General features: G+C 43.9%; 101 protein-coding genes and 2 tRNA genes (2 of these 103 running past the window's edge). 59 read left to right on the forward strand and 44 right to left on the reverse strand.

Features of this window, described 5'->3' with window-relative positions; genetic code table 11:
- Positions 1–1,244, forward strand: partial view of a phosphomethylpyrimidine synthase ThiC gene (gene thiC / locus B3R91_RS03125; RefSeq protein ID WP_286796455.1) — the 3' portion only. It extends 730 nt beyond the left edge of the window; 1,244 of the gene's 1,974 nt are visible here — the last part of the coding sequence; its start codon lies off the left edge, out of view; it ends in the stop codon at positions 1,242–1,244.
- An 86-nt stretch (positions 1,245–1,330) separates the two neighbouring features.
- On the opposite strand, the gene B3R91_RS03130 is transcribed toward thiC, so the two are convergent.
- Entirely contained in the window at positions 1,331–2,221 is an 891-nt protein-coding gene (locus tag B3R91_RS03130) for a fructose bisphosphate aldolase (RefSeq protein WP_286796456.1), read from the reverse strand.
- Positions 2,222–2,381: 160 nt separating this feature from the next.
- A complete protein-coding gene (locus tag B3R91_RS03135) occupies positions 2,382–3,230 on the reverse strand; it encodes an EamA/RhaT family transporter (protein ID WP_286796457.1) in 849 nt (282 codons plus the stop codon).
- Between the two features lie 337 nt (positions 3,231–3,567).
- Between B3R91_RS03135 and B3R91_RS03140 the strand changes: the two genes are divergently transcribed.
- The 3 genes from B3R91_RS03140 to B3R91_RS03150 all read left to right on the forward strand — a co-directional run bounded on the left by B3R91_RS03140 (position 3,568) and on the right by B3R91_RS03150 (position 7,142).
- Positions 3,568–5,517, forward strand: a complete 1,950-nt coding sequence (locus tag B3R91_RS03140; RefSeq protein ID WP_286796458.1) for an ABC transporter ATP-binding protein — start codon at positions 3,568–3,570, stop codon at positions 5,515–5,517.
- A 64-nt stretch (positions 5,518–5,581) separates the two neighbouring features.
- The gene (locus tag B3R91_RS03145) at positions 5,582–6,484 is read left to right on the forward strand and encodes an alpha/beta fold hydrolase (protein ID WP_286796459.1); all 903 of its coding nucleotides are present in this window, start codon (positions 5,582–5,584) and stop codon (positions 6,482–6,484) included.
- A 40-nt stretch (positions 6,485–6,524) separates the two neighbouring features.
- Positions 6,525–7,142, forward strand: a complete 618-nt coding sequence (locus tag B3R91_RS03150; protein WP_286796460.1) for an alpha-ketoglutarate-dependent dioxygenase AlkB family protein — start codon at positions 6,525–6,527, stop codon at positions 7,140–7,142.
- A gap of 31 nt (positions 7,143–7,173) precedes the next feature.
- Here the strand turns inward: B3R91_RS03150 and B3R91_RS03155 are convergent, their stop codons facing one another.
- From B3R91_RS03155 to B3R91_RS03165, 3 genes are all read right to left on the reverse strand, one after another.
- The gene (locus tag B3R91_RS03155; RefSeq protein WP_286796461.1) at positions 7,174–8,169 is read right to left on the reverse strand and encodes an NADP-dependent oxidoreductase; all 996 of its coding nucleotides are present in this window, start codon (positions 8,167–8,169) and stop codon (positions 7,174–7,176) included.
- 80 nt (positions 8,170–8,249) lie between these two features.
- On the reverse strand, positions 8,250–9,008 hold the full coding sequence (locus B3R91_RS03160; RefSeq protein WP_286796462.1) for an endonuclease/exonuclease/phosphatase family protein: 759 nt from the start codon (positions 9,006–9,008) through the stop codon (positions 8,250–8,252).
- Positions 9,009–9,210: 202 nt separating this feature from the next.
- Complete coding sequence (locus B3R91_RS03165; protein ID WP_200663047.1) at positions 9,211–10,323, reverse strand: hypothetical protein; 1,113 nt, start codon at positions 10,321–10,323, stop codon at positions 9,211–9,213.
- A 462-nt stretch (positions 10,324–10,785) separates the two neighbouring features.
- On the opposite strand from B3R91_RS03165, the gene B3R91_RS03170 reads away from it, so the two are divergent.
- The 4 genes from B3R91_RS03170 to B3R91_RS03185 all read left to right on the forward strand — a co-directional run bounded on the left by B3R91_RS03170 (position 10,786) and on the right by B3R91_RS03185 (position 14,510).
- Positions 10,786–12,975: a M3 family metallopeptidase gene (locus B3R91_RS03170; protein WP_286796463.1), complete on the forward strand. Its 2,190-nt coding sequence runs from the start codon at positions 10,786–10,788 to the stop codon at positions 12,973–12,975.
- Positions 12,976–13,233, forward strand: a complete 258-nt coding sequence (locus B3R91_RS03175; protein ID WP_286796464.1) for a YheV family putative metal-binding protein — start codon at positions 12,976–12,978, stop codon at positions 13,231–13,233.
- A gap of 125 nt (positions 13,234–13,358) precedes the next feature.
- Positions 13,359–13,901, forward strand: a complete 543-nt coding sequence (locus B3R91_RS03180) for a hypothetical protein (RefSeq protein ID WP_286796465.1) — start codon at positions 13,359–13,361, stop codon at positions 13,899–13,901.
- 30 nt (positions 13,902–13,931) lie between these two features.
- Positions 13,932–14,510 (forward strand): hypothetical protein, encoded by a 579-nt coding sequence (locus B3R91_RS03185; protein ID WP_286796466.1) that lies wholly within the window; start codon positions 13,932–13,934, stop codon positions 14,508–14,510.
- A 110-nt stretch (positions 14,511–14,620) separates the two neighbouring features.
- On the opposite strand, the gene pnp is transcribed toward B3R91_RS03185, so the two are convergent.
- The 14 genes from pnp to tpiA all read right to left on the reverse strand — a co-directional run bounded on the left by pnp (position 14,621) and on the right by tpiA (position 28,414).
- On the reverse strand, positions 14,621–16,723 hold the full coding sequence (gene pnp / locus B3R91_RS03190) for a polyribonucleotide nucleotidyltransferase (RefSeq protein ID WP_286796467.1): 2,103 nt from the start codon (positions 16,721–16,723) through the stop codon (positions 14,621–14,623).
- Between the two features lie 637 nt (positions 16,724–17,360).
- Positions 17,361–17,627: a 30S ribosomal protein S15 gene (gene rpsO, locus B3R91_RS03195; protein ID WP_068407892.1), complete on the reverse strand. Its 267-nt coding sequence runs from the start codon at positions 17,625–17,627 to the stop codon at positions 17,361–17,363.
- A gap of 298 nt (positions 17,628–17,925) precedes the next feature.
- Complete coding sequence (locus tag B3R91_RS03200) at positions 17,926–18,105, reverse strand: hypothetical protein (protein ID WP_286796468.1); 180 nt, start codon at positions 18,103–18,105, stop codon at positions 17,926–17,928.
- Between the two features lie 85 nt (positions 18,106–18,190).
- Positions 18,191–18,352 carry a hypothetical protein gene (locus B3R91_RS03205; RefSeq protein WP_156508534.1) on the reverse strand — a complete coding sequence of 54 codons (162 nt, stop codon included), beginning with the start codon at positions 18,350–18,352 and terminating at the stop codon, positions 18,191–18,193.
- Positions 18,353–18,481: 129 nt separating this feature from the next.
- On the reverse strand, positions 18,482–19,006 hold the full coding sequence (locus tag B3R91_RS03210; RefSeq protein WP_068407895.1) for a type 1 glutamine amidotransferase domain-containing protein: 525 nt from the start codon (positions 19,004–19,006) through the stop codon (positions 18,482–18,484).
- A 352-nt stretch (positions 19,007–19,358) separates the two neighbouring features.
- A complete protein-coding gene (gene truB, locus B3R91_RS03215; protein ID WP_068407896.1) occupies positions 19,359–20,420 on the reverse strand; it encodes a tRNA pseudouridine(55) synthase TruB in 1,062 nt (353 codons plus the stop codon).
- An 8-nt stretch (positions 20,421–20,428) separates the two neighbouring features.
- Entirely contained in the window at positions 20,429–20,833 is a 405-nt protein-coding gene (locus tag B3R91_RS03220) for a ribosome-binding factor A (RefSeq protein ID WP_068407899.1), read from the reverse strand.
- Positions 20,834–20,987: 154 nt separating this feature from the next.
- Positions 20,988–23,714, reverse strand: a complete 2,727-nt coding sequence (infB, locus tag B3R91_RS03225; protein ID WP_068407901.1) for a translation initiation factor IF-2 — start codon at positions 23,712–23,714, stop codon at positions 20,988–20,990.
- 164 nt (positions 23,715–23,878) lie between these two features.
- Positions 23,879–25,363, reverse strand: coding sequence for a transcription termination factor NusA (nusA, locus tag B3R91_RS03230; RefSeq protein WP_068407903.1), 1,485 nt, complete (start codon positions 25,361–25,363; stop codon positions 23,879–23,881).
- Between the two features lie 129 nt (positions 25,364–25,492).
- Complete coding sequence (gene rimP, locus B3R91_RS03235; RefSeq protein WP_068407904.1) at positions 25,493–25,993, reverse strand: ribosome maturation factor RimP; 501 nt, start codon at positions 25,991–25,993, stop codon at positions 25,493–25,495.
- A 534-nt stretch (positions 25,994–26,527) separates the two neighbouring features.
- Positions 26,528–26,604 (reverse strand) — tRNA-Met (locus tag B3R91_RS03240).
- A gap of 152 nt (positions 26,605–26,756) precedes the next feature.
- Positions 26,757–26,841 (reverse strand) — tRNA-Leu (locus B3R91_RS03245).
- Positions 26,842–27,038: 197 nt separating this feature from the next.
- Complete coding sequence (gene secG / locus B3R91_RS03250) at positions 27,039–27,347, reverse strand: preprotein translocase subunit SecG (protein WP_025652589.1); 309 nt, start codon at positions 27,345–27,347, stop codon at positions 27,039–27,041.
- Positions 27,348–27,613: 266 nt separating this feature from the next.
- Entirely contained in the window at positions 27,614–28,414 is an 801-nt protein-coding gene (gene tpiA, locus B3R91_RS03255; RefSeq protein WP_191691256.1) for a triose-phosphate isomerase, read from the reverse strand.
- 396 nt (positions 28,415–28,810) lie between these two features.
- On the opposite strand from tpiA, the gene pilB reads away from it, so the two are divergent.
- The 4 genes from pilB (at position 28,811) to coaE (ending at position 33,684) form a co-directional block, all read left to right on the forward strand.
- Positions 28,811–30,520 (forward strand): type IV-A pilus assembly ATPase PilB, encoded by a 1,710-nt coding sequence (gene pilB, locus B3R91_RS03260; RefSeq protein WP_286796469.1) that lies wholly within the window; start codon positions 28,811–28,813, stop codon positions 30,518–30,520.
- Positions 30,521–30,729: 209 nt separating this feature from the next.
- Positions 30,730–31,953 carry a type II secretion system F family protein gene (locus B3R91_RS03265; protein ID WP_200663034.1) on the forward strand — a complete coding sequence of 408 codons (1,224 nt, stop codon included), beginning with the start codon at positions 30,730–30,732 and terminating at the stop codon, positions 31,951–31,953.
- 25 nt (positions 31,954–31,978) lie between these two features.
- Entirely contained in the window at positions 31,979–32,878 is a 900-nt protein-coding gene (locus B3R91_RS03270) for a prepilin peptidase (RefSeq protein ID WP_286796470.1), read from the forward strand.
- A 116-nt stretch (positions 32,879–32,994) separates the two neighbouring features.
- Complete coding sequence (gene coaE, locus B3R91_RS03275) at positions 32,995–33,684, forward strand: dephospho-CoA kinase (protein ID WP_286796471.1); 690 nt, start codon at positions 32,995–32,997, stop codon at positions 33,682–33,684.
- On the opposite strand, the gene rlmB is transcribed toward coaE, so the two are convergent.
- Together rlmB and B3R91_RS03285 are read right to left on the reverse strand one after the other, a co-directional pair.
- The gene (rlmB, locus tag B3R91_RS03280; RefSeq protein WP_068407911.1) at positions 33,647–34,417 is read right to left on the reverse strand and encodes a 23S rRNA (guanosine(2251)-2'-O)-methyltransferase RlmB; all 771 of its coding nucleotides are present in this window, start codon (positions 34,415–34,417) and stop codon (positions 33,647–33,649) included. The genes coaE and rlmB overlap by 38 nt on opposite strands.
- A 365-nt stretch (positions 34,418–34,782) precedes the next feature.
- A complete protein-coding gene (locus B3R91_RS03285) occupies positions 34,783–35,118 on the reverse strand; it encodes a pyrimidine/purine nucleoside phosphorylase (protein WP_068407914.1) in 336 nt (111 codons plus the stop codon).
- Positions 35,119–35,663: 545 nt separating this feature from the next.
- On the opposite strand from B3R91_RS03285, the gene recN reads away from it, so the two are divergent.
- From recN to B3R91_RS03330, 9 genes are all read left to right on the forward strand, one after another.
- The gene (gene recN / locus B3R91_RS03290; protein WP_286796472.1) at positions 35,664–37,343 is read left to right on the forward strand and encodes a DNA repair protein RecN; all 1,680 of its coding nucleotides are present in this window, start codon (positions 35,664–35,666) and stop codon (positions 37,341–37,343) included.
- A gap of 197 nt (positions 37,344–37,540) precedes the next feature.
- On the forward strand, positions 37,541–38,104 hold the full coding sequence (locus B3R91_RS03295) for a YqgE/AlgH family protein (protein ID WP_144296863.1): 564 nt from the start codon (positions 37,541–37,543) through the stop codon (positions 38,102–38,104).
- 72 nt (positions 38,105–38,176) lie between these two features.
- On the forward strand, positions 38,177–38,731 hold the full coding sequence (gene ruvX / locus B3R91_RS03300) for a Holliday junction resolvase RuvX (RefSeq protein WP_286796473.1): 555 nt from the start codon (positions 38,177–38,179) through the stop codon (positions 38,729–38,731).
- 72 nt (positions 38,732–38,803) lie between these two features.
- A complete protein-coding gene (locus B3R91_RS03305) occupies positions 38,804–39,283 on the forward strand; it encodes a hypothetical protein (protein WP_286796474.1) in 480 nt (159 codons plus the stop codon).
- A gap of 76 nt (positions 39,284–39,359) precedes the next feature.
- Positions 39,360–39,686, forward strand: a complete 327-nt coding sequence (tusA, locus tag B3R91_RS03310) for a sulfurtransferase TusA (protein WP_200663028.1) — start codon at positions 39,360–39,362, stop codon at positions 39,684–39,686.
- An 86-nt stretch (positions 39,687–39,772) separates the two neighbouring features.
- A complete protein-coding gene (locus B3R91_RS03315; protein ID WP_286796475.1) occupies positions 39,773–41,005 on the forward strand; it encodes a class I SAM-dependent methyltransferase in 1,233 nt (410 codons plus the stop codon).
- A 38-nt stretch (positions 41,006–41,043) separates the two neighbouring features.
- Positions 41,044–41,982 (forward strand): site-specific tyrosine recombinase XerD, encoded by a 939-nt coding sequence (gene xerD / locus B3R91_RS03320; RefSeq protein ID WP_286796476.1) that lies wholly within the window; start codon positions 41,044–41,046, stop codon positions 41,980–41,982.
- A 44-nt stretch (positions 41,983–42,026) separates the two neighbouring features.
- Positions 42,027–42,365: a DUF3817 domain-containing protein gene (locus tag B3R91_RS03325; RefSeq protein ID WP_286796477.1), complete on the forward strand. Its 339-nt coding sequence runs from the start codon at positions 42,027–42,029 to the stop codon at positions 42,363–42,365.
- 181 nt (positions 42,366–42,546) lie between these two features.
- A complete protein-coding gene (locus B3R91_RS03330; protein ID WP_286796478.1) occupies positions 42,547–43,167 on the forward strand; it encodes a class I SAM-dependent methyltransferase in 621 nt (206 codons plus the stop codon).
- Between the two features lie 110 nt (positions 43,168–43,277).
- Here B3R91_RS03330 and lptG read toward each other — a convergent pair whose 3' ends face one another.
- Together lptG and B3R91_RS03340 are read right to left on the reverse strand one after the other, a co-directional pair.
- Positions 43,278–44,519: an LPS export ABC transporter permease LptG gene (lptG, locus tag B3R91_RS03335; RefSeq protein WP_286796479.1), complete on the reverse strand. Its 1,242-nt coding sequence runs from the start codon at positions 44,517–44,519 to the stop codon at positions 43,278–43,280.
- Positions 44,519–45,808 carry an LPS export ABC transporter permease LptF gene (locus B3R91_RS03340; protein WP_286796480.1) on the reverse strand — a complete coding sequence of 430 codons (1,290 nt, stop codon included), beginning with the start codon at positions 45,806–45,808 and terminating at the stop codon, positions 44,519–44,521. The genes lptG and B3R91_RS03340 overlap by 1 nt, the downstream gene beginning before the upstream one ends.
- A gap of 612 nt (positions 45,809–46,420) precedes the next feature.
- On the opposite strand from B3R91_RS03340, the gene B3R91_RS03345 reads away from it, so the two are divergent.
- The 3 genes from B3R91_RS03345 to sstT all read left to right on the forward strand — a co-directional run bounded on the left by B3R91_RS03345 (position 46,421) and on the right by sstT (position 50,010).
- Positions 46,421–48,073, forward strand: coding sequence for a leucyl aminopeptidase (locus B3R91_RS03345; protein ID WP_286796481.1), 1,653 nt, complete (start codon positions 46,421–46,423; stop codon positions 48,071–48,073).
- 50 nt (positions 48,074–48,123) lie between these two features.
- Entirely contained in the window at positions 48,124–48,612 is a 489-nt protein-coding gene (locus B3R91_RS03350; RefSeq protein ID WP_201550436.1) for a DNA polymerase III subunit chi, read from the forward strand.
- A 195-nt stretch (positions 48,613–48,807) separates the two neighbouring features.
- Entirely contained in the window at positions 48,808–50,010 is a 1,203-nt protein-coding gene (sstT, locus tag B3R91_RS03355; protein WP_068407337.1) for a serine/threonine transporter SstT, read from the forward strand.
- A gap of 116 nt (positions 50,011–50,126) precedes the next feature.
- On the opposite strand, the gene B3R91_RS03360 is transcribed toward sstT, so the two are convergent.
- Together B3R91_RS03360 and B3R91_RS03365 are read right to left on the reverse strand one after the other, a co-directional pair.
- The gene (locus B3R91_RS03360) at positions 50,127–50,450 is read right to left on the reverse strand and encodes a chaperone modulator CbpM (RefSeq protein WP_144297316.1); all 324 of its coding nucleotides are present in this window, start codon (positions 50,448–50,450) and stop codon (positions 50,127–50,129) included.
- A 143-nt stretch (positions 50,451–50,593) separates the two neighbouring features.
- On the reverse strand, positions 50,594–51,616 hold the full coding sequence (locus B3R91_RS03365; RefSeq protein ID WP_286796482.1) for a DnaJ C-terminal domain-containing protein: 1,023 nt from the start codon (positions 51,614–51,616) through the stop codon (positions 50,594–50,596).
- A 461-nt stretch (positions 51,617–52,077) separates the two neighbouring features.
- On the opposite strand from B3R91_RS03365, the gene B3R91_RS03370 reads away from it, so the two are divergent.
- Positions 52,078–52,440, forward strand: a complete 363-nt coding sequence (locus B3R91_RS03370; protein WP_286796483.1) for a septal ring lytic transglycosylase RlpA family protein — start codon at positions 52,078–52,080, stop codon at positions 52,438–52,440.
- 138 nt (positions 52,441–52,578) lie between these two features.
- Here B3R91_RS03370 and B3R91_RS03375 read toward each other — a convergent pair whose 3' ends face one another.
- Positions 52,579–54,648, reverse strand: coding sequence for an ATP-binding cassette domain-containing protein (locus B3R91_RS03375; RefSeq protein WP_286796484.1), 2,070 nt, complete (start codon positions 54,646–54,648; stop codon positions 52,579–52,581).
- A gap of 572 nt (positions 54,649–55,220) precedes the next feature.
- Here B3R91_RS03375 and erpA point away from each other — a divergent pair.
- From erpA to B3R91_RS03420, 9 genes are all read left to right on the forward strand, one after another.
- A complete protein-coding gene (gene erpA / locus B3R91_RS03380) occupies positions 55,221–55,601 on the forward strand; it encodes an iron-sulfur cluster insertion protein ErpA (RefSeq protein ID WP_068407319.1) in 381 nt (126 codons plus the stop codon).
- A 369-nt stretch (positions 55,602–55,970) separates the two neighbouring features.
- Entirely contained in the window at positions 55,971–56,327 is a 357-nt protein-coding gene (locus tag B3R91_RS03385) for a roadblock/LC7 domain-containing protein (RefSeq protein WP_201589912.1), read from the forward strand.
- A gap of 295 nt (positions 56,328–56,622) precedes the next feature.
- Complete coding sequence (gshA, locus tag B3R91_RS03390) at positions 56,623–58,197, forward strand: glutamate--cysteine ligase (RefSeq protein WP_286796485.1); 1,575 nt, start codon at positions 56,623–56,625, stop codon at positions 58,195–58,197.
- Positions 58,198–58,282: 85 nt separating this feature from the next.
- Positions 58,283–58,795 (forward strand): disulfide bond formation protein B, encoded by a 513-nt coding sequence (locus tag B3R91_RS03395; protein ID WP_201589908.1) that lies wholly within the window; start codon positions 58,283–58,285, stop codon positions 58,793–58,795.
- A 422-nt stretch (positions 58,796–59,217) separates the two neighbouring features.
- Positions 59,218–59,850 (forward strand): copper resistance protein NlpE N-terminal domain-containing protein, encoded by a 633-nt coding sequence (locus tag B3R91_RS03400; RefSeq protein WP_286796486.1) that lies wholly within the window; start codon positions 59,218–59,220, stop codon positions 59,848–59,850.
- A 195-nt stretch (positions 59,851–60,045) separates the two neighbouring features.
- Positions 60,046–61,536: a UDP-N-acetylmuramate:L-alanyl-gamma-D-glutamyl-meso-diaminopimelate ligase gene (mpl, locus tag B3R91_RS03405; protein ID WP_286796487.1), complete on the forward strand. Its 1,491-nt coding sequence runs from the start codon at positions 60,046–60,048 to the stop codon at positions 61,534–61,536.
- A gap of 379 nt (positions 61,537–61,915) precedes the next feature.
- A complete protein-coding gene (locus B3R91_RS03410; protein ID WP_068408390.1) occupies positions 61,916–62,170 on the forward strand; it encodes a GlsB/YeaQ/YmgE family stress response membrane protein in 255 nt (84 codons plus the stop codon).
- A gap of 225 nt (positions 62,171–62,395) precedes the next feature.
- Positions 62,396–62,950 carry a peptide deformylase gene (gene def / locus B3R91_RS03415; RefSeq protein WP_286796488.1) on the forward strand — a complete coding sequence of 185 codons (555 nt, stop codon included), beginning with the start codon at positions 62,396–62,398 and terminating at the stop codon, positions 62,948–62,950.
- A gap of 160 nt (positions 62,951–63,110) precedes the next feature.
- Entirely contained in the window at positions 63,111–64,286 is a 1,176-nt protein-coding gene (locus B3R91_RS03420) for a type III PLP-dependent enzyme (RefSeq protein WP_286796540.1), read from the forward strand.
- A 106-nt stretch (positions 64,287–64,392) separates the two neighbouring features.
- Here the strand turns inward: B3R91_RS03420 and B3R91_RS03425 are convergent, their stop codons facing one another.
- From B3R91_RS03425 to dnaJ, 3 genes are all read right to left on the reverse strand, one after another.
- The gene (locus B3R91_RS03425; protein WP_286796489.1) at positions 64,393–65,304 is read right to left on the reverse strand and encodes a hypothetical protein; all 912 of its coding nucleotides are present in this window, start codon (positions 65,302–65,304) and stop codon (positions 64,393–64,395) included.
- A gap of 81 nt (positions 65,305–65,385) precedes the next feature.
- On the reverse strand, positions 65,386–66,216 hold the full coding sequence (dapB, locus tag B3R91_RS03430) for a 4-hydroxy-tetrahydrodipicolinate reductase (protein ID WP_144297327.1): 831 nt from the start codon (positions 66,214–66,216) through the stop codon (positions 65,386–65,388).
- Between the two features lie 165 nt (positions 66,217–66,381).
- Positions 66,382–67,509: a molecular chaperone DnaJ gene (dnaJ, locus tag B3R91_RS03435; protein WP_201589898.1), complete on the reverse strand. Its 1,128-nt coding sequence runs from the start codon at positions 67,507–67,509 to the stop codon at positions 66,382–66,384.
- A 421-nt stretch (positions 67,510–67,930) separates the two neighbouring features.
- Between dnaJ and B3R91_RS03440 the strand changes: the two genes are divergently transcribed.
- Positions 67,931–68,584 carry a DUF2939 domain-containing protein gene (locus B3R91_RS03440; RefSeq protein WP_286796490.1) on the forward strand — a complete coding sequence of 218 codons (654 nt, stop codon included), beginning with the start codon at positions 67,931–67,933 and terminating at the stop codon, positions 68,582–68,584.
- 182 nt (positions 68,585–68,766) lie between these two features.
- Here B3R91_RS03440 and B3R91_RS03445 read toward each other — a convergent pair whose 3' ends face one another.
- Positions 68,767–69,849, reverse strand: a complete 1,083-nt coding sequence (locus B3R91_RS03445) for a disulfide isomerase DsbC N-terminal domain-containing protein (protein ID WP_286796491.1) — start codon at positions 69,847–69,849, stop codon at positions 68,767–68,769.
- A gap of 308 nt (positions 69,850–70,157) precedes the next feature.
- Entirely contained in the window at positions 70,158–70,862 is a 705-nt protein-coding gene (locus B3R91_RS03450; protein WP_286796492.1) for a pseudouridine synthase, read from the reverse strand.
- A gap of 197 nt (positions 70,863–71,059) precedes the next feature.
- On the opposite strand from B3R91_RS03450, the gene B3R91_RS03455 reads away from it, so the two are divergent.
- From B3R91_RS03455 to B3R91_RS03470, 4 genes are all read left to right on the forward strand, one after another.
- The gene (locus B3R91_RS03455; protein WP_102076615.1) at positions 71,060–71,656 is read left to right on the forward strand and encodes a YigZ family protein; all 597 of its coding nucleotides are present in this window, start codon (positions 71,060–71,062) and stop codon (positions 71,654–71,656) included.
- A 199-nt stretch (positions 71,657–71,855) separates the two neighbouring features.
- Entirely contained in the window at positions 71,856–72,920 is a 1,065-nt protein-coding gene (locus tag B3R91_RS03460) for a YheT family hydrolase (protein WP_102076614.1), read from the forward strand.
- A 65-nt stretch (positions 72,921–72,985) separates the two neighbouring features.
- Positions 72,986–73,528, forward strand: a complete 543-nt coding sequence (locus B3R91_RS03465; RefSeq protein ID WP_286796493.1) for an acyl-CoA thioesterase — start codon at positions 72,986–72,988, stop codon at positions 73,526–73,528.
- Positions 73,529–73,857: 329 nt separating this feature from the next.
- Positions 73,858–74,901, forward strand: a complete 1,044-nt coding sequence (locus B3R91_RS03470; protein ID WP_286796494.1) for an NAD(P)H-dependent flavin oxidoreductase — start codon at positions 73,858–73,860, stop codon at positions 74,899–74,901.
- A 99-nt stretch (positions 74,902–75,000) separates the two neighbouring features.
- Here B3R91_RS03470 and B3R91_RS03475 read toward each other — a convergent pair whose 3' ends face one another.
- Both B3R91_RS03475 and nadR read right to left on the reverse strand, forming a co-directional pair.
- A complete protein-coding gene (locus tag B3R91_RS03475; RefSeq protein ID WP_286796495.1) occupies positions 75,001–75,954 on the reverse strand; it encodes an alpha/beta hydrolase in 954 nt (317 codons plus the stop codon).
- 84 nt (positions 75,955–76,038) lie between these two features.
- Positions 76,039–77,127: a multifunctional transcriptional regulator/nicotinamide-nucleotide adenylyltransferase/ribosylnicotinamide kinase NadR gene (nadR, locus tag B3R91_RS03480; RefSeq protein ID WP_286796496.1), complete on the reverse strand. Its 1,089-nt coding sequence runs from the start codon at positions 77,125–77,127 to the stop codon at positions 76,039–76,041.
- Positions 77,128–77,294: 167 nt separating this feature from the next.
- Here nadR and B3R91_RS03485 point away from each other — a divergent pair, with 167 nt between their 5' ends.
- Complete coding sequence (locus B3R91_RS03485) at positions 77,295–78,875, forward strand: MATE family efflux transporter (RefSeq protein WP_286796497.1); 1,581 nt, start codon at positions 77,295–77,297, stop codon at positions 78,873–78,875.
- 69 nt (positions 78,876–78,944) lie between these two features.
- On the opposite strand, the gene B3R91_RS03490 is transcribed toward B3R91_RS03485, so the two are convergent.
- Entirely contained in the window at positions 78,945–79,712 is a 768-nt protein-coding gene (locus B3R91_RS03490) for an aspartate/glutamate racemase family protein (RefSeq protein WP_286796498.1), read from the reverse strand.
- 158 nt (positions 79,713–79,870) lie between these two features.
- On the opposite strand from B3R91_RS03490, the gene B3R91_RS03495 reads away from it, so the two are divergent.
- The 8 genes from B3R91_RS03495 (at position 79,871) to B3R91_RS03530 (ending at position 87,718) form a co-directional block, all read left to right on the forward strand.
- On the forward strand, positions 79,871–80,221 hold the full coding sequence (locus tag B3R91_RS03495; protein WP_226928786.1) for a DUF2798 domain-containing protein: 351 nt from the start codon (positions 79,871–79,873) through the stop codon (positions 80,219–80,221).
- A gap of 114 nt (positions 80,222–80,335) precedes the next feature.
- On the forward strand, positions 80,336–81,433 hold the full coding sequence (locus tag B3R91_RS03500) for a DUF2157 domain-containing protein (RefSeq protein ID WP_286796499.1): 1,098 nt from the start codon (positions 80,336–80,338) through the stop codon (positions 81,431–81,433).
- Positions 81,426–82,613, forward strand: a complete 1,188-nt coding sequence (locus B3R91_RS03505; RefSeq protein WP_286796500.1) for a DUF4401 domain-containing protein — start codon at positions 81,426–81,428, stop codon at positions 82,611–82,613. Before B3R91_RS03500 ends, B3R91_RS03505 begins: the two co-directional genes overlap by 8 nt.
- Positions 82,610–83,236, forward strand: a complete 627-nt coding sequence (locus B3R91_RS03510) for a GDYXXLXY domain-containing protein (RefSeq protein WP_286796501.1) — start codon at positions 82,610–82,612, stop codon at positions 83,234–83,236. Before B3R91_RS03505 ends, B3R91_RS03510 begins: the two co-directional genes overlap by 4 nt.
- 158 nt (positions 83,237–83,394) lie before the next feature.
- On the forward strand, positions 83,395–84,372 hold the full coding sequence (locus tag B3R91_RS03515) for a zinc-binding dehydrogenase (protein WP_286796502.1): 978 nt from the start codon (positions 83,395–83,397) through the stop codon (positions 84,370–84,372).
- 266 nt (positions 84,373–84,638) lie between these two features.
- A complete protein-coding gene (locus tag B3R91_RS03520; protein WP_286796503.1) occupies positions 84,639–85,619 on the forward strand; it encodes a zinc-binding dehydrogenase in 981 nt (326 codons plus the stop codon).
- Positions 85,620–85,672: 53 nt separating this feature from the next.
- On the forward strand, positions 85,673–86,677 hold the full coding sequence (locus tag B3R91_RS03525) for a YhdH/YhfP family quinone oxidoreductase (RefSeq protein ID WP_286796504.1): 1,005 nt from the start codon (positions 85,673–85,675) through the stop codon (positions 86,675–86,677).
- A 192-nt stretch (positions 86,678–86,869) separates the two neighbouring features.
- Positions 86,870–87,718 (forward strand): HNH endonuclease, encoded by an 849-nt coding sequence (locus tag B3R91_RS03530; protein WP_286796505.1) that lies wholly within the window; start codon positions 86,870–86,872, stop codon positions 87,716–87,718.
- Between the two features lie 75 nt (positions 87,719–87,793).
- On the opposite strand, the gene B3R91_RS03535 is transcribed toward B3R91_RS03530, so the two are convergent.
- Both B3R91_RS03535 and guaA read right to left on the reverse strand, forming a co-directional pair.
- Positions 87,794–88,777, reverse strand: coding sequence for a tetratricopeptide repeat protein (locus B3R91_RS03535; RefSeq protein ID WP_286796506.1), 984 nt, complete (start codon positions 88,775–88,777; stop codon positions 87,794–87,796).
- Positions 88,778–88,831: 54 nt separating this feature from the next.
- Positions 88,832–90,442 (reverse strand): glutamine-hydrolyzing GMP synthase, encoded by a 1,611-nt coding sequence (gene guaA / locus B3R91_RS03540; protein ID WP_286796507.1) that lies wholly within the window; start codon positions 90,440–90,442, stop codon positions 88,832–88,834.
- A gap of 402 nt (positions 90,443–90,844) precedes the next feature.
- Here guaA and B3R91_RS03545 point away from each other — a divergent pair, with 402 nt between their 5' ends.
- The 3 genes from B3R91_RS03545 to B3R91_RS03555 all read left to right on the forward strand — a co-directional run bounded on the left by B3R91_RS03545 (position 90,845) and on the right by B3R91_RS03555 (position 96,016).
- The gene (locus B3R91_RS03545) at positions 90,845–92,587 is read left to right on the forward strand and encodes an FAD-binding oxidoreductase (protein WP_286796508.1); all 1,743 of its coding nucleotides are present in this window, start codon (positions 90,845–90,847) and stop codon (positions 92,585–92,587) included.
- A 24-nt stretch (positions 92,588–92,611) separates the two neighbouring features.
- Positions 92,612–94,282, forward strand: a complete 1,671-nt coding sequence (locus B3R91_RS03550) for a glycerol-3-phosphate dehydrogenase/oxidase (protein WP_286796509.1) — start codon at positions 92,612–92,614, stop codon at positions 94,280–94,282.
- 165 nt (positions 94,283–94,447) lie between these two features.
- Positions 94,448–96,016, forward strand: a complete 1,569-nt coding sequence (locus B3R91_RS03555; protein ID WP_286796510.1) for an FGGY-family carbohydrate kinase — start codon at positions 94,448–94,450, stop codon at positions 96,014–96,016.
- Between the two features lie 79 nt (positions 96,017–96,095).
- Here B3R91_RS03555 and B3R91_RS03560 read toward each other — a convergent pair whose 3' ends face one another.
- Together B3R91_RS03560 and B3R91_RS03565 are read right to left on the reverse strand one after the other, a co-directional pair.
- Positions 96,096–97,259: a MalY/PatB family protein gene (locus B3R91_RS03560; protein WP_286796511.1), complete on the reverse strand. Its 1,164-nt coding sequence runs from the start codon at positions 97,257–97,259 to the stop codon at positions 96,096–96,098.
- Positions 97,260–97,292: 33 nt separating this feature from the next.
- Positions 97,293–98,099, reverse strand: coding sequence for a crotonase/enoyl-CoA hydratase family protein (locus B3R91_RS03565; RefSeq protein WP_286796512.1), 807 nt, complete (start codon positions 98,097–98,099; stop codon positions 97,293–97,295).
- Positions 98,100–98,341: 242 nt separating this feature from the next.
- On the opposite strand from B3R91_RS03565, the gene rlmF reads away from it, so the two are divergent.
- Complete coding sequence (rlmF, locus tag B3R91_RS03570) at positions 98,342–99,394, forward strand: 23S rRNA (adenine(1618)-N(6))-methyltransferase RlmF (RefSeq protein ID WP_286796513.1); 1,053 nt, start codon at positions 98,342–98,344, stop codon at positions 99,392–99,394.
- 115 nt (positions 99,395–99,509) lie between these two features.
- On the opposite strand, the gene B3R91_RS03575 is transcribed toward rlmF, so the two are convergent.
- From B3R91_RS03575 to dnaA, 6 genes are all read right to left on the reverse strand, one after another.
- On the reverse strand, positions 99,510–100,118 hold the full coding sequence (locus B3R91_RS03575) for a manganese efflux pump MntP family protein (RefSeq protein ID WP_286796514.1): 609 nt from the start codon (positions 100,116–100,118) through the stop codon (positions 99,510–99,512).
- Between the two features lie 59 nt (positions 100,119–100,177).
- Positions 100,178–101,659 carry a DUF6880 family protein gene (locus tag B3R91_RS03580; protein WP_286796515.1) on the reverse strand — a complete coding sequence of 494 codons (1,482 nt, stop codon included), beginning with the start codon at positions 101,657–101,659 and terminating at the stop codon, positions 100,178–100,180.
- Positions 101,660–101,791: 132 nt separating this feature from the next.
- Positions 101,792–104,326, reverse strand: a complete 2,535-nt coding sequence (gene gyrB, locus B3R91_RS03585; protein ID WP_286796541.1) for a DNA topoisomerase (ATP-hydrolyzing) subunit B — start codon at positions 104,324–104,326, stop codon at positions 101,792–101,794.
- 658 nt (positions 104,327–104,984) lie between these two features.
- Positions 104,985–106,244 (reverse strand): DNA replication/repair protein RecF, encoded by a 1,260-nt coding sequence (recF, locus tag B3R91_RS03590; protein WP_286796516.1) that lies wholly within the window; start codon positions 106,242–106,244, stop codon positions 104,985–104,987.
- A 72-nt stretch (positions 106,245–106,316) separates the two neighbouring features.
- Positions 106,317–107,492, reverse strand: coding sequence for a DNA polymerase III subunit beta (gene dnaN / locus B3R91_RS03595; protein WP_286796517.1), 1,176 nt, complete (start codon positions 107,490–107,492; stop codon positions 106,317–106,319).
- A gap of 190 nt (positions 107,493–107,682) precedes the next feature.
- Positions 107,683–109,128, reverse strand: coding sequence for a chromosomal replication initiator protein DnaA (dnaA, locus tag B3R91_RS03600; RefSeq protein WP_286796518.1), 1,446 nt, complete (start codon positions 109,126–109,128; stop codon positions 107,683–107,685).
- 647 nt (positions 109,129–109,775) lie between these two features.
- Between dnaA and rpmH the strand changes: the two genes are divergently transcribed.
- The 7 genes from rpmH to ribD form a co-directional block, all read left to right on the forward strand.
- Entirely contained in the window at positions 109,776–109,910 is a 135-nt protein-coding gene (rpmH, locus tag B3R91_RS03605) for a 50S ribosomal protein L34 (RefSeq protein ID WP_007394757.1), read from the forward strand.
- A gap of 205 nt (positions 109,911–110,115) precedes the next feature.
- Positions 110,116–110,487, forward strand: a complete 372-nt coding sequence (gene rnpA, locus B3R91_RS03610) for a ribonuclease P protein component (RefSeq protein WP_286796519.1) — start codon at positions 110,116–110,118, stop codon at positions 110,485–110,487.
- Position 110,488: 1 nt separating this feature from the next.
- Positions 110,489–110,866 carry a membrane protein insertion efficiency factor YidD gene (yidD, locus tag B3R91_RS03615; protein ID WP_286796520.1) on the forward strand — a complete coding sequence of 126 codons (378 nt, stop codon included), beginning with the start codon at positions 110,489–110,491 and terminating at the stop codon, positions 110,864–110,866.
- A gap of 215 nt (positions 110,867–111,081) precedes the next feature.
- Positions 111,082–112,764, forward strand: a complete 1,683-nt coding sequence (gene yidC, locus B3R91_RS03620; RefSeq protein ID WP_286796521.1) for a membrane protein insertase YidC — start codon at positions 111,082–111,084, stop codon at positions 112,762–112,764.
- A 214-nt stretch (positions 112,765–112,978) separates the two neighbouring features.
- Entirely contained in the window at positions 112,979–114,424 is a 1,446-nt protein-coding gene (mnmE, locus tag B3R91_RS03625) for a tRNA uridine-5-carboxymethylaminomethyl(34) synthesis GTPase MnmE (protein ID WP_286796542.1), read from the forward strand.
- A 237-nt stretch (positions 114,425–114,661) separates the two neighbouring features.
- Entirely contained in the window at positions 114,662–115,120 is a 459-nt protein-coding gene (gene nrdR / locus B3R91_RS03630; RefSeq protein WP_068405041.1) for a transcriptional regulator NrdR, read from the forward strand.
- A gap of 109 nt (positions 115,121–115,229) precedes the next feature.
- Positions 115,230–115,343, forward strand: partial view of a bifunctional diaminohydroxyphosphoribosylaminopyrimidine deaminase/5-amino-6-(5-phosphoribosylamino)uracil reductase RibD gene (ribD, locus tag B3R91_RS03635; protein WP_286796522.1) — the 5' portion only. It continues 942 nt past the right edge of the window; 114 of the gene's 1,056 nt are visible here — the first part of the coding sequence; the start codon lies at positions 115,230–115,232; its stop codon lies off the right edge, out of view.

Here is a 115,343-nt window from a genome sequence, read left to right on the forward strand (position 1 = left end):
GGCGTAACTTCTTGGTGAAAATTAACGCCAATATCGGCAATTCAGCGCTCGGCTCATCTATCGATGAAGAAGTGTCAAAAATGACCTGGGCAACACGCTGGGGCGCCGATACCATTATGGATTTATCGACTGGTAATCATATCCATGAGACCCGTGAATGGTTGATTCGTAACTCGCCAGTGCCAATTGGTACGGTGCCGATTTATCAAGCCTTAGAGAAAGTCGATGGCGTTGCCGAAGACTTAACGTGGGAGATATTCCGCGATACCTTGATTGAGCAAGCCGAGCAAGGCGTTGATTACTTTACCATTCACGCTGGCGTACTGCTACGTTATGTACCGCTGACGGCAAATCGCTTGACGGGCATCGTCTCGCGTGGCGGCTCTATCATGGCACAGTGGTGTTTGGCCCATCATAAAGAGAGCTTTTTATACACGCATTTTGAAGATATCTGCGAGATTATGAAGCAGTATGATGTGGCATTTAGCTTAGGCGATGGCTTACGTCCGGGCTGTTTGCAAGATGCCAATGACGAAGCGCAATTTGGCGAGCTACGTACCCTTGGCGAGCTAACCAAAGTCGCTTGGAAGCACGATGTGCAGGTGATGATTGAAGGTCCTGGGCACGTAGCGATGAACCGTATTAAAGAAAATATGGACTTGCAGCTTGAGCTATGCGCCGATGCCCCTTTTTATACCTTAGGGCCTTTGACGACTGACATTGCTCCCGGTTATGACCATATCACCAGCGCCATTGGTGCGGCGATGATTGGTTGGTTCGGTACGGCAATGCTTTGCTATGTAACCCCAAAAGAGCATTTAGGTCTACCAAATAAAAAGGACGTCAAAGACGGTATCATCACTTATAAAATCGCCGCTCATGCTGCCGACCTTGCTAAAGGCCACCCGGGCGCACAAGCACGTGACAATGCTTTGTCCAAAGCGCGTTTTGAGTTCCGCTGGGATGATCAGTTTAATCTGGCGCTCGACCCTGATACGGCGCGTGAATATCATGACGAGACGTTACCAAAAGACGCCCATAAGTCGGCGCACTTTTGCTCGATGTGCGGACCGAAGTTTTGCTCGATCAAAATCACTCAAAACGTACGTGAGTATGCTAAAGGTTTAGATGCAAAAGAAAATCTAAGCGCAGGCGTCATGAGTGCAACTGAGATTGCTCAAGGTATGGCAAAGATGACCGAAAAATATCATGCCGAGGGTCGCCAGTTGTATAAAGAAGCTTAAGCGATTAACGTTAATGCTTAATTCACAAAAAAGCGCTACTCATAAGTAGCGCTTTTTATTTCAAACTGTTTTATCTTTATAGTAGATTAAATCTTTGATGCTTCGTAAATCTCTTTAATAGAAGTATTAATCGTATCAGCAAACTCTGCGTCGCTTTGTTGCTTACTTAAGCCTTCGGTAAAAGCACGCGAGAAGCTCGCAATCATACCGGGATTTTGCTTCAATTTTTCACAGGCGTCATGACGACTATAACCACCTGATAGCGCCACTACTTTTAGCACTTTTGGGTGATCAATCAGCTCTTGATAAAATCCGTCTTCTTCAGGTAAAGTCAGTTTTAGCATCACTTGATGATCATCGTCTAAACGCTCAAGATTGTGCAAAATACTGGTTTTAAGGATGATTTCGCAGTCATGCTTTTTGCTACTGTTGATATCCACTTCTGGCTCAACGATTGGCATAAAACCTTTAGAGAGAATTTGCTTTGCGACATCAAACTGCTGCTGAACGACAAGCTCGATACCATCGACACTTGGCTCATAAATGACTGAGCGCATCTTGGTACCAAATACCGGATAATTTTTTGCCTTATCCAACAACAAATCTAGATTGGGCATCGGACGCATGACCTGTACGCCGTTCATGTGTTCAGCCAAACCCTTATCTACCTTTAAAAACGGTACGATATTTTTATCTTCCCATAGGTAATTGGCGGTCGGTTTGCCATTAACCTCGCGCTCCATGGTATCTTCAAATAAAATCGCGCCGAGCACACGCTCATTATCAAAGGCATCACAAGTCATGATACGCGCGCGCATGTCATGCACCAAATCAAACATCGCCTCGTCATTGTCATAAGCATCGCCGCTGACGCCATAGTTCTCTAATGCTTTTGGCGTGCTGCCACCACTTTGGTCAAGCGCGGCGATAAATCCTGAGCCATTTTTTATATGCTGTAGTTGTTTTTCGTATTCCATTGAATGGGTATCCTATCCTAATTAATAAGGGTCAAACGTTATTATAATAAGTCAATCAGCCCTCAACCGTGTGAGCCTGACTGTCAGTTACCTTATCATAGGACATGCCACCTGCCTATTGTTGATAAGTTAAAATTTTGCCCATTTCACAGTAGCAAGATTAAAGCAAAAACAATACCGCTACACAACCAATCGCCAGTAATAAACCGACGATATTGATACGATTGAGGCGCTCTTTAAATACCCCAACCCCTATCAAGGTGGCCACCGCAATCACGCCGACGTTCATGCCTGTAAAGACGATACTTGGCGACTCAGACAATACTTGATGAGCACGCACATAAGCATAGATATTGCCCATATTGAGCGCGCCGAGTAATAATCCTGCGCTAAGAGCATTGCCCTGCCAGCGCACGCGCGTGCTAAGCAGGTAAACGAGTAGCAGCAAACCTGCCAGCCCAAAGGTCACAAATAAGGTTAAAGGAAACGCCGCGCCTTGTTTGGCAACTTGTTTGAACAAAATATCAATCACGCCGTAACCGAGCCAAACGCCAAATAACCAAAGCGGCGTCTGCTTTGCTTGGCTATTTATAAGCCCGTGCTGCGGACGATAAACCAAAGCAGCGAGTGCTAAAAATCCTAACAACAGACCAAATATGCGCGTACCCGTTAATACTTCGCCAAATAATAAAAAAGCAGCAACGATAGGAATGATAAGCGATAAACGCTGAGCAGCATCGGTTGCTACCATCCCGACCGATTCAATCGCCCGCCCAAGGATAACAAACACTGCTGGCAACAAGATACCAAGCGCAATAATGATGCCCCAGGCATTGCCAAGTGCGCCGATACTACTAACATCTGGTTTTAATAACAGCCAAGTTAATAGAAATGCCACGGGATATCCCGCCACGATGGTTTGGAGAATATCGATATTTTTTTGGCGTAATATTTTTAAAAGTACGGAAACAGCGACGCTACAGAGCACCGCTATTATGAGATACATCATCAACTTTATCCTTGTTAAGTCGCAACTTTGCGTGTTCATAAGCGTTTATTATTCGTATGAGTAAAAGAATGCTCATTCATTAGCCAATTTTTCGATTATTAAAACGTATAAATAAAGGAAAGCAATAAACTAAAAGAAATGATGGAATGTAACAAAATATTTCATCTGCAGCAATCTAATTATTGTGCGCTTGATTGTTCAGCTTACAATTAGCATGCAGGCATGAGGACGAATTTTGTTAAAATAACCAGCAATCCTAATAACAAAAGTAACGATTCACGATAGCGCTTGACGGCGTTTATCTTGGCGTACTGCTATGAATGCTCTTTGACTGCCTATGAACGCTCTATTTCGCTTTTTTGAAACTCGTCTGCCCGCCTTTCCTGAGACGCCTATGCCGCTGCCTTCACCGCGTGAAGGTATGCTCAAATTTATGTGGGCATGTACCAAAGGGTTACGCGGTTGGTTATTGCTATTTATGATTTTGTCCGCTGGCATCGGTATCTACGAGGCCATGCTATTTGCGTGGATTGGCAATATCGTCGATTGGCTTGGCGTTTATACGCCGCAAAATCTGTGGGCAGAAAAAGGCGATATGCTGCTTTTGATACTGACCGTGATGATTTTAAGTCCGCTTTGGATTGCCCTATCGTCATTTATTCATTTCCAAACCTTGCAAGGCGTCTTCCCGATGCAGATGCGCTGGCGTTTTCATCAGCGTATGCTTGGGCAATCGATGCAGTTTTATCAAGACGAATTCTCAGGTCGCGTCTCTGCTAAAGTGATGCAAACGGCGTTGGCGGTGCGCGATACCGTGATGACGGTCACCGACATGTTTATGTACGTCGCCGTTTACTTCATTACTTCTGGCATTATTTTATTTAATTTAGACAGCTTATTATTGATTCCATTTATTGTGTGGTTTGTCTTGGTATGGCTGGCGATGTGGTATTTTATTCCCAAACTTAAACAAACGGCGATTGTACAGGCCGATGCTCGCGCGTTAATGACGGGCCGCATCACTGATGCGTATGCCAATATCATGACGGTCAAACTGTTTAGCCACTCGCGCCGCGAGCTCGATTATGCCAAAAATGCCATGGGACAGTTTTTAGGTACGGTCCATGCGCAAATGCGCTGGGTCAGCTACCTTGAGGTATCAACCCACCTAATCAGTGTGATTTTGGTCAGTAGTACGGCCGGTGTCGGAATTTATTTATGGCAACAAAGCGCTGTTGGTGTTGGGGCAATTGCCGCTGCCACGGCGATGGCGCTGCGATTAAATGGCCTGACGCGCTGGATTATGTGGCAAACTGCTAGCCTGTTTGAAAGTATCGGGACGGTACAAGACGGGATGCGCACCTTATCTGCCCCGCAAACCATCGTCGATAAGCCAAATGCTTCTATCCTTAAAGTCAGCGATGGTCATATCGTTTTCGACCACGTTGATTTTAGTTATGAAGGCGAAGACGATGCCACAGGTTTAAACAAGCATAAATCAGACAAGCCTTTAGATAACATGAATGAAGATGCTGCTATTCCTGCTGCGGATTCTGCAGCGGGAACTTCATACGCTAAGCTATTAGATAACTTTTACTTAGATATCAAATCGGGCGAGAAAATCGGTCTGGTTGGGCGTTCTGGCGCTGGTAAATCAACTTTGGTTAATCTACTCCTGCGCTTCTTTGATGTTGATAAAGGGAAAATCTATATCGACGGGCAAGCGATTGACGAAGTTACCCAAGAATCGCTGCGTCAGCAAATCGGTATGGTCACCCAAGATACCTCGTTATTGCACCGTACTGTGCGCGAAAATATCGCTTACGGTCGTCCTGACGCAACCGATGAGGAAATCATTACAGCTGCTAAGCAAGCGCAAGCGTGGGACTTTATCAAAGATTTATACGATGATAAAGGCAATACCGGTCTTGATACCCAAGTCGGCGAGCGCGGCGTTAAGCTCTCTGGCGGTCAACGTCAGCGCATCGCTATCTCACGCGTGATGCTAAAAAATGCGCCGATTTTGTTACTGGACGAGGCGACCAGTGCACTTGATTCTGAGATTGAATTTGCCATTACCGAAAGCCTAAACGATATCATGACCGGCAAAACTGTGATTGCGATTGCGCATCGATTATCGACCATTGCCGCGCTAGATAGATTGGTGGTCATGGATAAAGGCCGTATCATCGAGCAAGGCAGTCATGATGAACTACTGGCGTTAAATGGCGTTTATGCGCGTTTATGGCAGCGTCAAAGTGGCGGCTTCTTAGGTGAAGACAGTTAATTGAAAACTAACAATAAAATGTAAGATAACGGTTAAAAAACCGCCACAAGGAAGTGTGATTTTTATGGAAACTTTTACCAAACGTATTAATATCAGTGGCAAGCAAGCGCGCTATTATGATTTAGAGCAGTTGAACCAAGCTGCAAATCAAGCAGACAAACCGAACCACCATAAACGCCCGCCTGCTCATTTTTATGGTGGTAACAGCTTTACTGTTGGTACTTATGCGCCATTGTTAAATGAGCTCGCAACAGAGTTTGATTTATCGGCACTAGCGCTACGTGGTTATTGGTATGACAAACCGCAAGCGCCGCGTCTGACCCGCGAGCAAGATGCCGATTTACTGATTGAGTTTTTGGAAAAAACTCAAGACGCCCCTATCGTGGGGATCGGGCATTCGCAAGGCGCAACAGCGACCGCCATAGCAGCAGCGAAACGCCCCGATTTATTCTCGCAGTTATATCTTATCGAGCCTGTCACCTTTACTAAAAAACAAGCAACGCTTTATAGCTTACTACCGCGCAAGATATTGCTAAGCCGTGAACCTTTTAAAAGCACCCTAACCAAGCAGGTTACATGGGCAAGTATCGATGATTATTATGAGCATTTGCGCGCACAACGGGCTTATAAACGTATCAGTGATGAGCACTTAAAAGTATTTGCTGAGCAAAGTTTGACGGCCAATAATAATGGCAGCTATAGCTTGATGTTTGCCCCCGAGCAAGAGCTTGCCAATTATTTTGGTGCGCCTCATATCGATGCAGCATTAAAAAAACTGCGCTGCCCTTATACCTTAATCACCGGCAAACCAACTTTGTTTATCAATGATAAAGTACGCAAACAATGGCAAGGATTTGTTCCCGCAGATAGCATTATCTCTTTGCCAGATTACGGTCATCTTTTGCCAATGGAAGCACCTGAATTGTGCGCGCAAATTATTAATGAACATTATGAAAGCAATAAATAAGCCGAGCGATATGGAATGTAGGATATACGGAATATGAGCGATGAGCGACCTTTTTGCCCCTGCACCGACCGATAATTTATTGCCTTATGATGGCAAGGTAAATGATTTAGGAATCGTGATTGACTATCCAAGTGCCCTATATTATGCCTTGTTGACGACGCTGCCTTGGCAATCTGATATCGTCACTTTATTTGGTAAGACCCACGTCACCACTCGGCAAATAGTATGGATGGGCGACAGCGCTGCCAGTTATCAATATTCTGGGCACAGGCGGCAAGCCATTGCATGGACAGACTCGGTGTTTCATGTGAAACATCATATCGAGCGGCAACTATTAAAAATCGGAGTTAATGCCAACTTTAATTCTTGTTTGCTAAATTACTATCCGACTGGCGACGATGGTATGGGGTATCATGCCGATGATGAGAGGGAGCTTGGCGAGCAGCCGATTATCGCCTCTTTGTCACTCGGAGCGACGCGCAAGTTTGTCTTGAAGCATAAAAAAACTCAAGATAAAGTTGAGCTTTATCTTGAGTCCGGTCAGCTTATCGTCATGCATGGTGAGACGCAAAAATATTGGAAGCATACTGTCACTAAGACAAAAACAGTTTTAGAGGGACGTATTAGCTTAACCTTTAGGCAAATGATATTAGGTTAAGCAGGTTTGGCTTAATTTAAGCAACTCTGCCTTAGCTTGCTTTGAGCACAATCTTGCCAAAGGTATCGCCTTTTTCTAGCTCGCGATGGGCAGTAACTACTTCAGACAATGGATAGGTTTGCTGAATTTGTAAAATTAGCGTGCCATCAGCGACATCTTGTAAAACCTTTGCCATATCTTCGCCATTTGGCTTTACCGCGTAGCCGTCGACGCTCAAGTTTTTATTACTACCAGCATCTTTTAGTTTATCAACCCAAATGGTCGGTAACACTTTAACGCGACCACCAGATTTGAGTGTGCTCAAAGCGCGCACGCCGGCATCGTCACCGACCAAGTCCATCAGTACATCGGCTTGTAAGTCAGGAAAATCTTGGTCTTTGGTATAATCTATCCAACCTTCCAACTTGCTTTTATCTATCAATTTATCAAGTTTGGCGTATTTTTCTGGTGAGCAAATAAGCGTGACTTTGATAGTATCTGACGCTACCTTTTTCAGTAAAAACTGAATCGCTAAATGTCCAACGCCGCCCGCGGGCGCGTTTATTACCACGTGTTCACCGTCTTTAATGTCGGCAAACTCTACAAACTGTAACGCCGTTTGCCCGATACAAGGCAATGCTCCTGCTTGCTCTAATGTCACCGCCTGTGGTACTTTTGCCAGTAAATCAGCATCGACCGCCACGTATTCAGCGTAGCAGCTGCCATCAAAACTAAGGGCCGCGACGTCATCTCCAATGGTAAATTTATCGCTATTACTTTTGACCACCGTCCCTGCAACATCAAAGCCTAAAATAGCGGGCTCGCCTTTATCAAAGTTATTTTTTTGAATCGCATCGGCGCCCCAGCCTTTACCTTGACGGGTTTTATAATCGACGGGATTGATACCGGCATAAGCGACTTGTATTAATACTTGGTTATCCTTTAATGCAGGCATAGCCACGCCGTCTTGATATGTCATGACTTCAGGTTCGCCAAACTCGCGTATCTGTACGGCGTGCTGCGTCGTTGGTAGGTGTTTATCAGACATGATTTTTCATCCTTGTATTATTCTAATTTCTCTTTTTTGGTTAGTTTCTTACTTGTTATCCATTAACTGATAACAGCAATTCATAACAATGCTAATTCTGCACTTAGCGGCAAATGATCCGATAGTGTTGACCAAGGCTTACCGGTATGTACCCACGCGTCTTTTACCCTTAGATTGCGCACATAGATACGGTCTAGACTGAGCACAGGCAATTTTGCTGGAAAGGTTGGTAGCAATTTGCCATGACAGTGTTTAAAAGCTTCGGTCATCCCCAAGCTTGAAGCGAGCCTGTCACAAGACATTTTTTTCCAGTCGTTAAAATCGCCCGCCAAAATCAGCGGCTGATCGGCAGTAATCTCATTACGCACATAATTGGAGATGGCTTCGTACTGCTTGATGCGGTCGCGCTCAAAGAGATTTAAATGGGCGCATAACACCACCACTGGCATCTCCCACCCTAGCGGCTGCACTTCACAGTGCAAGACACCGCGCTGCTCAAGTTTATTCACCGTAATATTGACGTTATGTTTTGGGTCTAGCGGAAAGCGACTCAACACCGCATTGCCATGATGACCGTTTTCATACTCTGAGTTTTTGCCATAGCTGTTTTGCAGTTGCAGATATTCACCAAACCATTCGTGCTGTGATTGGTCGGGGTATTCGTTATATTGCATATTGCGCTTGAGGTTTTGCCCCTGCACTTCTTGCAGGCAAAGAATGTCTGAGCCGATGATATCAAGCGCTTGGGCGATACCCTGTATCTTCACTTGGCGATTCATCGGCGACATGCCTTTATGAATGTTGTAGCTGGTTAAAACAAAAGAGGTGGTATTAGTCATAAATTTATCAGTTATAAACTCAATATGGATAGCGTAAGGGTGAACAGCGTTTTATTAAAAACTTATCAAATGACACCGGTCATCAGATAAACATGAACCTAGGTTATTATAAAAAAGAGCATTGATTCATATCGAACCAATGCTCCCATATTATACCTAAGTCGTAACGATGGCTAACTCATTAACGAATAGCAGCTATCAATTAATAGCGCGTTACCAGAGCAATTGGCTGATCTTCACCCATCAGCTCCTGCGGCATGAATACGGCTTTGCCACCGTTATGAATGACGTGTTCGATGATTTCACCAACCGCATCATCAGTCACGCCTTGGGCAGTCGCATCATCAGCCATGCTTAAAGTCTGCGCCGCTTCATCGATCATAGCCGGTTGCATGTAACCGCGACGAACATATAAAGTCTCGCCAACCCCTTGGAAGGCGCTGCGGTACACTTCTTGTAAATCCGTTTGCAGCATATTGGCACCGCGCGCTTTGTCAATTTCACCCATAGCGGCTTGATGTAATGACGAGCGATAATTTTCAACCGCTTCTTGTACGCTATCAACGATATGCTGCGCGCTGCCTTCTTCCAAATTGGTGGCATTTGAAACGGTAGCAATAATATTATCTGGACGATCACAAACATCTTTATAATAACCGATATTTTTGGTATCCCCAACGATGACTAAAGGCATTTTATGCTCGCCCCATAGCTCTTGTACGCTCTTATCTACTTGGTTAAAGAACTCTTTTAGATAGCTACTCTCGTTATTTGCTGAGCGATCAGAGCCTGCATCACCCGTTGTATATAAACCATTATTTTCTACAGGAAACGGAATATTTTCCATATTGTTTTGTGCATCAGTATCTTGATCAAACTCCTTGACCACACGGTCGTTAGACGCTTCAATCAAGCGCGCCTTATCACGGGTTAATACTACCGTATAATAATGCACGGCGCTGGCCATATCACGCACCAAATCACGCGTTGCAAATCTATCAGAGATGATCACGCGCTCTTTGGTATCAATAGGCATACGGACGATTTGAGCATCGTCAGTGCTAGCAAATATGGCTAAGGTATCTAAGTTATAGTTGTGATTTAGGTCACTGGTTTTATTTTTGATATTTTCTAAAATAGAGGTGGCGGTACTTTTGTCGTACTCGTTATTTAGGCGCTCTTCGACGACTTTTAATTGGTTTTTTAGGGCGATAGGATCCTTTTGATTGTCAGGATGCTCACGGTGGGTTTTGACAAAAATACTGACCGCTGGATTGGCTTTGGTCTCACGTAGACTTTTAAGAGTTGCTTTCATAAATACTGCTCCTTATCTTATTATGATTGGTTGGTATTGCAAAATTGTCTTAGAATTTGAAAATTATTTTTAATAACTGCCTTGTATTTAATTTATTATATTAAGTCCTTGTATTACTAAGATGCTAACAACTTGTCCTCACTCCCTGTAGGGTTAATTTGCAAGTAAATGATGACGCTTTGTAAGTGAAACTTAGCTAACTATCGGTCATATCGATAATTAGCGCTAGGTTATTATCCAATTGGACATTTCTAAAAATCCCATTTGTAAAATGAACACTCTAAAACCAATTATAACGCTGGCTTGTATTTCAACCGCGTCATACCCATCTTTTAGATAACCTTTACTTTAAATTACGTCTTAAACTACGTTTTAAATAACGTTCATAGCACTTTATCTAAATCATAATAATTTATTCATTACTAACAGACCTTGACTAACAGACATTGGATACCTTTCTTTATGAACTCTATTGCTCCAGATTTACACCTTGTTGATTTTTCCAGTACCACACCTGATGCCTTACAAAGCCAGGTCATCAGTGCTATCGATGCTGCCAACCGTTTTTTAGATGAGATGTCGGCAGATAGCAATCTTAGCACTGAGCAGGCATTGGCAGAGGTGATGAGCTTTGACCATATAAACCTGGCGTTAGATCGTAGTTGGGGGATTTTGTCGCATCTTAATAGCGTTATGAGTAGCGATGAGATTCGTCATGTCCATCATGAATTGTTGCCCAAGCTGTCTGCTTATGGCACGCGTGTTGGTCAGCATCAGCCGCTATTTAGTCGCTATCAAACGATCGTCAATGATCAGGCTTTCTTTGCTGCTCTAGAACCTGCGCGGGCGCGAGCGATTGAGCTTGCGCTGCGTAGCTTTGAGCTATCAGGCGTTGCGCTACCCAAAGCTGAACAAGAAACCTTTGCTGCTATTCAAAGTGAATTGTCGACTTTATCAGCGACGTTCTCAGACCATATCTTGGATGCTACTCAGGCGTATGCCTTACCGCTTGAACAAGGCCAATTAGCAGGGTTAACTGAGAGTGGTTTGGCGCTATTAGCGGACGCAGGTGAACAGTATAAAGCGCGTGAGCTTGCCAGCGGTACGCTCACTCAAGCACAAATTGATGCGTTGCCGACGCCTTATTATGTGGCAAGCTTAAATATTCCTGTTTATCTTGCCGTCATGACCCATGCCGATGATCGCAATCTACGCGAGACGCTGTACCATGCTTATGTGACCCGCGCCTCTGAGTTTGATGCGCATACCAATGCCAAAGGTGAAGCGCTCAATAATGCCGATATCATGGGCCAAATTCTGCAATTACGCGCGCAAAAGGCCAAGTTATTAGGCTTTGATAACTATGCAGAAGTGTCACTGTCGACCAAAATGGCAGATAGCGTTGTAGAGGTTGAAACCTTTTTACGCGATTTAGCCGCGCAAGCAACCCCAGCCGCTAAGCAAGACTTAGCGCAGTTGCAAAAGTATGCGCAGGCTTATGGTATTAATGACTTGCAGCCATGGGACAGCGCTTATATTGCCGAAAAAGTAAAACAGAGCGAGTTTAGTTTATCGCAAGAGGAGATACGTCCTTATTTCCCACTACCGAAAGTGATTAGCGGATTATTTACGATCGTTGAGCGCTTATACGGTATCAAGGTACAAGAGCACAGTGAGTCTGTGTCGCGCTGGCACGATGACGTACATTTTTATCAATTATTTGACGCCGATGATCACTTGCTTGGTGGCTTTTACTTTGACTTATTTGCTCGTAGCGGCAAACGCGGCGGCGCGTGGATGAGCGGTTTTCAATCACGTTATACCTATGCGGAGCAAGACCATCAGCAGCTACCGGTTTGCTTTATGGTCGGCAACTTCACTCCTGCCCTCGATGGCAAACCAAGCCTATTGACTCACGATGAAGTACTCACCTTGTTTCACGAATTCGGTCACGGTTTGCACCATTTACTCACCCAAGTCACCGTTAGTGATGTCGCTGGTGTCAATGGCGTTGAGTGGGACGCAGTCGAATTGCCCAGTCAATTTATGGAAAACTGGGCGTGGGATGCCGAAGGGATTGCTTTAATAAGTAGCCATGTTGAAAGCGGCGAACCCTTGCCAAAAGACAAACTTGCCGCCCTACTAGCGGTCAAAAACTTCCAAAGCGGCATGCAAACCTTACGTCAAATCGAGTTTGCGCTTTTTGATTTATTGATTCATGCGCACACACCAGCCCTTAATTATGAAGGTATCTTGGCGACGCTAAACGCCGTGCGCGATGATATTGCGATTATGCAGACACCGGATTATAACCGTTTTGCTAATGGCTTTAGCCATATCTTTGCTGGGGGTTATGCCGCCGGTTATTACTCATATAAATGGGCGGAGCTTTTATCTGCCGATGCGTTTAGTAAGTTTGAAGAAGAAGGTATCTTTAACCCAACGACGGGCAAAGAATTCCGCGAGACTATTTTATCGGTCGGTGGTAGTTTCCCTGCTAAGACCAACTTTGAGAACTTCCGCGGTCGCAGTGCCAGTATCGATGCTTTACTACGGCATAGTGGTTTTGACAATGCTAAAAATGACGTTGCTAAAAGTGATGCTGCTACCACTGCTATAACCAATGTTCAAACGACGCGCGAGGTCATCTAAATGCGTTATCAATCGTCAGCACCAAAACGCCGGTTTTTAGCAGGCGTTAGCTGCCCTAAATGTCAGGCGATGGATGCAGTGATGCAAGTAAATATCGTCACACCCGAACCTGACGAATACATCGAATGTACTAAATGCGGACATACAGAGCACCGCCCCGATCCTGACACTATCAGTGCTAAAAACCATTTAGAAGATCAGATTGCTCGTGATGCCATGTCTACAGGTACCAGTGGTACAGTCAAATTCAAGCCATAAGAGTCATATTTGATAGTTAACGTTAATTTTTAATAGCACAAAGCCTGTCTAGCAATAGATGGGCTTTTTATTTTGAGTTTGTTATAGTATGGCTACTTATATTTTTGCCAGAAATCGACCATCGTATGAAAAAAAAACGTCTACGTCCTTTATCGACTAAGTCAGGGCAGAAAAAATTTGCCAATTCGCGTCAAAAATGGTGGCCAATTATTATATTGGCGGCCTTATTGATTGGTTATTTGGTTTGGAAAAACAATTCGCCAGACGCTGAAAAGCCGCCGATCGAAAGCACACCACCTACTGCCGAGTCTATTGAGCAAGATAGTGCTGAGCAAGCAAATATCCCGTCATTAGATAGTAATGACAATATATCAGATGACAGCCAGCTAACTTTAGAGAGTGATGACTCGGCAATTACAAACAGCCAGATCCCTGATCCCGACGCTATTTTAAATGCGCCCTTGCCAGAAAATGACAGTTTAGCGAAAGAAGAAATAGATCTCTTAGAAGATGAGCGTCAGCGCTTAGCAGAACAAGAGAAGCTGGCAGCGGAACAGTTGGCAATGAATAAGCAGCTGACGGAGATGAAAGAAGAGCAAATCGCCCTCCTGGAGGAGCAAATTGCCCAATTAGAAGCTGCTGAAAGCGCGAAAAACAGAGTAGAATAATATTCATTTCACAAAGGGGCAGATAGATAAATGGCAAGTCTACAACTTACTCACGCCCCTATTTTAAATAGCAGCGCCCAATTGCTGGTATTGCCAGTGAATAACGCCGGTATTCTGTTAGACCCTATCCTTACGCGCAGCAAAAACCTGTATCCGGACAATTACCAACGCTACTTTCGTGCCTGCCGCGAGGGTAGCCTAATGGTTGGTAGCTGTTTGATGCATAAACGCGCACGTGAGCAAGCTGGGCTTGGCGTCAGTAGCAACGGTAGCCAACCAAGTTATATTGCCAACCTCGTGATATCGGATCATCCCTATCATTCACCGAGGGTAAGTTGGCTAAGCGCAGCTCTAGTCGATTTACAACAGCAACTTATCCCGCTTATCCGTTATCAAGGTATACGTAGGATTGCCTTGCTAGCGCGCCCGCTTATTGCTCATTATTCGCAAAAAAATTCTGCTCAAAATAATATTGCTGATAACGCTGAAATGACAACGTCTATTGCTTTAGACTGGCATAGCGATATCTTGCCGCTCATCAACCAGCATTTGCAAGATTTACCAAAGCTGCGTATCGATATCCACCTTCCTAAAGATATCAGCATATAAATCATTTTCTCCCTATCCTCACCTTTTTGAAGACATAAAAAAACCGCCTTGTTTGCTAATATCAGCAACCAAAGCGGTTTTTTTTATCTAACTAATTCAAAAAACGCGAATTAGCTTTGCTCGATACCTTTCATGGTCAGCTTAATACGACCACGGTTATCAACGTCTTGTACTAATACGCTGACGGTTTGACCTTCTTTTAGATAGTCAGAAACATTTTCTACGCGCTCATCGGCGATTTGCGAGATATGTACGAGGCCATCGGTGTTTGGCAAGACGTTAACGAAAGCACCGAAGTCAACGATACGCGCAACCGTACCTTGATAAGTTTTACCAACTTCTACTTCTGCGGTAATGGCTTCAATTTTGCCGATAGCCGCTTTGGTTGCTGCTTTGTTTTCACCAAAAATACGAATCGTACCAGCATCATCGATATCAATAACTGCGCCAGTTTCTTCGGTTAGCTGACGAATCGTTGCGCCACCTTTACCAATCACATCGCGGATTTTTTCTGGGTTGATTTCGATGACCGCATAGTTAGGCGCATGAGCGTTGATTTCTGTACGGCTTGCAGGCAGTACTTTATTCATCGCTTCTAGGATATGAATACGGCCAGCATGGGCTTGCTTAAGCGCTTGCTCCATAATGTCTGGGGTAATACCTTCGATTTTAATATCCATCTGTAGCGCGGTGATACCATCTTTTGTGCCTGCTACTTTAAAGTCCATATCGCCAAGATGATCTTCATCACCTAGGATGTCAGACAATACCGCAAAGCGCTCGCCTTCTTTTACCAGACCCATTGCGATACCCGCAACTGGTGCTTTCAATGGAACGCCAGCGTCCATCAATGCCAAGCTTGCGCCGCAAACCGAAGCCATTGAAGATGAACCATTTGATTCGGTGATTTCAGATACCACACGAATCACATACGGGAAGCGTTCACTATCTGGTAGCATCGCTTCAACACCGCGGCGCGCTAGGCGACCATGACCGATTTCACGACGTTTTGGCACACCTTCACGGCCGGTTTCACCAACTGAGAAATGTGGGAAGTTGTAATGCAACATGAAATGGTCACGAATCGTACCAGCCAATGAATCAATCATGTTTACATCACGGGTGTTACCAAGCGTGGTGGTTACCAATGCTTGTGTTTCACCGCGGGTAAATAGTGCTGAACCATGGGTATATGGCAATACGCCTACTTGTACATCTAGCGCACGAACGGTTTCAAGATCACGGCCATCGATACGCGGCTTACCTGACAAGATATTGTCACGAACGGTGCGGTATTTTAACTCTTCATAAATCTCTTTTAATTCAGATACCGTATCGTTATACGTTTCTGCTTCGGCGTCACCTGCCAATGCTTCGATGATCGCTTGTTTGATTTCGTCAAGTTTGCTGTAGCGCTCTTGCTTATTGGTAATAGTATAAGCATCAGCCACTTGCTCACCAAACTGCTCTTTCATGCTGGTTTCTAACGCTTGATCGCGAACAGGCGCGGTATATTGCTGCTTAGCGGTACCAACCTCTTCTGCCAATGACGCGATATTATCAATGACGATTTGCTGCTGCTGATGACCGTATAAAACCGCACCTAGCATTTGGTCTTCAGACAATTCTTTCGCTTCTGATTCAACCATCAATACTGCAGATTTGGTACCCGCAACCACCAAGTCAAGGTCGCTGTTTTTGAGCTGCTCAAGCGTTGGGTTAAGAACATATTCGCCATTGATAAAGCCAACACGCGCTGCTGCTACCGGGCCATTGAATGGGGCATCAGAAATAGCCAGCGCTGCTGAAGCACCGATGAGTGCCGCGATATCTGCCGACTGAGTTTTATCAGACGAGACAACCGTCGCCGTAATTTGAATTTCGTTCACGTAGCCTTCAGGGAATAGCGGACGAATAGGACGGTCAATCAAACGCGACGTTAAGGTTTCATTTTCGCTTGCGCGGCCTTCACGTTTACCATAAGCACCAGGGATTTTACCGGCTGCATACATTTTTTCTTGATAGTTGACGGTCAATGGGAAGAAGTTTTGCCCTTCTTTAGCATCCGACTTTACTACTGCCGCTACTAGGACAGTCACGCCGCCCATGTGAACCAAAATAGAGTTTGCTTGACGCGCGATACGACCCGTTTCAATAACGACCTGCTGGTCGCCGTACTGGAATTCACGCTTAATGGTATTAAACATTGTCATATAATTTTCCTAATATTGACTGACGAAAGGGATATCAGCATCATAAAAAGCTGATATCTGTCATTAAAAATTCTTGGTAACTGGTTACTCGTGATTGGCTACTAATTGACGTTAACATAATTGGAAACTGGGTCGATTAGAGCAATTTTGTTACCTATTTATTTGATACATTTATTTAAATAACGATTTCACGTTATTTGCTGACTAAAATCTGCTTTGCTAGCCACTGTTTGATAAATAATACTCATCACGATAAACCTTATAAATAATTAATCGAGCGCGAATACTACTCTCAAACTCATAAGGCATTATTTTACAGTGATTTATAGCCATTGACCAATGAAATGCCAAACTGTCTGTTTGCGCATTACCGTTATGAGCATTTCAGTATAAAAAAGTCGGTTAAAATAGGAGTTTGTCACATTAAACGTATGCCGCTAAGGCATAATTTTTTAACAGTCAAACTCATATAAATACGCATAAAAAAACGGCGTGAAACTATTCCACACCGTCTTTAGAGAAAATCTATTTTATCGAGCTTAGCAAGCAAATACCAAGTGGCTTAGCAAAAAATCTAAAATCTTGCCACATTCTGGCATATTCTATATTAGCGACCACTCGTACTATTGTCGCCAAATTAACGACGTAGACCTAATTGGCTAATAAGGGTGGTATAACGACCAAGGTCTTTACCTTTTAAGTAGTCAAGCAGTTTACGGCGCGTGTTAACCATACGGATAAGACCACGACGGCTATGATGGTCCGCTTTGTGCTCTTTAAAATGGTTCTGTAAATCGTTGATACGAGCACTCAATAGTGCTACTTGAACTTCTGGAGAACCAGTGTCGTTTTCGCCACGTTGGTATTGAGCAATGATTTGTTCACGATCAGAATTGGTTAGCATAAATCTCTCCGGCAATGCTAAATGTACTAAGATACTTTCAATTTAAAGCATCTAGGCACAATAGAATAAAAATAAAAAGTTTAACCGTCATTCAGGACAACCCTGCATTACTAGAGTTGACCTAGTGTACGACAAACTTATCAATTAGAACGTTTAGTTAAGAATAAAGCGAAAATTAAACGTGACAGCGATTATAACAAAAAACTGCTGAACTAGCAGCAGTTTTTATAGTAGTTTTACAATTTTTGCAGAGAAAAATTGATTAAGGTCTAAATTTATAAGACTAACGTTTCAGCAACTATTTATCCTTCTTAACGTCGTCCTGCGTAGCATTACCGCCAAGCTCATTATCTTCAATAGGAGCCGTCGTTGCTTCCGCTAAACTATCTGGAATATTATCTTTTTTAGGATTGATATCTTCGGCTTGTTGTTTAATTTTTTTCTCTTGCGCGTCCATGTTGCCTTTTGAGTCAGTCATAAATACTCCCAGTTATCATTATTTTTGTATATTTTTACTAACTATCTTATTAATAATCAGCAGATTCAATAAATTACGGAGTTAACTATTTTTCTTCTTTAGCATTTTTTAAATTATCAGCAATACGGTCTGCAGCCGCTTCAGTATCTTGCGTATGATTATCTTCTGTTTGACCCTTTAGGGCAGCAGTCGCTGATTCTGAACGTTGTTGCTCAAGCTTGGTATCGTTCGGATTAGGATTTGACATAATAATTTCCTTTTCTGTAGTTATGATTTTAAAGTTATGGTAATTTCGTAAAATCAATATAAATAAAGCGTTAATAAATAGTAGCTGCTTCTTTTAGGTTAATCTATAAAATTTAATTGGCTTATTAATCTAAGATAGCGCTTTATCAATAGCAGCGACAAAATCGTTAATATCATCTGGATTACGTGAGGTAATTAAATTACCATCCACTTGCACGCTTTTATCGACGAAATTTGCGCCCGCATTTTCTAAATCGGTCTGTAACGAGTGATAAGCTGTTAAGGTTTTACCTTTAGCAATGCCTGTATTGATTAATACCCAAGGCGCGTGGCAAATGACCGCTAATGGTTTACCTGCATCGTTAATAGCATTAATAATACTGTGCGCTTCTTCGTTACCGCGTATGGTATCGGCATTCACCGTGCCACCTGGCAAAACCAGTGCCTCATAATCAGCAACGTTAGCGTCTTTAGCAAATATATCTGCAGTGAAGGTATCACCCTTATTGACGTCCTGCTGCATGCCTTGGACTTCTTTGTCTTTATTGGTCGTAATGAGGACTGTTTTATAACCTTTATCTTTTAATTGGTTGTTAACTTCTTCATATTCAGCTTGTTCGAAGTTATTATGTAATAAGAAAGCAATGGTTTTCATAATAATCCTTATACTTTAGATTTCAACTTTAGGTATGAGTATTTTTAAAATACATTTTTTATTATTAATCTCAGATACTTTTTATATTAGTTAATGTCTTTTTATTTTTATTTATACTGCTTTTTTATAATTCTAATATTTAATAAAATCCCATTTTTATGATTTTTATTTCCTTATATTTTTTATATCCTTGTCACACTTTCCGTAGCTGACTTAACTAAGGTACAAAAAAAGCAGGTTTCACTATAGGTGAAACCTGCAATAAAATGTGATGATATGTGATTAGTGTAAACTCTTAGTAAGTTTTACCCAATTTCAGTTATGGCTACTACCGCTTATTTAAGCATTAACGCTACAACTGGATAAGCTTTTTGGGCTGTAAGCGCCCGTTTAGGCTTACCGCTCCTAAACCTATAAACTGCCCTTGCTCATCTATAAGACGAATATCTACGGGCATTTCATGAGGTAATAAGGTTTCACTATCTTCTTTGTCACCGTCATTTTCATAATGCTGTTGTTCGATAGCCGTTGTAATATAGCTTCGTATATCGTCCGTCAGCTGCTCGGTGACATTTAGGCGCTGTCCCATATGAACACGGGCGCACTGCTCTGTGGTTAAGGTAAGCTCAGTATCAAGGGTGATACAAGCATCAACGGGTAATAGGTGGGTTAGGCGACTCTCAAGCGACAACGCTTCTAGATTGGCCAAACCAATCGCATTATCAATCTTAAAACTACCAACCTTTAGGCGCCGTAAAGCGGTGAGATGCCCTAGCGTGCCAAGGGTTTTAGCGATATCTTCTGCCAATACTCGTACGTATGTACCTTTCGAGCAAGTCACTGTCAACTGAATTTGTTGCGCATCGATTGCGGTTAAATCAATGGCTTTAATGACAATATCTCTTGCGGGCCGCTCAATCTCAATACCTGCTCGCGCATATTCATACAATTTTTTGCCATCTTTTTTTAGCGCCGAATACATCGGAGGAATTTGCTGCTGTGGCCCTAAAAATTGCTGAGCAATGTTTTCTAATATGGCATGATCAAACTGTGGAATAAGTGCTTCAGCAACAATCTGCCCGTCGGCATCACCCGTATCGGTTTGACTACCCAAAAGAATGGTTGCTTGATAAGTTTTATCGGCATCGAGTTGATAGTGACTAAACTTAGTGGCCTCACCTAAGCAAATGGGCAATAAACCCGTTGCCATCGGATCGAGTGTGCCTGTATGACCAGCTTTTTTACTGTCATGGTTGGGTGATTTAAACAGGTATTTCACCTTTGACACTACTTGTTGCGAGGTCATACCTTGCGGCTTATCCACTAATATTACGCCCGAGACTTTGATTTTCTCAGGCGTTTTAAGCGTTTTTGCAGCGGCTAGCGTAGAGGTGTTAGTAGAGGCGGTCGACATAATAGCTATTACTCGTTAATTTCTTGCTCATCAGACTCGTTTTGCTCAGTTTTGGTCACAGCCTTATTGATAAGATCCATCATATAGTTGCCACGCGCCGTCACTTCATCATAATGAAAGCGTAAACGCGGTGTGGTACGCGTTTTTAGACTGTGGCTTAATTCGGTACGCAAAAAACCCGCCGCTTTATTGAGGACCTTGATGCTGTCTTCATGGCTAGATTTGGTCATCGCATCGTTAAGCTCAGGCTCCATGATGGTGACGTAAATATCTGCGTAACCCAAGTCTGGGCTGACTTTAACGCTAGAGATAGTGACAAAGCCCGTCAAACGCGGGTCATTGACTTCATCACGGATAAGGACCGCAAGCTCACGCTGAATCTGATCAGCCAAGCGTTGTAAACGTTGATTCATGTTATTACCTTACTTTAATGTAGCTTATTTTTTATTGATGAGTAGGTTTGCTTAGTAACAAATTTTAGGACTAGCATTTGCTAAAAAAGGCCTAGCAGGGTGTACCTGTTAGGCCTAAGTACAGCTGAATATTAAGAATTGTCAAACGACTGCTTTAGATAGTACGAGCGAATTCTTGGATTTCAAAGACTTCGATTTTATCGCCCGCTTCGACGTCGTAACCACGAACCGCTAGACCACACTCCATACCGGTACGTACTTCATTAACGTCTTCTTTATAACGACGTAATGATTGCAATTGACCCGTAAAGATAACTTGGTCATCACGCAAGACGCGGATAGGTTTGTTGCGATAAATCGTTCCTTCAACCACCATACAACCGGCAGCAGCACCAAACTTACTAGAACGGAATACTTCGCGAACCTCAGCAACACCCAAGATTTTCTCACGATGTTCTGGCGCTAGCATACCACTCATTGCCGCTTTGACATCATCAATCAAGCCATAAATAACGCTGTAATAGCGGATATCCATTTTAGCAGCGTCCGCTTTACGGCGTGCGGTTGCGTCTGCACGGACGTTAAAGCCTAATAATACCGCTTCGCTCGATTCAGCCAATGTCACATCAGATTCAGAAATTGGACCAACGCCTGAGCTAATCACTCGAACTTTAACTTCATCCGTCGATAACTCATTTAAAGCCGCAAGTAACGCTTCAAGCGAACCACGCACGTCAGTTTTTAAGACGATATTTAAGAATGACACATCGCCTTGTTCCATCTGATCAAACATGCTCTCTAAGCGCATCGCATTTTGACGTTCAAGCTGGCGCTCGCGCTCACGGTTGGTTCTGAAATCTGCCACTTCACGGGCTTTTTTCTCATCGGTTAAGACTAAGAACTCGCTACCAGCAGCAGGTGTTTCAGGTAAACCTAATATCTCTACAGGGATAGACGGACCAGCAGATTTGATTCGTTGACCATTTTCATCGGTCATGGCACGAACCTTACCGTAATGCTCACCTGCTAATACTAAGTCGCCCTGTTTTAAGGTACCTTTTTTAACTAGGACACTGACAACTGGACCGCGACCTTTTTCAAGTCGTGATTCAATAACAACACCTTGAGCAGCACCGTCTAACGGTGCTTCTAGCTCCATTAGCTCAGCTTGTAGACTGATAAGCTCTAATAGCTCATCAATACCGTCACCCGTTTTGGCTGAGATACGCGCCATTGGGGTATCACCGCCCCATTCTTCTGAAACCACTTCTTTAGCAGTGAGTTCATTAAGTACGCGATCAGGATCGGCGCTTGGCTTATCCATTTTGTTGATAGCAACGATGATAGGCGTACCAGCAGCGCGCGCATGATCAATCGCTTCTTCGGTTTGTGGCATCATACCATCATCGGCAGCCACAACAATGACAACGATATCCGTTGCCTGTGCACCGCGTGAACGCATGGCGCTAAAGGCGGCGTGACCTGGAGTATCAAGGAAAGTAATAACACCGCGATCGGTTTTCACATGGTAAGCACCGATATGCTGAGTAATACCGCCAGCTTCACCGGTAGCAACTTTCGTTGTGCGAATTTTATCGAGTAATGAGGTTTTACCGTGGTCAACGTGACCCATGATAGTCACAACTGGTGGACGCGTTTGCACGTTACTGCTACGCTCATCTACCGCATCTTGTAGATCATCTTCGACCTTGGTATCACTAACCGGTACTGGGTTGTGACCCATTTCTTCAACAATCAGACTAGCTGTTGCTTGATCAATAGTGTCGGACTCGCGTGCGATTTCACCCATTTTCATGAGCAATTTGGTCACTTCGCGAGCTTTAACCGCCATACGCTGTGCCAAATCAGAAACCGTAATGTGTTCACTGATCTCAACATCGTAAACGATTTTATCGACTGGTTTTTCAAACTTATGCTGTGAGGCTTGCGTTGAGCGTAAACCGTTTTTACGGTTTTTGATTTCACGCTCGTCTTGATTCTTACGGCGACCACGACCGCGAGCACTGGTGCTACTGGTGCCGCGCTTGATTTCGCGACGTTCTTTTTCAAACGATTCTTCTAGCGCATCACCGACCAAACCTTCGGCTAATGGCTCATCTTTACGCACTTCAGTAGCCGGCTGATCGGTATATTTACCAGCCATTTTACGCATTTGCTCAAGCGTACGCTTTTGCGCTTCTTCGGCTTGCGCACGGCGAGTTTCTGCTTCGATTTCACGCAGACGCGCTTCCTCGACTTCACGAGCTTCGCGAGCTTTACGCTCTGCTGCGGTCTCAACTTTTGGTTTCGTGGCGGCAACTTTTTTCTTCGGCTGCTCTTTCGGTTTAACTTCTACCGCCGCTTTACCGCCTTTTTTCACAACCACTGAGGTTGAGATATCGTCATTCTTATCGTCTGACTTTTTGCTCGAACCTAAGCTTGCACGCATCGCTGCCAACGTAGCCGCTTGACGTTCTTCCGCCTTTTTCTTAGTAGCGGCACGCTCTTCTGCTTCTTTAGTTGCACGCTCTTGTGCTTCAATCATGGCTTGTTCGCGCGCTGCCAATTCTTCCGCCATCTTTTCTGGATCAGGCTTCTCGAACACTTTCTTTTTGCGCACTTCTACATTAACGCTCTTAGATTTACCTGAAGAGCCGGTCACGCGTGCGGTGCTGGTCGTCTTAGATTTCAGGCTAATACGTCGCTTTTCTTGCTGGCCATGACTTTGCTTTAAATACGTCACCAACTTCTCTTGCTCAAGCTCGGTGACTAGGTCATCCTCTGCGCGAGCAGGCAGTCCAGCATCTACCAGTTGCTGTTGTACAGCACTTGCAGTTTTGCCTACCATATCTGCCAGTTCTTTGACGGTCTTATCTGCCATTTATTATCACCTACTGTCTATTATTTGCTATATGTTCAATTCAGTTGTTGGCTACAAATGATTGGGTTAAGGCTAGTATTTGTAATGCATTTGATTGGGTTACGTCATACCAGCCCTTATTATCGATAGCATATCACTAAAAGACAGCGATATGCAGTTACCGCTTATTCATTGAACCAAGATTCCCGAGCTTTCATGATGAGTTTTCCTGCGGTTTCAGAGTCTAAACCTTCGATATCTTCTAGATCGAAGACGGCTTGTTCTGCCAAGTCATCCACGGTAATGATGTCTTTTTGTGCCATTTTATAAGCCCAACTGACCGTCATTCCTTCAAGATCTTGTAGCTCTTGACTTGGCTCTTTCATGTTTTGTTGTTTGACCAATTCATCGGCGATCACCACTTCTTTGGCACGCTCTTGAATCATGTCAATCGCTTCATCGTCTAGGCCTTCGATATCATAGAAAGTTTCGACTGGTACATAAGCGACTTCTTCAATACTGGTAAAACCAATATCAACCAGCGCTTGGGCAAGATCTTTATCGACCTCTAAGCGCTCATAAAATAATTCGATAAAGGCCTTACTTTCGTTTTCTTGACGTTGCTGGTACTCTTCCTCTAACATCATATTGAGCTTATAGCCGGTTAATTCAGAGGCTAAACGCACGTTTTGACCTTGTGAGCCAATCGCCCGCGCCAATTGATCATTGGTGCTAAAGATAATATCCGCCGTTTGCGTGTCTTCATCTAAGATGATACTGCTGACGTCCGCTGGCTCTAGCGCACTGATGATAAATTGGGCTGGGTCATCTGACCACACCACCACATCAATACGTTCGCCATCAAGCTCTTGTTGTACCGCTTGGATACGCGTACCACGCATACCAATACAAGCGCCAACGGGATCAATACGATGATCGTTGGTTTTAACCGCTATTTTAGCACGCGTACCCGGCAAACGCGCGACATTACGAATTTCAATAATTTGTTCAGCAATTTCAGGCACTTCTTTTTGCATCAATGCTGAGAGCATTTCAGGGTGCGTGCGTGATAGTAACAATTGAGCGCCGCGGTTTTCGCGGTTAACATGGTACAAAATGGCATTGATACGAGATTTTGGGCGCAATTGTTCACGAGGTAGCATCTGATCACGTGACAAATAGCCTTCAGCGTTGTCACCTAAATCAATGATATAACCATCGCGCGTTTGTTTTTTAACTTCGCCATACATCATCTCGCCAATACGTGGCTCAAATGCGTCGGCTACTAAATTGCGCTCCGCTTCACGAATTTTTTGAATGATAACTTGCTTGGCTTGCGTCGCAGCAATACGACCAAATTCAATCGATTCAATCTGCTCTTCTTTGATATCACCAATTGACCATTCGTCTTGGTCAAGATCGGTAATTGCTAGCTGACACGCAGGCATCTCATGGTCTTCATCTGCAACTACTGTCCAATAACGATAAGTATCATAATCGCCCGTCGCACGGTCAATAGCAACCCGTACCGCTACTTCTGGCTGATCGGTATAGACTTTTTTCTTCGTGGATACCACCAAAGCATCTTCGATTGCTTCAAAGATGTCTTCAGGATTTAAGCCCTTTTCATTACTGACAGTTTCTACTACCGTTAAGATTTCACGACTCATGCTATACCTGTCCTATCGTTTTATAATTGACTTAAACTTTATCGTTAATGTGTTGACGTTATATTTTCACCATAAGCCAAAGGCTGTTTGGAGATTAAAATATTCATTTATCAAGCTACTGTTTTTAAACTAAGCATCTTCATAAATCAAGTTGGCTTTGTCAATATTGCTTAATGCAATCTCAAACTGCTCACCATCAGTGGCGGTTAGCTTTAAAGAAGTATCATCAATACTGTCTAAAGTACCAGTTGCTTTGCGGCGTTTTTTATCGCCTTCACCAATCGCTTGAATCAAACGCAAGCTGACGGTTTGACCGACATAATCACGCATTTGCTCATCTGAGAAAAAGGCACGATCAAAACCTGGCGACGATACTTCTAAAATATATTCGCCAGCAATCGGGTCATGAACCTCAAGAATACCGCTCACTTGATGATTTACCGCGGCACAGTCCTCGATGGTCACTTGCTTATCTTGGGCTTGGTCTTCTGGCAATGCTTCAATATAAATGCGTAACAACGAGCGACGACCTTGAGGCGCAAACTCAATACCCCACAGCGCCACATCACAAGCCGCTACCGCAGGGGCAATAATATTGGTCAGTTCTGTAACTTTTGTCGAAAGCTTCATAATCTATTTATCTTTTCTTATCCACGTAACTATCGTACTAAGCAAACTGTATTTTATATCGTAAAGCTTGTATTGATAGCACTTTGTTGTTTATCGATAACAATATTTATTGTTAATAATTAACTTTTACAAAAACTGGCTGCCGTCAAATTAAGACAATTCGCGCCTTAACTTATAAACCTACATTATTCTTAACGCTTAAACGCGTCACTATATAAATAAGATGTTTTATAACTCGTGCTTTTATATAAGGATGAGCCTAGAAAACATCAAGCTCAACCAGACAATGCTTTTATTATGTATAAAGCAGAACTATCGGTAAAGGTATGAGAAATAAAGGATAGTGCGCTTAACAAGCATCGCGGCGAATGACGATGGATAACGAATAGCATCGTACTCTATAGAGTTAGAGCTTAGCATAAGTAGGACAGATATCGCGATAACACCGACCATCAGATACAAAAAAACCCACAAACATAATGGTGGGCTAATCGTTACTGACAAATTTAGTGTACAAAACATCAGTATAAAAAGTGGTAGCGGGGGCTGGATTTGAACCAACGACCTTCGGGTTATGAGCCCGACGAGCTACCAGACTGCTCCACCCCGCATCAATCTAGAACGCATATTATAGAGAGGTTTTATAGGGCTGTCAATACTTATTTTAGATAATAATCAAATTAACCATTAATGACGATGAACCCTGCTTTCTATAATGTTTGAGTACAACAACGTTCAAGTAAAACATCATACACATAAAGCTTGGTGCGATTGGGGGGACTTGAACCCCCACAGCTTGCGCCACCACCCCCTCAAGATGGCGTGTCTACCAATTCCACCACAATCGCATTTTTCTTACTACTCTGTTTTTGAGCTTTAACCTTTTATAACCGATGCATAAGGAAGGCAACGAAAGTTAAAGACCGCTAAAAACAGAGAAGCATTGTAAATCTAACCTCTTAAAATAGCAAGTACTGCCTGAATTAAAAGATAACGGTTAAAATTATCTGTCAAAAAATTAAGACAGACTTTAACGCCAATATAACTACTGAGGATTTTGCGTCAATGGGCGCGGTGTTTGTGGCGCTGATACTGGCGCATCTAAACGGAACTGGTCTTCTGCTTGTTTACGTGCATGTACGGCAAGCGTCATACTGGTGATAAAAAATATCACCGTTAATACCGCAGTGGCACGCGTCAAAAAGTTTGCAGTGCCGGCGGCGCCAAATACGGTACCTGATGAGCCCGCACCAAAAGAAGCTCCGGCGTCTGCACCTTTACCATGCTGTATCAAAATCAAGCCAATCATGGCAATCGCCACGATAATATGCAGGGCTAATATAAACGTAAACATGGTGGCCTCTTTTGCCGCGTAATGACGACTGATAACGTAAAATAAATCGTAGGATTAAATAATGTAAATAACTGGCGTTTAACGATTGCCCTTTAATATGGCCAATAACGCCAAACCAGTTGTGTAAATAAAGCAATCATCTAAATAAGGCGCATTGTACACGATTGCAAGGGCACTGTTAAAGCCACTTTTGCCAACTGCGAAAGACATTTTTTGAGCAAAGTCATTGTTCAATATGGATTAAATTGTAATTTTACTGAATACGACTACGCTTTATTGCCGCCAAAAGCCTTAGCAATCGCTAAAAAACTTTCTGCTTTTAGCGATGCGCCGCCAACCAATGCCCCATCAATCATGCTATCAGCAGCAAAACTGTCGGCATTGTCAGCATTGACGCTACCACCGTATAAAACCGTTATGTTATCTAATTCGCCATTGAAGCTCGCAAGGGTTTGCTTAATATGTTGATGCGTCGTACTTACTTCAGCGACGGTTGGTACTTTGCCCGTACCAATTGCCCAAACTGGCTCATAAGCGATGATTAAACGCTCTGACAAATCTGTAGCAAGTTCAGGATTTTGCGCAAGTAAATCTTTAATCACCGCTAATTGCGCATCAATGACTGCCAGCGTTTCTTTGGCATCATACTGCGCTTGGGTTTCGCCAATGCAAAATATGACGCCTAAGTTTTGCGCGAGGGCGTGAGTCATTTTTTGCAATAAACAGTCATGAGATTCTTGATGATACTGGCGGCGTTCAGAGTGACCTAATATCGTCCATGTTGCGCCAGTATCAGCAACTTGCTGCGCTGAACAATCACCAGTATAAGCGCCAGTACTGGGACTATAGGCGCTTATATCTTGAGCGGCGCTCAGTATTGAACTACCTTTTAGACGCTCACTGACAGCGGTTAAATGAATCAAACTCGGGGCGACCATCAATTGACAGTTATCGATATCCGCCTGCTCTTTTGTGCTAACAGCCGTTAATAAGTCATCTAGTAGCGCCTTGACGTCATGGCTCGTTGCTGGATTCTGCTTCCAATTCCCAATTACCCAAGCTTGCATACCCATTTACCTTATCTTATGTATTGCTGCCAATATGGCTCATATGCGCGCAAGTATAACAAATATTTCCCAAGTGCTATAGTGCGTTGCTATAGTATGAGGTGCTTAGCATTGGAACCGATTTTGCATAAAATTATTTTAAATAAGTATTTGCCACATTGACGTTTTTTGCAGATTAGTCATCTTATACGCTATATAAAATCTTTTAACTCTAAAAAATTCCTATATCATTCTATTTATAAAAAATAAAACCAAGGCAATCAATCAGTTGTTTTTAGAATAAATGTTACTAATCAATGTAACGATTATAAATAAACTACTGGTGTTATATATAGTAGATGCTTTGGTTTTGGTAAAAAATACAGCCCATTTGGTATCACGCATAGAGAGGTCTTAATGTCTATCACAGCCAGTAAGTACGGTGGTTTAGCGCAGCAGTTGATTAGCGAAGGTATCGTCAGCGAAGCACATATGAAAACCGCGCAAACAGAGTCGCAACAGCAGCAAATCGGATTGGTGCCTTATTTGGTTGACAATAAGTTGGCCAATGCTTATCAGGTCGCTCAGATGCTATCACAAGCGTTTGGTGATCCTTTGTTTGATCTTGATGCCCTAAGCCCAGACGTCATTCCAAAAGACTTGGTTGATGAAAAAATCGTACGTAAGTTTAACGCGTTACCACTGTTTAAACGCGGGCAACGCTTATTTGTGGCATTGAGTGACCCGACCCGTATCGATGCCATCGACGCTATTGCCTTTAACTCGCGCCTGTCTGTCGAAACGATCGTCGTTGAAGAAGATAAGCTCAAAAAGCATATTGAAAGTCTGTACGCTGATACTATGCAAAGTTTTGATAGTTTTTCTGACAGCGATTTAAATATCGGCTTTAATGAAAGCGAAGAAGATGAAGGCGAAACCAAACTTAGCGACGGCGTCGATGAAGCGCCAGTTGTAAAATTTGTCAATAAAATGTTGGTTGACGCCATTCGTATGGGCGCCTCAGACCTACACTTTGAACCTTATGAGAAAACCTATCGCGTGCGCTTTCGTGTCGATGGCGTCATGCAAAAAATGGCCAGTCCGCCGGTACAACTTGCGGGTAAAATTGCCGCGCGTTTAAAAGTCATGTCGCAAATGGACATCTCTGAGCGCCGTGTACCGCAGGATGGGCGTATTAAGCTTAAAATCTCGAAAGATAAAGCCATCGATTTCCGCGTAAACTCCCTACCTACCTTATTTGGCGAAAAGCTGGTTTTACGTATTTTGGATCCCTCATCTGCCATGCTTGGTATTGAAGCATTGGGTTATGAGCCCGACCAAAAAGAGATGTTTTTAGAAGCCTTACATAAGCCGCAAGGTATGCTGCTGATTACTGGTCCTACTGGTTCAGGTAAAACCGTCTCGCTCTATACGGGTATTAATATTTTAAATACTGGCGAGACCAATATCTCAACGGCAGAAGACCCTGTCGAGATTAACCTTGAAGGTATCAATCAGGTCAACGTTAACCCCAAAGTCGGTTTAACCTTTGCCAATGCGCTTAAATCATTCTTACGTCAAGATCCTGATATCGTCATGGTCGGTGAGATTCGTGACCTTGAAACGGCCGAGATTGCGATTAAAGCAGCACAAACAGGACACATGGTACTCTCTACCCTGCATACCAACTCTGCCCCTGAAACCTTAACGCGTTTGCGCAATATGGGTGTTGCCTCATTTAATATTGCCACCTCAGTCAACTTAGTTATCGCTCAGCGACTAGCTCGGCGCTTATGCAAAAATTGTAAAAAACCCATCAATCTTCCGCGCCAAAGTCTACTTGAGCTTGGTTTTACCGATGCTGATTTAGACAACCCAGACAATGTCATTTATGAACCTATTGGCTGTAATGAATGTCGTGAAGGCTACAAAGGCCGTGTTGGTATTTATGAAGTGATGAAAGTCAGTCCCGATATTTCACGTATCATTATGGAAGATGGTAACGCCATAGACATTAAAGATGCTGCCCTTAAAAACGGCTTTAGAGATTTACGGCGCTCGGGTATTTTAAAGGTGCTACAAGGAGTAACCAGTATTCAAGAAATGATGCGCGTGACTTCTGAATAGCAACCGTTGCAAAATTAAAATTCTAATTCGTGATTTTAAACCTTTATACTTATAAACTAGCAATGTTATCTAACAGATGTACTTAAATATAAAACATATATATACTGGCTTTTCTTATAGAAATGAAGTATGCCGAAATGAGGTATTAAATTTGACATACTTTTATCGGTTTATAACGTCTTTATTAGATGAATTTTGAGGGTATCAACATGGCAAAAGCTAAAACCGACATGCTATTAGACTTTGTCTATGATGGAGTAAACCGGCGCGGACAAAAAGTAAAAGGCGAAACCACCAGTCGTAGCTTGGAGTTGGCGAAAGCCACTTTGCGCAAACAAGGTATCACTGTCAAAGGTATCAAGAAAAAACCCAAGCCTTTATACACTTTTAAAAAGTCTATTAAACCGATTGATATTGCTATTTTTGCCCGGCAGTTGGCCACTATGATGAAAGCTGGCGTGCCGTTAACCCAATCCTTTGAGATTGTTGCTGACTCTCTTGATAACCCGAGCATGAAAGATTTGGTCTTACAAATAAAAGCCGATATCGAAGCGGGCGGCACTTTTGCTTCGGCACTGCGTAAACATCCGCGCTATTTCGATGATCTGTTTTGTTCTCTTGTAGACTCTGGCGAGCAGTCCGGTTCGTTAGAGACCATGCTAGAGCGCGTTGCAACCTATAAAGAAAAAAGTGAGCTGTTAAAAGCCAAAATTAAAAAGGCAATGAAATATCCTATCGCCGTGATTGTCGTTGCTATTATCGTCACTATTATCCTACTGGTTAAAGTTGTTCCTGTATTTGCCGATTTATTTGGTTCATTTGGTGCCGAACTACCGGCGTTTACTCAGATGGTAGTAGGGATGTCAGAATGGATGCAATCTTGGTGGTTTATTTTAATCGTACTGATTGGTGGCGCCGTCATTGGCTTTTCAGAAGCTAAAAAACGCTCTAAGAAGTTTCGCGATTTCTTAGACCGTGCGGTATTAAAAGCGCCCATATTTGGCAACATCGCTTATCAAGCGGTCATCGCTCGCTTTGCGCGCACATTATCGACCACCTTTGCTGCTGGTGTACCCCTCATTGATGCTTTAGATTCTACCGCTGGCGCTGCAAATAACGTAGTCTTTTATAACGCCATTCAGCAAATAAAAAACGATGTTTCAACCGGTCAGCAATTGCAATTTTCGATACGCTCAACCAACTTATTCCCAAGTATGGCGATTCAAATGGTTGGTATCGGGGAAGAATCAGGTAGCTTAGAAGAGATGCTCGATAAAGTTGCGGTCTATTACGAAAATGAAGTCGATAACGCCGTCGATGGTTTGACCAGCTTAATGGAGCCGTTAATTATGGCGGTGCTTGGTGTATTGGTTGGCGGCTTAGTGATTGCCATGTATTTACCAATCTTCCAAATGGGCTCAGTGGTAGGCTAACAGCCACTGCAAGGAAAACGATTTCATGCAATTTCTTCAGTTATTACAAGAAAATATGACTCTTGCCTTAGTCGTATTTGGTCTACTTGGTCTTTGTGTTGGCAGCTTTTTAAATGTGGTGATTCATCGGACACCGCTCATGATGGTAGCGGCGTGGCGGCAAGAATGTAGCCAGTTTATGGCTGAGCAAGCAGACATGCCGCCTGAACATACGCAACCATTGGCAAACATCGTCGCTGCTGACCCTTCTATTACATTAAGCACACCGGCTTCACGCTGTCCGCACTGCGCTCATAAAATAAAGTGGTATGAAAACATCCCTTTAATAAGCTGGCTTATATTACGCGGGCGCTGCTCAGACTGTAAAGCGGCTATCGGACTACGTTATCCTATTGTTGAGCTGGTGACTGCTCTGCTATCTATGTTGGTCATTTATCAGTTTGGCGTCAGCGCCGCAGGATTATCAGCATTGATTTTGGTCTGGACGCTGGTTGCTTTAACGGGTATCGATTTTGATACCCAGCTATTGCCTGACCGCCTGACCTTTCCTTTAGCGGGCTTAGGATTGGCGGTAAATTCGCAAGGCTGGTTTGTCTCACCTACGCAGTCAATCTGGGGACTTTTACTTGGCTTTTTATCTTTGTGGGTCGTGGTAAAAATCTTTTATTTCATTACGAAAAAACACGGCATGGGACAAGGCGATTTTAAATTACTAGCCGTCTTGGGTGCTTGGCTTGGGCCTATGATGTTGCCACTCATTATCTTGCTCTCCTCCCTATTAGGTTCTATCGTCGGGATTATTCTGATGAAAAAACAAGGAGAAAGTCGTCCTTTTGCTTTTGGTCCTTATATCGCCATTGCTGGTATCATTGCATTATTATACGGCCCAGATATCGTCAATTGGTATTTAGGAATGTACGCTTAAACCCCTATACTGACGCAAGTAGACGCGCAATTTCTCAAAAATGCGCTTTAACCTGCTAGAATAGGCTATTGGTATATTGTAGCCTCCCTCTTCTATCGGTTAAATAAGTCATTACTATGTCAAATTATGCCTCATCTTCATCTTATTCCTATCAGCCACAGTCGCCCCAATCCAAAAGCAAGACGTTAGTTGTCGGCTTGACCGGCGGTATCGGCAGCGGCAAGTCGGCGGCAAGCGATTGGTTCGCGCAGCAAGGGATTGATATTATTGATGCAGATGTGATTGCTCATCAAGTGGTCGCTAAAGGTAGCGCTACTTTACGTAAAATCAAAAGAAAATTTGGTGATTGGGTATTAAATGCTGACGGTGAAATGGATCGCGCCGCCGTGCGCACTCATGTCTTCACCCATCCTGAAGCCTTAATTGAGCTTGAAGCCATCACCCATCCAGCCATACGCGAAGCGGCAAAGCTGCAACTAGCAGCCAGTACGTCGCCATATGTCGTGCTATCAGCGCCACTACTGATTGAGGCAGCAGAAGCGGGTCTTGCCAATTTATGCCAGCGTATATTGGTGATGGATGCCACCGAGGAAACTCAGCTTGCCCGTGCCAGCCAGCGCGATGAGCAAAGCGTGCAAAAGATTAAAGCCATCATGATTAATCAGCTCAGCCGCGAAGAGCGTAATCGTCATGCAGATGATGTGGTGCTTAACGAGAGCGATCTTGCGGCGCTATATTTACAGCTTGAGCCATTACATCGAAACTATCTTACGCTTGCCCAGCAGCTAAAGTTCGCTGCCGATTAATCTCATAGAGCGCCATACCAGTCGCCACACTCACATTTAAGCTTTGCAGGTTACCATGCTCGTTGCCTGACATCGGAATATAAACCAGCTCATCGCAGCTCTCCATCGTCAGGCGACGCATGCCCTCGCCCTCAGAGCCCATAATAATCGCAGTTTTACCCGTCATATCAGCAGCATGTATTGGCTTTGCCTCTGCATTTAATGCGGTGCCAAACACAAAGACGCCAGCATTTTTAATCTTGCTTAACGTACGAGCCAAATTGGTCACACTAACGATAGGCATCATCTCGGCAGCTCCTACCGATACTTTCGCAACCGTTGGCGTCAGGCTTGCCGCATGGTGTTTGGGGCAAATAACGGCATCAACGCCCATGGCCACTGCGGTACGTAAACACGCACCAAAGTTATGCGCGTCGGTAATTTGGTCGAGCACCAATAATAAGCATTGCTCACGCTTAGCAAGGGTATCCAATAAACCTTCGTCAGCGAACCCTAACGGACGCGCATTAAGCACCACGCCTTGATGCTGCGGGCTGCCGCACAGCTGAGTAAGCTTATCTTTTTGTGTCGGTTGAATACTAATACCATTATCACGTGCTTGCGCCATAATCGCTTGCACATGGCTGTCGCTCTCACGTCCTTGTTGGACAAATAAACTGAGTCCATCAAGCGGGCGGTATTCGAGTAAGGCTTCAATCGCGTGAATGCCATAAAAATAGCTGGGTTTTGCCATAGGGAATCTACAATATAAAAGTGGTATCGCGTACGGCGATAAAAAATAGGAAATATAGTCAGTCCTAAATAAAATCAGTACAAGTATGATGACCCGCTACTGGTATTCATTTTGCGCAGCCTCTGTCTGCGTAGGCACAGCAAGCAAGGAAAATGAATACCAGTAGCTCTATGTTCATCTTATAGCGGACTGCCTATATAACGATAATTGTAGCAATTAACGCGTGGCGAAACGAAAGATTATTAAAATAATCGCCAAAAAAAAGAAATAAACCTTGGCGTAAGATTTATTTCTTCTAACTTGTTTATTTAAAGGGGTGGCAAGTTGTCTTGTAACACCTTTAATCGTATGATTTTTTAGCCAGCTTAACCTTCTAAATGACAAATATACTGCACGATTTCTTCTGTACGCAAATTAAAACCACTATTGCCTTCGACTACGAATGACTGTCCTGCGCGGTAGTAGCTAAATTCTTCCTCACCGTTTATTTTGACCTCACACTCACCGCTGATGATTTCGATGCGCTCCGAAGTATTGGTGCTAAAGTGATAGTGCTCAACCAAATTGTCGCAAGGCAAAATAACCCCGAGCGTTTTATGGCGACCGTCCTCAAACATAATGGTATGGCTTGAGCAACGACCATCGTAGGATATCGTGGCTTGAGCATTGACTGTTACATTGGTAAATTGCGCCGCTGTCATAGTGGCTTCCTTATCAAATAATTATTGCCAAACTAAAAGACCAAATTGAAAAACTAAATAGCAGAATAACTCATCGCTTAACTGACAGTTCTATTACAACTTTTTGACGATTCACTCTATATTTAGCTCGATATAACTGTTAACCAAATAAAGACTCGCATAGAGAATACACTATGAAAAGTAATGATGAAACGCTTACTTTGTCTAGCATGAACTCACCTCTCGTCTTTTACTAGAATCATCATAGATAGCAGATGGTATGAAAATCTGGTGGTAAGAGTTTATCATTATGTGAGATTATGCTACCACATTATATCTATAAAGTTTGTTACAGCCACTAGGAAAGTTGTGCTTATTGTTAAATGAATACCTAGCTTTGCTTACCTTTAAAATTTGTATTTCCTACCTTTTGCCACCATAATATTTGCCAATTGTCTTTATCTTATTAGCACCATTTACCAAAGCTGTTTTTCTTTATTTATCCTATTGTAGACCTAAAAATCAGCCTAATTGCTGATATTTATTGTCTGCCATGAGAGGCATTGATGCTCGTATCATTAACTTTACAGCAGTTTGCATTGATTGCTCAGCATGAGCTGAGCATGGCTGAAGGCTTCAATGTCATCACCGGTGAGACAGGTGCTGGCAAGTCATTATTACTAGATGCGCTGTCTTTGTGCGTAGGCGAGCGCGCTGATAGTGCCATGGTCAGGCACGGCGCGGCGTATGCTGATATCTATGCGCAGTTTGATGTAGAAAATAATGACGTCGTGGCAGAATGGTTTGCCAAAAATGAGCGCTCTTTAGAAGAACCTGAAGTCCTGATTCGCCGTCAGCTTAGTAATACAGGGCGCTCTAAAGCCTGGTTAAATGGCACGCCGGTCAGCTTAGCGGAATTAAAAAGCTTGGGCGCTTTATTGGTAAACATTCATAGTCAACATGCCCAGCAAGCCTTACTAAAGCCACAATTTGTGGTGCAATGGCTTGACGAGATGGCACAAATCACGCCACTTGCTGTACAAACGACCAGCAGCTATCAAGCTTATCAGCAGCTCAAACGCCGCGCTGATGATATCGCCAGCCGCGAAGCTCAGCGTCAAGATAGAATACAGTTGTTGCAAAGCCAGCTTGCTGACATTGCGCCGCTACTCGCGGTTGATTATGCAGAAGTAGAAGCGGAGCACGAAGAGCTGTCTAATATCGAAGCGTTGATGACGGAAGCCAGTCACGGTTTACACCTGCTCGATAATGACACCGATGAGCCGGATGTCATGACCTTGCTCGGGCAAGCAATTAAGCTTTGCGACAATCAAATGAGCGTCAGTCAAACCTTTGAGCAGGCGTCCGAACAGTTGCATTTGGCGCAGCAGCAAATCACTGAGGTCACAGGCTTGCTATCAGATTATGCTGAACAGCAATTACCCGACCCTGAGCGCTTGCAAACACTCGATAGCTTAATCAGTCTTGGGCACCGCTTGTCGCGTAAGCATGGCCTGCCCGCAAGCGATTTGATTGATGAAGCAAAGCAGTGGCAAGCGCAATTAGAACAGTTAGAAAACGAGCCAAGTAGCGATGCGATGGCAGCGCAAATCGAGCAAGCATGGCAAGAGTATTTGTCACTTGCCACTGAGCTTAATAAACAGCGCTCAAAAGCGGCGCCAAAAGTCAGTAAACAGCTGATTGCGCAATTACAACCGCTTGCCCTGCCAAATGCGCGCTGCGAGTTTGTCTTTACCAAAAAGACCGATCCTAGCCAGTATAATGGTCAAGGCTGCTATGATATCGATTTGTTGTTTAGCGCCAACGTCGGTATGCCGATGCAGCCGCTACATAAAATTGCCTCAGGTGGCGAGCTATCGCGGATGGCATTGGTCATGCAAGTTCTGCAAGCGACCAATGCTAATAATAATGCTGCCAAGCCAATGCTCGTCTTTGATGAAGTGGATGTTGGTATCAGTGGCGGTACGGCGCAAGTGGTTGGTGAGCTGTTACGCGCGCTTGGGCAGACGCAGCAGTTATTGGCCATTACCCACCAAGCGCAAGTTGCGGCGCAAGCGCATCAGCATATTTTGGTACAAAAGCATCATGATGAGCAAACCGAAAGCGAGTTATTAATCTTAACCGATAGCGCGCAAGTCGATGAGCTGGCCCGTATGTCTGGCGGGGTGACCATCACTGATATCACCCGTGACCATGCGCGTAGCTTATTAAGCGATGTTAAATAATGATTATTGATTGATGGCTATTGATTGATGGCTATTGATTGATGGTTATGAAATGGTTGGCAGCTAAATGATTAATAGCAAATTACTCACAAATAATCGCTAAACATTTGCTTTAGTTGATTTTTTACACCTAAACGCCATATAGTGGTCTATCCTCTTGATAATTTCACCTTTAATATTAGGTTGCGTTTGTTTCTATGTCTAAAGCCAATTTGACCCATCATTTCTTAATCGCGGCGCCCGAGCTGTCAGACCCACGGTTTGAGCAGGCGCTGATTTATATCTGTCGCCATGATAAACATGGGGCGCTCGGTCTGATGGTCAATCGTCCGATAGAGCAAGCGCGCGTCGGCAAACTGCTAGAAGACTTAGGTATCGAAGTGACCGATCCGCAAGTAATGGAAGATATGGCGCTAGAAGGGGGTCCTATGTATCCAGAAGTCGGTTTTGTCTTGCACACCGGTCAACCAGAATGGGCGTCGTCTTTTGCCATCTCAGAAAACGTCTGTATTACTACCAGCCAAGATATCCTAAAACGCATCGCTGCTGGTCAAGGTGTTGGGCATTATCAGCTGTGCTTAGGTCATGCCAGCTGGGGAAAAAAGCAGCTCGACCAAGAGCTTGCGAGTGGCGACTGGCTCGTCTGCCCGGCTGATTTAAACTTATTGTTTGATACGCCATTTGCAGAACGCTGGCAAATCGCTGCCGATAAGATTGGCGTTAATTTTGACTATCTAAGCAGCGATATTGGTCATGCCTAGCGTTATATATTAAGTGCTATATACTGAGCAGCATTTGCTTCATGAAGACAGAAATAGGAAATACCTCAAATTATGGTCAATAGTATTCTTGCAGATAGCGCGGGCGCTATAACTACTCATAGCACAGACGTTATAAATGCTGATAGCGCTACAGAGCCAACGATTAAGCCGCATCTTATTTTGGCGCTCGATTATGGCGTCAAAAAGATGGGCATGGCGCTAGGCAACTCTATTACCGAGACGGCACGTGCCTTTGATATTTTGGCGATGAATAATGGTCAGCCGGATTGGGACAACCTGCTCGGTATTATCAAAGTTTGGGGCGTGGCAAAAGTGGTGGTCGGATTACCATTAAACATGGATGGGAGCAGCTCAATGCTGTCCAAGCGGGCGCACAAATTTGCTCGTCGGTTGGCGCACAGAATTATGGAGCAGCGTTTACCCGTCATTGTCTCTCTCTGTGATGAACGCCTGACCTCAGTAGCAGCACGCGAAATTGCGTGGGAAAACGGCTGGATTCAAAACGAGCGCGATCCGATTGATGATATCTCCGCTTGTATCCTAATGTCGACGTATTTTGCTGATCCGAGTAGCAGTATCGCTATCGACGCCATTAAAGCGGATTAATAGTGCAGTAAAGCCATGACTAACCTCCCCCTCTTTTTTTATATCGTCTAAACGAATAAATGACTGATTAATATGACCACTGTCTCAGACCAATCTTTGCAAAACAAGTCGCAACGTGGCTTTGCACCGCTCGCGATTGCACGTATCAACGGCGCTCAGCGAGCAAACCAGATAGCGATTTATCTTATTTATGCTGCTATCCTCGCCTTTATGGTCTTTGGCACCATTGCTAGTATCAAAGCCTTTCATGACAATCAGCTGCTTTATCAATTGTTCTATAACCTGCCCTACGCTTTGGTGGCGCTGACGATTCCTATTACTATTTATGATGCATTGGTGATTTATCGTTATCGCTTAAATCAGCCATCAATGATTGCCATGAGTATTGGTGTATCGACGGTTATATTACTTGGCGGGCTACTATTTGCCGATACTGCTTGGTTAGGATTGGCATGTTGGCTTGGGGTGGCGTTTTTATTTAAGGTGAGCTTTAAGCGCTTTTTTAACTTTTTAGACGCTGAAGAAACGTCTGAAAATGTTAAAGAAACATAAAACTTCCTGATAAAAATGCCATCACTAATAAAGAACTGAAAACATTCACCATATTTTATTGATTTAAAAAACGACTATGACAACTTCAACATCTGATAGTACCATTCAACATCATTTAGATACCCAAGGGCTGATTTGCCCTGAGCCGGTGATGATGCTACATCGAACCATACGTAATGCCGAAGCTGGCGCAGTGATTGAGATACTCGCTACAGATCCTGCGACCACTCGCGATATTCCTAATTTTTGCCGTCACTTGGGGCACGAGCTTGTAAAGCAAGAAACGCTTGCTGAAAATGTGCCTTTAAATGTTGATCCGGATGAAATCACAATTGCGGACGATGATGATGCGCCTATTAACGCCACCCTTTATCGGTATTTGGTCAAGAAAAAGAATGCTTAAAGCACTCATAGCATCAGCGCACTAATAGCATCCAGATATCTTTGCTTTGTACGAAACATATCATTCACAAATTAAAGGTAGATAGCATGTTAGCACCCCAAAAGCAGTATGTGCAGTGGCTCGAAAACAAAGACGGCAGCGAGACGTTACATCAAGCACTTTGGGTGTCGGAAAGCAATCATGCGCCACCTGCGCGTATTGTATTGGTCGATGATAAAACGACCGCCGATGAGGCTTATCGCTTGGCTTGCGAAGGCACTTCACTACTGTGGCACGGTGACTTTCATAATGCACGGCAATTGCTACAAGCGCTCAATCGACGCATCGAGCGTACCAATGAGCGCTCTGAGCTACGTAAAATGAAAAAAGCAGCAAATCAATCTGCGAAATCCAATAAAAATGTAGATAAATCTTCAGAGTTATCCAAAGACATTCCTAACTTATTTCATCAGCAGCGCCAATTGCAAGCCCAGCGTGCGCGCATATTAAGCCGTCTGCTACTCGAGCTTGATGCCAATTATGTCAGCCAATTACGCCGCGCCCCTGATATGAGTGCAGCTTGCATAGCTGCTTTTGGTCAGTTGGATAATGAATTAAATGAGTCGTATGTGCTGTCGTTTCGTGACCTACAAGGAGCGCTTGGAGCAGCGCAGTGGCGCGAAAAAGGCGTTCCGATTGATGGTTTAGATTTATCAATATTCCCGCATTATGGTGTCTTTGCCCCAACCCGCCATGAATATGTACAGCTATTACTCGAGGCGCCACTGCCAGATACTTGTGATGTCGCCTACGATATCGGTACGGGCACTGGCTTGCTGGCAATTATCTTGGCGCAGCGCGGTGTTCCACAAATAATAGCCACGGATTTGAATCCACGAGCTTTAACCTGCGCCAGCGAAAATTTTACGCAATTAGAATTAGCTAATGTACAGTTGCAACAAGCCGACCTTTATCCAACTGATGCACCACTCGCCAATCTGATTGTCTGTAATCCGCCTTGGCTACCTGCTAAGCCCAGCTCGCCGTTAGAGTATGCCGTTTATGATGCCAATAGCAAAATGCTGCGTGGTTTTTTGCAGGGGGCGAAAGCTCATTTAGCTGAGCATGGAGAAGTCTGGTTGATTCTGTCGGATTTGGCTGAGCACCTGCAACTGCGTACTCGTGAGGAATTATTAGGCTGGTTTGCCGATAGCGGCCTAAAAGTGAAATACCGCCTCGATACCAAACCTAAGCATGGTCGTAGCCAAGATGAGTCTGATCCGCTATATGCAGTGAGGAGTAGCGAGGTCACTTCTTTATGGTGTTTAGAACCTGCCTAATCTTTAATAATTGATAATTAATCATTGAGTATCAAATTATGAGCCGCGACCGCGCCGTCCAACAGCGCCAACCTAAAGCGCTCGCCGTCGATGACGAGCCAACTTATATCACCGAGTTTCGTCAAGCAATGCTAGCACGTGGGCTTGCAACGCGGACGCGTAATGCTTATGTGCGCGACTTGCGCTCTTGTGAGCTGACCAATCCTATCGTGCTGACGAAATGGCAGCCTGAAGACGTGCTGCACTGTTTATCAACCCTTACCATCGAGGGCAAAACGCCGCGCACGCAAGCACGTATGCTCTCAAGCTTGCGCCAGTTCTACCTTTGGATGATTGCCAGTAATCTGCGCGAAGACAATCCTTGCGAGCGTATCAAAAGCCCCAAATTAGGTCGTCCACTGCCAAAGGATTTGAGCGAGGCCGATGTCGACAATCTCCTCGCCGCGCCTGACACTAGCACCGCACTCGGACTGCGTGATAAAGCCATGTTAGAGGTGCTCTATGCTTGCGGTCTGCGCGTCAGTGAGCTGATTAATCTATCATTAGAACAAGTCAATCTAAACGCTGGTTGGCTACAAATTACCGGTAAAGGCAATAAAACCCGCTTAGTGCCACTCGGCGAATACGCAGCAGAGGCGCTAGAAGATTATCTAACTCATGCTCGTGGTGATTTGATTGCGCATTTGAAATCGGGTAATTGCCAAGCAGTATTTTTGACCGCGCAAGGCGGCTATATGACACGGCAGAACTTTTGGTATCTATTAAAAAAATACGCCAAAATTGCCAGTATCGATAAAGAATTATCACCACATACCTTACGTCACGCCTTTGCCACTCATTTGCTCAATCATGGCGCAGACTTGCGTAGCGTGCAGTTATTACTGGGGCACAGTGATTTATCAACCACGCAGATTTATACCCATGTGGCGACGGCGAGATTACAAAAGCTGCATGCCGAGCATCATCCGCGCGGTTAAAACTGAAATTAAAGATTTATTGATGATTGTAAAAGGAATATAACGTGTTGCAAGCTCAGCCATCTACTCTGCCTACCCTAACAAAAGGGCAAAATTCTGCCCTCAAAAACCTGACCATCATGGGTTATCTAGAAGGCACGTCTTTTTTATTATTGCTTGGTATCGCCATGCCACTAAAATATATGATGGGTATTCCTGAGGCAGTAAAATATATCGGTATGGCGCATGGGGCATTGTTTATCGCCTATATTTTGATGCTACTGATTGCAACGAGCAAAATAAAGATGCCGCTATGGGCAATACCTGTCGGTGTGCTTGGCTCGTTTTTACCATTTGGTCCGTTTATCTTTGATCATTTATTAAATAAGCGGTTGGGGAAGTAGGATACGCCTTGAGCATCCATGTTAGATATTGTCTTGATTAAGGTGCGCTAGGCGCACCCTACTTCTTTTCTTCAACCCTTGCTACAATTCTATCAATCCCTAGCTGCAAACCTGCCCTTTTCTCGTTACAATACCTGCCATAGCTTATTAACCTTTTACCTATCTACTATCCGAGAATCCCATGAGCCACCCATTAAACCATAAGCCTCCTGCTGACCTATTAAAAAGCGCCGAACACTGGCGTGAAGACATTCATTTTCGCCAAGATGTGCTGGGCAAGCCGTTTGATTTTGCGACCACGTGGGGTATTTTTTCACCGCAAAAGCTCGATGATGGTAGCTTGATGCTGCTTGATTACGTGGATTTTCAAGCGGACGATGATTCGATCGATTTGGGCTGTGGTTATGGCGTGCTTGGGATCACGGCGGCGCGTGAATGCCCGAATGGTCAGCATACCTTAATTGATAAGGATTTTATGGCGGTAGAATATGCGCGCTTGAATTGCGAGAAAAACGGTCTAAAGAATGTCGATGTACATTTATCAAATGGCTTTAACCATGTGGCAAAAGACAAAGACTTTAGCCTTGTGATGTCGAACTTGCCCGCTAAAGTCGGCAAAGAGCAGCATTATCTGTATTTCCTTGATGCTTATGCGCGCATGCGTCAAGGTGGGCGTTTTTATGTAGTGACAATCAATGGTTTACGTCAGTTTATGAAGCGCTCGTTTACCGAAGTCTTTGGCAATAGCGAAAAGGTTAAACAAGGTAAAACCTATACCATTACCATGGCGACCAAAGACTAAGCTTAAGCAACTTAAAAGCTGCACAAAAAATCCCGCTAACACGATGATGTGTTAGCGGGTTTTTTTACCTAAATTTTTAGAACTATATTTTTACAATTATATTTTTAAAACTACATTTGCCGCTTCAACAAATACCCGCCCAATATCGCACTGGCGATAATCGGTAATAGCACCATTAATAACGGCGAAAAACCAGTCGCCAATGAGACAAAGCCAACCAAGTCTTGCACATAACTAAACAGCAAGCCAAATAGCAATGCCACGACGATGCGTAAGCCCAAGCTATGCGTACGTAGTGAGCCAAAGACGAATGAACAGGCAACAATCACTAGCGATAAAATCGATAATGGTGACAGCAGCTTTTGCCAAAAGGCCAACTCATGACTTAACGAGCGCGTGCCTTGCTGGCGCATAAATTGGCGATGCTCATATAATTGAGTCAATGACAAATCTTCGGCCTTACGAGTGAGTAAATACACCGACTCAGGCGCGAAGGGCAAACTCAAGGTATCTGACGGTGCGATAGCTTGGCTACTCTCAAAGCCCTGACCAATCATCAGCTTGGTCATATTATTCAGCTGCCACTCGTAACGATATTGCTCGCTCGGTTTGCTGCTATTAGTATCTATTGCTTCGCGGCCGATATATTTGCCGCCCTCGGCATGAATAGCAGTTTGCAGATTGCCATTATTGTCTAAATGCCAACGTTTAACTTCGCCGATATTGCCTTTCACATCGGCATAATCGATATACAAAATATCGCTGCCATCTGGCTTGGCACTGCCGTCTTTTGCACTCTCAAAGCGTGGCTGTACTGTCCAATAACCGCGTACCGAGGTGACAATCGAGCTATTGTCTTGATCGTTAATTTCTTGCGCTAATTGATTGGAATGCGGTAGGACAAACTGATTAATCACCAATGCCAATAGCACAAAAATCAAGGCCGGCTGCAATACCCAACTGACGATACGATAAACGCTGACGCCAGCGGCGCGCATAACGACCAGCTCGCTTTTATTGGCTAGTAAACCCAAACCAACCACCGCACCAAGTAACGCACCCGTTGGGATAAATTGCTCTAAGAAGTACGGCGAGCGATAAAAAATATATTTAACCGCCTCGCCCATCGTATAGTTATCATCTAACGAATCCAGCTCAGACAAATAAGAAAATACCAGCTGCAATGCCCACAAGCCTATAACCGCGCCGATGATGGCGAGCAAAGCATTAAGCTTGACGTAACAGCTCAGCACTTTTAGATTGGTTGGTTTTGGCGCAAGTTTTAGCTTATGGCTTGGCGAATTTGGCTTTGATGAATTAGAATTTGATGATTTAGAGAATAAAGCGCTCATTAGGATTGTCCTCCTTGTGAGCCATTGCTTTTATGGTCAATATTGCCTTGATGCTCGCTGACGGTTAACAGCTCATCTGGCTTGCGAAAGCGCAAACGATGTTGGACGCGGCTGCCCCAATTCATATAGAGCGCCAATACCATAAAGCCTAATACCAACCATGCATACGCCCAAACGCTAACACTGCCTTTACTCACCGCATTTTTGAGAGAAATAATACCCAGCGCACAGCTGACAAATAACAAAATCGACGGAAACAAGCGCAACCAGCGACCTTGACGCGGACGTACTTGCGCCAGTGGCACGGCAAGCATCGGTGCAATAATCATGAGCCATGGCAAAGCAAGACGATAGCCAAGCTCCCCTTGCGCCGCTCGAAGTGCGTTTTCACTATTCACTGATGTACTGCCCATTGCGGCTTGCCATAATGGACCAATCGCTTGGGTTTCAATATTGGCTTCGGTGATGACTTCTTTGGAGGATTCGGTCAAGGTAATACGGTAGCGATCAAAGCCCACTTGATTGTATTTTAAACTGCCCGCGCCGACTTCATAGCGGCGACCTTGGAATAAGTCCAATTGGGTAACGCCGCTACTGCCGGTATCTACTTGCTGAGCGCGTTTGGCAAGGGTAATGGTATCTTTACTGATAGCATTGTTGCTTGTAAGCGCGTTTGGCAGCTCTGGGATATTTAATTGCTCAGCGGTTTCTGGGTCGATATTATTATTTACATCAGCGGCCGCGTTTTTCGCCGTACTGCCTTTGGCTTTAGGCTCAGATTGAATCAATATCACATCTTGCAATTGCTTTTTATCATCGCTCAAGCTGCCGACATACAAATGATAATTGCCACTACTGATAAACTGATTGGGACGTATCAAATCAAAGGCACTGGTCAACGCTTGCTGTTGCCACACGCTCTCCGATGAGCGTACGCCCCACGGTTTTCCAACAATAGATAAGGCCGCCTCTCCAACAAATAATGCCAATATCAGCGGCGTCATCAACCGCCCAAGCTTACCACGCGACACGCCGCTGGCATTAATCACCGCCATCTCTTGGTCGACGTATAAGCGCCCGAATACTAGCATGAGCGCGATAAAAAATGCCAATGGCAGGATAAGCTCTAAAAAGTAGGGCAAATTATAACCAATGATGGTAAATAATAAGCTGATGTCTAAATTGCCTTCTGCGGCAATACCGAAATAACGGATTAAGCGGCCGCCGAGCATCATCACCACTAAAAACCCCAACACCAAAGCGGTCGTTGAGGCAACTTGTTGAGTCATATAGCGGCGTAATATCACAATAGGCACTCTTTAGAAAAAGGTTGGTATGCGCACAATTTAGCGCAGTTTGACTGGCGCTATGTTATAAACAGTAGCGATAAAGATAACCGCTAATCCTAGCATATTTTGCTCAAAAATGGCTGTGAAATGTGTTGGAAAACATTGCATGCATCTTGCTATAAGCCTTGATTGTTTGGTTCATAATAGCTAAAACTAACAAAGCCTACAGCGTATATTATTTATAAGAATACCTTAATCTATGGATGAATCTGTTAACTATTTACGCCGTATGTTTGCTTTATACTATTCAGCAAAGTTTGTTTGTCCTTGGTATCCTTTGCCGCGCTTTTTTAGGTTTTGTTGCTAAACTACTGTTTCTGCCAAATTTAAATGGTACAAATACTTTAAACAGCACAAATAAATAGGTAGTCGATTCAAAAAAATATAGAATTGCTATATGGATAGCGACGCCGCGCTCGCTGCGCACTCGCCTCGCAATATGCTACACTATTGTGCTAGCCGCATAAGTAACGGCATTTAAAAAGTATTATTTTAAAAAGCACGAATACATTAATAAAACACGCATTTCATAACTCTAATAAGGATAACTATATGAATATTAAATTAACGCAAACCCTGCCAAAAACCCATACACAAAAAATACTTAAAAAAGAAGCCAAAAGTAAAGACGCTGCCTGTCTTGTGGTGCTCATCGATGATAAGAAAAACATCTTAGCTGAAGCGCAATTGAGCGATTATCAAAGCCGTATTGCGCAATTGATGGAAGTATCACATTTTAATGGTAAAGCCTGCGAAACCGTCGCTGATTATGCGCTCGCTGGCGACAAGAAAACCACGAAAGAAAACCCAGTACAGCTATTACTCGTTGGTGTGGGTAATCTTGATAAGCTTGGTCACAGCGTATTGCAAAAAATCGCCAATACCATCTATCAAAGCACGCAAAAACGTGTTGACTCTATCACCGTTGCTTTAGGTGATGCTTTAGAAGAAAATCATTTCAGCCAGTTTGCCCTTAATTTATTGGCAGCAAGCTACCGTTTTGATAAATACAAATCTGAACAAAGCACGCCTGTTTTAACCGACATCTATTTATTGGCTGACGAGTCATTAGAAGCTGCGTTAACATTTGCCGAAGCGGTATTCGCTGGTCAAAGCTTGACCCGTGATGTCGCCAATGAGCCGGGCAATATCTGTTTCCCTGCTTACATGGCGGAACAAGCCGAAGCGCTTGCTAAAGCTTATCCTGACTTATTAAAAGTCACCGTCTTGGGTGAAGATGAGATGTCAGCGCTGGGTATGAACTGCTTCTTAGCGGTTGCCCAAGGTTCAGCCAAAGAAGGCAAATTGGTATTGTTAGAGTACCGCGGTAAATCTAACTTTAGCGCTAAAGTCGGCGCTAGCAAAATCGCCAATAGTGGTGCAAAAGTAACAGGCGGTCTAAAAGCCTTGGCGGATAAATTACCGACCAAAGCTGCTAGTAAAAAATCTGACAAAAACAGCGATGTAAAAACTGTCAATGATGATGCGCCTATCGTCTTAGTCGGTAAGGGCGTGACCTTTGATTCAGGCGGTATCTCAATCAAACCTGGTGCGGCGATGGATGAGATGAAATTTGATATGGGCGGTTCAGCATCGGTACTTGGTACGATTAAAGCTTTATGTGAAGCGCGTCTCCCGATTAACGTCGTTGGTGCGCTTGCTTGTGCGGAAAACATGCCATCAGGTGATGCCACGCGCCCAGGCGATATTGTCAAAGCCATGAATGGCAAATCGGTTGAAATCTTAAATACCGATGCCGAAGGTCGTTTGGTGTTGGCCGATACGTTATGCTATGTACAGCGCTATAATCCAAAAGCCATTATTGATGTGGCAACGTTGACCGGCGCTTGTGTGGTTGCCTTAGGTCACGTGCGCTCAGCGGTATTTAGTAATGACGAAGACGTGTTATTTGAACTAGAAAACGCCAGTCATTTATCGGGCGATTTAATCTGGCATATGCCGTTAGATGATGAGTATCAAGCGCAGCTTGACTCGCCTATCGCTGATATGCAAAACATCGGTGGTAAAGGTGGCGGGGCTATCACAGCCGCTTGCTTCTTATCGCGCTTCGTTGAAGAAGGTCAAGCATGGGCGCATTTGGATATCGCTGGTACGGCATGGAACTCAGGTAAAGACAAAGCAGCAACTGGTCGCCCTGTTCCGCTATTTATGCAATACCTCAAAAACATCGCAAACAATGCCTAATCCGCTATCAATAATCTATTGGTAAAATACCAATTTATGAAAATGAATTTATGAATATCAGTTTTTATATTTTAAGTGAGAGTAAAGCCCAAGATATCTTGGGCTTTATTTGTCAATTGACCCAAACCGCGCTGAATAAAAGCGCTCAGTCGCTGTTGATTCTCATTGATAAAGATGATGAATTGCTATCGACACTTGATGAGGCGCTATGGTCATATGATGCCGCAAGCTTTATACCGCATCAGCGACTTTTGCACGCTACTATTTCTGAGCCTAAAGATGCTAGCAAATCTGTGCAAGAGAATAACGAGGCATTAGCTCCTGTTTTACTTAGCAGTTATATGCCAGCGGATTTTAAAGGTATTGTCCTAAATACCACCATCCATCCTGTCAATCGTTTTATGGCAGCGACCAATAATGCCCAGCCTACTCGGGTGCTTGAGCTGATAAAACCTGACCCTGAGAGTACGCAAGAAGGTCGGCATAAATACAAAGCCTATCAACAATTGGGCTACGAGCTGACCCATTTTAAGGTTTAGCTATAAAATCCCTTTATTTCTCGTCCTAAAAAACACTTCTATTTTTTCACATTGCGCACTTTTACTTCACCTTATGTGTTTAGGTAGGCATGGGTTAAAGGTAGGCGTTTATCTTAAAAAAATGCTACCATCCTTCGATTACTTTTCCGTTCTATTATAAATTTTATATTTATTGACAAAGTCGAGGGTGTATAGATGCGTTCATTGATTGCGATGTACCAGCGTATAGGGCTGGTGCCGCTTATTATTATCGGTTTAATATTAGGCGTTTTGATTGGCTGGCTGGCACCAAATATCGGTGTTGCGCTGGGCCTATTAGGGACGCTATTTGTCGGCGCGCTAAAAGCAGTCGCGCCGATATTGGTCTTTATTTTGGTCATGGCAGCGATTAGCCAACATCGCAGTGGCAATGAGGTGTATGTCAAACCGGTGCTGATTATGTATATGTTTGGCACTTTTTTGGCAGCACTGACCGCCGTTGGCGCAAGCTTCTTATTCCCAACCGAGCTGATATTGGTCAATGCCAACATTGAGCAAGTACCCCCTGCTAACCTGCAAGAAGTACTCACCAACTTGCTGATGAATTTGGTTGCCAACCCTGTGCAGGCCATCGCTGATGCCAATTATATTGGTATTTTAGCGTGGGCAATCATCATTGGTTTTGCCCTACGTCAAGCCAGCGATACCGCGCGAGCCGTGGTCAGTGATTTTTCTGATGCCATCTCGCAAGTGGTCAAATGGGTCATTGCGCTAGCGCCATTTGGTATTTTAGGCTTGGTTGCCAATACCGTCGCTGAGACAGGCTTTGCCGCCCTAGCAGGTTATGCGCGCATCTTGATGGTACTGGTCGGTTGTATGTTGTTTATTGCGCTAGTAGTCAACCCTATTATCGTCTTAGTTAAGACGGGTAAAAACCCTTTCCCACTGGTATTTACTTGTCTGCGTGAATCGGGGATTACCGCGTTTTTTACCCGTTCATCAGCCGCCAATATTCCGGTTAATATGAACCTTGCGCGTAAATTGGGTCTACACGAAGACACTTATTCAGTCACCATTCCGCTAGGTGCAACCATCAATATGGCGGGTGCGGCGATTACCATTAACGTCTTAACGCTAGCAGCAGCGCATACACTTGGTATCGAAGTAAGCTTTGCCTCAGCGCTACTACTAAGTTTGGTCGCAACGATTAGTGCTTGCGGCGCTTCTGGTGTGGCTGGTGGTTCTCTACTTTTAATTCCATTAGCTGCGAGCTTATTTAGTATTCCAAACGACATCGCCATGCAAGTGGTGGCAATTGGCTTTATCATCGGGGTGGTACAAGATTCCGCTGAAACTGCCTTAAACTCATCAACAGACGTCTTATTTACCGCTGCCGCTGATCCAAAATATGCGCGTTAGTTGTTAGTTATTGACGTTGGTTTTAATGAAAAACCGTCATTTTTAAAGCGGTATTTGTAATAGTATAAAGGGTCTCATTTAGAGACCCTTTTTTATGGATAATAATAAGACGTTGGCTATTTTAAATGCTCGACGTCTACTTCAATCACCGGCATCTGCATATCAAGCTGGCGCTTTAATTGGCGCAGCTGCTCAACCTCATCTAGTAACTCCAGTATCAAACCAATCGCCGGCACGCTGGCTTCAAAGTCGCGGCTGAGTCGCGAGGCACGGCGTACGGTTGTCAACTGATAACCGGTAAATTGCTGACGCTCTGGTACATCATATTCGATAATATTTTCTTCAAGCAATTCGATGACCCATTGGCGCTCTTGCCCACAGGCAGATACAAGCTCATCTAGGCTCAAGATAATGTCGGTAAATTCAGGCGAATGTTTCATAATGATTATCCTCGTTTGCGCTTTATTTTATCGTATGGTCGTTATCTCTATTACAGGGCGATTATTCATAATTCATCACAGTTAAAAACTGATAGCACCAATCGTTAATAATAGCTGTCAACATCAGACGTTAATACCCGTCGTTAACGACTGATACTGGTATCAGCAAACGCTTCTTTAAGCTGTTCATAAGCTTTTATGGCCGCTTCGCTGCTGACATCAGGATTGACGATGTTTAAGGTCAAATATAGATTGCCGGCTTGCTTCGCAGGAATACCTTTACCCTTTAGGCGTAAATTGCTACCTGATTTGCTGTTTTTAGGAATCGTCACCCCAAGCGAGCCAGCTGGAGTATTAACGGTGATTTTTTCACCGAGCGCCGCTTCCCAAGGCGCAATATTAACGGTTTGATAAACATCGGCGCCTTCAATACGGATATTATCAGCGTGACTGATTTTAATCTTTAAAAATAAATCGCCGTTTTTACCACCGCCGATACCAGCTGCCCCTTGTCCTGCTAAGCGGATTTGCTTGCCATCGGTGATGCCTTTAGGAATTTTGATTTTAAGGGTTTTATTTTCATAATCGACATTACCATTCGCCTGACGCACGGGCACATTTAACTTGATGCTATAGTCATCACCGCTATAGACCGAGGCCAAATCCACGGTAATCTCTGCATGTTGGTCTTGACCTTGACTGTCTTGCGCGCCAAAACCGCCGCCAAACTGCTCAAAGCCGCTGCTTTGTGAGCGGCCACCAGTTTGTCCACGCGAACCGCGACCAAAGGCTGAAAAGATATCATCGAAGCGAAAACCGCCATTGCCATAAGCTTGACCTTCACCAAACTGATCTTTGATGTCTTCCCAGCGAAAACCACCTTGGCCGCCAGCGCTCGCAGATTGCCCACCAAAACCGCCGAAGCCACCAGCGCCGCCTGCACCAGCAAAAGGATTGTCTAGCATGGCATCGTATTCTGCGCGCTTGTCTTTATCCCTGAGGGTTTCATAAGCATTGTTGATTTCCGCGATTTTATTATCAGCGTCTGGATCATCACTGACGTCAGGGTGATATTGGCGTACCAGCTTACGATATTTCTTTTTAATCTCAGCATCGCTGGCATCTTTTTTGACGCCCAAAATGTCATAGTAATTTTTCTCTGCCATGTTATTTTTCCTCAATATAAAAGCCTGTGAATAAGACTGCTATGCCAATATAAACGAAACGATGGACCGGTTTGTATGAGAGCGATATAACGCATATAACGTCTGGTCGTTATCATTGTTATTGTCATCTACATATCATCATAACAATAATAAACCGCCAACAATACCAACCCAAACTGTTAGACAAATAAATAGTTACCTTAAGTATAAAGGCTATATTTATAAGTAATAATGGAGATATTGTTAACAAAATTAAAGAGTGGTTAAGAGGATTGAGCAATGGTGAATCATAGATTTGCAGGCATAACAGCGCCCTTTTGACCTTAGTAGTTCTTTTACATACCTGTAAGGGTATAACAAGCTCTTTCTTGTAAAATGCCTTTATTATTTGTACTCGCAGGGAGTATGGATAACATAGGCAAGAGTATCTGTCTATCTCATCAACAAGAAATAGGTATTAAATGTCTTATTTAATCAAGTCTTTAGTCATCACTTTATCACTGCTATTAAGTATGACCGCTTTTGCCGGCAACACCAGTTATTACGGTAGTAAGTTCCATGGCAAACGTACCGCAAGTGGCAGTATCTTCAACATGAACTCCCTCACCGCCGCGCATAAAACGCTGCCGTTTGGTACGAAGGTACAAGTGACTAACAAAAAGACAAAGCAGAGCGTGATCGTAAAAATTACCGATAGAGGACCTTATATTAAAGGTCGTATATTGGATTTATCGAAAGCCGCTGCTGGTCAAATAAACTGCGAACTTTGCACAACTACTATGAAAATACTGTCTTATGGAGATGGTAAATACCGTATGGAATAATGGCATAAAAAAGGGAGAGCTCAGGCTCTCCCTTTTTTTATATCGACGAGTTTTTATAGTGGCTTAATATAGTGACTATATATAGCCACTATATTAAGCGCTTAAACAATCACGCTGTCACCCTACCTTGACAATTTTTTATTGAAAACGCGCTTCCATTTCTTCTAAATTTGTCATCGCTAGCAACAGCTTATCTTCATTGTCGCTATGCTGCTGCTGGAGCGCAGTTTGCTCATCTAACAACAGCAATAAATCAGCTTTGCGACTTTCTTCGTACAACTCAGTATTGGCAAGCTTGGTTTCTAAGATGGCCAATTTTTCATCAATTTTAGCCAAAGCCTTTTCTGTATTTTCAATCTCACGGCGTATCGGTGCGGTGAGCTTACGCTGCTCAGCGGCCAATTTGCGCTGCTCTTCTTTGCTAATCAAAGGCTGAGCGGCTTTATTACTTGCAGGTGCAGTTGACGCTTTACTGCTCACTTGGTTGCCTGATTGGCTGGTTGATGGTTTGGTTATTTGACTGTTTGCCGAACCTGTATCTGTTTCACGTGAAACAGATTTCTTATCGTCTTTTTTGTTCTTTTTCTTACCGGTATTTTTGTCCGAGGCATTTTCTTGTTTGCGCTTTTCTGCTAGCCATTTACCGTAGTCGCTGATATCGCCATCGAACTCGTCGATTTGGCCGTCATGCACTAAAAACAGCTCGTCGCAGACATTGGCAATCAGCTCACGGTCATGCGATACCAGCACCACTGCCCCTTTAAACCCTTGCAGGGCGATGGTCAAAGCCTGACGCATTTGTAAGTCTAAATGGTTGGTTGGCTCATCGAGAACCAGCACGTTTGGACGCTGCCAAACGATTAATGCCAAAGTCAAACGCGCGCGCTCGCCACCAGAGAATAGCTCACTTGCTGTATCGATACGGTCGCCGCGAAAGTCAAAACTACCAAGGAACGAGCGCAGTTCGGCATCAGAGGTTTTACCTGCTAGGCGGCGCAGCATTTGCATCGGTGTCGCTGCCGCATCTAAAGTATCCATTTGATGCTGATTAAAATAGCCAAGCTTTAAGGTGTCAGAGACGCGATAGCTGCCTGATAAAATACCAATTTCACCAACCAAGGCTTTAATCAAAGTCGATTTACCAGCGCCATTCATTCCCAACAAACCAAGGCGGGTGTCAGGCGTCACTTGGACGTTGGCATTATGCAAAAGCGGCGTCTCGCTATAGCCGATATCAGCATTGCTCATTTCTATCAGCGGCGAGCTCATATTGGCCGGCTCATAAAAGCGAAACGAGAACGGATTGTCCGCCATCATCGGCGACAGCTCTGCCATGCGCTCAAGCTGCTTGATGCGGCTTTGCGCTTGTTTGGCTTTACTGGCCTTGGCACGGAAACGACGAATAAAGTCGTCCAAATGGGCTTTGGTCGCTTGTTGCTTCTCAAACGCTTGCTGCTGCTGCGCCATACGCTCGTGACGGGTACGGATAAACTGCTGATAATTACCCGTATAAAGGGTGATTTTTTGTTGTTCGACGTGCAAGATATGACCGACGGTGGCGTCCAAAAACGCTTGGTCATGCGAGATAACAATCACCAAACCGGTATAAGCATTAATCCAAGTCTCAAGCCAAAGAATGGCATCCAAATCCAAATGGTTGGTTGGCTCATCAAGGAGCATTAAATCGGCGCGGCTCATCAAGGTTTTGGCAAGGTTTAAACGCATACGCCAGCCACCCGAGAACCCTTCAACGGGCAATTCATGCTGACTGGTCTTAAAACCAAGACCTGCCATGATTTGGGCCGCTTTGGTCGGCGTCCGATAGCCGTCAATCTCATCAAACTGCTGATGCAAAACGCCAATCTGATCGTCACTGACACTGCTTAAATCATTTAACGCCGCATTAATCTCATACCACTGCTCATCACCGCTTAGCACATAATCTATCGCCGTCTGCGTGCTCGCCCCGACTTCCTGCGCCATGTGCGCCACCTGCCAGCTATCAGGAATGCTGACTTCGCCTCTATCAAGCGTCACTTCGGTATCGCCGGTGCCCATTTGCGTCAATAATAAGGCAAACAAGGTCGATTTACCGGTGCCGTTATTGCCCGTCAAGCCAATTTTGTGGCCCGGATGGAGCTGAAAGCTTGCCCCTGCAAACAACTCACGACCATCACGGCGAACGCCAACGTCTTTAAATTCGATCATATAATTTCTTCATCTCAACAATAATATAAAACATAAGGCAATAAAAACATCCGTCTGGCATGTTTACAGGCGGCTATTATTTCAAACGCTTGGCGCATAGGCAAACGATTAAATAACTATTTTAAATTCAACCCTTTATACAGCTAAAAACCACTTGCTATCATAATAGCTTACGAACGATTAAAAATTTGGTAACTAAAACCGCTATTTGACATGTAAAACTACTATATAGTTGCAAACGCTACTGTCACCCTTGACAAATCAATCAGCACCCCAATTATGTTATACTAGTAAAATACTATTGACATCATGCAGTTAGGTGTTCGAAATTGAGCGTTTAAAGTTAAGTAGCGGCCGTATTGCTATTCACCAAATTGCCATGCCACAATAATGTTTCAATACTAAGTTACATTGCTAAAATGTTACATTGCTAAATGCCTTAACAAATATAAAAAATTTTACCGTAGCCTAGGCGTTATCAGCCGCTACTTATCAGTCGCCCTATCCAGTATAAATAGACGACCTCGCAGAAATAAAAAACAAATCATTTGATTTTAGCAACTGAGGTAGATATGAACGAATCAGCCAATCAATTTAATCCAAGCACAAGTCAACCAGTCGACCCAACCGCCTTAAACTTGACCGACAGCGCGGCAAAAAAAGTACGTCGCCTACGTGAAGAAGAAGGTGACAGCAATCTTATGCTGCGTGTCTATGTGACGGGCGGCGGTTGTTCAGGTTTCTCTTATGGCTTTAACTTTGCCAATGAGCTCAATGAAGATGATGCCAATTTTGATAATGACGATGTGACCTTAGTCGTCGATTCGCTAAGCTATCAGTATTTGCAAGGCTCGACCGTCGACTATACCGAGGGCTTAGAGGGCGCACGCTTTATTGTCACCAACCCAAACGCCACCACGACCTGTGGCTGCGGTTCATCGTTTTCTCTTTAAGCAAGTCGAGTTAAATAAGTCGAAATGACGGCTTTATCTTAAAAGCAATATAGTATTGTTGGGATAATTTAAGTATACAATCGTAAACTGAAAAAGTCGTTTTTGACCGATAATCTGGTAAAAAGTGGCTTTAATCGGTTTACGATTGTTTTTTTATGGGGATGTGCTTAAATACCGCCTTCTTTTGAGTAGCTAGTCTAATCAATCTGTTGTATGAGTGAGCGCTTAACCTGTTTGTAAAGCTTATGCTTGCGAGCCTTTTATTAAAAGATTGTTGTTAGAAGATTTTTTATTAAAGGATTTTGCTCATAAAGAATAATCACTAAAAAATAATCCTACCTCTATCCCAAATTATTAAGGCATACCCTCATGGCGAAGTTATCACTTGACGCATTAAATGACATTGACGGCTTTATCGCCGCCGCCCTAGTAGACAGCGAATCTGGTCTTGCAATGGCTACTCTTGGTTCTGGTATTGACCTTGAGCTAGCAGCGGCTGGCAACACCGAAGTACTACGCTCTAAGCGCAAAGTAGCAGCAGCGCTAAATTTAGATGAGAACATCGAAGACATTCTTATCACTTTGAGCAAGCAGTATCATTTGCTACGTCCATTAGTACGTAATGACAACTTGTTTTTATACCTTGTACTTGACCGTCAAAAATCAAACCTTGCCATGGCGCGTCATATTCTAAAAGGTTTTGAGACTGAACTAGAATTTTCGTAAGCCTGTTTATATTAAGTAATGAGTTATCTAAAGCATCTACCTGATAAGTAGATGTTTTTTTATTTTTTAGGTATTTACTTTAAGCCATTAGATTTGGTTAATAACTGCGCGGAGCCGCCATCTTTACAAGTCAAATAACCGTTATTTGAGCGCCAGTGAAGCTTACTGTATTTGTAATTGTACGTGGTTTTTGGGGCGGCTTTGGGCTAAACTGACGTGATTCTATAACCCATTTTTTCGGTTGCACAGCGATTGCGTGGCGACCGACCATAACTAATAACAACAGATGACTATTATGAGTAATTTTGCGAGCAGCTTTGTCGATTTTAAAATTCCAAACTGGTTTGATAGCAAGCATTTAAGCGGCATGCTGCGCGGTATTGAAAAAGAAGGGCTGCGGGTTAAACCTGATGGCTACTTGGCACAAACCCCACATCCAGCCAAGCTTGGCTCCAAGCTCACGCATCCATTTATCACCACCGATTACTCTGAAAGTCTGCTCGAACTTATTACTGACCCAAAGACTTCTCCAAAAGAAACACTAACCATGCTGCGCCAATTGCATTTATTGGTTTATCAAGGTATGCCTGAAGGCGAGCTGATGTGGCCATTGTCAATGCCGTGTATGCTGTCATCAAAAGATGAAGATATTCCGCTAGCAGACTATGGCAGCTCTAATACGGGTAAGCTAAAAACCCTCTATCGTAGTGGACTTGGTATCCGTTATGGTCGCCGTATGCAGACGATTGCTGGTTTACATTATAACCTGTCATTTGGCGATGATTTATTTGCCGCATGGCAAGCGCAAAGGCCAAACGCGCAAGATTTGACCCTGACAGAATTTAAAAATGACAAGTATCTGGGATTGATTCGTAACTTTAAACGTCTGACCAGTTTGGTACTGTACTTATTAGGGGCAAGCCCTAGCGTTTGTCCGTGCTTTGTGTCAGGTATCGACCATGATCTTGAGCTGCTCAATGACTCAACCTACTATAGACCGACGGCGACCAGCCTACGTATGGGCAAGCTTGGCTATACCAACAGCGTGCAAGAACATCTCGATATTCGTTATAATAATTTGCCCGAGTATATCAAAGGACTGCGCCGTGCGATTCAGACCCCGCATGCAAGCTTTGAGAAACTTGGCTTAGACGATGCCGACGGTAATCCGATACAAATCAATGACCATATTCTACAAATAGAAAATGAATACTATAGTCCGATTCGCCCCAAACAAATCGCGATGAGTGGCGAGAGCCCAACCGAAGCGCTTGAGCGCCGCGGTATCGCTTACGTTGAGTTTCGTGCTATCGACCTTGACCCTTATAGCGATATTGGCATTCGTTTATCTAGCGCCTGCTTTTTAGAAGTGATGGCATTATACTGCCTGCTCAGTGATTCGCCAGAGCTCATGCCAGCAGAAGAAGAAGCGTTGGCGGTTAATGTCGAGCGCGTGGTCAACGAAGGTCGCCGCGAAAACTTGCAAATCATTAATAATGGTGATGAGCAAACCCTTGAAAGCTGGATGCTTATGCACTTAAGCCGTATGCAGCCATTGGCAGAGCTGCTTGACGCGCATTATGGGGGTAATGAATATCGGACAGCGGTTGCCTTGATGCAAGGTAAAGCGGGGCATCCTGAGTCAACCATCTCAGCACAAGTGAACTCGGATAGTGAACGTTTGGGTAGCTTGTGGCAGCTTGGCTTTACTTTAGCAGAGCAGCATCGTGAGTCGATATTACAGCAGACGTTGAGCCCAAACACCCAAGCCAAATATGAAGTACTGGCGGAAAAATCTATCTTGCAGCAGGCAGAGCTTGAAGCTGCCGAAACCGAAGATTTTATGGAATTTTTACAACAGTACCGTTAATGGTTGATTAATTTGACCTTTTAACAGTCTACTTTTTGTTAGTTTTATCCTATATCAATGAGCACTTTATAAGAGTATTCGCCCCATGCGACAGCTGACCACTTACCGTAATCTACAAGTGTTTTTAGTAATCATGGCCGTGATCGGCATGAGCTTTGCGCTATTTTTCTTACAGCGTTATATGGGGTTTTCGCCTTGTCCGCTATGTATCTTTCAGCGCATCGGTCTGATGATTATGGGCGGCTTTGCTTTGATTGCCGCTATATTTGACCCAAAATCAAAAATCGTCCGCTTACTATTGTGGCTTGGCAGTTTGGCAGGTATTGGCTGGGCAGCAGTAGTTGCCGGTCGGCACGTATGGCTACAGCATTTGCCCGCCGACCAAGTGCCCTCATGTGGACCCGGCTTAGATTATTGGCTTGATACCCTACCGATGCAGCAAGTATTAAAAGAAGTATTTGCCGGCTCTGGTGAATGCGCGTCTATTGAGTGGACGTTTATGGGTTTGAGTATCCCTGAGCAATCTTTGATTTTATTTAGCATTTTGATATTGGTACATGTATTAATTTTATGGCGTATCGTGCGCCCTGCACGCTAACCTGCTTCTACTACCCTTATGAGTAGCCAATAACCGTCCTGCATCAATGCATGGACGGTTATTTTTTTGGCTCATATTTCAGGCGTTTTTAGCACGGTTAAAGCCATAGCGTTTAATTAACGACACGCTCTAGTCACTTTTACACTTTGATATATCCAAGGTGTTTATTTACCCTATTGGAATAACGGTAGTCTTAATTGCGCTTTAAACGTATATAGCTGGTGTTTCCAAAGCCAAATGGCGAAGTGTGTTATCAAAACCATGAGGTTTATCACATAATTTAACGAAGTGAGTGTCGCAAGCGCTGCCTGTTGGCGCTAAGATTGTCCCTCACAATTTCTTTAACTTTTACCAAGACTTTAATTAGTTATCCTACTGACAAGGCTTAAACCCACTATTAAAAAATGTTTTTTGGTAACGCTATGATTACTATCTTACCCTACTCCTCCGCTGCAATTACCGCTATGAGACGCTGTACGCGCCCCTTGCTAGCACTGCCGCTCTGTTTGCTACTCATGAGCTGTGATAGCGCCTCATCTTCTACGACTGCCAATAACACAACGACGCAAGGCGCTCAGACTACCAATAGTGTCGCTCTTGCTGACTTGCAGGATATTGATGTTCAAAACAATCTGACCGACGATGCAGTGGATGAGGCAAATAATGCAGAAGGTCAATCACTGATAGCAGCAGCAAATTCAAATGACAACAGTCGCCGCGCGCCGATGATTTCGGCCGCCAGTAGCGACAGCAGCTTACAAGCCACCTTGATGGGCGATTATGGCGGTGTGGTACCGTGCGCTTCTTGCGATAATATCGAGATTACCTTAAATTTATTCGCTGATGGCTCTGTACTAAAAACCAGTGTTTTTAATGATGCGGCGCCGACCGTTCCGCCTTTGTTAGAATCAGGGGTTTATCGCCAAGATGACGATAAAATCACCATTGTTTATGAGAGAAAAAACATCGAAACCTATAAAATCAGTGACAACCACTTGATTATGATGGACGCTGATGCCAATCTTAACGATGACTACACCCTTTCTCGTAAATAAATAACTGCCTACCTCAGCCAAATTGAGAGTCCACACAACGCCTACCGACTAGGCGTTTTTTATTGGTCATCTTATGGTGTTTACTTTACAATGAGGCTTTGATTATTGAGCTACCTACCGAACTGCCAGCTCAATAATCACTGTTGGCTGACACTCAAGCTCAATCTCCTTTTTTCAAGCGTGTACGGAACGTCTATGCATATTCATATTCTTGGTATTTGTGGTACTTTTATGGGCTCGCTGGCGTTACTGGCGCGCAGCCTTGGGCATACGGTCACAGGCTCAGACGCCAATGTTTATCCGCCGATGTCCACCCAACTTGAAAATGCGGGCGTGACCATTGCCGAAGGTTATTTGGTCGAGCATTTGCAGCCAGCGCCTGATTTGGTAGTGGTTGGGAACGCTATGAAGCGTGGCATGGATGTTATCGAATATATGCTCGATAGCGGTCTGCGCTACACCTCAGGGCCGCAGTTCTTATCCGAGCAAGTGTTGCAATCGCGCCATGTCATCGCTGTGGCTGGTACGCATGGTAAAACCACCACGACCACCATGCTGGCGTGGATATTACATTATGCCGGTATTGATACAGGGTTTTTGATTGGCGGTGTGCCCTTGGTTAATACGAGCGATGAACACCTGCAACAAGTCTTTGCCCATAGCAGCTACTTGGGTGCTGAAAAAGTCGCTGATGGCAGTGGAGAAAAAATCGGCTACTTCGTTATTGAAGCCGATGAATACGATTCAGCGTTTTTTGATAAACGCTCAAAGTTCGTCCATTATCGCCCGCGTACCGCTATTTTAAACAATCTTGAATTTGACCATGCCGATATCTTCGCTGACCTAAACGCCATCCAAACCCAGTTTCACCATATGGTGCGCATGATTCCAAGTAGCGGCAAAATCATCATGCCAGCGGCGACCATTAGCTTAGAGGAGACTTTAGCAAAAGGTGTTTGGACGCCAGTTTGGCGGACGGCGGTTATTGATAAACAGTCAGTTGATCATAAAAAAGACGAGCAGAATTTACAGCACACTAACGACTGGCAAGCCGAACTTATCAGCGCTGATGGCGGTCAATTTAGCGTCAGCTTTGCAGGGAACGATGAGCATACAGCGATCGTCGATTGGTCGATGAGCGGTATTCATAACGTCAATAATGCGCTAGTTGCGGTTGCCGCCGCTTATAATGTTGGTGTCGATATTAAAACCGCCTGCGCAGCATTATCCGCTTTCGCTGGTATCAAACGTCGTATGGAGCTGATTGGCGATGTCAACGACATCTTGGTATTTGATGATTTCGCCCATCATCCGACCGCTATTACGACTACCTTAGATGGCGCTAAAAAGAAACTGGCAGACAGACGGATTTGGGCGATTATCGAGCCGCGCAGCAACACCATGAAAATGGGCATTCACCAAGACAGCTTGGCTGAATCCGCCGCCCTCGCCGACCATACTTTATGGTATGAACCAACCGGACTTGAATGGGGCCTAAAAGACGTCGTTGATAATGCCAAAGCTAACAAGCCCAATATCGCAAGCCAGCAAGTATTGTCTAGTACCGAGGCGATTATTAGGTATATTATTAATAACGCTCAAGCGGGCGATGCGATTGTCATTATGTCGAATGGCGGCTTTGAAGGGATTCACCAGCGTCTATTGACCGCGCTGCGCAATAAATAAATCTCCACTTATATAGCAAGCGTATTAAAGACTGATTGTTTCTAAAAGCATAGTTCGTTAAACGAGCTATGCTTTTTTTATAGCTAGTTTCCTTCCTATAGATAGCTCCTTCAACGTTTATAAGTCCATATAATTATTTGAATAATTTACACATGATAGTAATCAACACTTTGTTACGTTAGCGACTTTACTACCTTTTTAACCTGCCGTTTACCTATTTCATCTGCTTGATAGCAAATATGGCTTTTTTCTCACATAGCCCGTACACAGATAACATTTCGTCGTTACTTTTTATAGTGGCTAATGATTACAATGAGTTCATCAAATAAGTAACAGATTATAAATAACCATATAAATTAAAAACATTAGGAGAATAACAATGAGCTTTATTTGGATGATTATCGTAGGTTTGGTCGCAGGTTTATTGGCACGCGCTATTAAACCGGGCAACGACCCGATGGGTTGGATTATGACCATCGTATTGGGTATCGTTGGTGCGATGCTTGGTGGTTTTGTCGCCGGCTTAATCGGTATCAATGCTGATGGCGGCTTTACCGGACTTATCTTCTCAGTAATCGGTGCGATTATCTTACTGTTTATCTATGAGATGATTATGAACAAACGCCGCGTATAACAAGCGCAAGCCATTACTCGTATTAAATTAGAGCATATGAAAAAGGTCTTACCCAGCGTAAGACCTTTTTTAATGACTGCATTTTCTATCTGAATTATTAATAGTCAGTTTTTCTTATGTTATTCCTTAAGCATAAAACACCTTATGTATTGATATGCATTACTTTTGCCCCCATTTATCTTATAATATCAGACCTATTTTATCTTTATCATTGAGGTGAGCCTTATGGCGTTACTCCCTATTTTAAGCTATCCTGACCCGCGCTTACGCACGATTGCTAAGCCTGTCAAGGAAGTTACGGCTGAAATCAAAACCTTAATCGCCGATATGATTGAGACGATGTATGATGCCCAAGGTATTGGTTTGGCGGCAAGCCAAGTCGACCGTCATATTCAGCTTATCGTCATGGATTTATCGGAAGATAAAAACAGCCCAAGGGTATTTATTAACCCGAAAGTCACGCCATTGGTAGAAAAAAAGCAGCCTTACGAAGAGGGCTGTTTGTCGGTGCCTGAAGTCTATGATAAGGTTGAACGTCCAACCAAAGTACGTATCGAGGCTTTGGATGAAAATGGCAATAAAATTGATGAAGAAGTCGAAGGCTTACTTGCCGTCTGTATCCAACATGAAATGGATCATTTGAATGGCGTCATCTTTGTCGATTATTTATCGCGTCTTAAACAAACGCGGGCGCGTGATAAAGTGCGTAAAGTGCTTAAAATACGCGAAAAACAGGGCGAGCAAATCGCGGATAAACAGCCACAAACCACCAACTCTTAATACATTTATATTTTAAGCCACGTTTGTTGTCCTATCATTATCGTTAAAAATAATGGCTTTATGATGATAAGATTGGCTTTTATATCCTAACGTTTTAATTCTCTGCTATTTTTATTCTCCGACATTCACTGTCTTCATTAAAGGTTTCCCCACCATGACCATGATCAAAATTGACCAATATTTTGACCCTGCCGGCTGGCAGAAATTTACCAAAGCTGCCGAAGGTCGCGAAACCCCGTTTTTGGTGGTCGACTTAAGCCGCATTAAAACAAAATATGCGGAAATGGTTGGGTTTTTTCCAAAGGCAAAAATCCATTATGCTATGAAGGCAAGCCCTGCGGTTGAAGTCATTAACTTATTGGCTGAGCTTGGGTCAAACTTTGACTGTGCGTCTATCTATGAGCTGGATCGGGTGCTTGATTGCGGCATTGAGCCATCGCGTATCTCTTATGGCAACACCATTAAAAAAGCGCAGCATGTCAAATATGCCTTTGAAAAAGGTATTGATTTGTATGCAACCGATTCTGAAGCGGATTTAAAAAATATCGCTAAGCACGCGCCTGGTTCAAAAGTATTTGTGCGTATCTTAGTACAAGGCTCTGAAACCGCTGAATGGCCGCTATCACGTAAATTTGGTTGCCATCCAAATATGGCGATTGACTTGTTGATTCAAGCGCGCGAATTGGGCTTGGTGCCTTATGGTATCTCGTTTCACGTCGGTAGCCAGCAAAAAGACGTCGCCGCTTGGGATGATGCGCTCGCCAAGGTCAAATATATGTTCGACTGGATGAAAAATGAGGAAGGCATTAAGTTACAAATGATTAATTTGGGCGGCGGCTTTCCGGCAAACTATATCAGCGAAGTCAATCCGGTCAAAGTCTATGCAGAAGAGATTACCAGTTATTTGACTGATGACTACAATGAAGATGAGATGCCAGAGATTATCCTTGAGCCTGGTCGTTCATTGGTTGGCGGCTCGGGTGTCTTGGTCAGCGATGTGGTGCTGATTTCGCGTAAATCAGATACGGATTTGACCCGCTGGGTATATACCGATGTGGGCTTATTCCAAGGCTTAATCGAGACTCTAGGCGAAGCGATCAAGTATCCTGTCTATACGCCTAAAATGGAAACCTCAACCAGCGAAGGCACGGTTGTATTGGCAGGGCCAACGTGTGACTCAACCGACATCATGTATGAAGAAGCGGGTTATCAGTTGCCAGAAGAGCTAGAGATTGGCGATAAAATCTTTTGGTTAACCACGGGTGCTTATACCAACTCGTATTCGTCGGTCGAGTTCAATGGTTTTCCGCCATTAGAGGTGGTTTATATTGATTAATTTTTAACCAATTAATATCAATAACAGTAACAGTAACAAAGCGCGGTACTGCTTATCACAGTGCCGCGCTTTGTTATTTTTGCTTCGCGACAACATTAATAATCAGCTACTGTACCAATAATGAAATAGGTACGCTATTACTGCTATTTAACGTCCTATTACTGGCATAACCTGAGCTTTGGCTTTGATTGTTTTGTGAGATTTGTCCAATATTGACCCACTGCCCACGTGGGACGACAATGGTGCTATTCAATATTTGCCCTTGCACGCTATTATTATAGCCATAGCGATTATAAGAAGGATTAGCGCGCACGAGCTGTTCTTCTACTTGGGATAATGTTACTTCGACCTGCCCGTTCGGTAGTAGCCTTGGCATCACCGTAATCCCTTGCGTCGTCGGCAATAATACTTGCTGCTGAATAATAATTTGCCCCGCTAGACGTTTATAGGTTGGATAGCTATTGGCAATATAGCTTTGGTTTAATGAGTAAAGCATGCCGGTGCTGATGCTTGCTGCGCTGCCAGACAAGGTTTGTACTTGATATAAATTATTACTTTGTTGTTGGCTATTACTTTGGTTGATTACGCCAGTACCTTGAATACCGTGATTACTAATAACAACCCGACCTTGCTGGATATTACCTTGGGATTGCCGACTATTACCGACACGCACAGCAACGGTCAACGCCTGCGGTTGACCGTCAATCTGATTGAGTAACTGCTTTACTTTTTGATAATTAGCAGCCGTGGTATGTAATACGAGCTTATCTTGATAAGTCGACACCGTACCGCCATCGCGACTGCTACTTAACTCTTGACGCACCGCTGGTAATAAGCGCTCGCCACCATAGGTATGAATCACATAAGTTTGATAAGCGGCCGCTTGTACGACGATTGGCAATACCGTTAAACTTAAGGTAAATACTATCGGACGCGTATAACTTGTGGTTTTGGTAGCTTTTATCATAGCCAGCGTGCGGCCAAAACTTGTTATTAGATGTTCGCTAAACTTATTCATGTCTGACTCCTAGCAGTCATTTTGCTTTATCAATAAGTAACCGCTACCAAACCATCAGTGAGAAACCTAATTCTTTAGGCTTTAGTCATTTAAGCCTAAAACATCCTGCATGTTATATTGTCCAACTTCTTGCTTAATCACCCAAGTAGCCGCACGCACCGCACCAGCGGCAAAGGTCATGCGCGCTCGGGCACGATGGGTAATTTCAACCACTTCACCATCGGCGATAAACATTACGGTATGATCACCGATGATTTCACCGCCGCGTATCGCATGAATGCCAATACTACCAGCTTCGCGCTCACCTGTTTGCCCTTCGCGGCCATAAATGGCAACGTCTTTTAGGTTCTGTCCGCGCGCTTCTGCAACCGCCTCTGCCATCATATATGCCGTGCCCGAGGGTGCGTCGATTTTGTGTTTATGATGGGCTTCGATAACTTCTACATCGGCATCATTGCCAAAGGCTTTTGCGGCCATAGCGAGCAGCTTTAAGGACAAATTAACGCCCGTTGAATAATTACCCGCATAGACGATAGCGATTTGCTTACTGGCTTCTTTTAATACTTGCTCTTGTTGCTCATTAAAACCTGTAGTGCCAATCACCATCGCAACTTTATTCGCAGCGCAGATTTGCATATTTTGTTCGGTAGCATCAGGCAAGCTAAAATCAATCAGCACATCAATGTCATTAATAACGGCTTTTAAATCATCGACAATCTGTACCTCTAGGCGACCAATCGCTGCAACTTCGCCAGCATCGGCGCCGACAAGGCTTGAGCCTTGACGCTCAATCGCGGCATTTAGCGTGGTTTGTGGGTTGTCCTGTACGGCTTCAATTAACATACGTCCCATACGTCCGCCAGCACCGATGACACCAACGTTAATAGTTTGCTCTTCTGTTTGTTGACTCATATCTTGTCCTAAATGTTTTATTTTCGATAGATTGGTTATTAAATTTATGAGGATAAGTTTAGCAAATATAATGGTTAAATGGTTTTTTATAGCATCACCAAAAAGGCCTATTGTTTCACATGAAACAATAGGCCTTATAATGACTTAAACAGTAGGGCTTAGCTATCAATCAAACAAATCACCAATCTTTTTGAAGAATGACTTTTTATGGGGTGACTGCTGATGCTTGCTGTCACCATCAAGCGTATCTTGGAATTGACGTAACAAGTCTTTTTGCTCGCGCGTTAGATTCACTGGCGTCTCGATGACCACACGGCAAATCAAATCGCCTTTCATCGTCGTACGTACTGGCGTCACGCCTTTACCGCGCACACGCAGCAATTTGCCACTTTGCGTCCCTTCAGCGACCTTGATTTTGACTTTACCATCTAAGGTTGGGATTTCTACTTCTTTACCGAGTGCCGCATCAGTAATGCTCACTGGCACGTCCATATAGAGGTCAGCGCCTTGACGGTTAAAGACGTCGTGCGGTTTCACACGTACTTCAACGTATAAGTCACCGTTTTGTACGCCAGCGCCGCCCGCTTCGCCTTCACCTGCTAGGCGGACACGGTCACCATCGTCAACGCCCGCTGGGATAGACACTTCAAGCGTGCGCGATTTATCTTTTACGCCGCTGCCATGACAGTCAGAGCAAGGGTTTTTAATCTGTTTACCAGAGCCGCCACACTGCGGACACGTCTGCTGCACGGCAAAAAAGCCTTGCTGCATACGCACTTGGCCTTGACCATGACACATCTGACAAGTGACCACATCAGAAGCGTCTTTTGCGCCTTTACCATCGCAGGTATCGCACGGCGCAGGTGCCGTAAAGCTGATTTCTTTTTTACAGCCGCGTACTGCTTCTTCTAAGGTCAGCTCAATGACATAACGTAAGTCTGAACCGCGGCGTGAACGGCTACCGCCGCCGCGTGATTGACCAAAAATATCGCCAAAGTTGCCAAAAATATCGCCAAAAATATCTTGGAAATTGCCACCGCCGCCAAAACCGCCACCGCCCATGCCGTTTTCAAACGCTGCGTGTCCCATGCGATCATAAGCTGAGCGCTTGTCTTCATCGCTTAATACTTCATACGCCATCGACGCTTCTTTAAATTTGTCTTCAGCATCAGGATCATCAGAATTGCGGTCAGGATGGTATTTCATGGCCAGCTTGCGGTAGGCTCGCTTAATTTCCTTGCTGTCAGCGGTCTTACTGACACCTAATACTTCATAAAAATCGCGCTTACTCATGGGCTCTCCTATCGTCTTTACAGTCCACCGATCGGCCGATTCATCAACCCAAGTCAATCTTCTCCTTTGCACTGCACGCACCTACTTACAGGTTTCACATGAAACGTGGTGAATAGGTAGCAAAAAGAGGATAACTTATGAATCTTACGAGCAAATACGGCGGGATGCTGCTTAGCCAAATCAATTATCAAAAGTTTGCGCTATTTATGGAGATGATGGCGGGATTTATCAAGCACTGAGGCGTCTAAATTATAAATTATGAGGCTTTAAGCCTTTTAAAAAAGGATTTATTAAGAATTGCACAAAGGTTTCCATACCTTTATAAGGCGTAGGCGTGCTAATATTTAGCGCGATATTGATATATATATAAATACTGTTTTTAATTTTTTAATCATTAGGTTTGCGCTAAGGTCGTATTTTTATGAAAAAGCTGATTGTTTTGTTGATTGTCATTGCCGTCGCTATCTATGGCGGTTCGCCTTATTACAGCGCTTATCAGCTTAAAAATGCCTACGATGCCAAAGATGGTGCAACGATCGCAGCGGCGATTGATTATGAGCAGGTGCGACCCAGTATTCAAAATCAGCTGACCAGTCAGTTTGCAGTGACCATGACCAAATACCCATTGGTCGCCGAACTTGGCGGCGCGCCATTATCCGAAGCGGCCAATGGTTTTATCACTCAAGCGGTCGATGGCGCTATTACCGCGCAAAATATTGAAAAACTGATTAACACCCAAGGTCAAGCCAATACCGCGACCAAGGAGCTTGCCGCAGCATGGGCGATAGCCAGTAATCAAGTTGATTTAAAAAACCTGATTCAAAATCTAATCATTCAGCGCGGTGACGTCAATGCCGTAGTCAAAAACCAGATGCAGCAAATCATGCAAAAACAAGCGGCCGAGCTTGAGCAACAAGCGGCGCAAGGTACGGATAGTGACAAGCCAAAACTGGCTTATTGCGGGATTAACTGCTTTACCATTAGCGGTCAGGTGAAAGGTTATCCGCTGACTATTGAGATGCAGCGCGATGGTTTGATAAACTGGAAAATCGTTGATATTGTTTTACCGCAATAGCTGTTACTACAATAGCTGTCACTGAGATAGACTGATAAAATCGATCATTAAGCACCATTAAAAACTGCCCTATGGACATCGCTCATAGGGCAGTTTTTAATGGTTACTTTCTATGTTATAGACTTTTTAATAATCAGAGCTTTTAATAATCAGAGCTCTTAATAAACAGACTTCTTAATCATTTACTCTATACCCAAGAACTCTAAAAACTCTGGGCTCTCAAAGCTTGCTTGATAAAGAACACCGTCTTCGCGGTAAATAGCCGGCGTTGCCATGACCGCAAGCCCTGCTGATTTTTCACGGTTAGGTGTTACATAATCGGCTTTACAGCTGGCTGGTGCCGGCGTCATTTTACCTTGTAGCATTGCTTTATCAAAAGCTGTGCGGCGGCTATCCTCACTACTCTGACACCAGATAGCGCGCATTTGCTCAGGCGACTCTTCATAGATTGGATAACCGATGGTTTTTACCGTCACGCCTTTGGCATTGAGCATGGGTAGCTGTTTATGGAGACGGCGACAATAAGGACAATTGACGTCATTAGCGACATAAATAACCGCTTTCTCAGGGCTAGTCGCAGGATAAGTAATCAGTTGGCTGTGGTCTAAGGTTGCAAATACCGACTGATTTTTAAGGCGCTCAAAGTTGCTATCAAGCCCGATAAACTGACCGTTTTCAATCACTGATATCTCACCATCGGTGATATATTGCCCATCGTCTGATAATAGAAATGGCACACCTTCTAGTGTCGCACCCCAAATGACTCCCGGCACGGCGGTATAAAAGAACGGCGTTTTAGTACTCATGTTTTTAAGCGCGCCCATATTTGCCAATAGGTCAGATTTTAGGCTGGCACTGACGGGCTTGCCCACTTGCAAGCTGCTGCTACGCGCTGGTGTTTCTGTGACGACGCGTTTGCTTGGATTCTTTTGTAGCTCGCCTTGGATGACATATTTGCCTTCTTTGGTGATATGCAGCGGCGGCTGGCCTACCAAATTCACTTGATACATATTGGGTAACTTAGAGGGCACAATAGAAGTGATTTGCGTTTTGATACCAGCTTGGCTCAGCAGTTGGCGTAATTGACTATCGACAGCTTTGCTCACACTGCTAGACGCTTGCGTACTTTGTATACTTGCACTATTTTGCGGCGCTTGGTTGACATTATTTTTGATAGTGTCAGTGGCGCTTTGCTGCGCACAAGCGGTGGTGGTCAATAATATGACACTCATTAGGCTGGCGGATTTTAACAGAGAGAATTTCACAGAAGACTGTCCTATTGATTTTTAATAGCAATACTTTAAAAATGCTCATTATTAATAAAGCTGACTATATTATGTAAAAATATAGATTAAAAAAAAGATAGGCAGACTTTAGCACAAGGGCAGTTTTTGCAAAGTTTGAAAGCCTCAATTTTGCAAAACTGCTACTTAGCTTTAAGAGATAGGCAACACAGACAGTAGCCAAGGAGTATAACGGTAAACAATGGACATTAAAAAAGCAGCGCACTTTTTCATGGCTGCTTTTTTTGCAGAAAATTTTATGACTGTTTAAGATGCAGCAGAGCCTAATTTTAGAATTTAGCCACTTCTTCTGGCGTTAAGAAACGACTGTCGCCTTTATCCAAACCGTCTAAGGTGATATGACCAATGCTGGCGCGATGCAGCTCGGTGACTCGATTACCAAAATAGCCCATCATACGTTTTACTTGATGGTATTTACCCTGCTCCAAGGTCAAGCGTGCATGGGTTTCATCAATAAACTCAAGGGTAGCAGGCTTGGTTTCTTCGTGGTCGCCTTCTAAGAGGATACCTTCAGCCACTTCTTTGACCGCATTGGCTTGCGCGTCGCTGTCCATGGGACTTGCTAATGTGAGCTCGTATATTTTGGCATGCTCATGTTTAGGGCTGGTCACGCGGTGCAACCAACTGCCATCGTCACTGATAAGTAGGGCGCCCGTGGTATCGACATCGAGGCGTCCTGCAATACGCAAGCTGCCAAGCTCAGGTACCGCGATTAACTCGGTGACGATAGGATATTCTTTGACTTTTAAAGAGCATTCAAAACCTTCGGGTTTATGGAGCAAGATATAGCGATTACCAGTCGCAACCGACAATGGCTCGCCCGCCCATAGTACTTCATCGTTGACGATATCGACATGCAGCCCTGGATCTTTGACCACCGCATCATTTACCGTCACTTCACCGGCGTGCAAAATCCGCTTTGATTCTTTGCGCGACAGCTCAGTGGCTTTACTTATAAATTTATCTAGACGCATACGCTTAACTACCATTCGTTTTATACTACCAACCTCGTATTAAAAGCCAACCATACAAGTACGGCTCTCGCGCTTGTCCGCTGTCTTAAACAGTGAGAAGTGGTACTATAATAAAAAATTAAATGAACACTGCGCCCAATACGGCAGGCAGTGAAAGTTAAGTAAGTTTACCATATCCAACCTAGACCTGATGAAATATGAGCTATCAAACGCTAAAACATGCGGTCAGCGCGCGCTTAGACATTAAAAAGTCTGAGTTTATTGCCTACGCCTATCCTGTGACCTCGCGCGAACAAGCGATGTTTCACGTGGAATATTTACGCGCGCAATATGCCGATGCGCGTCATCACTGCTGGGCGTATATCATCGGTGACCCCGATAACACCACCAGCGCAGGTTTTGACGATGATGGCGAGCCCAGTGGTACCGCAGGACGACCGATATTAAATGTCTTACAGCATAAATCTATCGGCAACGTGATTATCATTGTCGTCCGTTATTTTGGCGGTATCAAACTCGGTGCAGGCGGTCTAACTCGCGCTTATGCAGGTTCTGCGCAAGCGGCTGTTGATGAAATGGTTCTGCTACCCTACGTGCCGATGGCGCAAGTGCAAATAATCGCTGAGTTTGCCACCGAAGCACAGTGCCGCTACGTGGTTGAGGACTTGGGCGGTCATATTGATGATGTGACTTATAGTAAACAAGTGACCTTGACCGTAACGCTTGCTGAAGCAGATATCGATCGTTTAAAAAAGCGGCTGGCGATGGATGGGCGTGTCTTAGAGTCGCTATAATTGATAAGTATGTATGCAGAGCCATTTTTCTTAGTTCTTCTGAGTGGTAGTTCTAGATGAATTGCTTTGAGTGACCATTCGTTCACTGAGCGTTCACTGAAAAGCATTGGTTTTGGCAACCGCCGTCGGTATGATAAGGCATTGATTGTTAAAGACGATTTTAACGATCATTCATATAACCACTAAATAAGAAACCTTTATGCCAACATCGAAAACACATAAAACCTTTGCCCCTGCCCCTTTTAAACCGCCGTTTTGGCTAAGCAATCCACATCTACAAAGCATTTTACCCAAGTTTTTTGCCCCAAAAACGCCGACTTATCGCCGCGTGGTCGAAAAAGACTCTTTGGATGAAAGTGATATTGCTTATGACTTTTATGATGCTCATCCTATAGACGCCCAGTATATAAACTCAGCAGAAAATGGCGAACTTGAGCAAACGCCATTAATCGTGCTATTTCACGGTATGGAAGGCAGTAGCGACAGTCATTATGCGCGCGCGTTGGCATATCAGATGCATGCGCAAGGATGGCACTTTGTCGTCGCGCATTTTCGTAGCTGCGGCGGTATTCCTGCGAGCGGTCGCGTCTTTTATAACGCCGGTGACACCGGCGAGCTGCATCATATGCTTGAGAACTTGCGCAAAAACTTTGCCCATATCTATGCGGTAGGCGTGTCCTTAGGCGGTAATGCACTGGCAAAATATATGGGCGAATATGGCGACAAAGCGCTCTGTGACGGTGCGGCGGTGATTTCAGCGCCTGTCGATATGTCGTCTGCGGCGCTTAGTATGCACAGCTTTTTGAGTCACCGTATTTATACCCCGTATCTGCTGAATCCCATTATCAAAAAAGCCTTGGCGAATGACATTACCAAAGATGAGATTGACTCCATCAAAGCGGTCAATCGTATCAGTGACTTTGATGATATCTTTACTGCCCCGCGCCACGGCTACCGCTCTAACAACCATTATTATCACGCCTCATCGGCGCTGCCTTATTTGATAAAAGTGACTAAACCTTTATTATTAATCAGCGCTAAAGACGACCCTTTCCTTGGGTTTACCGCCACGCCAAACGATGTCTCCGATACTGTCACGCTTTTAGAAACTGAGCATGGCGGACACGTGGGCTTTATTCGTTATAACGTCGATAAAGACAAATCCACGCATCTTTATAAACAATCCAGATTTGATATCAATTGGTTGCCTGAAACGGTCAGCGCTTATTTTGAGTCTATTGGCGTAGCGTCTAACCATTTATAATGAGATTTGCCACTCTGCCAAACTTTACTTTTTTTACTTAACCTTTAACTCTTTGAGACTGCGCCATGTATCCATTTATTCGTTATGCCAGTACCATCGCTCGCGCCGCACTACAAGTAAAAAAGGGCAATACCTTAACGTTTAAAGATACCAGCGAGATTAGCTTTCGCTGTCGTCTGAGTGACATTGATAATTTCTTGGAGATGAATAATGGTCGCGTGCTGACGCTTTATGATATGGGGCGTACCGATTTTGCGGTACGGAGCGGACTTGGAACACAGCTCTTAAAACAGCGTTGGGGTTTAGTGGTCGCTGGTAGTACCATCCAATATCGCAAACGCATTCGCGCCTTCGATAAAGTCACCATGAAAACACGCATAGTCGGCTTCGATGAGCGCTGGATCTATATCGAGCAGTCGATGTGGGTCAAAGGCAAGCCTTGCTCCTCTGCCCTACTACGCACCGGCGTCACCGAAGGCGGCAAAGTAATCGAAACCTCGTGTGTCTTAGCGGCGCTAAATCAAGCAGATTGGGAGCTACCGCCGAGCGGCTATGTGGCAGAATGGATTATCAGTGATGCCGACCGTCCGTGGCCGCCAGTGGGTTAGGATACGATTGTTCGATAAGCGCCTTACGGTCATCAGTGGTGATGACGTGGTTGGGTTATTGATGAATGCGAAAGGGTTTTTGCAGTTGAATTAAGCAGTAAGTAAGTTTAAAGAAATGGGTCAGTTTTTTCGGTCATCGCCTTGATGATTTAAAAAGCTGACCTTTTTTTATCAATTAGTGAGTACTAATCTTAAAAAACATTGGTTTCATAATAGAAATCCACTACTTTTATTGCATAACTAAATACACATTCTCTAACACGCGTATCCCTCAGCTTTGTTAAAGTAAGTCATGCAAATTTTCTCATAACATAACAAGGACGCCCGTCATGACCTTACTAAATACCTTTGATTTAACCTACCCTATCGTACAAGCACCGATGGCAGGAGCAACCACGCCTGAGCTGGCAGCGACGGTAAGTAATTTTGGTGGACTGGGGTCATTGGGAGGCGGAACGACGGCGCCAACGGTTTTAAATGAGCACATTAATATCCTTAGATCGCTCACCGACCGCCCTTTTATGATCAATCTAATGGTGTTATCTGAGCACGATTCTACTACCTTAGATAGCAAAATGCCTGCTTGGTTAGACGAGTATTATGAAAAAAACAACATAGACATGGCGTTACCTGAACATCCCGCATTTAATTTTTCTGAGCAGCTACAAGTGCTGTATGACAATCCCGTTCCTGTCGCTAGCTTTACCTTTGGTATTATCAGCGCCGAGCAGGTGCAGGGCTTAAAGGATTTGGGCACACGCGTCATCGGTACTGCCAATCATCCGTTGGAAGCGAAAGCATGGGCAGATATTGGTGTCGATGCGGTCTGTATTCAGGGCTCAGAAGCTGGCGGTCATCGCGGTGGTTGGTTGCCACAAAGCGCAAACGATCCATTGGGTTTACTGACGCTGATTAGTCAAACGCGTGCTTGCACCGATATTCCTTTGATTGCAGCGGGCGGTATTATGACGGGGCAAGCGATTAAAGCGGTGCAAACCGCTGGTGCTGAGCTGGCGCAAATAGGCACGGCTTTTTTGACCACCGATACATGCGCTATTAATGATACGTATAAACAAGCGCTGCTTGATGCCAGTCTGGGTAAGCGCAGTAGCGAGACGCGATTAACGCGACTGTTTTCAGGTAAGCAAGCACGCGGATTGTTAAATGACTATTTGCGCGATTTTGGTCAATTTGAGAGCGCGCATGAGTTACCGCCCTACCCACAATTAAATGCCATGACCAAAAACTTGCGTGCTCATGCAAAAAGTAACCTCAATGCTGAACATCAGTCTTTATGGGCAGGACAAGGGGTCGCGTTGGTCAGACAAGAAAGTACGCTTGAATTGCTAGAGCGACTTGTCAAAAATTTATAGCTTAAACGACTTCATTAAAATCTTATAGAAAATAAAAGAAACATCAGAGCATCTGGTGTTTCTTTTATTGTCTATAAGATAAATACTTTCAACCAATCCCTAACGCTGTGCGTCTACTATACTTCTAAACGCTTTATAATCGTCTGCCGTTTGTTCCACCGCCTCAATCATCGGTACATGACCAATCTCTGGCATCATAATCACCTGCGCTTGCGGGATGATTTTTTTTATGAGATTGACCGTTTCAGGTTTGATGATCTGATCTTTATCACCCCAAACGACGAGCGTCGGAATATTATATTGGGCGATGATTTTGGCGCGCTCTTCGACATTATCGGTGACGATTTGCTCCAATATTTTGGCGTCCAGCTCTTTATTTTTGATACGTTCTTGGGCAAACACCGCTTTGACCGATTTTGGCAAATATGGCGGCTTATACATGACAAAATCATACATTTTGTAGAAATCTTCATTGCTATTAATCAACAGCGGATTGTTCTCTAACGTCGCGCCTTCTAACGATTTAGGAATACCAGCTGACCAAAAACCTGCGCTATCGACGAGCCATAAACTTTTGACGTCTTGAGGATATTTTGCTGCGTAAGCTACACTGATAGCGCCGCCCATCGAGTTGCCGCCGATATGAATATTGGACGCCAACCCTTTGGCTTGCAGCAACTCATGCAAGCGCGTCGCTTGCGCCTCCGAGCGATAATCAGCACTCACGGGTTTGCTCGACTCACCAAAACCAAGCAAATCAGGAATGATGAGATGATAACCTTCTAACTGACGCGCGATACGGGTAAAGTTGTCTTTATTACCGCCAAAGCCATGAATGAGTAATAACGGCTCGCCAGCGACATTGCCGTTTTCGGCATAGACCATCTTATCGCCAGAGGCCAATGTCAGCGCTTTGATTTCTAAATCAGACTTGTTACGCTCATATTGGATAATCTTTTGCGTGGTATTGACCGCTAACTGATTGGGCGCGGTGGTACAACCGACCATAGAAAGACTAAAAAGCGCGGCAAGAGCTAGGCGTTTTAAGAGCATCGAAACATCCTTGTTATAGTTATTAGAGAAAAAAGTTAAAGGCGGTTAAATCGTAATCTTAGCATAAGACTATTAAAGGCTAGTTTATTTAGTCAACAATTTATCGATGTAATCGGTAGCCTTGTCGTATCTATCCTCATAGTTGCCGCTGATAATGTGATAGTGCACCCCAAACTCATTTAATAAGGACTTTAGAAATTGATTGTTTTTATCGCGAACTTGCACTTCACCAAAAGACCTCAAGCCGTCAGCGACCCACTCAATATCTGTTTCCAAAAACAACCACAAGTCATAATCTTGTAGTTCGGCGATTTCATCAAGTACACTTTGTCTTATACCCAGATAAGCCATCGAAAAAAACTGGGTCGTAATTGCTTCTGTATCCACGAAATACACCTTGTTTGCCGTTTTTCTAGCTTGCCTCTCATGATATTTATGTTCATAAGCAATCTGGGGAAAATCTTCAAGCAAGACAATTTCAGCGTTTATTTCCTCATAAAACTTGCGCCCTGCTTCTTCGACATAGCAAGTGTCGTAACGATGGGCTAAATTTTTTGCTAATGTAGTTTTTCCCGTACTTTCTGTACCAACGATAACGACACTTTTGGCAAAACAAGGCTTTACCGCGTCGGGCAACATATCCCAATACTCAATCGCGCCGTCACGACGTAGCTGGCTTGCGGATATAGGATAAAGCTTACGGACGGCGTCGATGACAATATGCCTTGTTTTAGGATATAAGTCATCGAAGTAATCACTATAACTTGGTTCAGAACTAAAAATAAAATCAATGGGCTTGCGTATTAATGCTTTAATCCTATCAGCGCAGCTTTGCCAGTCAGGCTCAGCGTTAGCATGAGCTTGGGAATAAGCATTAGTACCAACATCGATATGAGTATCAGCATTTTTCTTAATATTGGTTTCTTCTATTGCATAGACGTGCACATTATCCATCTCTTTAGTAATTTCATGCCACCAACGCAGTCTTTGCTCCACCGCTATCGGGGCGATTTTACTTTTATGAAAATAAACCTCACGCTCAAACATCACGTTATAAGTCACTATGAGGTAAAGCTTATCGACCATAGCTGCCGCTTTGCGCATCGCATGCACATGCCCTTTATGTACTATTAAGAACTTGCCACCAAACATACCTATCGTTTCTTTTTTCATATTGTCATTGTTTACTCTCGATTAGCTTTAGTACTACTACTGCCTATTAATACATTATATAAAAAAACGTTACCAGTCTAACCAAGATAGCACAGACAAGGTCATCTATAATGAGGGTTTTTATGTCATAAAATACAGCCAATTTGGATGGCGCACAAGGATAAACATTGAGTAAAACAACTGCCTCTACTGCCAAAAGCCGGGACCTCACCCAAGGGTCGATTGCCAAAACCATGCTGCTATTTGCTTTGCCAACCCTTGGCTCATCAGCCTTGCAGTCGTTGAACGGCTCGATTAATGCCGTCTGGGTAGGGCGGTTTTTAGGGGAAGAAGCGCTGGCGGCGACGGCAAACGGCAACATCTTGATGTTTATCCTCATCTCCTTCGTTTTCGGTTTTGGTATGGCGGCGACTATTTTGATTGGTCAAGCCATGGGACGCCGTAACGATACGATGGTGAAAAGAACCATGGGCACGGCGCTGGGTAGTATTATTCCAATCAGTATATTGGTGTCGGCAATCGGCTGGACATTTGCTCCACTGCTTCTTAACCTGCTCGGTACGCCAGCAAGTGCGGTAGAGCTTGCGCTGACCTATCTGCGGATGATTTTTGTAGCGATGCCTGTCACTTTAACTTTTACGCTGATCATGATGGCACTACGCGGAACGGGCGATTCTACCACGCCGCTTTGGTTTATAATTATTTCGGTGATTATCGACCTGATTTTGACGCCGGTGCTGATTTTGGGTATCGGCCCCTTTCCTGAATGGGGTATCTTTGGCTCGGCTTTTGCAACTGCTGTCGCCAATGCTCTAGCGCTGATTGGTATGATTGTCACTATGTATTTGCGTGGTTCTGTGCTGACACTTAAGTTACCCGAGCTGCGTTTTTTACGCGCAGACCGAGATATCCTAAAGTCGATGTTTTCAAAGGGTCTGCCGATGGGGCTGCAGATGATTGTTATCTCATCAGCGGCGCTCACAATGCTGTCGCTGATTAACCGCGAGGGCGTACAGACAACGGCCGCTTATAGCGCAACGCAGCAGCTTTGGACCTATGTGCAGATGCCAGCGATGGCGCTCAGTGCAGCGGCCAGTGCCATGGTCGCACAAAATATCGGTGCCAATCAATGGAACCGTGTTGCTGGCATTACGCGTTGGGGGCTTATCTTTAATGTGATATTGACGGGCGCTATGATTGGGGTATTAAGCATTTTTGATGAGACTATTTTGGAGCTATTCCTTGGTAGTGACAGCGCCGCCGTGCCGATTGGGCGCCATATTCAGTTGATGGCGACATGGGGCTTTATCTTTTTTGGCATCGCGCAAGTTTTCTTTGGCACCATGCGTGCCAACGGTTATGTGATTTGGCCGCTGATCGTCATGGTGATTTCGATGTATCCTGTGCGCCTTGGCTTTGCATTCGGGCTTTATCCATTCCTTGGAGCCGATGCGCTTTGGCTATCGTTTCCAGCAGGCATGGTAGCAACGGCGTTGATGGGCGCAGGATTATATCTATACGGCGGCTGGCGCAAAGGTAAAAACATGCCCGCCGAAGAAGCGGCGCAAAGGTCGGAGGAGTTTCGCGCCCAAACCGGTACCAGTGCCTCGTTTCGTGATATTTTACCGACTACTGTATGGAAGCTCTCGCCTTTACGCCGTATTACAAGGCTGCGTCGTCGACTACAAAAACGCCTGCAAAAACACCGTATGAGAAGAAAACATAAACGTTCCTCGCGCGGTTTATAGGTAGTCAATGCAATGGGTTTAAGTTCAACCGTTTTAAAATTAACTATTTTAAAATCACTAACCTTAAAATCAAGAACTTAATAAAAAATCCACCGCTGCTGCTGCATGAATTGCAGTGGTATCAAATACGGGAATGGGGCTGTCTGCTTGCTGAATCAGCAGTCCAATTTCGGTACAGCCCAAAATGACGCCCTTTGCGCCTTTATCTGCTAAATTTTCAGTCACTTGCTGATAATACTGACGTGAGCTATCAAGTAGCTGACCTTGACACAGCTCCTCATAAATAATGCGATGTACCTCTGCCCGTGCGCCTGTCTCTGGTAACAACACTTGCAAACCTGCATCTATCAAACGCTGTTTATAAAAATTCTCTGTCATGGTGAACTGCGTGCCAAGTAGCGCAACTTTGGTTAGCCCTTGCTGCTTAATCGCCGCAGCGGTGACATCAGCAATATGAATAATCGGTAAGTTGGTAGCGGCTTGGACATCATCGACGACTTTATGCATGGTATTAGTCGCGATAAGCAGACCTTGCGCGCCAGCTGTTTGCAGACGTTTGCCGCTATTGGCCAATACTTTGCCCATTTCATCCCATGCGCCTTTTGCTTGCAGTATCTCAATCGGTGCAAAGTCCACGCTATGAATCAGTAAATCTGCTGAATGTAAATTGCCAAGTCTAGCTTTGATACCTTCATTTATCAGTCGATAATAGCTTTCGGTACTCTCCCAACTCATACCGCCGATGATGCCAAGCGTCCTTTGTTTACATGAGTTTTTGGATAAATGTTTTTCTACGTTCTGCGCTAAATTACTTGGATTGGCAGACATTTTTGTCATGATAGAGTTGTTTTGGATAGTGCTAAGTTTACTTCATCAGCATGAACAGCGACAAATTACTAAAACTGAATGATAACAATATAATAAGGCGAACTTGATGATTGATAATAACCATTTTACCTCGCCGTCATCACGCGTTATCATAGTCGCCGCTAAGCATGAGCAATGCTTTATATCATCCTCTCTCATCGCAAAATATCACGTTTACAGCAGCAGTGAAACGTGGCTCTCATCAAGCAGGACAACAGAATATTATGGCAAACTTCCCGACCGTCAGAATACGCACGCGGCGCAAATACTATCGGCTGATTTTCACCTTTTTAATGGCGCTGATGATGTCGACGATTATCTCGACGGCCCTGCTACTGATCAATGTAGGATTTGTCGAAGGCTTTTTTATCACGCTGTTTAACTCGTGGAAATATGCCTTTATGGTCGCTTGGCCGAGCGCCTATATTTGCGCCTATTTAATCCAAGAGCACCTGCTGAGTAGGATTGAGTTTTATTAAAACCTTTATAAAAGTTAGTAAACCATAAAATTTAGTAATTTATAAACTTTAGTACATTATGCCAGCGTAAAAACAGCTAAGATAGCCTAAAACTGTTTTTAATCAGAGGCGACTATGAGCCACGCACGGCGTACTATCGAGCAGTTGCTACATCAAGGTCTTCTCCCTCTTAAAAATGCCGAGGCAGCAGCAACGCATCTAGAAGTCTATCCGAGTAAACGCACGTGGCTCGACTTTTTTAATAAGGCGCTGCTGATTATTGGCGCGGTAGCACTGGTTTTATCCCTAGTGTTTTTTATCGCTTATAACTGGCAAAACTTGGGCAAAATAGGCAAATTCGCTTTAGTTGAAGGAGCGCTGGCAATCACCATTGCGCTTTATGTGTCACTGTCTTTTAGGCGACAATTTCAACTGATTCGGCAGTTGTTATTACTTATCGCTAGTATTATTACTGGCAGCTTATTGGCGCTATTTGGGCAGATCTATCAAACAGGCGCTGATACGTGGCAGCTTTTCTTTGCTTGGGCAATACTGATTACGCCTTGGGTAGTTATCGCCCGTTTCCCTGCGTTATGGCTGCTGTGGTTAGGCTTAATCAATGCATTTTTGCTACTGTATCTGGATGTCGCAAATCTACAATTTATCAGCCATAACCTGCAAAACATCTCTCAAGTAGCCGTCCTTGCGCTATTTAATTTTATTGCCTTTTATAGTTGGCTGATTGGTTTCGATAATAAAACTTCTTCTATTCCCTATCTGTTTCATCGCATTAACGTTAAAAAATCCACTGCTCAAATAAACAGCGCTCAAACCAATTCCAGCTTGCATTGGAGCACTTATGTCGTCGGTTTCTTAAGCACGTTTTTTATGACGTATCTGGCGATTGTCACGGTCTTTGATAATGGCAATATCTGGGCAACGCTTATTGCTACCCTCTTATGGTTGGGTTGGTGCGGCTTTATGCTTTGGCAGTTTTATCAGCGCCGTCTTGATTTGCTTATGCTGACTTATTTGTCATTTTCTATCATTACTGTGGTGATGTTTTGGGTCGGTAAATGGCTATTGGAGGGTTTTGACGCGGGTGGGTTTTTGATATTAGCCTTGCTACTTATTGGCATGAGCTCGTCGGCAGTTATGTGGCTGCGCAAAGTTGCTTATATCAACAATGATGACACTACCTCTTCTATTGTTAAGGGAGACAGTGATGAATGATGAGCTGAATAATGATATCAACCATAACAAGCAACAGCCCGAGATTTTGCTATTACAACAGCAGGGATTCATCGACGCGCAAAACGTCAATGATAAGCTTTTAAATAATGCAGCTGCAGCGCCTAGCCCGTGGTTTATCAGTTTGCTTTTTGGTTTTAGTGGCGTATTTGCCAGTCTATTTTTTATCGGGTTTTTGACCTTAATTTTAGACAACACCGGTTTGCTTGATAGTACGCTAGCGGTATTTATCATCGGCGCGATATTAAGCGTTAGTGGCGGATTCTTATTTTATAACGCCCGCTTGCGCCATAGCGCTTTTTGGAATAGCTTAGCCTTTGCAGTTACGCTAGCAGGTCAAGGTTATATCGCCTATGCTTTACTAGCGAGTGAGATTACAGAGCCGCTCAATATAGTACTATTGCTCCCTGTGCAACTGTTGATGACGGTTGTCATTCCCAATTTTATCTATCGCTTATTGAGCGCGACCTTAGCCTTAAGCTGCCTGTTTTACCTGTTAAATTACTATCACTTATCCGAAATCAGCTTAGGATTATTGGCGCTAATCACTAGCGTGACTCATTTACAGCGCTATACGCTGGCTGCTTTTATCCCGAGAAAATGGCGAATGAATGCGTTAGAAATCATGAGTGCTATTGGCTATGCGAGCGCCTATGTCTTGCTCAGTATTTCCGTCTATTTTATCGCTGCGGAATATGGCAATAGTTTTGCCAGCTTTAATAGCCTTGATAATTGCGGTGAAGCCTTTAGCTATAACTACTATCTGGCCCAAGGACTATTAACGCTTGCCAGCCTTTATGCCGCTTATCTCATTCTAAAGCGCTATCACATCAAATTATTATCAGCAGCAGGACTGCTCATTAGCGCTGCGATTGTACTACTTGGGATAATGTCTATTTATGTTTCAGGCTTATTGGCCACCAGTTTGATTATCATTATCGCCACTGCCAATAGCCAACGCGTGCTGTTAGGGTTGGGCGTTATCGCCCTAGTCGGTTATATTTTTTGGTATTACTATCAGCTCGATACGTCTTTATTGGTCAAGTCTGCCTCTATGCTGGTCATCGGTATCGCACTACTTCTGCTGCGCTGGCTGCTTATCAAAGGCTATTTTGCGCAGATAAAATCAAGCGCTAACGATCATCAGGAGCGGCTGTCATGAATGATAAAATTTTGACCAAGCGCTTGCTTAAAGCCACATCAAAGACCCATTGGCTACAAAAACCGGCAGTCACGATTATTATTGCCCTCCTTGGATTGGCGCTGGTATTGGTGGTGATGACGAGGAATATTATTAAATACGAAAACCATCTCGCGACTGGCGATACGGTTTTATTAGCGCTTGCACCCGTTGACCCGCGCGGCTTCATGCAAGGCGACTATATGACACTCAGCTATGCGCTAGAGCGTGACGTATTTGCCGCCTTAAATAAAGACCCCGGTAGCTATCCTACTAACGAAGAAGGTTATGTCATTGTCGCTTTAGACCAACATAACGTCGGACAATTGGTGCGCCTAGCAGCTAATCAGTCTAAAAATCTAGCCTCTAATGAGATAGCGATTTATTACCGCATCCGTAACGGTACGATGCAACTAGCGACCAATGCTTTTTTCTTCCAAGAAGGTGATGGCGAAGCATTTGAGGCGGCAGAATATGGGCTGTTTCGGGTCAATGATAAAGGGGAGCCGCTACTGACTAATTTGGTCGACAAGGATTTTAAGGTTATTAGTCCAAAGCAGGCACATGCAGAACAAATAACCACAGAACAAACTGCTAATGATTAATGAAGCCAACTAAATGCTGCTCACTTAACGCTGACTACTTTGCTTTACCAAAGTAATATTGCGACAAGCAAGCTGGGTTTGCTACTGTTGATGGCTACAAATTTATTCGCTCGTCAAAAACATTTGAAAAAACGTAACAATTAAAAAAAGGATTTATTATGCGTAGTGCAACCTATGACCATTTTGGCAAACCAACTGAAGTATTGAGCCTCGGCGACCGTCCTATCCCCGAGCCAAAAGCCAATGAAGTGCGCGTCAAAACCATTCTCGCCTCCATCCATAACCATGACCTGCTTACCATTCGCGGTCAGTACGGCTTTAAACCTGACATGCCGGCTATCGGTGGTAGCGAAGCGCTAGGTATCATTGATGCCGTTGGTAGTGAAGTTAAAGACTTAAAAGTCGGGCAACGCGTGGCGGCTGCCAGTGTACAAGCAACGTGGGCAGAGTATTTTGTCGCATCAGCGGATATGGTGTTTCCTATCCCTGATAGTTTAGAAGATGAAATGGCCGCGCAGCTGATTGCCATGCCGCTGAGTGCGTTGATGCTATTAGAGTTCTTAGAAGTAGAAAGCGGTCAATGGGTTATTCATAATGCCGCCAACGGTGCCGTTGGTAAATCGCTTGCCATGCTAGCGGCGGCGCGCGGCGTCAAAACCATTAATCTGTTAAGAAGTGACGATGCCATAAAAGAGTTAGATACTCTCGGTATCAAAAACAATATCAACACCTCAGATGATGACTGGAAAGAGCAAGTCAAAGCGATCGTCGGTAATGATAAAATCAGTGCGGCGGTGGATTCGGTCGGCGGTGAAAATAGCGGCGATTTGTTATCGTTACTCGGTCATGGTGGCACCTTCGCCGCCTTTGGGGCGATGTCGGGCAAACCTATGGTCATCAATCCTACCCATATGATTTTCAAGCAAGCGGTGATGAAAGGCTTTTGGGGCAGTAAGCTCAGTCAAGAGATGAGTGTGCAGAATAAACAGCGCCTAGTGAATGAGCTCATCGATAGAGCAATAGATGGACAATTAAAACTGCCTGTGGAAGCGGTATTTGACTTGGCCGATATCGTAAAAGCGGTCGATGGAAAATTGCAGTCAGGCAAAAAAGGTAAGGTACTGCTAAAACCTTGAATTATTATTCATTTATTATTTAGCTAACCTTCGTTTTATTGACAATGGCAGCGTTCTTTATTAAGAGCGCTGCCATTTCTTATGGCGACTTTTTATAACCTATCTCTTATAGCCTACCGCGCAATATCTTGATAAATAGCAACAACGTTCCTTTACCAAAGTCAGGTTGCACCTCGCAAGACCCGCTTGTTAAGGTTGATGGGCAATTATCTATTGACGTCGCTTAAAAATTACAACATTGAATTAAAATAATAAAGGAAATCATCATGCGTAGCGCAACTTATAACGAATTTGGCAAACCTTCAGAAGTACTGAGTATCAACGAAAGTCCTACCCCAGAACCCAAAAATAGCGAAGTCCGTATCAAAACCATCCTGTCCTCTATTCACAATCACGACATCGTGACCATAAAAGGCGAATACGGTCATAAACCTGTTTTGCCTGCCACTGGTGGCTCTGAGGCGGTTGGTACGATTGATGCGTTAGGTAAAGACGTCAAAGATTTTGAACAAGGCCAGCGTGTCGTCGTGTCTGGCGTATCAGGCACTTGGGCGGAATATTTTGTTGCTCCGGCAAAAAGCCTTATCCCTATTCCAGACGCCATCGATGATGAAATGGCCGCCCAGTTAATTGCCATGCCGATGAGTGCGTTGCTGTTGATTGAATTTTTAAATATTAAGCCCGGTCAATGGCTTATCCAAAACGCCGCCAATGGGGCGGTCGGTGAATCGATGGCGATGCTCGCGCCTGAGCGTCATATCAATACGATTAATTTAGTGCGCAGTAAAGAGTCAGAACAAGAGCTTATCGAGCTTGGTATCACTGACAATAACGTCGTGACCGATGATGACGACTGGAAAGAGCAAGTACAAAAAATCGTTGGTGACGCCAAAATAAGCGGCGCGGTCGATGCGGTCGGCGGCAAATCAGGCGGCGAGCTGCTGTCCCTACTCGGTAAGCATGGCGCAATGGCATCATTGGGGTCGGTGTCTGGCGAACCACTGATGCTAAACCCAAGCAATCTGATTTTCAATTTGACTAAAGTTAAAGGCTTTTGGGCAAGCGATTTGATGCAAGAAATCAGCGCCGATGATAAACAGCGGTTAATTAAAGAGCTGATTGAGCGTGCCTCAAGCGGTATCCTAAAATTACCTACTGGCGGCATCTATAATTTAGACGATATTCAAAAAGCGGTTTCAGAAGACGTCCAATCGGAGAAAAAAGGTAAGATATTGATTGAGCCTTAAGCTGCTTGTGCAAAGAGCATTTACTATAAAAGCAATAAAAAAGGATTCAGACAATGTCGAATAACAAAACCTTTAAAGCCTTAGTGGTTCACGAAACCAGCAACGGTGAATTTGAAAAAAGTATTGAGCAGCGCAGTGCCAGTGACTTGCCTGAAAATGATTTATTAATCGAAGTCCATTATTCATCATTAAATTTCAAAGACGCGATGTCAGCATCCGGCAATAAAAGAATTACCAAACAATACCCGCACACACCCGGTATTGATGCCGCAGGCGTGGTGGTAAGCGATAAGTCTGGCACATTTTCCGAAGGCCAAGAAGTCGTGGTCTTTGGCTATGATTTGGGCATGGATACCGATGGTGGCCTCGCTCAGATGATATCTATCCCTGCCGATTGGGCGGTCGAATGCCCGTCATCGCTCACACTAAAAGAAGCGATGATCTATGGTACGGGCGGTTTAACCGCAGCGTTAAGTGTGCAAAAGCTTGAGAAAATGGGCGCAAAACCTGAAGACGGTCCAGTCGCGGTGACAGGTGCAACGGGCGGCGTCGGTAGTATCAGCATCGCCATATTAAGTCAGCTTGGTTATGAGGTCATCGCCTTTTCTGGCAAGCCGGAGCAAAGCGACTATCTAAAAGCGCTTGGCGCAAGCGAAGTCCGTCATCGCGATAGCATCAATGAGATCGGCGATAAACCTGTCGGTCGCGAGCTATGGGCAAATGCCATTGATACCATCGGAGGCGATTATCTAGCTAATTTGCTCAAACAGACCAAAGCAGGCGGTGCGGTCACCTCTTGCGGCTTGGCGGGCGGCGCTGAATTTACGATGACGGTATTGCCGTTTATCACTCGCGCGGTGTCCCTACTCGGTATCGATTCGGTCTATATTCCCCTGGCTGATAAAAAGGCTATTTGGGAGCGCGTCTCGACCGATATGAAGCTACCTAATTTAGAGAAGTATGCTGAAGAGATTACGCTTGAGCAAACACCTGAGTACTTAGATCGCTTTATGGCAAGCAAAACGGTTGGGCGTTATGTGGTGAATGTGCGGGGTTAAAGCTTAGGTTTTTAACAGCTAAATTTTATAAGCAGTGGCGGTGTTCTTCACTTTGGAGAGCACCGCTATTTTTTTAAATCTTATAATAGAATTTTATAAACTCCAAAAATTGCGATTTAATGCAAGAACCATAAAAATACTTATCAACTATAGTAAACTCTATTAGCTTAATAAGAAAATAAGGAAGCCATAGTGTTTGAAACAGGAAAAATCTATAACCGTCGTTCTGATATACACGGTATATATAAAGGGCAACAATATGGTGGCATAGCAACGCCAGCCGAGCATCCATATATATTTATTTTTACCGGCGATGCTGGCGGCGAATATGGCTATATTGATGATTTTGACCCTAACGGCACCTTTAAATATACGGGTGAAGGCCAAGAAGGCGACATGAGAATGACCAAAGGTAATTTGGCAATTCATGACCATCAAAAAAACAATAAAGAAATTCTACTTTTCGAATCAACATCACGAGGCTTTGTACGGTTTTTAGGGTATTGTAATTACGTTTTTCATCACATTGAAGAACGGCCAGATAGAAATGGCGAGCTTCGTGACGCTATCGTTTTTCATCTAGATATAGTTAATACTAAAAATATTGATACAGCTCAAACTCTGTCCCCTAAAGTAGTTGAAGCCCCTAAAGCCGTTTATATCACTAAGCCTAGTAAAGGTAAGTCATTACAGCAATTACGAGAGATTGCCTTAAGTTCAACATCAACCCACGCAAGCACTAAAGAAAAAATTCAATCTATTCAAAACCGTAGTACAGCCATTAAGCTATATGCCAAAAAAAGAGCTAATGGTATATGCGAGGGATGTAATGAGACAGCTCCATTTGAAACTAAATCTGGACCTTATCTCGAAGTCCATCATCTAACTAGGTTGGCAGATGGTGGTGCGGACTTACCTCAAAACGTTATTGCGTTATGTCCTACCTGTCATCGAAAAGCTCACTACTCTTTAGGCCATTTAGAATTTAATAATAAGTTAATAAACAAAGTTGCTGCTATCGAAGCAAAACTTATCGAGTAAAACTTTTATGTTTAAAACAAAAAACACCCAACCAAGTTGAGTGTTTTAACTAAAGAGAAGTGCCGCTAAATCAAATTATTTTTTCTTCTTTTTCTCAGCACGTTTTTTCTCAATCAGGGTTTGAGCGGTAGTATTTTCTTCCCACCAATCGCCCATATCTTGCCAGTAGAGATAAGCCTGCTCTTTACCACCAATTTCGATACCATAACTATTGATACCCATACCGCGTGGTCTAGGATGACGCTTTTTAAGAATTTCATGCGCCACTTCAGGCAAGTTATCTTTTGCGATATCCCACTCTTTTTCAGCCTTATCTAATTTATCTTGATAACAGTAAGCCAGCACCTTACCGAAAGCGATATTTGCAAGCATATCCTCTGGATAGTTGCCGCAAATTCGAATTATTTTCTGATACTCTTCGGTAAACATGTACCATTCTATCAGCGCTTCACGCATACCTAGGTTATCATTAGGGCAAACTTGTAGCAGCCTTTCTCCTTGCTCGCAGGCTTCATCAAAGCTCATATTGTCAGCATAGACATTTGCCAGCTGAAACAGCGCTCGCAAAAAGGGACGGTTCTCCATGATGCCCCATGGCAGCTTACTTTTTTGCCAATTAAAGTTTTTGGGGAAATACTCTAAGTATAGGCGCATACATTCGCGGCTACTCAATAGTGCTAAAAAGCTGTCATCATGCTGCTCACATAAAAAAGCTAAGTTAAAGTAAGCATCAGGGTCATTCATATTCTCTAATACTAAAAACTGAGCAATATCACGAGCCACTTCATAACCTTCTTTCTCCAGCGTCATCTGTATCACTTGGAATGAGGTTGGCGGCTGCTCATCAAAGTCTTGCATAATTTCATCTTGAAACTTGCTCATCACCTCATTCATGATGTCATCAATATCGCGACCTGCTTTTATTTCGGCGTCAACGAAATTTTTTACTTTGTTTTTTAAGAGGTTACTTTCATTATCGTTAGCTGATTTATTTTTAGGAAATTCAATAATCGACTCTTCAAACATCCATTCATCTTGACCAACATGAATTAACTTCATAGCTTATTGCTCCTTTTTGCGTCCTATTTTTATATCACATTGCAAGGGCGTGAGCTACTCCCACTCAATCGTCGCAGGTGGCTTGCTAGATACATCATAAGTCACGCGTGAGACTTCAGCGATTTCATTCATAATGCGGTTCGATACCGTCTCAATCAAATCATATGGCAGATGGGCAAATCGCGCGGTCATAAAGTCTACCGTCTCAACTGCACGTAGCGCAATCACCCACGCATAACGGCGACCATCACCGACCACGCCGACTGATTTAATCGGTTGGAATACCGCAAATGCTTGCGCAGTCTTGTCATACCAGCCTGAGCGCTCCAGCTCTTGCATAAAGATGGCATCGGCAAGGCGCAGGATATCGGCATATTCCTTTTTGACTTCGCCAAGGATACGCACGCCCAAACCCGGACCTGGGAACGGATGACGATAGATCATTTTCTCTGGTAGGCCAAGGGTGATACCAAGTTTACGCACTTCATCTTTAAACAAATCGCGTAATGGCTCGACCAACTCAAACGCCAAATCGTCTGGCAGACCGCCAACGTTATGATGGCTCTTAATGACATGCGCTTTGCCTTGATGCGATTTTGCTGATTCGATAACGTCAGGGTAAATCGTCCCTTGTGCCAAAAATTCAATGACTTTGCCATCGCTTTGCGCGCTGATTTCACGGGCGCTATTGGCGAACACATCGATAAAGGTTTTGCCGATGATTTTACGTTTGGCTTCGGGATCAGACTCGCCTGCTAAGGCGTTTAAGAATAAATCTTCGGCATCGACACGGATGACTTTGACACCCATGTTTTCAGCGAACACTTGCATCACCTGATCGCCTTCGTGCAAACGCAAGAGACCATTATCAACGAACACACAGGTCAGCTGATCGCCAATGGCTTTATGCAATAGCGCGGCAACCACTGAGCTATCGACACCGCCGGATAAACCGAGCAATACTTGTTTGTCACCGATTTGCTCTTTGAGCTGTGCCACGCGCATATCGATAATATTATCAGGCGTCCAATCGCCGGCGCAGTCGCAAATCTGATGGACAAAACGACCCAATAACGCTTGACCTTGTAAAGTATGCGTCACTTCAGGGTGGAACTGTAGACCATAGTACTGCTTGTCGTCATTGGCCATAATGGCAATCGGACAGCTCGGCGTACTGGCGATAATATCAAAGCCTTGCGGCGCTTCGATCACTTTATCACCATGACTCATCCAAACGTTTAGCGTGGTCGCGTTGTCTTCACTGACGTGGTCTTCGATACCTTCGGTTAATTTTGAATGACCATCGACATTGATGGTCGCGGCACCAAATTCATGGATATCGCTGGCATGAACTTTACCGCCGAAACGATCCGCCATTGCCTGCATACCGTAGCAAATGCCCAATACTGGCACACCAAGCTCAAACACGGCGTCATTGATACGCGGGCTATTTTCCGCATGCACGCTCTCAGGGCCGCCCGATAGGATGACACCTTTTGCGCCAAAGTCCGTGATGCGCTGGGTGTCGATATCATAAGGGAACATCTCACAAAAAACGCCAGAGTCGCGTACACGGCGAGCAATCAGTTGGCTATATTGCGAGCCAAAATCAAGAATAAGAATACGATCTTCTTTGATAGTAGGGATAGCAGCGGCAGTGGTCATAAATCGATGTCCATCAAGAAAAAATTAGTGCCCTATTTTAACAAGTTTGCGCCTATTAATGGCTATTAGATGGTGAATTATTGACGATTTTTGCGAGATATTACGCCTTGATAAGAATAATACGCCAGCGCGAACCCTAATAATACCGCTACTAAATAAAAGTCATAAATTTTTATTATACAAAAGCCGAGTATATATGAAATATTTGTTTATATTGTGCTATGCTCAAACGATAAATATGTTTGCTTTAGGATTGGTGATTGGCATCAGCGCTTAATATCGTATGATTTTTACGATAACCCTGAGCCTAATCATTCATCTATGCTGAGTAGAAAAACTGAATCAGCTTTAACCGAATTCTTTAGTATAAAACTGTGATAACGAATCGACAGGTATGTCCCTATGAGCAAAATCAAATCTCTTATTCGTAAAACCACCAACTTTCCTGCTACCAAAAACACTGATAATAATTTAGAACCTATCCAAAAAAATAATACGGCTACTAATTCGACTGCCAATACGCCTATTGAGCAGACGCGCTGGAACGGTTGGGGCAATGTCAGTATCAATAAAACTGTCTCGCCGCATGGTGCAAAATTAATAAAATCACATATCGGTAAAACCAAAAAACTGTCCTCTGTGAGCTTACAACAGGTACTCAAAACCGTACCAAAATCACGCCTGCCTGCTGCGCTCACCGACCTTAATATCGTCTCAACTGATAAAGAAGTGAGGCTCAGACATGCGCGCGGTCAAAGCTTCCCTGATTGGATAGCGATGCATGGCGGCGACTTTGAAGTATTTCCTGATGGAGTCGCTTTTCCTGAATCGACCGCTGACGTCGAGACTTTATTAACGCTCGCCAATGAGCATGACTTAATTGTCATTCCTTTTGGTGGCGGCACCTCCGTGGTCGGTCATATCAACCCACAAAAGGGTTCACGTCCAGTCCTTACCATCGCCATGAGCAAGATGGATCAGCTGCTTGACTTAGATTTTGAGAGCCAAATTGCAACCTTTGGCGCGGGTACACAAGGACCAACTGTCGAAGCGCAATTGGACGCGCACGGTTACCGCCTAGGACATTATCCGCAGTCTTGGGAGCTATCAACGCTTGGTGGTTGGATTGCCGCGCGCTCTAGCGGTCAGCAGTCATTGGGCTACGGACGCATCGAGCAGCTATTTGCCGGTGGTACATTAGTCACTCCGCAAGGTGTGCTCAATATCGCCGATATTCCAGCGTCATCAGCAGGACCTGATTTGCGTGAGATGATGATGGGCACTGAGGGTCGTGCTGGTATTTTTACGACAGTCAAAATGCGTGTACAACCGCAGCCTGAGGAAGAACTGTTTAAAGTGGCTTTCCTGCCTAATTGGGAAGCAGGTAAAGAAGTGCTTAGACAAGCGGTGCAAAAAAATGTTCGCTTATCTATGTTACGTCTCAGTAATGCCGTCGAAACTGATGCGCATCTGCATTTAGGCACGTCACCGAGCCAATTTTTAGCCATTAGCACCTATCTAAAAGCCCGTGGACTAAGCTCAGATAAGGTTATGCTCACTTACGGCGTATCAGGCGATAAAGCGCAGAATAAATTGGCGCTGACACAGTTTAATAAGCTGTTAAAGCAGCACGGTAGTGTCACGGGTAAAATCACTGATATCATGGGCAGTGTTTGGGCGCATGGGCGCTTTAAATTCCCTTATTTGCGTGGCACTTTATGGGACAAAGGCATCATGGTCGATACCTTTGAAACTGCTACTAATTGGAATAATATCGACGAGCAGATGCAGCAGATGCAAGAAGCGGTGAGAACCTCTTTAACAGAGGAAAGCGAGGAGGTCATGGCCTTTACCCATATCTCACACGTCTATAAGCAAGGTGCGAGCCTTTATACCACCTACTTTTTCCGCGCGGCAAAAGACCATGCGACTACCTTAAAACGCTGGCAAAAAATTAAACATGCTGCCAGTGTTAGCCTTGCTCATGGTAAAGCGACCATCTCGCATCAACACGGCGTTGGCCGTGATCATGCGCCGTATCTTGCCGTCGAAAAAGGAAAGCTTGGCATGCAAGTAACCCATGATATGCTCAAAAGCCTAGACCCTGAACAGCGTATGAACCCAGGTGTATTGCTTGAGAAGTAATAAACCAATTAAGAAGAGTGAGATATGACTCAAACCAAGCAACGCCAACAAGCATTAGCGCCTTTATCTTGTGGCTCGTCTCAAGTAAAACCTTGGGACATGCTTATCATCGGTGGCGGCATTACTGGCGCTGGGATTGCGCGCGAAGCGGCACGGCGCGGCTTAGCAGTATTGTTAATCGAACAAAAAGACTTTGCTTGGGGCACCTCCAGCCGTTCAAGCAAGATGGTACATGGCGGATTGCGCTACATTGCCTCGGGTGATTATAAAACCACCTTGCTGAGCGTGCGCGAGCGTGAGCGTATGCTCAGTGAAGCAAGCGGCCTTGTGAATGAAATGCACTACATCATGCCGCATTATAAAGGCAAGTTTCCGCCGCCATGGATATTTAAAATTTTATTACGCGTTTACGATGGACTGGCGGGCAAGCGCTACTCTAAGTACTTTAAAAAAGATGCCTTTCTTAGCCTGAACCCAAATATCAAACAAGACAAATTTTTGGGTGCCAGTCAATTTAGCGATGCGGTGACCGATGACTCGCGGCTGGTGATGCGCGTCCTTGCTGAGGCGATTCACGACGGCGCGCAGGCGATTAATTACCTAAAAGCCGAAACGTTGATTACCAATGAACAAGGCTTGGTGGTAGGCGCAACACTCAAAGATACCTCTTCTGAAGACAATGCTCATAATAATGCTCAAAGTTACGATGTTTACGCAAAAGTGGTGGTCAGTGCCACAGGCGCCTGGGCGGATACCTTACGGATGCAAGCCAGTAAGCAGACTGAGCAAAGTTTTCATAAGCAAATCCGTCCGTCGCGTGGCAGTCATTTGGTCGTGAGCAAAGAGCGTTTGCCGATCGAGCAAGCCTATACCTTTTTGCATCCTGTCGATAAAAGAGCGGTATTTGTCTTCCCATGGGAAAATCGTACCGTGCTTGGTACTACCGATTTGGATCATCCACCTTTGGACGATAGCGAGGTCGGCATTACGAATGAAGAGGTCGATTATCTATTAACAGCGACTAACGAGCTGTTTAATGATGCTAAGCTTAACCGAGAAGATGTCATCAGCACGTGGGCAGGTGTGCGTCCGCTGATATCAGAAGGCGGCGATGGCAAACGCGTCAGCCCAAGTAAAGAAAAGCGCGACCACAGCGTGTGGCTCGACAATAACCTCGTCACCGTTAGCGGCGGCAAGCTAACAACCTTTCGCCTTATTGCTTTAGATGTCCTTAAAAAGTGTCGAGAAGTGCTCGCCCTTGATAAATCTGTCATGCAAAATCAAACCATAAATGATGATCACGTCTTTAGCGATACCGCGCCAACCAATCCTAAATTTTTTACTTTACCAAAAGCTCTACAACAACGCTTACAAGGGTTTTATGGTCGCCAGCTCGATACTTTACTTGAGCTTGCGCATGAGGATGATTTGGCTTATGTCACTGACAGCAATACCATCTGGGCAGAGATTCGTTTTGCCGCGCGCCATGAGCAGGTTATTCATTTAGATGATTTATTACTGCGGCGTACGCGCTTGGGTTTAATCCTACCGCATGGCGCAATGACGCCACTTATCAGCGCAAGACTGAAGCAGATATGTCAGCAAGAGCTCGGCTGGGATGAGCAAAAATGGCAGCAAGAAGCCCAGCTCTATCAAAAGCTATGGCAACGCTACTACTACTTACCTGCGGCTTAGCGCTTTTCTATTATATTAATAGTCATTGCTACTGATATAATTTTTCTTTGCTTGCTGTGCCTACGCAGACAGAGGCTGCGGAAAATTTACACCAGTAGCAAGCGATAATCATAGTGTGTTTTTATTTTGAGCTACCTATCTATTTTTACATAGTTAAGGACGACTATGACCCATAACCTTAATACCCCTATTTATTTCTTAGCCATCGATAATGGCACCCAAAGCGTCAGAGCGCTAATCTTTGATCAGTTTGGCACTGAGATTGCCAAAGCACGCGTTCCTATCGAGCCGTATTTTTCTACTGAGCCTAATTTTGCTGAGCAGCATGCCAACTATTATTGGCAAAAGCTAAGCGAGGCTTGTCAGCAATTGTGGCAAACCAGCGATATTACGCCCGCGCAAATCGCAGGCGTCAGTCTTGCTACCCAGCGCTATACCATGATATGTCTGGATAAAGACATGCAGCCACTGCGCCCAGCTATTGTATGGATGGATTTGCGCCGCGGCGAAAACAACGATATTGGTTTTTTAAGCTCACTAACCAAAATTATTGGCATGGGCGAACTGGTACAAGAGGCACAGCAAAAAGCCCGCTGTAATTGGCTTGCATACCATGAACCAGAGATGTGGGCAAAGACCGCCCATTACGTCAATCTATCTGCGTATCTTACTTATCAGCTGACAGGCGAATTAGCCGATTCCAACGGTCATGCCCTAGGCTATCTGCCTTACGATTATAAAGCGCAAACATGGCTAAAACCTAAAGATTTTAAATGGCGCTTCTTTAGCTGTCGACCTGAGCAAATGCCTAAGATTGTCGCGCCAGGTCAGCCACTTGGCCGTATCAGCGCCAAAGCGGCTAAAGCCACAGGGATTTTAGAAGGCACGCCGATGATTGCTGCCGCTAGCGATAAAGCGTGCGAAGCGTTGGGGTCGGCAGGTCTCGCTGCTGACACTGCCTGTTTAAGCTTTGGTACTACTGCGACTATCAATACCACGTCGAGCAATTACGTCGAAATCCTTAAACACATGCCCGCCTACACCGCAGCCGCGCCAAACTACTACAATCATGAGTACATGATTTATCGCGGCTTTTGGATGGTCAGCTGGTTTAAAGAACAATTTGCCCACTATGAAGAGCAGCTAGCAAAGACGCAAGGCATCGATACCGAAAAGCTCCTCGATCAAGCAGTTAAAGATATTCCAGCCGGTTGTATGGGGCTGATGATGCAGCCGTATTGGTCACCTGGCGTCCGTCATCCGGGACTTGAGGGCAAAGGTGCGCTCATTGGTTTTGGTGATGTGCATACGCGGGCGCACGTTTACCGCGCTATCTTGGAAGGACTGGCTTATGAGCTTAAGCTTGGCTTTGATACCATTGAAAAGCGCACAGGCAAAACTATCAAGCACCTGCGTGTCTCAGGCGGCGGCTCGCAAAGTGACTCAGCGATGCAGCTTACTGCCGATATCTTTGGTATGCCCGCTTATCGACCGCACACTTACGAAGCGTCAGGCTTAGGTGCTGCCATCAACTGCGCAGTCGGACTCGGCGTCTATCCTAATCATGCGGTTGCAAGTGAGGCAATGACTCATTTGGGCGATGAGTTCATCCCTATTGAGGCCAACATCCAACTCTACAAACGCCTCTATAATGAGGTTTATCTTAAAATGTATGAGCGCTTAAAACCGTTATATCAAAGCATACAAGATATTACTGGGTATCCTGCCAGATAATATGAAACGTCTGCGTCAGCCTAGTTTTAATATAAATAAGGCATTTTGACTTTCGTAACTGGTTAACCGTCCTTATTGTTTAAGGAGTGCTATTTAAAGCGCTATGAACACGATTTAATCCCTCTATCAATAGCGATTTAGGACACGCCACATTCAGGCGCATTTTAAGGTGCCCTTCATTACCATATTTAATACCCGCATTGAGCTCAACTTTAGCAGCTCGCAGCTTGTCATAGAGCTTCTGATTATCTTGTGCATAAGCCGAACAATCTAGCCAAATCAAATACGAGGCTTCTGGACGCATGACCTTAATGTCAGGCAGATACTGCTCTAAAAAGCTAATGGCTAAGTCAATATTGGCTTCGATATAATTAAGTGCCTGCTCTAGCCATCCTCCACCATTTTCATAAGCGCTACGCATTACTTCATAAGCAAATAAATTGAGCTCATATTCATCATTTAACTGTTGCTGCTGACTTATTTTTTTGATTAATGAATTATCTTTAGCAAAGATCATCGAGCCTTTGATACCTGCTACATTAAAGGTCTTGGTCATTGAGGTTAGACTAACGACGTTATGCGCGTAACCTGCTGCTTCTGCCAATTTAAAAAAAGGCGTAAAAGTATAACCACTCAAGGTTAAATCTTGATGAATCTCATCACTGACAATCGCCATATCATATTTTTTGCAAAGTGCCAGTAACGCTTCAAGCTCATCGGTCGTCCACACGCGTCCGCCAGGATTGTGCGGATTGCACAACAAATATAACTTTACCTTATGCTCGATAATTTTAGCTTCGATATCGGCCAAATCTAACTGATATTTACCATCGACTTCTTTTAATAGCGATGTCACAAGCGCGCAACCATTTTGCTCAACCTTAGTCATAAAAGGCGTATAAATGGGGTCATTAACCAGTACCGCATCGCCTACTTCAGTAAAGACGTTCATCATCAGCGCTAGGCTTGGCACAACGCCCGGCGAAAACAAGATATTCTGCTTATCGAGTAGCAAGCCATAACGACTGCTATGCCATTGAATAATTGACTCATACAAAGCCGCAGTCGGTTTGGTATAACCCAATATGCCATGCTGCGTAACTTGCTCAATCGTGTTTAAAATAGGCTGTGCGGCCTTAAAGTCCATATCCGCCACCCATAGCGGAATCGTGTCATCAAAGTAATGCCATTTAACTGAACCAGTATTACGTCTATCAATTATTTCATCGAAGTTGTATTGCACCACTATTCTCCTAAGGGGAAAATCTTTGAATAACTAACGTCCCTGAAACTCAGCTTCCCTTCTCTCAACCATCGCCATCGCTCCCTCTTTCGCATCTTTTGAATAAAATAAAGACGGCAGATAGCCATGAATATTGGCTAAAGCCGCTTTTGCGCCATTCCGACTGGCATCTTGTGCTGAGGACAGCAATCCTTGTACGCCAAGCGGAGCCGCTTTACATATCTCTTGAGCAATAGTCATTGCTCGATTATATTCTTCGCCACTTTCGACTACCTCACTGACCAGATTTAGACTATCCGCAGTTTGTGCACCAAAGGCTTTACCAGTGAGCAAATACGGCATGGCTTTTTGCCAACCTGCTGCTGCGACGAAACGTACCGTTGCGCCGCCAAACGGCATGATACCGCGCTGGACTTCCATTTGTGCAAAGTTGCAGTTATCACTTGCGATAACAACGTCACTATTTAGCATTAATTCAATGCCAGCGGTAAAGCAGGTTCCTTGTACCGCGACGACCACAGGTTTGCTGCGTAATTTGCCACCGATTCCCCATGGGTCAATCTCATTATCATTAAACTCAAACGCGCCTTTATCCCACTTATCTTGCAACTCCATTAGATCAAGTCCGGCGGTAAAGTGCTCACCATGGGCAAATATGAGCGCACAGCGTAAGTTCTCGTCGTTTTCATAACGCGTCAGTGCTTCGGATAATTGCTTAATCATATGGCTATCAAAGGCGTTGCGTTTATCGGCACGATTGAGCCCGATTAGGCAGATATAGCCGTCAGTTTCATAGGTGATGCGGTTATCGGTACTGGGTTTATTACTTTCCGTTGTCATATTTTTATCCTTTTAAATGCATTTTTGTCATCTGCTGCGCTTATAAAATAGCCGCTTTATGCTCATTTGGCTTAGTTTCAATATAGACACCCCCATGCGATAACGCAAGGACAGATATACGCACTCAGGCAGATTGCGATTCTTATTTGCTATAGGCAAATCAGTAGCCATGGATAAACCGATAGACGGGCGTGAAATCTGCTAAACTGGGTGATTATATTCAAACATCGCAGTCCGAAACTATGACCAGTAAGCCCAGCACAAATACATCAAACGCCCGTAGAGTAAATGCTAACACTCATCGCAATCGCTCACCTGAGACCGCCAAAAATCTCGGCAAGCTACACCCGCACAATCCGCACCAAGGGCGCTATGACTTTGCGCTATTGACCCGTGCCCTGCCTGAATTGGCTAAGCACACCATCACTAACCCGAAAGGTGAGCCGACGATTAACTTCTCTGATAGTGAGGCGGTACGCGTCCTCAATCAAGCGTTGCTCGCGCATTACTATGGCGTGAAGTTTTGGGATATTCCAGAAGGCTATCTCTGCCCGCCGATACCGGGTCGCGCCGATTACATCCATTATATTGCTGATTTACTGGCGCAAACCACGCACGTTAATGACGACAACACACCGCCGACGGGTAAAGAAATTCACGCCCTTGATATTGGTACCGGGGCCAGTGCGATTTATCCGATTATCGGTAGCCAAAGCTATGGTTGGCGCTTTACCGCGAGCGACATTGACCCTATTTCAGTCAATACCGCCGCGCTGATTTGCGAAGCCAACCCAAAGCTAAAAAGTGCCGTTAAAGTAAAACTACAGCCTGAGCCTAAGTTTATTTTTAAAAACATCATCGGTCGTCAAGATTACTTCGATGTGGTCGTTTGCAACCCACCGTTTCATGCGTCATTAGAAGAAGCGATGCAAGCTAATACCCGCAAGCAGCATAATCTGCAACGCCATCGTGGTAAGAATGAAAACGAGCAAATCAGCCGCCATTCAACCAAGGCTGGAAATGCTGCGCAAAATCTCAACTTTGGTGGTCAGCATAAAGAGTTGTGGAGTGAGGGCGGCGAAATTGCCTTTTTGACCAAAATGATAAAAGAAAGTCAAGATTTTGCCGAGCACGTTGGCTGGTTTACCAGCTTGGTGTCAAAGTCAGAGAACGTGAAACCATTACAACTGTTATTAAAACAGCTTGATGTTGCCCAAATGCGCATCATCGAGATGAGCCAAGGTCAAAAGAACACCCGTGTTCTAGCGTGGCGCTTTAATATTGACGAAGCGTAATTAATAAAAAATGACTATCTAAAAAATATTTATTTAACGTTTCACGTGAAACAAAAAAAAACCGCTTTGTTTATCAAGGCGGTTTTCTTATAAGTAAGAACTTGAGGTTAATAAACTAGCTAAAGAAAATCACTTTTAAGCCAATGAGTATAAGTACAAATCCGCCAAGCGCTTCCGCCTTATCCTCAAGATACGTACCTGATTTTTTACCCAAATAAACACCAAAAACGCTAAAAATAGCAGTAATAATAGCGATAATCAAACAGGCTAGCCACGCATTAAGCGCCAACAAATTCAGCGTAAAGCCAGCTGCCATGGCATCAATACTGGTCGCTATCGCAAGGGTAAACATGGTGCGATGATTGATATTTTTCTTTAGGCTGTCATTTACAGAAACTGTCTCACTATTTATATGCAGGGCTTTATCTACAACCTCTTCTCCATCTCCAAAAAACACTTCATAAAGCATTTTTCCGCCAAGACCGATAAGGATAAACCCGCCTATCCAAGGTGCAGCCGCAGCCAACCAGCCTAATAAAGCGGCGCCCAATAAATAACCGATCAACGGCATCACGCCCTGCGCAATGCCAAAATACAAGCCCGCATAAATTGCCAAATGCAACACATAACGATGATGTTGTTTTTGTGATTTAGCCCCTAGCCCAATCGCAACAGCAAACGCATCCATCGCAAGAGCAATGGCAAGTAATATAACTTCAATCATTTTATTCTTCGCTTATTTCCGCTTACTGCCATAAGTTTCACGTGAAACACTACATCAATCTAATCGTTTACCTTTTCCCAAAAACTACGCTTTTTACCATGCTTGTCTTTAAGGGTAAAGACATATTCTTTATGGGACGCAAGTTCACTGTAAGGCTTAGACGATTTACTAATAACCGTATCAAGCCTGGTTAGACGATCGAAGTAGCGAGCCGCGTGACCATAAGCTTTGCTGCGAGAGCTGTCTAGAATATCGTTAAGTAAAGTGCGATAAATAATAACTTGAAGTAAATCTGTCTTAGTTGGCAAATCTTTTAACATGCTTGTGAGATCTGTATAATGCACATCAGCAAACTGGGAATGACGGGCAACTGCAACCTCATTAGCAAGCTCAATCTCTCCTATTTCTAGCAGTAGCGATGTGGCCATAAATACATTTTCTTGTTGTTCTGCCAGCTCATAAGCTCTTTTTCGCCACTTAGATTGCTGAGCAGGACTGGCCACAGCCATGATAGCTTTTAACCGCGAAGGGGTTGATTGTAGCTCAAACGCCTCGCCTAGCACCTCCATGAGCGCGTCGGTATCTTTTTGCATGTGATATATGTGACTCAGCCAATCCAAACGTCTGATCTTATCTAACAGACCATCGCTTTGCCACTCTTCATTTAAGTAGTGTAATGCCTTATCAAAAGCTCTTTGATTTAGCAGAAATGTTAGCAACTCTTCTAATCTTCGAGGATGAACCGGTCTAGTCTCTTGCATCTCAAAGAATATGGTTTCAAAAAAACCCACATCACCTAGCGCCCTTGTTAGGTTTTTTATGGCGATCTCAATTACCATTTTTTCATAGTTAATTGAAAAAGCATCATCACTTAAAGGGCTGTTTTGCCTTTCATTGAGCGTATCTTTAATTGCTTTTTTTGTTTGGATATTCTCACGCTCTTGTTGATAATCACCGATCAATCCACGTATCTCAGTCTCAGATAACAGTTGATCAATATTTTCTAATAAACTATCTTTGGTACCATAATCATTATCGTCAGCCAGCACTTTTACTTTCTTTATCCAAGCTTGACTGAGTATATCGCGCTCATCAACAGGTATGTCTCGCTTTTCTTGCTCATAGCAAGTGCTAGCCACTGCTAGCCAAAATGACGTCAAACTCCTATAAATATCACCGATATAACCGTTGGAATCATCAGCACGTTCTAGGCTAGCATTAGTAGACTCTATAAATAACTCAAGTAACGTCAAGCACTCTCGTGGTTGCGCAGGATAAAGGCTCATTATATCGCTGGCTAAGTGCTGAAGCTCAGTAGCAAATTCACTAGATTCCCAGTAATCTACAAACTTCCTTCGTCTTCTAAGTCCTTTTAGTGTAGTGGTTAACTTTTTTATAAGTTTAGGTTTATCTGATTGTAATAGCAGACGCTCAATTTTTTTATCGAGCATTTTATCTATACCATACACCTCAGAGACAAAATCAATTAAGGTCTTTTTTGATAGTTGTGACAAATACTTCTTTTGTTCTGCGTTTAGCATAGTATTCCCTTCACTACTTTATTGATAATATTTCACATGAAAAAAGCCACCTTGCGAGCAAGATGACTTTATACCAATAAACAATTATATTCAAACTTCAAAACTATAACTTCAAGGTCTATAAACTAAAAGCTAAATGTCTAAATTAGACACGGTCAGCGCATTCTCTTCAATGAAAATGCGACGTGGCTCGACATGGTCACCCATTAGGCAGGTAAACATATGGTCAGCGGCAATCGCATCTTCAATTGTCACGCGTAACATACGGCGGTTTTCAGGATCCATGGTGGTATCCCAAAGCTGATCAGCGTTCATCTCGCCCAGCCCTTTATAACGCTGAATCGCCAAACCACGACGCGCCTCAAGCATCATTTGTTGCCAGAGATAATCAAAATCGCGTACTGGGATGTCTTTGGTCGTACCTGCGCTTGCTTCACGGCGGATAAAGGCGTCTTCTGCAAGCAAGGTATTCCATTCAGCGGATAAGCGCAGCAGCTTGGTATACTCGCCTGAATTGATAAAGCTGGCATCTAGCAGATAATGATGCGCCAGTTGATGCACATAAACAGTGATACGCGGTAACCACTGCGCTTTGGCAGATAAAGAATCACTGTCATCAGCAGACGTTTCACCTTCCTCAGGTTCCACCACTGCGGTCATACCCAATAAATCAGCAGCGGCAGCATCCATATTCTTTGGTTGCGGCGCATGAATATTGACCAGTTCAATCTCCGGACTTAAATCACTACCAAAGTGCTCAAGCTGCGTTTGTAATGACGTTTTCCACGCTTCCATCGCTGACTTATCATAAGTCATATCGGTGCTAAGCTTCGGCGTATGGGTCAATGCATCCAATAATACCGCTGGATAACGAATCTGCAAACGCGCTTTGATAAGCTGGGTTTGGTTATAATCATTGAGCAAGGTCTCAAGCGCTTGCCCAGTAATAGCAGGCGCATCAGCACTGATATGCAACTTAGTATTATCGATTGTCGAGGATAATAAATACGCTTTTAAGGCTTCATCGTCTTTTAAATACAGCTCTTGACGACCTTTTTTTACTTTATAAAGTGGTGGCTGGGCGATATAAATATAACCGCGCTCAATCAATTCTGGCGTTTGACGGAAGAAAAAGGTCAACAGCAGCGTACGAATATGCGAACCATCGACGTCCGCATCGGTCATGATAATGATTTTATGATAGCGTACTTTGTCCGGATTATATTCATCCGGGCCAATGCCGCAACCAAGCGCGGTAATCAAGTTACCGACTTCAGCAGATGACAGCATTTTGTCAAAACGAGCACGCTCAACGTTAAGAATCTTACCTTTTAGGGGCAAAATTGCTTGGGTCTTACGGCTACGACCTTGCTTGGCTGAACCACCAGCAGAATCCCCTTCTACAATATAAAGCTCTGACAATGCGGGATCTTTTTCTTGGCAATCCGCCAATTTACCCGGCAGGCCTGCGATATCTAGCGTGGTTTTACGGCGGGTCATCTCGCGGGCTTTACGCGCCGCATCACGCGCACGCGCGGCATCGATAATCTTATTGGCAATTGCTTTACCAGCACTTGGGTTTTCAAGCAAATAGTCGTTAAACTTATCATGCATGGCCGACTCAACGGCAGATTTCACTTCGCTTGAAACCAGCTTATCTTTGGTCTGACTGGAAAACTTAGGATCCGGCACTTTTACCGAGACAATCGCTGTCAAACCTTCACGCGCGTCATCACCCGTGGCGACGATTTTCTCTTTTTTGAATAAGTTTTCGCGATCCATATAGCTGTTAAGTCCGCGCGTCAAAGCTGAGCGGAAGCCAGATAAATGCGTCCCACCATCGCGCTGCGGGATATTATTGGTAAAACACAATACTTTTTCGTTATAGGTATCCGTCCACTGTAGCGCCACTTCGACACTGATGCCATCGTCTTGCTCGCTGGTGAAATGGAAAACTTCGTTGATGCCGTCTTTGCCCGCATTGATGTAGCTGACAAACTCAGACAAGCCGCCCTTATGCTCAAACTCATGACGCTTATCAATGCGCTCATCGGTTAGGACAATGCGCACACCAGAGTTTAAGAATGATAGCTCACGTAAGCGTTTGGCTAAAATATCGTACTCAAAAATGGTACCAGTAAAGACATCGTTACTCGGATAAAAACGGATTTGCGTACCAGTTTTGTTGGTCGCTTCCATCTGCTGAATATTGGCATCAGGAACGCCATCGGTATAGGTTTGATGATAATGATAGCCTTCGCGCCAAATATTCATCTCAAGCTTTTTAGATAAGGCGTTTACAACCGAAACCCCAACGCCGTGTAGGCCGCCCGATACTTTATAGCTGTTGTCATCGAACTTACCACCAGCGTGCAGTACGGTCATAATGACTTGCGCTGCCGATACCCCTTCTTCTGGATGGATATCCACAGGGACACCGCGACCGTTATCCATGACACTGACCGACTCGTCTTCATGGATAATGATATCAATTTGGTCGCAATGACCAGCCAGCGCCTCATCGATAGAGTTGTCCACCACCTCAAAGACCATATGATGCAAGCCGGTACCATCATCGGTATCACCAATATACATACCCGGACGTACGCGCACCGCTTCTAGTCCGCGCAATACACGAATATCTTTGGAGCTATAATCAGAGGGCATTCCTTCAGGGACGGCAGCAGGCGCAGTAATCTCTACAGCGCTGTCACTCATCAATTGTTCGTGGTCGGTAGGTAATGAATCACTCATGTGCATTCCTTAATCTAGCCATTATCAGCTGTGTGTCATCTGCTCACCACAATGGCAACGCTCGACGACGTTATCTTAGATTTAACGTTTTATGGTCAAAATATGTAGTTATAGAGTTAGCAAAAGCTTTATCAGGAGTCGTTTAAAAGAAGATAAAAACAGTATTAGACAAGTGGACTTAAATACAGCCAATTTCTCAAAGACTGTTTTTAATATACACTGTCAATTTTTTCACGCTTCATTAAAACAGCTTAGAAATAAGCATATATCTATCAGGCACTTAGAAGCTGAATATTATCAAGCAACCCTTAAACAATACTGATAAAACTTTATAAGATAACTTGCTGAGAACAGGGCAAAAATAAAGCTCTATTTTAACATTTTTCTAGCGCTAAGTCACTGTTTACTGACAGTTTTCTTGGTATTAAGCAAGTATTTTAGAAAGGCCACTTTTCTGCTAAACACATAAGCATAGTAATGAAATTTTGCGGAAGATATGAAGCGTGGTTGATAAAAATGAAGCCAAACTTAGCTGATATTCAACATCGAAACCAGTTTATAAAAGCATTTTTTATAAACGTATTAGGCTTCCTTGTTTCACGTGAAACAAATTAGGTTCTGACCAATACTCATACACCAAAGGTAAAATATCGTCGGTTAAGCTGGTCATAAATACCTGACATGGTAGCTGCGCCAAAGTCGACAACAGAATATCTATCGCCCTAGCATCAAGTTCAGCGGTAATATCGTCTAGTAGCACTACTGGCGTAGTTCGCGCTTTGTTATGGTCATTCGGCAAAATAACACTGCTATTGTCTTTTTCTATCGCATGGGTAGAAGTGTTTTCATTAAGCAATAACGGCAATTGTGATAAGCGTAGAGCGGTAATTAACAGTTTTTTCTCGCCGCGAGAGAGAACGTTAGCGGCTTGTTCTTTTATAGTCGGTAGTTTGGCCGCAGTGTCTGCTTTTTCTATGGTTTTTGATACTGCTCTCGCACTGCTGTCTGCCTCGTTGTTAGCAGGCTCTGATAAATCACTAGAGCGCCAATGCACATGAATATCGGCGCGGTGATTACCTATCCGTGTATAACCCAGCTGCAAATCCTGCTCCAAACGCTCGTTAAGCTGGATATCTAAAGGGATATTGGTGTCGTAGCCGGCGTTATAGCTTAAACTTAGTTGCTCAGCATAGATAGGTAATAACTGCGTGATACTCTTCGCAAAGTAAGGCTGCCAGTCGCTAAAGACCCGCTCACGATAATGATGAATAAGCGCCGCATGACTAGCAAGCCCTTTGTCCCATGATTTTAACTCAGCAAGCTGCACTTGCGTCAGGTGACGACTCTTTTTTAGCAAACTATTGCGCTGTTTTAATAAACGCTGATAGGCGACCCATTGCGGATGAAAACCCTGTTTCATGTGAAACACTAGCCAATCTAATAGCTGCCGGCGACTGGCACTGCCCTGCTCTAACATATCCATCGACGACGGATCTATCAGTAATGTGGGTAGTTGCTCGGTTAAGATGCTTTGGTTATAAACCGTGGTTTGATTCAGCCGTAGAACCGTCGTTGCATCCGCTTGCTTTTGAATAGCTAAGGTACTGCCATCATTGAGTCTGGCATGAACAATTGCCGCATATTGATGGTGCTGAATATAGCGTTTAGGCTGATGATGACGGAAGCTTTTGCCTCTTGAAAGCAAGAATATCGCTTCAAGTAACGAGGTTTTGCCACTGCCATTTGCACCGATAATAACGTTGCAAGCAGCAGTATTTAAACTGATCTGGGTTAGATTACGCAGGTGTGAGATCTGTAGACGTTCAATCATAAGGGTGACAGCCGCCTATATTACGCTCATTATCTAATAAGCAAAAGTTCGTTATTTTATAAGGTAGCCAATTTATATACGCATGGGCATAATGACATACTGATGGAAGTCATCATTGAGCTGATTGACCAGTACTGAGGCATTGGATTGGCTCATATGCATTTGTAAATCACCTTGAATCACGCCCAAGACATCTTGCAAATATGCCGCATTAAATGACAGTTCCATCGGCTCGCCTTGATATTTTGCTTGTAACATCTCGACTGCCTCGTCTTGCTCAGCATTATTAGCGCGTACTTCTACCATACCATCGCTGGCAAAATTAAACACCACACCGCGAGATTTCTCATTACTTAAAATTGCCACACGGCGCAGCACATCAGTCATTTTTTCTTGGTTAAATAGTGCCAATTTATCGGTATTGCTTGGCATGACGCGGCGATAATCAGGGAATTTACCATCGATAAGACGCGCGGTAAAGGTAACCATTAGATTATCACTCACCTGCCCTGTACTATCCACATCACCGAAGGGTAAGCTTACTTGCAAAAACTCACGACCAAAGCTCAGTGTCACAGCATTGTCTTTATCACCAAGCATTTTTCCCAGCTCAGAAGCCAAACGCTCAAGCTCAATCACCGCTTTACGCGGCAAAATCGCTTGCATATTTAAGTCGCTACTGACATCAATAACACTACGCGCTAACGCCAATCTGTGTCCATCGGTCGCAACTGTAGTTAACTGCTGCTGGGAAACATCAAATAGCATACCGGTCAAATAGTAACGCACATCTTGGATGGCCATTGCAAACTGAGTTTTATGAATTAAGTCGGTCAAACGACTGCGACTGATGGTCAAAGGTGTGATATTTTCAGGATTACCAAGACTTGGATAGTCTTCACTTGGCAATGTGCCTAAAGTAAAACGACTTTTACCACTGGTCAGCAGGCAGCGCTCATTTTCTTGAGTGGTCAGATTAACTTGTGCTTGCGTGGGCAATGATTTACAGATGTCTCTGAGCTTTGTGGCAGGTAATGTAGTGGTACCTGCTTCAATACAGGCACCAGCAGGCAATTTTAATGTCGATGTCAGCTCTACTTCTAAATCAGAGGCAGTTAAAATAAGCGCCGCCTCAGACAATTGCAGCTTAATATTGCCCAAGATAACCATGTTGTGGCGCTTATCGGCGGCCTTGGCAATCAAATTAATGGCTTTTAGTAACGACTCTCGATTAATCGATAATTGCATGCTTAGTTACTCTTGTTTATTAGTTGCTCTTATTAAAAGAATTTTTATACGTTTTTAAATCATAGGGTTTTAAAATAATGGCTTAATAATACCTTGTCTACTGATGATAATCCATACAGCTTCTGTCCGCTAATCATTAAAATATTATAAATCATATCGACTCGTGACAACATTATGACGCCATAAGCTTCTAACCCGCTTGCAACATCAAGGCAAGCGTTTTGTAATCCTTATCAAACGCGGGGTCAGCGGCGCGTAGCTCATTGACCTTATCACAAGCATGCATCACTGTCGTGTGGTCGCGTCCACCAAATGACTGACCAATTTCAGGAAAGCTATCACTGGTTAATTCGCGTGATAACGCCATCGCTATTTGTCGTGGTCTAGCAATGCTGCGCGTACGTTTACGACCCATGATATCTTTTACGCTTACATCGTAGTATTCGGCGACCACTTTACGAATATTATCCATATTTACCGCTTGCACGCGCATCGCAACGATGTCTTTTAGGGCGTATTGCACCATCTCAAGTGTAATGGGCGCTCCCGTCAAGTTGGCATTGGCAAACACTTGGTTTAATGCACCTTCTAATCGCCTGACATTAGAAACCACGTTTTGAGCGATGAATAGGGCACACTCTTTAGGCAGGCTCATGCCGTACGATGCCGCCTTTCTTTGTAAAATTTGTACTCGAGTGTCTATCTCAGGTGGATCTACTGCAACCGTCAAGCCCCAAGAAAAGCGCGACCTGAAACGCTCGTCAAACTCCGTCATTTGTGATGGATGCCGATCTGATGCCAAAATCAGTTGCTTATCACCGCTGGTAAAATCTGCAAATAAGGTCAAAAACTCATTGCTACTTTTTGTTTTGCCCGCTAATACATGAATATCATCTACAATTAATAAATCTACTTTTTTTATTTTCTTTTTAAAATCTTCTATTTTATTATTTCTTAATGAATAAACTAACTGATTAATAAATTTTTCGGAAGTAAAATAATAAAAACTTAGATCATTTTTTAAATAGCGATGCGCTACAGAATGCATTAAATGCGTTTTTCCCAAACCAGAAGGCCCATATATAAATAAAGGATTGTGCCGATTTTTTGATTGGCGTTTTCCAAGCTCGTAACAGGCCTTATAAGCCAAGTTATTAGACTTACCAGTGACAAAGGTTTCAAAGGTGAAGTCAGGATTTAGATAGCTTAATGATTTGGCATCGGCAGACTCGATCAGTTCTGCATGACGCATATTGGCATCAATATCTGCTCTAGCAATATCATTATGCGTACTTTGAAAATTGTAATCAGCAGGGGTAGGGGAGGGCTGGTCTTCTTCAAACAATGAGCCTGACTGGGCCAGATTACTATCAACCATCTCACGGCCAGCATTATCAACACGTACAATAACGGCTTCAATACTACCTTGGCTATGTTTAGCAACCAACTGCTCGATGTCGTGTAAATGATTCTTTTTGATATAGGTTACAAAGTAATCATTAGGAGCAAGAATAATCAAGCTATTGGCTTCTTGATGAGCAGATAACGGTCTCAACCACATCGTAAAGACATTATCTTTAACATGATAACGTAAGTCGTTTAGGCATTTATCCCAAATAGTTGCTGTATCAATCATGAAAAATACTAACCCCATAGTCCAAGGTAATCGGTCAAAAGAACGTCGTTTTTATAGTGTAAATCTAACAACTTTAAGCCCCAAAAAGCCTCTTTTCTTAACAAAGATATCTTATGGTCACATGACTTAAAATCATACATCTAGTAGGGCGCTAATCTAACACAAACAGCCTGTGGATAATACCTCGTTTTTTGTGGATAAGACTGTGGATAGTTTTGTGGATAAGTATATATCATGAGTTATCCATATTTCACCCACAGGTTATCCACAACCTTACCCATAGCCTATCGTATTGATAAAAAAGTAAAAAAACAAGTTAACCACAGATAATACGATCCCCAACAACAACAATACTTATATATATTAATAGTTAATTATTATAGAGTTCGGCACAAACTGTGGATAAGTTTTAAAAATTGATTATCAAAATAGTTTTTCTAAAAGATGATTTGGGTCTACTGATATGAGTTTATTTAACTAAATCTCTTAGCTGCAAAACTCTCATTACGGATAAATATAAGAAAACTCACTCTGTTGTAAAATCATCTGTATAAAAACAGAGCGAATTAGTTCATTGACCAAAATACTATGCGGTGGTATAATCCTCCGCTATTACGAATTTAGTCCATTATTTTGATAGGTGAGTTATGAAACGTACATTCCAACCAAGCGTGATCAAGCGTAAACGTACTCACGGTTTCCGTGCACGTATGGCAACCAAAAAAGGCCGCCAAGTCTTAGCTCGTCGCCGCGCTAAAGGACGTCATCGCCTTACTGTATAATTAATCAGTAGATTGCGATAAGCATGGCCGATAGTGCTTGTTGTGTTTCTATTATTTTATAGATTGCGATCGTCAATCATCACAACTGTCACTCAGCCATATATTAAAAGCGCCCACATCGGCGCTTTTTTTGTCTCTATACTTTGTTATTCTTTCTACGCTATTATCTCTGCTAGTACTATTAGCTCTTATATTAGGTTGTATTATGTCCAATACCGTTTCAGCGCCCCCTAACGCTCGCTTTACCAAGGCGCAGCGCCTACTCACGCCTTCGTCCTTTCGCGAGGTATTTGACACGCCTGAGCGTAAGCTTCATCAGAGCCATCTAATGGCGTTTGTGCGCCCCAATACCCATGAGCAGCCTCGAGTCGGTATGGCCATTACCAAACGTAAAGTACCGACGGCTGTCACACGAAATTTAATCAAACGCCATGTTCGTGAGCAATTTCGTATAAAAGCAAATAATTTAGAAAACAAAGATATTGTATTTATTGTTAAAAAGTCTATGAATCAATTAAATAACAAAGAAATAATAAACGAGATTAATAATATTTTTAAAAAAATAGAAAAAAAATAAAATGGATTATTTATTAAAAAAAATAAATAGTTTTTTTTATAAGTTGTTTTATTATTTCATTGTTTTTTATCAAAAAGTAATTAGTCCTATCTTACCTGCGCGCTGTCGTTATTATCCAACTTGCTCAAATTATGGTAAACAAGCTTTAGCATGGCATGGCGTTTGGTCGGGTAGTTGGCTATTATTAAAACGTATCAGTAGCTGTCATCCATTAGGCGGACATGGCATTGATTTTGTGCCACTACCTTTGTCTTCTTATCATTATCAATATATATCGCCTACGGCGACATCAGCTTATGATAAATCGCAAAGCTGGTATGTTTATAAAGATACTAAGAGCTATGTGGCTCGCCTAAATCATCTAATGAAGTCGATATAAACTTTATTATCGACTGAGAAGTTGTGGATATCTTTTAAGTTACCCACAAGTTATCCACACGCTTGTATCATTTAGAGCGGTTTTTTAGTAAAATGATGAACATTTTATGTGATTGACTGCTGGTATGACTGCTAGGAAAGGGGTTTGATACTGTGTGGTGGTCATGACACATGCCTGATTTTTCATTCCCTAATTTTTTAATCTAGGAAAGGTTTATGCAAAAGATATTTCGGGTGATGATCATCATTGCGATGCTAATCACCGCTTATCTGCTGATTTTAGCATGGCGAGATGATTATGCCGATGCACCAGCTGTAGACGCGGTACCAGAAACGTCAACATCGGTAGGGGCTGATATTCCTGCTACCACTGGCGCAGCAGGTGATATTCCAGCACAAACGCTACCAGTTGATGCGAGCGCTGTTGCGGCGGCACCTGAGACCAATACGGGTCTCATCACGGTCACAACTGATCGCTATGACATTAAAATCAATCCAGAAGGCGGGGATATCGTTTATGCGGCATTAAAGCAATATGATGCCACGCTCAATAGCGAAAAACCTTTTGTGTTGTTAGAAAATAATAGCGGTCGCGTTTACGTGGCACAATCTGGTCTTATCGGTCCAAACGGTATTGATACCGCCGAAGGTCGCGCCAAATATAGCCACGCTGCCAATAATTATGTGATGGAGAAAGGTCAGCAAACCTTATCAGTACCGCTTACCTATCAAAAAGATGGTGTAACGGTTACTAAGACCTTTACTTTTACCCAAGATAAATATCCGATTGATATCAGCTATCAAATCCAAAATGCTTCTGCCAAAGCTTGGCAAGGTCAGATGTTTGCGCAGTTAAAGCGTGACGATAGTAAAGACCCTGGTATGTCTGATAAAGGCGCGCTAAGCATGGCGACGTATTTGGGCGGCGCTTGGGGCACACATGAAGATCCTTATAATAAATTAAAATTCGGTAAATTTAACGATGGTGAGTTGACCACGACCAGTGATGAAGGTTGGGTTGGCATCGTTCAGCATTACTTTGTTTCTGCTTGGACGCCTGAAAACTTTACGGGTAAGTTCTTTAGCCGTGAAACGGGTAATGATTACTTTATTGGTTTTAACAGCCAGCCTGTTAATGTGGCACCGAACAAGCAAATTACCTTAAATGCAACTCTCTATGCTGGTCCAAAAGTACAGTCTGAGCTAAAAGAAGTGGCAGTAGGTCTGAATCAAACCGTCGATTATGGCTTGCTCTGGCCAATATCAAAAATATTATTTGCGATTTTGGATGGTATTCATAAAGTCATCGGTAACTGGGGCTGGTCAATTATTCTGTTGACGCTGCTGGTTAAAATCGCCCTGATGTGGGTTTCTAATAAAAGCTACTACTCAATGGCGAAGATGCGTGCTATCGCCCCAAGACTGGCTGCATTAAAAGAAGAGCACGGCGACGATCGTATGAAAATGTCGCAAGAAATGATGGCAATTTATAAAGAAGAGAAAGTCAATCCGATGGCGGGTTGTTTACCTATCTTAATGCAAATGCCTATTTTCTTAGCACTGTACTGGGTATTGGTTGAAAGTGTTGAGCTGCGTCATGCGCCTTGGATACTGTGGATTCAAGATTTATCAGCGATGGATCCATGGTTCATTTTACCGCTCTTAATGGGTGCGTCGATGTTTATCCAGCAGCAACTAAATCCGCAGCCAGCTGATCCAATGCAAGCTAAAGTGATGAAGTTTTTACCGATTATTTTCACCGCATTCATGCTGTTCTTCCCAGCAGGTTTGGTACTATACTGGACGGTGAACAACTTATTTAGCATGACCCAGCAGTACATCATCAACCGTAAAGTTGAAGAAGAACAAAAACGTCGTACCGTGAAAGTTCTGGATTAAATAAAGTTCAAGTCTAAAAAACCATCGCTACGGCGGTGGTTTTTTTATGTATCAAAGAGAATGCTTTTCTTGTGTTAATAAACAAGGAAAATAGCTATATAACCATACTTTAGGATTTTAATAATCTACTCGTTGAAGTTTGCTTTGTCAGTGCCTGCTAAGCCGTCTATAATGGGGTTTTTGCTTATTGAGAGTGATTGTGGATTCTTTAGAGATGGCACTAGCCGCCGATAATTTGGATGAGTCACCTAAAAATTCTAACGTATCTGGACTTCCGACCATTGCGGCGATTGCTACACCGGTCGGGCGTGGTGGCGTCGGAGTTATTCGTCTGTCAGGCGCGCGTGCTTACGATATTGCTTGTCAGCTTACTAGTAAGTCGACTTTCACGCCGCGTATGGCCAGTTTTTGCCGTTTCTATCAGGCTGATGGCACGACCATTGATGAAGGTTTGGTGCTGTACTTTAAAGGTCCGCACTCGTTTACTGGCGAAGATGTGATTGAGCTGCAAGGTCATGGTGGCATGATTTTACAAAATCAGCTGCTAGCGCGGGTGTTTGAATTGGGCGCAAAACAAGCGGGCGCAGGGGAATTCTCTTACCGCGCTTTTGATAATGATAAATTGGATTTGGTGCAAGCAGAAGCCATCGCTGATGCGATTGATGCCACCAGCGCCGCTGCTGCCAGTAGTGCAATTCGCTCGCTTAGCGGTGAGTTTTCTCAAAAAATTAATCAGTTACTTGAGCAATTGATTCATCTGCGCTTGCACGTCGAAGCGGCGATTGATTTCCCTGATGAAGAAGACGTTGATTTCTTATCTGATGGGGTTATTCAAGATAAGCTTGAACAAACACAATCCAAAATACAGCAAGTGCTAGCGACCGCCAAGCAAGGACAGCTATTACGTGACGGTATTCATGTGGTGCTTGCTGGCAGACCAAATGCGGGTAAATCAAGCTTGCTGAATCGTTTGGCAGGGCAAGAGCGTGCTATCGTGACCGATGTCGCTGGGACAACGCGCGATACCTTACAAGAGACCGTCGTGCTTAACGGCTTAACCTTGCATCTAACCGATACCGCAGGTCTGCGCGAGACTGAAGATACGGTCGAGCGTATCGGTATTGAGCGTGCGCGTACGGCAATTACGCAGGCTGATATGCTTCTGATGGTCTATGATGTGACTCGTGACCTTGCAAGTGACCGCACACCATTACAGCTGGCTGAGCAGCTATTTGGCGAGTTACCAGAAGCCAAGCGCTTACTAATTATTGCCAATAAAAGCGATTTATTGAACGATAACAGCAGCGAAGAAAGAATCGCTACTTCACAAGCAGAAATAAAAAATCATGGCTATGAGCAGGTCAATGTTTCATGTGAAACAGGCGCAGGAATTGATGATTTAGTTGAAACCTTATGTGCTAAAGTAGGTTTTCATCCGCCAGAGAATAGCTTAATCGCCCGTACGCGACACATTGATGCGCTGAGACGTACCGCTGATTCGCTAGTAGAGGCACATGAGCAGCTGACAGTGTTTAAAGCAGGTGAGTTGGTGGCAGAAAGCCTACGCCAAGCGCAGCAAAGTTTGGGAGAAATTACTGGTGAATTTAGCGCTGACGATTTATTAGGAAAAATTTTTGGTAGCTTTTGTATTGGCAAATAACGAGTAAAAGTCTGCTTCTTTATCTGCATAGTAAAATTACCCCACTCTCAACTTATTTTTCTAAGGTATTGGTTTACGTAGTTTTTAAAATTTCAGTTAAAACAATTAGAATTTTAAATTCTATAAAAATCAAAAGCCTACGATAAGTTGAGATTGGCGTTAAAATTATCATTTTTTAGAAAATTTAGTTTTATCAATAATTATATTCGCCCTCACTATCAACCTAAGGAAAAGCGTATGCATTGCCCATATTGTAATGCGTCAGATACCAAAGTTATCGACTCACGGCTAGCAGCTGATGGCGCGCAAGTACGCCGCCGCCGTTCATGTAATAGCTGTCAGGAACGCTTTACGACCTTTGAAGTGGTAGAAGTGGTAATGCCGCGTATTATCAAATCAAGTGGCAAAATCGAACCTTACGATAATGACAAATTGCGCCGCTCGATTTTATTACCGCTACAAAAACGTCCGATTACCATCGATGAGCAAGAAGCGATGATTAGTCGTATCGAGAAGCGCGTACGCCAAATGGGCGAGCGCGAGGTGAGCAGTAAGGTCTTGGGTGAGATTATTATGAGTGAGCTTAAAACGCTCGATGATGTCGCTTATGTGCGTTTTGCCAGTGTTTATCGTGATTTTCAAGATATCGACGCCTTTCATCAAGAAATTGCCAATATCCGTCCTAATGAAAAATAAGCATCACTCATGCTAAGTATTTAGCCTGCTTTCAAGTTTATATTGCTTACTCACTCTACTCTATAAAATCTTTAATAATAATTATCAGTTGTTGATTAAGTCCACCTTTATGTCAAACTCAAAACACTCTCAAGACGCCAAAGATCGTTATTTTATGATGCTCGCTATTGAGCAGGCCAAGCGTGGTCTGTATACGACGCGTCCCAATCCGTCGGTCGGCTGT

The sequence above is a fragment of the Psychrobacter sp. UBA6291 genome (assembly GCF_002439405.1).
Taxonomy (GTDB): Bacteria; Pseudomonadota; Gammaproteobacteria; order Pseudomonadales; family Moraxellaceae; genus Psychrobacter; species Psychrobacter faecalis.

Coding starts and splice junctions, on each gene's coding strand:
- B3R91_RS03440 (WP_286796490.1), top strand. CDS start 67,931: ATGAAAAAGCTGATTGTTTTGTTGATTGTCATTGCCGTCGCTATCTAT.
- B3R91_RS03425 (WP_286796489.1), bottom strand. CDS start 65,304: ATGAATAAGTTTAGCGAACATCTAATAACAAGTTTTGGCCGCACGCTG.
- B3R91_RS03285 (WP_068407914.1), bottom strand. CDS start 35,118: ATGACAGCGGCGCAATTTACCAATGTAACAGTCAATGCTCAAGCCACG.
- B3R91_RS03165 (WP_200663047.1), bottom strand. CDS start 10,323: ATGAAAGCAACTCTTAAAAGTCTACGTGAGACCAAAGCCAATCCAGCG.
- B3R91_RS03220 (WP_068407899.1), bottom strand. CDS start 20,833: ATGAATCAACGTTTACAACGCTTGGCTGATCAGATTCAGCGTGAGCTT.
- B3R91_RS03130 (WP_286796456.1), bottom strand. CDS start 2,221: ATGGAATACGAAAAACAACTACAGCATATAAAAAATGGCTCAGGATTT.
- rlmB (WP_068407911.1), bottom strand. CDS start 34,417: ATGGCAAAACCCAGCTATTTTTATGGCATTCACGCGATTGAAGCCTTA.
- B3R91_RS03340 (WP_286796480.1), bottom strand. CDS start 45,808: ATGACTCAACAAGTTGCCTCAACGACCGCTTTGGTGTTGGGGTTTTTA.
- B3R91_RS03155 (WP_286796461.1), bottom strand. CDS start 8,169: ATGTCTGATAAACACCTACCAACGACGCAGCACGCCGTACAGATACGC.
- B3R91_RS03505 (WP_286796500.1), top strand. CDS start 81,426: ATGAATGATGAGCTGAATAATGATATCAACCATAACAAGCAACAGCCC.
- B3R91_RS03210 (WP_068407895.1), bottom strand. CDS start 19,006: ATGAAAACCATTGCTTTCTTATTACATAATAACTTCGAACAAGCTGAA.
- B3R91_RS03370 (WP_286796483.1), top strand. CDS start 52,078: ATGTCTTATTTAATCAAGTCTTTAGTCATCACTTTATCACTGCTATTA.
- B3R91_RS03305 (WP_286796474.1), top strand. CDS start 38,804: ATGACCACTGTCTCAGACCAATCTTTGCAAAACAAGTCGCAACGTGGC.
- dapB (WP_144297327.1), bottom strand. CDS start 66,216: ATGAGTCAACAAACAGAAGAGCAAACTATTAACGTTGGTGTCATCGGT.
- recF (WP_286796516.1), bottom strand. CDS start 106,244: ATGATTGAACGTCTACAGATCTCACACCTGCGTAATCTAACCCAGATC.
- erpA (WP_068407319.1), top strand. CDS start 55,221: ATGAACGAATCAGCCAATCAATTTAATCCAAGCACAAGTCAACCAGTC.
- B3R91_RS03410 (WP_068408390.1), top strand. CDS start 61,916: ATGAGCTTTATTTGGATGATTATCGTAGGTTTGGTCGCAGGTTTATTG.
- B3R91_RS03150 (WP_286796460.1), top strand. CDS start 6,525: ATGAGCGACCTTTTTGCCCCTGCACCGACCGATAATTTATTGCCTTAT.
- recN (WP_286796472.1), top strand. CDS start 35,664: ATGCTCGTATCATTAACTTTACAGCAGTTTGCATTGATTGCTCAGCAT.
- ruvX (WP_286796473.1), top strand. CDS start 38,177: ATGGTCAATAGTATTCTTGCAGATAGCGCGGGCGCTATAACTACTCAT.
- B3R91_RS03385 (WP_201589912.1), top strand. CDS start 55,971: ATGGCGAAGTTATCACTTGACGCATTAAATGACATTGACGGCTTTATC.
- B3R91_RS03175 (WP_286796464.1), top strand. CDS start 12,976: ATGCGTTATCAATCGTCAGCACCAAAACGCCGGTTTTTAGCAGGCGTT.
- dnaN (WP_286796517.1), bottom strand. CDS start 107,492: ATGCAATTATCGATTAATCGAGAGTCGTTACTAAAAGCCATTAATTTG.
- B3R91_RS03470 (WP_286796494.1), top strand. CDS start 73,858: ATGACCTTACTAAATACCTTTGATTTAACCTACCCTATCGTACAAGCA.
- B3R91_RS03345 (WP_286796481.1), top strand. CDS start 46,421: ATGAATATTAAATTAACGCAAACCCTGCCAAAAACCCATACACAAAAA.
- gyrB (WP_286796541.1), bottom strand. CDS start 104,326: ATGCCCTCTGATTATAGCTCCAAAGATATTCGTGTATTGCGCGGACTA.
- B3R91_RS03450 (WP_286796492.1), bottom strand. CDS start 70,862: ATGCGTCTAGATAAATTTATAAGTAAAGCCACTGAGCTGTCGCGCAAA.
- B3R91_RS03575 (WP_286796514.1), bottom strand. CDS start 100,118: ATGATTGAAGTTATATTACTTGCCATTGCTCTTGCGATGGATGCGTTT.
- xerD (WP_286796476.1), top strand. CDS start 41,044: ATGAGCCGCGACCGCGCCGTCCAACAGCGCCAACCTAAAGCGCTCGCC.
- nadR (WP_286796496.1), bottom strand. CDS start 77,127: ATGAAAAAAGAAACGATAGGTATGTTTGGTGGCAAGTTCTTAATAGTA.
- B3R91_RS03395 (WP_201589908.1), top strand. CDS start 58,283: ATGCGACAGCTGACCACTTACCGTAATCTACAAGTGTTTTTAGTAATC.
- rlmF (WP_286796513.1), top strand. CDS start 98,342: ATGACCAGTAAGCCCAGCACAAATACATCAAACGCCCGTAGAGTAAAT.
- secG (WP_025652589.1), bottom strand. CDS start 27,347: ATGTTTACGTTTATATTAGCCCTGCATATTATCGTGGCGATTGCCATG.
- rpsO (WP_068407892.1), bottom strand. CDS start 17,627: ATGCTAACCAATTCTGATCGTGAACAAATCATTGCTCAATACCAACGT.
- dnaJ (WP_201589898.1), bottom strand. CDS start 67,509: ATGAGTAAGCGCGATTTTTATGAAGTATTAGGTGTCAGTAAGACCGCT.
- B3R91_RS03180 (WP_286796465.1), top strand. CDS start 13,359: ATGAAAAAAAAACGTCTACGTCCTTTATCGACTAAGTCAGGGCAGAAA.
- def (WP_286796488.1), top strand. CDS start 62,396: ATGGCGTTACTCCCTATTTTAAGCTATCCTGACCCGCGCTTACGCACG.
- rimP (WP_068407904.1), bottom strand. CDS start 25,993: ATGAAGCTTTCGACAAAAGTTACAGAACTGACCAATATTATTGCCCCT.
- yidD (WP_286796520.1), top strand. CDS start 110,489: ATGGATTATTTATTAAAAAAAATAAATAGTTTTTTTTATAAGTTGTTT.
- B3R91_RS03555 (WP_286796510.1), top strand. CDS start 94,448: ATGACCCATAACCTTAATACCCCTATTTATTTCTTAGCCATCGATAAT.
- B3R91_RS03525 (WP_286796504.1), top strand. CDS start 85,673: ATGTCGAATAACAAAACCTTTAAAGCCTTAGTGGTTCACGAAACCAGC.
- B3R91_RS03535 (WP_286796506.1), bottom strand. CDS start 88,777: ATGAAGTTAATTCATGTTGGTCAAGATGAATGGATGTTTGAAGAGTCG.
- B3R91_RS03160 (WP_286796462.1), bottom strand. CDS start 9,008: ATGACTAATACCACCTCTTTTGTTTTAACCAGCTACAACATTCATAAA.
- mpl (WP_286796487.1), top strand. CDS start 60,046: ATGCATATTCATATTCTTGGTATTTGTGGTACTTTTATGGGCTCGCTG.
- coaE (WP_286796471.1), top strand. CDS start 32,995: ATGTCAAATTATGCCTCATCTTCATCTTATTCCTATCAGCCACAGTCG.
- B3R91_RS03545 (WP_286796508.1), top strand. CDS start 90,845: ATGAGCAAAATCAAATCTCTTATTCGTAAAACCACCAACTTTCCTGCT.
- B3R91_RS03330 (WP_286796478.1), top strand. CDS start 42,547: ATGAGCCACCCATTAAACCATAAGCCTCCTGCTGACCTATTAAAAAGC.
- pnp (WP_286796467.1), bottom strand. CDS start 16,723: ATGACAATGTTTAATACCATTAAGCGTGAATTCCAGTACGGCGACCAG.
- pilB (WP_286796469.1), top strand. CDS start 28,811: ATGTCTATCACAGCCAGTAAGTACGGTGGTTTAGCGCAGCAGTTGATT.
- B3R91_RS03460 (WP_102076614.1), top strand. CDS start 71,856: ATGCCAACATCGAAAACACATAAAACCTTTGCCCCTGCCCCTTTTAAA.
- B3R91_RS03455 (WP_102076615.1), top strand. CDS start 71,060: ATGAGCTATCAAACGCTAAAACATGCGGTCAGCGCGCGCTTAGACATT.
- B3R91_RS03375 (WP_286796484.1), bottom strand. CDS start 54,648: ATGATCGAATTTAAAGACGTTGGCGTTCGCCGTGATGGTCGTGAGTTG.
- B3R91_RS03205 (WP_156508534.1), bottom strand. CDS start 18,352: ATGTCAAATCCTAATCCGAACGATACCAAGCTTGAGCAACAACGTTCA.
- B3R91_RS03580 (WP_286796515.1), bottom strand. CDS start 101,659: ATGCTAAACGCAGAACAAAAGAAGTATTTGTCACAACTATCAAAAAAG.
- B3R91_RS03170 (WP_286796463.1), top strand. CDS start 10,786: ATGAACTCTATTGCTCCAGATTTACACCTTGTTGATTTTTCCAGTACC.
- B3R91_RS03550 (WP_286796509.1), top strand. CDS start 92,612: ATGACTCAAACCAAGCAACGCCAACAAGCATTAGCGCCTTTATCTTGT.
- tusA (WP_200663028.1), top strand. CDS start 39,360: ATGACAACTTCAACATCTGATAGTACCATTCAACATCATTTAGATACC.
- guaA (WP_286796507.1), bottom strand. CDS start 90,442: ATGACCACTGCCGCTGCTATCCCTACTATCAAAGAAGATCGTATTCTT.
- B3R91_RS03495 (WP_226928786.1), top strand. CDS start 79,871: ATGAGCAATGCTTTATATCATCCTCTCTCATCGCAAAATATCACGTTT.
- rnpA (WP_286796519.1), top strand. CDS start 110,116: ATGTCCAATACCGTTTCAGCGCCCCCTAACGCTCGCTTTACCAAGGCG.
- rpmH (WP_007394757.1), top strand. CDS start 109,776: ATGAAACGTACATTCCAACCAAGCGTGATCAAGCGTAAACGTACTCAC.
- B3R91_RS03350 (WP_201550436.1), top strand. CDS start 48,124: ATGAATATCAGTTTTTATATTTTAAGTGAGAGTAAAGCCCAAGATATC.
- B3R91_RS03145 (WP_286796459.1), top strand. CDS start 5,582: ATGGAAACTTTTACCAAACGTATTAATATCAGTGGCAAGCAAGCGCGC.
- B3R91_RS03140 (WP_286796458.1), top strand. CDS start 3,568: ATGAACGCTCTATTTCGCTTTTTTGAAACTCGTCTGCCCGCCTTTCCT.
- B3R91_RS03490 (WP_286796498.1), bottom strand. CDS start 79,712: ATGACAAAAATGTCTGCCAATCCAAGTAATTTAGCGCAGAACGTAGAA.
- B3R91_RS03565 (WP_286796512.1), bottom strand. CDS start 98,099: ATGACAACGGAAAGTAATAAACCCAGTACCGATAACCGCATCACCTAT.
- B3R91_RS03500 (WP_286796499.1), top strand. CDS start 80,336: ATGAGCCACGCACGGCGTACTATCGAGCAGTTGCTACATCAAGGTCTT.
- B3R91_RS03360 (WP_144297316.1), bottom strand. CDS start 50,450: ATGAAACATTCGCCTGAATTTACCGACATTATCTTGAGCCTAGATGAG.
- B3R91_RS03135 (WP_286796457.1), bottom strand. CDS start 3,230: ATGATGTATCTCATAATAGCGGTGCTCTGTAGCGTCGCTGTTTCCGTA.
- truB (WP_068407896.1), bottom strand. CDS start 20,420: ATGTCGACCGCCTCTACTAACACCTCTACGCTAGCCGCTGCAAAAACG.
- B3R91_RS03400 (WP_286796486.1), top strand. CDS start 59,218: ATGATTACTATCTTACCCTACTCCTCCGCTGCAATTACCGCTATGAGA.
- B3R91_RS03520 (WP_286796503.1), top strand. CDS start 84,639: ATGCGTAGCGCAACTTATAACGAATTTGGCAAACCTTCAGAAGTACTG.
- mnmE (WP_286796542.1), top strand. CDS start 112,979: ATGGCACTAGCCGCCGATAATTTGGATGAGTCACCTAAAAATTCTAAC.
- B3R91_RS03510 (WP_286796501.1), top strand. CDS start 82,610: ATGAATGATAAAATTTTGACCAAGCGCTTGCTTAAAGCCACATCAAAG.
- infB (WP_068407901.1), bottom strand. CDS start 23,714: ATGGCAGATAAGACCGTCAAAGAACTGGCAGATATGGTAGGCAAAACT.
- B3R91_RS03265 (WP_200663034.1), top strand. CDS start 30,730: ATGGCAAAAGCTAAAACCGACATGCTATTAGACTTTGTCTATGATGGA.
- B3R91_RS03465 (WP_286796493.1), top strand. CDS start 72,986: ATGTATCCATTTATTCGTTATGCCAGTACCATCGCTCGCGCCGCACTA.
- nrdR (WP_068405041.1), top strand. CDS start 114,662: ATGCATTGCCCATATTGTAATGCGTCAGATACCAAAGTTATCGACTCA.
- yidC (WP_286796521.1), top strand. CDS start 111,082: ATGCAAAAGATATTTCGGGTGATGATCATCATTGCGATGCTAATCACC.
- dnaA (WP_286796518.1), bottom strand. CDS start 109,128: ATGATTGATACAGCAACTATTTGGGATAAATGCCTAAACGACTTACGT.
- B3R91_RS03315 (WP_286796475.1), top strand. CDS start 39,773: ATGTTAGCACCCCAAAAGCAGTATGTGCAGTGGCTCGAAAACAAAGAC.
- sstT (WP_068407337.1), top strand. CDS start 48,808: ATGCGTTCATTGATTGCGATGTACCAGCGTATAGGGCTGGTGCCGCTT.
- B3R91_RS03185 (WP_286796466.1), top strand. CDS start 13,932: ATGGCAAGTCTACAACTTACTCACGCCCCTATTTTAAATAGCAGCGCC.
- gshA (WP_286796485.1), top strand. CDS start 56,623: ATGAGTAATTTTGCGAGCAGCTTTGTCGATTTTAAAATTCCAAACTGG.
- nusA (WP_068407903.1), bottom strand. CDS start 25,363: ATGAGTCGTGAAATCTTAACGGTAGTAGAAACTGTCAGTAATGAAAAG.
- B3R91_RS03475 (WP_286796495.1), bottom strand. CDS start 75,954: ATGCTCTTAAAACGCCTAGCTCTTGCCGCGCTTTTTAGTCTTTCTATG.
- B3R91_RS03295 (WP_144296863.1), top strand. CDS start 37,541: ATGTCTAAAGCCAATTTGACCCATCATTTCTTAATCGCGGCGCCCGAG.
- B3R91_RS03420 (WP_286796540.1), top strand. CDS start 63,111: ATGATCAAAATTGACCAATATTTTGACCCTGCCGGCTGGCAGAAATTT.
- B3R91_RS03515 (WP_286796502.1), top strand. CDS start 83,395: ATGCGTAGTGCAACCTATGACCATTTTGGCAAACCAACTGAAGTATTG.
- B3R91_RS03200 (WP_286796468.1), bottom strand. CDS start 18,105: ATGACTGACTCAAAAGGCAACATGGACGCGCAAGAGAAAAAAATTAAA.
- lptG (WP_286796479.1), bottom strand. CDS start 44,519: ATGAGCGCTTTATTCTCTAAATCATCAAATTCTAATTCATCAAAGCCA.
- tpiA (WP_191691256.1), bottom strand. CDS start 28,414: ATGCAAGCTTGGGTAATTGGGAATTGGAAGCAGAATCCAGCAACGAGC.
- B3R91_RS03270 (WP_286796470.1), top strand. CDS start 31,979: ATGCAATTTCTTCAGTTATTACAAGAAAATATGACTCTTGCCTTAGTC.
- B3R91_RS03365 (WP_286796482.1), bottom strand. CDS start 51,616: ATGGCAGAGAAAAATTACTATGACATTTTGGGCGTCAAAAAAGATGCC.